Here is a 115,343-nt window from a genome sequence, read left to right as displayed (position 1 = left end):
TTGGCTCATCAATCTGCAGGGATTGTGTCTAAAAAACAAGTGGAGAGCATCAACACTTACGATGTTGCTACCTTCGATGTAAACAAAGATATTCCTTACGGAGATCAAAATACAGTAACAGAAGGTGCTGCTTATAACAATACGTTATATGCTAGTGGGCCTTACATCTTATCCCACAAAAATGATTATGAGGCAGTATTCGTAAAAAACCCTGCTTATATGCCAGGAACTGAAAACGAGCCGAAGATCGCAAACGTAACCGTTCGTTTCATTGCAGATGCGGATAGCGCGCTATCGGCTCTTCGCAACGGAGAGATTCATATATTTAATGGAGTTCCTGAAACAAAATACAAATTAGTTGAAGATGATAGCAAGCTAACTCTTCAGAAAAACGATAGTAATGCTGTATCTTATCTATTATTTAATACAAAAGGACGTAAAGTATCAGACAGCGAATCTTTACGTAAAGCGATTCTGTACTCGATCAACCAAGATGAAATTATTAACTATTACCAAGGAAACAAGAAAAAAGCAGTATCAACTGTAAGTCCTCTTGTAGAAACGGGTAACGAGCTTAAGGCAGATGCTGCTAAGGTAGATGAGTTCTTAGAGGCTTTTAAAGCTGGCAAATAAAATAATATAAAAGAGGCTGGGACATAACTGGTAAATAAATTAAAAGAAGTGAAATAACAACGTGATTTCACTTCTTTATTTTTTTAAAGGTAACTTATTTTTTTAGGCTATATAAAAAGATAGGGTTGATTTATGAAGCAAATAAATCTTTAAATTAGAACGTAGAATTGATTTCCGCACCAGCCGGACGCTTTCCGCGGGGTGAGCGATAAGCCATCACCCATCGCTTACGCGCGTGGTTGTGATATCTTATCTGTCTCACTCATCCCGCAGGAGTCGCCGTCTGGCGCTCCAATCAATAATGGAAACGGCTTTTATACAGCGATAAAGATCTATAAAATTACTCGCATAAACAAAGCTTGGAAATAGACTCACACCACATTTCATAATCTCTTTATGCTTTTAATAGTTCTTTGAATTATCACTTTTGTAATGTTTACAGTCACTATAAAAAAGAAATTTTTAATCAAAATCAACTAATAGCTTTAACAATGCTTTTTTTAATAAAAAGTTCTCTTTTATGTTTGTTTGGAGAGGAGGCGGCTACTCCTGGGGGAACAGCGCGAGCTGAAAGCCCCGCAGGAGCAAAGCGACGAGGAGATTGAAGCCGTGCCCCCGGAAAGCGTCCGCTGGAACGGAAAACAACAATGCTTTATTTTAAGGGAACTTTTGTCCCAGCCTCTTTTTGTAATTTAATTTTAGTTTTATAGGCTATGTGTTAAAAGTAAAGGTTGGTTTAACAGACAAATTAAAAATGAGCTAGGATATTTTTTCCTGGCTCATTTTACTTTGATTTTGTTTTTGACTAGCGCAGCAGTTAGTTTAGGTGTAGCATTTCAAAAACAAAAACTATCTCATGAAAAATCAACTCTAGCCTTTAACAGAGCCTTTTAAATTTACGCGTGTAAAATAACTCAAGACTCTTTTCAAAAAAGGTTTTTGGATTTTCTTTTTTCTGGATAGGTAGTTATGTCCTAATTTAGATTGTCTTACTTCCTTTTCCAAGTCAGCCATCCGTTGCTTTGCATATTCTATATCATTAATCGTAATCATTATTTTTCTCCTTAAGGAGAAGTCCAATTATATTGTTAAGGTGTGGCTAGCACCATTCCTGTTAGCCACTTTTCACCTAAATAGTGTGTTGGCAACTCCAATTTATTTTTACCTACAAATTTATTAACCTGCTTACCAATCTTTTTTGGTATCATCATTTCTTTTCCTCCTTCATTTATTATTTTACCGATTAAACCAATAGCATCATTTTAGTCGACTGGGGTTTTTCTTTCCCCAACCGTGCTATCCACTTTCGAGAGATCCCTTTTTTAATAACTTTCTTCGCTGTACCATAATCATCATCACCAGCACTCCTTTTCTTATTATTTTGTTTATATATGCAACACGCAATGCGTGAAAACACCAAAGTTTTTAAAAATGCACACAAAAGAGCACACGCTTCTTTACATAAGCGTGTGCTCATAGAAAAAGAACGGCATAACATGCCGTCAGTATTAATTACTTACAAAAAAATAATTAGCGGGTGGGCACGAAATCACTATACGATTATGTTTTGAAGTTTTAAATGTAGTCATTTTCCGTACCTCCATTTCTAATTTAAATATCTAACTACTAGAGGATATCATTGTTTATTTCTGAATGTCAACATATTTCTGAATATTATGTGTTGATTTTAGGATATCAGCCTCCAAAGCTAAGTGACTTCACATCCCAATTTGTTGCTGATTATTTTTTCTACTAATATTCACCGATTAAATCCTATTTTTTTTTCACATAGGATAAGCTATATTTTGTCTTATATGATACATGGGCATTACGGAGACTAACATTAAAGCATTTTACCCTATTTAAAATATATAAGCTTACAAAGAACAACGAGTCCTCTTCGGCTATTTAAAATATTTTAAGAAAAATCCAAACTTTAAGGGGTTGAGAATCGTTTACTATTTAGGGAAAGGAGTTTGTGATTTTGTTAACTGTTCATGACTTAAAAGAATTAATGTTTCAATATACGGAGCCATTAATACGCTTAGCTTATGGTTATGTGAAGGATATTCAGATGGCAGAGGATATTGTGCAGGAAGTATTTATAAAGTTTTACCATCAGAATAATTATGAAGAGCGTGGGGAGCTTAAGGCTTATTTAATGCAAATGACTGTTAACAAAAGCAAAGATTATTTAAAAAGCTGGGCCTATAGAAAAGTTCTTTTACAGAATACGCTTTTCCCAACAGCCGGGAAACATAGTGTGGATGAATTTGTAAAAAAAGATGAAAAATCTATTATTGGAGACGCAATACTTGAACTGCCATTAAGACAGCGAGAGGTTCTCCTCTATTTTTATTTTAATGAAATGACCATTTCAGAAATTGCCCGTTTTTTATCTATTCCTGAAAGTACCGTAAAAACTCGAATAAGTCGAGGGAGAGAGCTATTAAAAAATAAACTGAAAGGAATAGAATGGGAGGCGCTATTAAATGAATAAATATATCCCAAATAAAATCCAAGACTTAACCGACAGTAAACAACGGGTGATGCAAAATGTAGTAAATGAGATTGAAAACAACTCCAAACGACCAAAACATCAATGGCGATTTGTTGCGGTTTCTTTTGTTTTACTAGTGAGTATAATACTTTTTTTCTTTAACATTGAAAATGAACTACCATCAAACAAACTACAGGCTACATCAGAGCAACGTTTTGATTTAACAAAGCCTTCATTCATAGAGGAACGAGGAATCCTTTATCTACAGGGGGTAACGTTAGGTGACTCACAGGATCAAGTTATAGAAGACTTAGGAGAAAATTACACAATCGTACAAGAGGATGATAGTGAAGCCGACCTCATCATGGACTATGGCGGTCAGTCCAGATTCTACTTCGATGATGATAAATTGAATTCAGTAGTTTTCATGAATGTAGATGATAATTATTTCAACGAATTATTTAAAAACTACGATGGATTCAAATTTTTCACTTCCATCTATACAGACTATGATGGTCATTATTTCTACTCGAATGAAACTAATCAAGTATTAAAAGCCTTCACAGACTCTACTGATGGAAATCTTCAATTATCTTTGTCTGAATACGATTCGAATTTCTTTGTAAACGCGGAATATCTATATAAGACGCAACAGAAACTTGATAATCAACAGCATTCTCCATCTAGCTTCCATAGTGATTTAGTCAACCCGACGTTTTCAGAGGAGCAGGGGCACCTTTACCTTAATGGAGTAACATTGGGTGACTCATCATCAAAAGTACTTGAACGCTTTGGTAATAATTATCTAATCGGTCAAGTGGATGGAGATGGCTCCGACTTCGTTTTAAATTATGATAAGCAAGCGTGCTTTTCTTTTTACGAAGATAAACTACTATCAGTAGTACTCACAAAAGTTGATAAAGACTACTTTGATCAATTATTTAATGACTATGAAGGATTTAAATTTGTTTCTGCTTCTAGTGAAGACGATAAGAATCGTTTTATCTACTCGAAAAAGACGAATAACATAATAAAAGCAACAACACAAACCCCTAACCAGGAGCTACATCTCTATCTATCCAATGCTGATCCTAACATCTTTGAAAACCCAAATTTTCTTGAAGCGATGGAACAATACCCAGATTAATTTTTAAACTATAAAGTACAAGGTTAGTTTTGGGCTATTTAGTAACATTCTTACTGGTAACGTATGTAAGTATCCAATTATTCTTGCATATAAAAAAGGCACCTGGTTTGACAAGTCGGGTGCCTTTTTCCAAAGATTATCTACATTAGCCTAAAAGAAAAAATAAAGTATGAGCACAATTACACCTAAAATAATGGAAAGCCATCCTACAATAAGTTGCTTGTAGTGATACAATGCTACGAATCCTAAAACAATTGCAGCTAAGCCTAGCCAAATTGGGTAGAAGAAAAAGCCTACAATTGCTAGCACGATACCAAGAAGCCCTATCCATAATCCTGCGTTATTAACCATTTTATACCCTCCTTATCATGTCGTGTTATGAGAACGAATTACACAGCTGTTCTTATAAACTAGTATATGAAGGGGGATACTAAGACTGTTGAGCAATATGCTAGGGGTCTTTCTAGTAAGAACATTAAATAGGTATAGCGATGGAGCCGTGCCTGTAAAAGGTATAGCAAGTTTAATATTAAATCGACGAGTTTTCTAGTTTTTTGGATAAAAAAAAGAAATGAAGACAAATTTATTTTAGTTTGTCTTCAGTCCATAAGAGATAGACTTCTATTATTTCCCGCCTAAAAGGTCAAAAAGTCCACCAGTTATGCTTCCTTCACCTTTAGATCCTCCACCTGGAGTTTGGGGAGCAGCAGCAAACACTCGACTCGCTAAACGGCTAAATGGAAGGGATTGAATCCACACTGTTCCAGGGCCACGAAGAGTAGCGAAGAATAATCCTTCACCACCAAATAGAGCTGTTTTAACTCCTTTAACCATCTCAATGTTATAGTCAACATCTGAAGTCATAGCTACTAGGCAACCCGTGTCCACTCGTAATACTTCCCCAGGTCGTAAAACTTTTTGGTGTATCGTTCCGCCAGCATGAACAAATGCTAGACCGTCCCCTTCGAGCTTTTGCATGATGAATCCTTCACCGCCAAAGAATCCAGTACCTAACTTTCGTTGGAATTCAACTCCCACGGAGACTCCTTTAGCTGCTGCTAAAAATGCATCCTTTTGGCAAATAATTTTTCCTCTATACTCGCTTAAATCCATTGGGATAATCTTTCCTGGATAAGGGGAGGCAAAGGAAACGTGTTTTTTACCACTACCTACGTTAGTGAAAGTAGTCATAAACAGACTCTCACCTGTTATTAACCGTTTTCCTGCGCCCATTAATTTACCCATAATCCCACCGCCACTATCCCCGGAGCCATCTCCAAAGATAGTTTCCATAGAAATGCCATCCTCCATCATCATTAAGCTGCCAGCCTCAGCTACAACCGTTTCCTGTGGATCCAGTTCAATTTCAACAAACTGCATATCGTCCCCATACAACTTGTAATCTATTTCATGATTATTCATTCTTTTTTCCTCCTCGGTGTAATTAAATAACTATACGAATGATAAAATAAAAGGTTCCTGTTTTTTTACAGAGCAATACCTTCATCTACTACTCTCGAAGCACTGATTAGGCTTTTATGCTAGTAATTTCTTGATTTCTTATGTCGTGGTGCTAGTTTTATAAAAGGATTTTATTAAATTTTTCTTAATTTTTAAATTTTTAAAGGGTTTTATTAATAATTATAGAATTTATTATATATGTAAACGTTTTCAATTTTAAGAGAGAGAGGTAAGGATATGAAACTAACTAATTTTATTAATGGAAAGTGGCAAGAAGGAGAGGCTTCCTATACTGCTGTTTTAAATCCCGCAAACGGTGAGCAACTAGCAGAAGTGAGAATGTCTACAAAAGAGGATGTAGACGCTGCAGTAGAGGCTGCAGTGAAGGCACAAAAGAAATGGGCATTAGTTCCGGCTCCAAAACGAGCGGACTACTTATATGAAATTGGCAGACTGATGAAAGAAAGAAAGGAACACCTAGCTCAAGTACTGACAAAAGAGATGGGGAAGGTCATAGAAGAAGGTCGTGGAGAAGTACAGGAAGGAATTGATATGGCCTTTTATATGGCTGGTGAAGGAAGAAGACTTTTCGGAGAAACGACCCCTTCTGAGCTGGCAGACAAATTTGCCATGAGTGTTCGTGCCCCAATAGGTGTTGTAGGACTGATTACACCATGGAATTTCCCTGTGGCTATTGCTACGTGGAAGTCGTTTCCAGCTTTAGTTGCGGGCAATGCATTTATCTGGAAACCTGCTACAGAGACACCAATGATGGCATATGAAATGGCTAAAATATTTGAAGAGGTTGGTCTGCCGAGTGGTGTTGCAAACGTCGTATTTGGTTCAGGATCAGAGGTGGGAACAGCGATGATTGAGCATAAAGATGTAAAAGTTATTTCGTTTACAGGCTCAACAGATACGGGAAGTAAGGTAGCTGAGCTTGGCGGAAAGCACTTAAAGAAGATTTCCTTAGAAATGGGCGGAAAAAATGCCGTCATCGTTATGGAGGACGCAGATTTAAATCTTGCAGTAGACGGAATTCTTTGGAGTGCATTTGGTACAGCTGGACAGCGCTGCACCGCATGTAGTCGAGTGATTGTGCATAAAGATGTGAAGAAGGAACTGGAGAAAATGCTTTTAGAAAGAATGGAGAAGCTGACAATTGGTGATGGAATGGACGAAACAGTCAAGGTTGGTCCAGTTATTAACAAGGCAGCATTAGAGAAAATCCACTCCTACATTCAAATTGGAAAAGAGGAGGGGGCTAACCTTGTTGTAGGTGGTACGATCCTTCAGGATGGTGATTTAGCTAAAGGAAATTACTATGCTCCCACTCTTTTTACAGATGTGAAACCGGATATGAGAATTGCTCAAGAAGAAATCTTTGGCCCGGTTGTTTCATTAATTGAAGTTGAATCATTAGAAGAAGCAATTGAAGTAAACAATGGAGTGAAATTCGGGTTGTCCAGTTCTATTTTCTCTAGAGATATCAATAAAATATTTAGAGCTCAACGAGATTTAGATACGGGGATTGTCTATGTTAATGCTGGAACGACCGGTGCTGAAATACATCTTCCGTTTGGAGGAACAAAGGGTACAGGGAATGGCCACAGAGATTCTGGAGTTGCAGCTCTAGACGTTTATACAGAGTGGAAGAGTATTTATATAGATTACAGTGGGAAGTTACAAAGAGCTCAAATAGACACAGAATAAGGGGGAAGTCGATATGAAGGTAGCTGTATTAGGTGCAGGTTTAATGGGGAAGGAAGCAGCAAGAGATTTAATCTTGAGTCCAAATGTGGAGAAAGTATATTTATGTGATTTGGACGTTGGGCAGGCCAATATGTTTAAGGAAAAAATGCAAAACTCTAAGATTGAGGTTTTAAGGCTAGATGCAAATGACGATGCCAACTTAATAGAAGTGATGAAAAAGGCTGATGTCGTGATCAATGCGCTGTTTTACTCATTCAATGAGAAAGTGGCTAGAACCGCAGTCGAAGTAGGAGTCCACTCTATTGACCTTGGTGGTCATATTGGAGGTGCTACAGATGCTGTGCTTTCGTTAGATGAAAAGGCACAAGCGAAAGGGGTAACGATTATTCCGGATTTAGGAGTCGCTCCCGGGATGATCAATATTCTTGCAGGCTATGGTGCTAGTAAATTAGATGATGTTACAGATATTCACCTATATGTTGGAGGAATACCTGTAGAACCAGAAGGGATATTCAAGTATAATATCGTGTTTTCATTAGAAGGAGTATTTGATCACTATACCGATCCTTCTCATGTAATAAGAAATGGTCAATTAGAGGAAATAGACTCTTTAACAGAGGTTGAGCCAATACAGTTTGAAGGATATGAGGAACTGGAAGCGTTCCATACAGCAGGGGGGACGTCCACTCTAACTAAATCATTTCCTAACGTTCAAACATTAGAATATAAGACAATTCGCTATAAAGGCCATGCAGAGAAATTTAAGCTGTTGGTAGATTTAGGTCTTACGGATAAAAGTAAAACGGTTAACGCTGGAGGAAATATTGTAAACGTTCGGGAAGTATTGAAAGAAGTGCTGACACCGTCTCTTCTCTTAGGAGATAAAGAGGACGCAGTGCTACTAAGAGTTATTGTTAAAGGTGAAAAAGATGGAAATGAAACAATCTACACGTATGAAATGGCAACTCAAAAGGATCCGTTATCTGGCGAAACTGCTATGGCTCGTGCCACTGCAAATACCATTTCAGTTGTTGCACAAATGATTGGCAATGGTGTAATTACAAAACCAGGCGTTTCTACACCGGAGCTAATTGTGCCAGGTGAATTATATATTAAGGAAATGTCTGCTAGAGGCGTTGAGATAAAAGAATATGTAACAAGAGGTGAAACAGTTTGAATTTTGAATTCTCTGAGGAGCAGGTGCTTCTACGAAAAACAGTAAGGCAGTTTGTCGATAGTGAAATTATCCCTCACATTGCAGATTGGGAGGTAAAAGGCTCGTTTGACCCAATTATCTGGGAGAGACTTGCTAGCTTAGGATTAATGGGAGTATGTATTCCAGAGCAGTATGGTGGAAGTGGCATGGACTATAATTCTCTTGCTATTGTTTGTGAAGAGCTAGAAAGAGGAGACACCGCTTTTAGAACGGCTGTCTCCGTTCATACAGGCTTAAACTCCATGACCATACTACAGTGGGGTACTGAGGAGCAAAAGAAAAAATACCTGGAGCCACAAGCTAAGGGAGAAAAAATTGGTGCGTTTGGTCTAACTGAGCCTGGTGCAGGTTCAGATGTGGCAGCGATGTCGACAGTTGCCGTTTCAGATGGAGATCATTATATTTTAAATGGACAAAAGACATGGATTTCTTTATGTGATGCAGCGGATCATTTTATAGTCTTTGCTTATACGGACAAGTCAAAAAAACACCACGGGATCAGTGCATTCATTGTCGAGCGCACAATGCCAGGCTTTTCCTCTAAAGCGATCAAAGGCAAATATGGTATAAAATCGGGTAATACCGGTGAAATTTTCTTTGAAAATATGAAAGTGCCAAAGGAAAATCTATTAGGAGAAGAAGGCGAAGGGTTTAAAATTGCTATGTCGGCTTTAGATAATGGTAGATTTACTGTAGCTGCTGGAGCAGCAGGTCTTTCACTTGCTTGTCTTGAAGCGAGTGTTAAGTATGCAAAAGAGCGTGAAACCTTTGGTAAGGAAATTGGACGGCACCAGCTTGTACAGCAAATGATCGCTAAGATGGAAGCCGGTCTTCAAATGAGTCGCCTGCTAGTTTATCGTGTTGGTGAACTGAAGAATAAAGGGGTCCGTAATACAAGAGAGACATCCTTAGCAAAATGGCAAGCTTGCGATTTCGCGAATAAAGCAGCGGATGATGCAGTTCAAATCCACGGTGCGTATGGTTATTCAGATGAATATCCCGTAGCACGTTACCTAAGGAATTCTAAGGCTCCGGTCATTTATGAAGGAACGAGAGAAATCCATACCGTTATGCAAGCGGAATATGTCCTCGGATATCGAGAAGATAAAAAATTGAACAAAATGCTTCCAAAATGGCCTTTTGAAGAATAACAAAAAAGGGGATTAGGTTATCCTCAACAATATACTATTAAGGCAGACCAATTAGCTATTCACTGGTCTGTCTTTTTGTTGTATATAAGTTTTAGGTTGAAATCCTCTTAAAAATGAATGAAAATTAGCGTTAAGATACAAGTAAGAAAATCATATACACAAGCTAGATGAAGGGGTAGATTGGTTGAGTAATTACATAGATTTTCAGTGGCGAGTCACAAAGTACAACCCTGAATTTAGGGATGAAAATGGTTACTATACGTTAAGGGAGGAATGGACTTGTCCTTCTGAAATGGGAAAGACCATTAACGGAAATGAATTCACTTTGAATGAATATCTCCAAGTTGAGGCCGCTTATATTGATTCAGTAATCAAATTTATAGAGGAAACCAGCATTGATTCATTGCGAATCTTACAGTTAGAATGCACTATTTCAGAAGAAGACAAAACATCTCCTTTATACGAAAAAGAATTTGAAACAATGGTTCTTAAAGAAGATGCACTGGTAAACAAAAATGATATACGCTTAATTTGCAAAATGGTTTTGAGAAATTTTATATGGTGTCAATTATATAGTAAGAACAATTTCTTTGTACATTTTGGTTGGGATTACTATATGTATATTGGGTCCAAAGTAAATTGTCTTTCCGCTATCGAGTTTGCCTCCAACAATGGATTGTTTGTTGAACAATGTGCGTCACCATATTATTTCTCTGAAGAAGATACTACAAGGCAACTTCAATGGAGTGAAATTGACGATGAATCAAAAGTGATTGTCGGTGAAGAGGAACTTAAAAATGTTCCACTAAATGAGTATCAGAGGATTTTTAATTTGACCCAAGAACATCCAGTGATTGGTTCATTTCATTTAAAAAAAGAACAAATGGATTTTTTCCAAACATTCTTAAAGCATAAGATGAATTTTGATAAATATGAGTATAGTTTTTGGGGCGGATATTAAGAAGATTTTGAGACAAAAATCTCCTCCAAATAAAAAACCTCGAAAATTTTACAATCTGGTGAAGTTTTTGAGGCTTCTATTTAAATTCCTGTAGTTGTTTTCCGTTACAGCGGACGCTTTTCGGGGGCACGACTTCAATCTCCTCGGCGCTTTGCTCTTGCGGTGCTTTTGCGCTCGCTTGTTCCCCCAGGAGTCGCCGCTTCCACTTCAAACAACAAACAGATTAATTCAATAAGAAAAAAAGCTACCTAAGCAGCTCAACGGTCTTTCATTAAAGTACCAGTTAGTTGAAGAAGGTTTTGCACTCTTTGGAGTAACATTGTACCTATACAGAAAAAAGAGACACCATAATAAAATGATGACTCTTTCAGTGTCTCAGACAAATCTCCAAAAGTATAATTCATCTGTTTCTTTATACATTTTCGCCCCTGATTTTTCTAAAACCCTGTGTGATGGAATATTATCTTTATCTGTATCAGCAATAACAAACATAACATCGGGCTGATTTAACAACCAGTTTTTCAAATTATTAATGGTTTCCGTCATATAGCCGTTACCTTGGAATTCAGGGAGAGTATAGTAACCTATTACTACTTCACCATTTTCATTAGGAAGACCTTTTATCATTATTCCTCCAACACTACAGTTTTTCTCTTTCGACACGATTAACCAATTGGTATACCATACATAATTTTCCTCATCACCTAACAACTTTGAAAGTCTTATTTCCATAGCTTGTTTAAGTTCTGGACTAAGAAATCTATCTGAATCATTTAAAGATAACCTTAGTTCCATTTTCTGTGGATTATCAATTAGTAATCTTAGATTTTCTGCACTTAGTGGAATTAATCTTAATCTTTCTGTGTCTAATTCAATCATTATTACACTCCTATCATAATTTTGCACGTCATTTTATAGACAAAAACAAATTTTAAAATAGGTATATATTATTGGCAGCTACTCCCGTTACATTTAATCCAAAGTAAAGGATGCATCAAACTTTGCAATCCGATATTAAATGGTTCCTAAAGTTTATCATTCCAGAAATCTCATGTAAACCATGCCATTAATCGAATAATTATTTTATACAGAATATTTTTCATCCTTGTTCAACTTAACTGTGCTTTAGTTTAAGTGTAAAGTTGCACAAACAAAACCAACCCAAGCCTATAACATAGCTAAAAATAAAAAGACATGAAATCAATTTGTCGATTTCACGTCTTTTTTAATTATTATCTATTTATGTCCCAGCATCATTTGCTATCTATATTATTGCATTTTTCTAATCAAGGAGACCCTCCGTTTATGAGAACGATCTTCTTACATATTTCAGGGAATGTATAATAAAATTTTTTAGAAAAAGAACAAACCGATACTAATAATGACACCACTTAGTAACAGAACAAACACACAATAGCCCATGATGTCCTTCGCCTTCAACCCTGCGATTGCCAAGGCTGGTAATGCCCAGAAAGGTTGGATCATATTTGTCCACGCATCTCCCCAAGCGATAGCCATGGCCGTTTTCGCATAGCTAAGGTTAAGCGCAGATGCAGCCTCTAGCATAATTGGTGCCTGCACTGTCCATTGTCCGCCCCCTGAAGGGATAAAGAAGTTAACTATCCCAGCCGCATAAAACGTGAACAAGTAAAACGTGTGCTCATTCGATATACTAATAAATGCCTCAGAAACAACTCCAGCTAAACCGGAAGCAACCATCATACCCATGATCCCTGCGTAAAAAGGGAATTGGATAACAATATCTCCTACAGTACTAGCGGCATTTTTAACTGCCATTAAAAAGTTTCTTGGTGTTCCATGACAAATAATGCCAAGCGTTACAAAAATCAAGTTAACAATATTTAAGTTTAAGTCGAAGCCCTTAGTGACAAAGTGGTTAACCAAGTAAACCAGACCAAGTAGTCCGATTAAACCGGTCAATATATAGCTTCCTTCCAGTCTTTGTGCAGGAGTAGGTTTTTCAGTTGATTTTTCCTCAATCTTTTCTTCTAGTAATGCCGGGTCAATTGAGAAAGTATCCTCCTTACTTGGCATCATCCATCTGTTTAAAAGAGGTACGGAAATAAATAGTGCAATAACAATAATTAAATTGTACGGTGTAAATAATGTTTCCGAAGTTGGCACGACTCCCATGATATCAGCAAATGGATGTCCCTCGGTTGCAATAGAAAGTGGTATTGAACCTGCGAGGCCACCATGCCATATGATAAAGCCTGAATAAGCACTAGCAATTAATAGGCGGTAATCCACATTTTTAACCTGCTTGGCAATTTCCTTTGCAAATAAAGCACCAATTACTAAACCAAACCCCCAGTTAATCCAGCATCCGATTAAAGAAACAACAGAAACTAATAGAATGGCTGAACCAGGTGTCTTAGCTATTCCAGCTAAGGAACTTAATACTTTTTTAAAAAACGGGCTGCTTGCTAATACATGACCTGCCAAGAGAACAACAACCATTTGCATAGTGAACGATAGTAAACCCCAAAAACCATCTCCCCAGTAGGTTGCCATTTCCAATGGTGTGGAATCTGTTAAGAACACCCCTAGTAAGAATACAAGTAGAGTAAGTATTGCAACAAATATGTATGGATCAGGTAAGAATCTGACCATTAAAGTGTTTGAAAATCGTGTTAACGCTTTCAATTTTATTTCCCCCTTTGTTTTTTTACATCCCCTATTAATCTATGTTATAGGAAAGAGAGAAAATTCTCTATATTTTAATTAACATTTTTCGACAAAAAATACTAAAACATGACCTGTAACTAATAACCAGAAAAACGGTCTAATATATTAATTAATGTAAAAGAAAGGAAGAAGACGATGAAGAAGTGGACTGTAATTTTTATCGTTGCTGCTATTTGTTTAACAGGAGGCACATGGTGGATTTATTTTTCTCAGCAAGAGGTTTCTGCTCAAAGTCATATTTTATCCGATCAAGTTTTTAAAGCAGATTTTTCAAGGAGTATTAATAGCGATGCTCTGAAAAATGAGGAGGTGTATGTAACCGACCATTATGGCGATAAAGTAAAGCCGGATTATAAGCTAAAGAATAATGGAAAGTCCATTGAAATTTCAGGTCTATCAGAAGGCGATTACACACTATATGTAGGTAAAAGGAAACATACTTTTCAGGTTCATGAGTCTATCCCGACTGTAAAGTCTCGAAAAGAGCTTGAGGAATATTTTAAGCTAGTGATGAGCACAAGGGAAAATATAGTCACAGAAGCAACAGATGAAATGGCGATGGAGGAATCCTCAAAGTCCGACAGTGCAAATCATTCTACTACTAACAATCAAGTAGAAGGAGTAGAAGAAGCAGATATTGTTCAGACGAATGGTTCTCATGTATTTATGATTAGTGAAAATAATATAATCATTAATGATATTGAAAATGCGACTAATATGAAGCTTGAAAGTAAAATACAATTTACAGATTCATTTTACCCTAGTCAGCTATTATTAAAAGACGAAACGCTACTAGTAATTGGGCAAAAGAACATTTACCATACTTTGGAGTCTAGAGATACTGAGTCAAGAATAGAGCCTGCCTGGGAAAGCATGACAAGTGTTTTCCTATATGATATTTCTGACCCGACATCACCGAAGCTGATTAGAGAACTAGCCTCAGAGGGTTATATGAACGGTGTTCGTTTAAAAGAAAATGTCCTTTATATAGTTTCTACTATTATGCCTAGATATTGGATGATGAAAGAAAATAAAGATATAGAGTTGAGACCCTTTACGTATGATTCAAAGGTAAACAAAGAGGCTCAGCCGTTGGATTATAAACAAATCTCGATATTGCCTAATTCACTAGACGGGAATTATACGGTTATTACCACGCTTGATATTTCGGAACCTATAGAGAATGAGGCTAAAACAAAGAGCTTTCTCGGAGGCAGTCAGGATTTATATATGTCCACAGAGAATCTTTACCTAACTTCCGCCATTTATAAGGAAGAGGGGGCTAATACAAGCAGAAAGATGGTATGGGGACCGGGTAAGCTTGACACAGTTGTCTATAAATTCTCTCTTAAAGAAACTACAGTAGACTTTGTAGGAACAGCTACGTTACAGGGAACGATTCTTAACCAGTTTTCTATGGATGAACATGATGGTTACTTTAGAACAGTTACTACCACAGGGGACCTTTGGGATGAAAGGAATCCCTCAGAGAACAATTTATTTATACTAGATGAAGATATGAAAATGGTAGGTTCTATTACAGGGTTAGCAAAGGAAGAAAGAATTTATTCGGCAAGGTTTATGGGGGACAAAGCATACATGGTAACATTTCGAGAGACAGATCCATTGTTTGTGATTGATGTTGCCAATCCTACTAAGCCTCAAGTGCTTGGTGAATTAAAAATCCCAGGGTTTAGCAACTATTTACATCCGCTAGGTGAATCGCATTTAATCGGGTTTGGGTATGAAACATCATCCGTTGTACCTGTCGGTAGTAAGGAACCTATCATACAGACGGAAGGGATTAAGATTTCTTTATTCGATGTGAGCGATTTTGGCAATCCTAAGGAAGTGGATACAGAGGTAATTGGTGGGCAGGGAACATACTCCCCTATTGTATATGACCATCATGCCTTATTCGAACATAGCGAAAAAAATCTTTTTGGCTTTCCCGTTATTATTTATGAAAAAAAGGAAGGCCAGGAATATAGCAGCTATAAACAGGATGGGGCAATCATCTACGAAATAACACCGGAGAAAGGAATTGTTTTAAAGGCGGATTTACTTAACAAGGTAAACCAAGCACAGCAATATGAGGAATGGGGAACGATGATCCACAGATTGATTTACTCGGATAACTCTATCTATACAATTGGGATGAAGGAAATGAAAAGCTATCATATGGATACATTTAAGGAAACGGGCGTCCTTTCTTATTAAATTCAATAAATATGAACGTAGTTATGGATATCACTGTAAGCATTGATGAATGTCACTGCACATGCTCAATTAATTGGATGCTTGGTAGTTTATTAAAGTGTTAAGTCGACATTAGTCAATTTAACACTTTTTTCTTTTGCCTCCATCACTTTTTAGTAGGCTATTTATGAAATTAACTAAGGTAAATGTTATATTAGATTAAACATTTCTTATAAGGGAAATAAATAAAAAAGAGGTTTTGAAGATAAAGGAAGGTGAGCGGCAATGAAAACGGATTATGAGCTAGCGGTAGAGTGCTGTTTACTTGCTGGTAAATTGATGATGGAAAGTGGGGCAGAGACATATCGAGCAGAGGATACAATGGACAGAATGGCCTTATCACAGGAATTAACCCAATCCCAAAGTTTCGTTACCCCAACTGGAATCCTATTTAGCGGAAAAGACAATCTTCCAACAAGATTAGTAAGAGTAAATAATAGAACAACAGATTTAGAAAAAATTGCCCTCGTAAATGCAGTTTCTCGTAAATTGGCCTCGGCAGAAATAAGCTTGGAAGAAGCATATAAAGAATTAAAAAGAATCGATGAAGACCATAAAATGATTGCTTTTTGGATTCGTATAGCAGCATCCGCGGTTGCATCAGGTGCATTTCTATGGTTATTCGGTGCGTCTTTAATAGATGTACCTCATGCCATGCTTGCTGGTGGAATAGGCTTTGCCGTTGCTGATTTATTGGAGAGAAAAACAAGAGTCAAATTCTTTGCAGAATTTTTTGCTGCACTTATCATTAGTATGATTGCCACACTTGCCGTTCGGTATGGATATGGAGTTGAAATCGATAAGATTATTATTGGATCGGTAATGCCCCTTGTTCCTGGTTTGCTTATAACAAATGCGGTCAGAGACTTGATGGCAGGGCATTTTATGTCAGGACTATCCAAGGGAGCAGAAGCTTTTCTAACTGCTTTCGCTATTGGAGCAGGAGTGGCGTTTATATTATCTTTATAAGGAGGGATCGAGATGACTTTTGTTCTACAAGGTATCATAAGCTTTATTGCTGCTGCCGCATTTGGGGTGATTTTTAATGCACCGAGAAAATCCCTCATCTACTGTGGATTAGTTGGTATGGTCGGTTGGCTTGTATTCTCGATTATGAGATATTACAACGATGATCCCATTGTGTCTACCTTTGCGGGTGCATTCTCTATTGCATTTGTTGCTCATATAATGGCGAAAAAATTTAAAATGCCAATGATTATATTTAGCGTTGCGGGTATTATACCGCTTGTTCCAGGAGGTTCTGCTTATAATGCAATGAGAAACGTAGTCGAGGAGGATTACGGAACAGCTGTAGAATACGCTGCGCTTGCCTTAATGATTTCCGGAGCGGTTGCAATGGGGCTAGTGTTCGCTGAAATCATAACCCAAATATGGCTACAGACTTTGAGGAAGAAGAAAGTAAAGCCTAGCTGAACAAATAATCCTCCCCGTTTTGTGAGGGGGCAGTTAAGTAGATTACATAAAGCAGCTCCCGAAATTATATATTCGGGAGCTGCTTTTTTTATAAAAGAGGAAGTGGGAGGAGAGGTGACGAAAAAGTATAGGATGAAAAAGAAATGGGGGAGCTTCATATGAGATGTAGGGTAATTGGAATGTGGGGAGGATATCCAAAAGAAAATGGACCTTGCTCAGGCTATCTAATTGAACAAGGTAACTTTTCTGTGCTAGTAGACTGTGGAAGTGGAGTATTAATGGAAGTTCAAAAGTATATAGACTTGAATGATATAAACCACGTCATGCTGTCTCATTATCATTATGATCATAGTAGTGACATCGGTGCTTATTTGTTCTCCAGATTAGTTAACACTAAGATTGGTAGAGCAAATGAGCATTTACAAATATACGGACCTAATGATGAGGATATAAAAAGAAAAGTGGAGGAAGTAGAGTACTCTAAATTCTCCTCATTTAATGAAAAAAGTGAAATACATATTGGTCCCTTTACTTTCACCTTTTTGAGGAATATCCATCCGGTCGAAACTTATAGCATTAAAATTGAAAGTGAAAATTCAAAAATAGTGTATACATCAGATACAAGTTATATGAAGGAGCTAATTGATTTTGCTGAGGAAGCTGATTTACTAATTGTAGAAAGTAGTTTATATGAGGATATGGATGGCAGTTCATCTGGACATATGAATTCAAAGGAGGCAGGGCTACTAGCTAGTCAGTCTAAAGCCAAAAAAGTGATTTTAACACATCTTCCACACTACGGAGATTTAGAAAATCTGCTGAAAAGTGCTAGAAATGAAGGAAATGAAAATATTGATCTAGCCACTCCTGGAATGCTTATAGAGCTGTAAATAGGGGAACGTGTGATGATCCATATAATAAGGTTAAGGTGTATTATCTATCTTGCTATACTATAGAAGAAGAGGTCCTGAGCAATTCAAGACCTCTTCTTTACTATTATACATTTTCTGTAGATCTAATTAACTTTTCAACTTGATCTGCAGTAATTGGTTCGCTAATATAGTAGCCCTGTACTGCATCACAGCCCATATCCTTTAGTGCATTATATTGTTCCTTTGATTCTACGCCTTCTGCAACAACCTTCACGCCAAGAGACTGTCCAAAATGGATTAAACCTTGGATCAGTTGCTGAAGTTTTTCTTGTTGCATGATGGAATTTACAAAGGATTTATCTATTTTTAGCTTGCCTATTGGTAGTAACTGTAAATATCTTAAGGAAGCATAGCCCGTACCAAAATCGTCTAATGCAAAAGTTATTCCTTCTTGATGAAGGGTCTGCATTTGCTTCACAATATTTTTTTCTGCCTCAGCTTCCAAGGCAAACTTCTCTGTAAACTCTAATTGTAATAATTCTGGGGAACAATTATATTTTTTTAATGCAGCCCGTATAGCCTTTACCATATTTTTATCTCTAAATTCTCTTATGGAAGAGTTATAGCTAACCTTAACGGATAAGCCTTTTTCTTGCCAGATTGCAGCTTGTTCGCAGGATTTTTCTAGCATAAACATACCTATTTCATTTATAAGTCCGGTTTCCTCTGCTATTGGGATTAACTCGTCTGGGTTAATAACTCCAAGAACTTCGTCTTCCCAACGAACTAAAGCTTCTACGGAAGTAACTTTCCCAGAAGTCACTTCACGTTGTGGTAAATACATAACATGAAAGTCATTATGGTTGAGTGCTTCTATTAATCTTTTTTCAATTTGTAGGGATCTGGTAAGCTTATGATGATCCGATTGAGAAAGGGATGAAATGATTCCCCCGCCCTCTAATTTTACTTTTTGAAGTGTTGTATTTGTTGCTTTTAAAAGATGCAAATAGGTCTGCTGGTCTTCAGGGAATCTAGTGATTGCTCCACTTACGGTTATTGGGATAACTTTGTTTTCCACATAAATTGGGTTTTGTTTTAAGAAATGTATGAACCCTTCAATATACCAATCGCTTAGTGGAGTGATTACAGCAAAGTCATCTCTGCCCGCTCGAGCTATAATAGAATCTTCAAAGTAGATTTTTAATCTTTTTGTTAGCTCTATCATTAGGAAGGATTCTGTTTCAACATCTAGTATTTCTTTTAACGTATAAAATTGATTGATGCTTATAAAAACAAATGAAAAGTTCTTTTGCTCCTCAATATGCTCGTTAACAACTTGTTCTAAACGATGTCTACTCATCAGCCCTGTTTCTGCATCTACATAAGCAATTTCTTCTAGGCGGGTTTGTAATAATTTTTTTTCTGTAACTTCTTCTTCCAAAAGAATATAGTAAAGCGTATTATTTTCAATATCCGTAATTGGAATAGCTATAAGGTCGACCCAATAGCTGAGCCCGTCTTTAGTCATTTTTTCTACTGTACCTTGATAAGTACTGCCTTTTTGAATCGAGTTCATTATTCCATCTGCTACGGCAATATGCTCAGACGTATTAGGAAAGAGCTGCCAAAAGGATTTACCCACGATTCTTTTAGGGGTCCAGTTACTCTTTTTAAGGAAAAGATCGTTTGCGTGCATGATCAATCCTTCCTTATCAAGGTAGAGAACCATAAAGCTATGGGATAAAGCTTTCTTCAAGATTTCAAGTTCAAATGAAGCTGTTTGATCTGAACTTTTTATTTGATCGGTATCAAATTGGAATAAGACGTACGTTATATCATGAATAGTTAGGGATTTTAGTATAAGCGATGTTTTTAATAATTGTTTATCCTTTTTATACAATGTTACTGAATTAATGCGAATTGGTTCTTCTTTCGCGATAATTTTGTCCCATTTGGCAATAAGGTGACCGTGGGTATAATCATTAAAAAACGGTAAATTTGAACCCTTTACTTCTTCAGAAGTATATCCAAAGTGCTTTTCTGCTTCTTGGCTCCACCAAACGATATGACCACCCTCATCTGTTAGAAAGGTAGGGTATGGTATATGATTTAACACAGCTTCACTTAAATCCAGTTGTTTTTCCTGCAGATACATCGTCAGTCCCCCATAAAAATTATCTAATAGTAATTATACAGAATATAGATAATATAGTCATTAGTATAGAACAATATATTCACGAAAAATTAAAATATGGGTTAAAATACCTAACAAATATTTGAGTTACAAGGGAGGAAGTCAACATGAAACGATCAAAGGGAATAATTTTAATAATTATTGGGTCTATTTTGTGGGGGGCCACAGGACCCATGATGGAGTGGGTCCTACATAATAGTGAGTTAAGTGTGTCTTTTTTCTTAACCGTAAGGCTAATTGTTGCAGGCATTAGTATTTTAGTGTTTTTAACATTTCAACAGAAAAAGGTATTTATTATATGGAAAGAACCAGTCTGGTTGAAGCAATTATTTATCTTCGCTTTACTGGGAATGCTTGGAATACAATATACATTCATAGCTGCAATTGAAGCTAGTAATGCTTCTATAGCAACCCTGCTTCAATTTCTTGGTCCTATTTATATCATCATATATGTTTCCTGGAAAGGTAGGACGTTTCCCCCTAAATATCAGGTGGTAGGAATAATAGGGACATTGGTAGGCTTATTTTTATTGTTAACCAATGGGAACGTAAACCAGCTTTTAATAAGTAATGAAGCATTGTTCTGGGGATTATTGCTTGGAATCACCTTTTCTATATACACTGTATATCCGGCAAGGCTAATGAAGGAGTGGGGGGTACTAGTTGTAGTAGGCTGGGGAATGCTTATTGGAGGTATTGTTTTAGCATTACTCTCTCAAGTTTGGAATAGTAATGAATGGAGCGAATTGGTGAGTTATCCTCTCATCATATTTGTAGTACTTATAGTTTTAATGGGGACGATTGCTTTTGTTATGTTCCTATCAAGTATGAAATACATAACAGCGGTAGAAACGAGTATTTTATCCAGCATAGAGCCTTTGACAGCAATGATTATCTCGGTATTTTGGTTTGGGCAAATATTAGGAGGCTGGCAGTATACAGGGGTATTAGTCATGCTAGTATTTGTGACTTGGCTCTCAGTAGCAGGTGATCTAAAATTGGACCGTTTTAAAAAGAAGAAATAAATCTAAATTTAGGGTATTACAGTACCCTATCTTTAAAATAAACAGATTATTAATTTTTTTCTATTTATTACAGTAGGGATGTGGCATAATAGGTTTTACAGTAATTAGTTCGAGTGACGAAGAATTTAGGAGTGTTTTATGTGAAGACCATATTTTCTTATTTAAAGCCTTATAAATGGCTTGTAGTAACAGCTTTACTTTTTATGTTGATTGAGTTATCGGTAGAGCTCATTCAGCCACTGTTAATTGCAGTTATTATAGATGAAGGAATTGTTGGAAGAGATCAATCATCTATTATTTTCTGGGGAAGTATAATGCTAGGGCTTTCTTTCGTTGCCTTTTTAGCTGGTATCATCAATACTTTTATAGCTTCGCATGCTGTACAGAGCTATGGCTTTGATATTCGACAGGCTTTGTTTAAAAAAGTTCAATCATTTACGATGACTACTTTCTTAAAGTTTCCGACTTCTAGTTTAATTACTAGATTAACAAGTGATGTTACTATTACTCAGAATCTTATCTTTATGGGTCTTCGGATCATGCTTAGAGCACCGTTGTTAGTAATAGGAAGTATTATCATGTCGTTCATTGTTCATCCAAAACTTGCCCTATATCTAGTAATTGGTGCTCCTTTTCTATTAATTTTTCTTTATGTTATGAGCAGAAAAGGACTGAGCTTGTTTTCTAAGGTACAAAAAAGTGTAGATAATGTAACACGTAAGATACAAGAAAACTTGCAAGCGGTAAGATTGATTAAAGCCTATTTAAGAGGAGATTTTGAAGCTAGTCGTTTTGGGAAGGTAGCTAACATTTTAAAGGTGGATAATGTGAAGGCCTTTAGAATTATGGAATTGATCCTCCCAGTCCTGCTATTTGTTATGAATATAAGCTTAATGGCAGTTCTCTGGTTTGGCGCTAAGGAAATCCAAACGGGTGGAGCACAAATTGGAGAGTTAGTAGCGATCGTCAATTACGCTATGCGAATGACAGGTGCATTTTCTATGTTTTCTTTCATCATTATATTCTTTTCCCGAGCAAAAGCTTCTTCAGAACGGATGGAGGAGGTACTGCTGGTGAATGAAGGGATAGAAAATTTTGAAGGTGGAATGACTGAGCATCTTTCTACTATTGGTAAGCTAGAATTTCAAAACGTTTCCTTTACATATCCAGGAACGAACGCACCAGTACTTAAAAACGTTTCCTTTACTGTTGAACCAGGATCTAAACTTGCCATTATGGGAGCCACTGGTTCGGGAAAAACGACCCTGCTAAATTTAATTCCTCGCTTCTTTGATGCAACAGAAGGCAGGATTCTTATCAATGAAAAAGAAGTACAGGAATGGCCATTAAAAGAACTTAGACAGGTGATTGGGTTAGTCCCTCAGCAATCTATTCTCTTTACCGGTAGTATAGAGGAAAACCTTGGATGGGGAGACTCCACTGCTACGGAGGATCTATTGAGGGAAGCTGCAAAGCAAGCGCAGATACACAATTCGATTGAACGCTTCCCAGAGCAATACAACACTAGAGTTGGTCAAAAAGGCGTTAATCTGTCTGGAGGGCAAAAGCAAAGACTATCTATTGCGAGGGCCTTAGTTCGTAAACCAGAAATTTTACTATTAGATGATAGTACTAGTGCGTTGGATGTTGCTACAGAAAATGCATTGTGGGAAGCATTAGAAGGAGAAAATGCCACTATGCTCGTAATTACTCAAAAAATTAGAACTGCTAAAGGAGCAGATCAAATTCTTCTCTTGGAAAATGGAGAAGTATCGGCATATGGTACGCATGATGAGCTTATGAAAAAATCTTCGCTGTACAGAGAGATTGCAGAATCGCAACAGGAGGTGGACGAACAAGATGAGCTTCATTCGTAAACCTTTTGGCTATGAACCCGTTATTACAAAGGAAGATTTGAAGAAGAATAACAAAAAGAAAGTAGAAAAGGTATCTGATTGGAAAGGGGTACTTAGCAGGTTATGGAAGCTAGTAGATGAACAACGATTTTTACTAATCGTTGTCTTGCTATTAGTAGTAGTAAGTTCTGCATTATCCTTGTTAGGCCCTTATTTAGTAGGGAGAATTATTGATGAATATATTACAGTAAGTGTATTTGAGGGCTTAGCACGCTTAATAGGCATTCTAATTGTTGTTTATATATTCTTATCTATTTCTATGTACTTACAAAGTTATTGGATGATTGGTGTAGCGCAGCAAACTATTTATCGTCTACGAACTATACTATTCAATAAGCTTCAAAAGCTACCTGTTTCTTTTTTTGATAAGCGTCAGCACGGTGAGCTGATGAGTAGAATGACAAATGATATTGAAAATGTCAGCCAAACCTTAAACTCTTCCTTTATCCAAGTGTTTTCTAGCTTACTAACATTAGTAGGAACAACTGTGGTGATGCTTATGTTGAGTCCATTACTAACCTTGGTTACGCTAATTATTGTTCCAGTGATGTTCTTTGCAATGAAATGGATTACTAAGCGAACATCCAAATTATTTAAGGAGCAGCAGCAGGCGGTTGGGGAATTGAATGGGATGATTGAAGAAACAATCTCTGGCCAGCGAATCGTCAAAGCCTTTTCACAGGAGCAGCGGATGCTAGAGGATTTTGCTTTAAAAAGTGAACGCTTGAAAAGAACAGGGTTTTGGGCGCTTACATACTCAGGATTCATACCTAAAGTAATGAACCTGCTGAACAATACAAGTTTTACATTAGTTGCCGCTGCTGGGGGTGTCCTTGCCTACCACGGCTATGTTTCAATCGGGGAGATCGTTATTTTTACAGAGTATGCCCGCCAATTTACAAGACCTCTAAACGATTTAGCCAATCAATTCAACACCGTACTTTCTGCAATTGCTGGTGCGGAGCGTGTTTTTGCTATTATTGATGAGCCAGAAGAGCAGGATACAGTACTGGAAAATAAAGATTTGAAATTGAAGGGTAATGTAACTTTTGAGAATGTAACCTTTAAATACAATACAAAAGATGAAAAGCCTACGATTGAAAAAGTTTCCTTTCATGTAGAGGCAGGAAAGACAGCAGCGCTAGTTGGAGCCACCGGAGCAGGGAAAACAACTATTATGCAGCTGTTAGCCCGCTTCTACGAGACAAATGAAGGGAAAATTATAATTGATGGTATAGCAATCGACCAAATGCCTCGCTATACGTTACGTAGTCAGACGGCTTTTGTATTGCAGGACCCTTTCCTTTTTGAAATGAGCGTAAAAGAAAATATTCGTTATGGAAAACTTAATGCTACAGATGAAGAGATTATACAGGCTGCTAAAGAAGCAAATGCTCATGAATTTATTGCCAAGCTCCCAAATGGCTATGATACAATTCTTTCGGCAGACGGTGGAGAAATCAGTCAAGGTCAAAAACAGCTACTTTCTATTGCACGAGCATTAGTCGCAGATCCAGCAATATTGCTGTTGGATGAGGCAACCTCAAGTATTGATACAGTTACGGAATTGAAAATACAAGAGGCTCTTGAGAGATTAATGGAAGGCAGAACGAGCTTTGTGATTGCGCACCGATTAAATACGGTAAGAAAAGCAGACTTAATATTTGTCATGGAAAATGGAAAGCTGATAGAATCAGGTTCACAAGAGGATCTTATAAATGCGCAAGGTCGTTTTTATAGTATGCTTATGAATTCAAAGATTTAGAAGGGAAGTATGGACTTGGACATATCAGTCATGACAGTGTCGATTCCAATTGATATGGAAACACGGGAAGAGATGGAAAACTTAATAGAGGAAGCTGCTCATGTCGATTTAATTGATTACAATCATTTATTAAATACGTCAGAGCTAACAGATTATTTCTTAAAGGGATTTTGCATTTTAGCATATAGCGACGAATCGGATCAATTGGTTGGAGTATTAACTGCTGTTGATAGATTAGCTACTTTAGATTATGAATGGAGCGCTGTCGTTCTTCCAAGTGCCCGCAAATTAGGCATTGGAGGAAAATTACTACAAGAACTACAAAGAAATTTAGAGCTAAGAGGAGCCTCTAGAGATATAGCTTTAGTTGCAAGCGTTGCAAAGACGGGACAATATATGCTGAGCACTCGAGGTTATTCCTACGAACTTTCCGAAATTACGATGGTTGCTAATGCAGATTCAATACAAGTGGATAGTCCGTTTGAAGTGACGCCTTTTCAAAATGAAGGTGAAGAGCTAATAGAAGTTCTAGAAAATGCTTTTGGGGATACAGCAGAAGAGGCACAGGAAATGATTGCCTTTAACCTGCAAACACCGAACCGCAAGCTGATGCTTGCTAAACAAGAAGGAAAGGTTCTAGGCACAACTACTATTGTAGAAAATGAAGATCAGCTTTGGATAACTGGCTTAGGTGTGCATAAAGAGGCGCAGGGCAAAGGAGTAGCCAAGGCACTATTGAGCTGGTGTAAGCATGAAGCTTATAAACTTGGGAAGACACAAGTCTATTTGGACGTAGAAACCGACAATGATATTGCCTTCTCTATTTACGAAAAACAAGGCTTCCAAACAGTAGCTAATACGTTGTTTTATAGAAAAAATGGCGTGGTGGAGTAAGATAAGAGGATAACTAGATACATATTTTGTATTTAGTTTAGTAAAGAGAAATATTTAGATTGTAGACAACCTCAGGAGACATTTGAGATTGGCTACAATCTTTTTTTATTTTGTTAAGTATAAGATTTCACAATTGACGGCTTTTACATTGTCATAAAAATATGTAACAAGAAAACATTTACAAACTCTAAACATAACACCTATATTATTTTCATAATATCTTTATAAGATGAATGTAGAAACATTCAATCGTAAAGGAGCGATCTTATTGGGGTTAAACGATCAACATGTAACAATGAAAAATTCAGACAAAAGGTTACATTCTATGCGTATTACCCATGTAAAACAAAAAATTCAACTTACGTTACAGTGGATGATTTTAAAGAAAACGCGACCACCCAAGCACAAATACATAGCAATCCCCAGACGGAAGTCTATTATTCCGTCAAAACTTAAGTAAAGAACCATTTTCTAGTTTCCTTTAGCCGTGGCTATTTGTAGATTTCGTCGTGATAGGAGTCGGTATCACGATTTTTTTATGTTTAGGAAATTTTAAAGTTCTGAACCTGTGGATAAATTGATGTCTAGCTCCAGCGCCTTGCCCCTCGGGGTCAAATGGATAAAAGCTGCTCCTGCGCAAGCTCGTCGCAAACAAGAGCGTTTGTGGTGGCTGAGGAGCTGCCTCCTCGCTTTTCCCATTTGCCTGTCGGGGCAGACATAGGCGCTTGCGCTTTTCTTATGTTTTTAGAAAATTCATTTCCATTATATTCTACGTGAAGATATACTTAATGTATCTATATGAGGGGGGCATACCATGAAAATTTATGCACACAGAGGCTCGGCTGGAACTCATCCAGAAAACACAATCTCAGCATTTAAAGCAGCGGCGGCTTTACCGATATTCGGAGTAGAATTTGATGTTCATATGACAAAGGATGGAGAACTTGTCGTAATTCATGATGAAAAAATTGATCGTACTTCTAATGGACAAGGCTTTATAAAAGATATGACTCTTTCCCAGTTAGAAGCGTATGACTTTGGAGCTTGGTATTCTCAAAAGTGTAGAGGAGAAAAAATACCAACCTTAAGAGAAGTATTATATGTGTTTAAAGATACTCATCATCATATTAATATTGAATTGAAATCAGATATATTCCCTTATGAAGGGATGGAGGACAAGGTAATTGAAATGCTCCAAGATTACCGGCTAACAAATCGTGTCGTAGTTTCATCCTTTAATCACGAGGTAATGCAAAGTTTTAAAAGGAAGGCTCCAAATATAGAAACTGCCATTTTATTTATGGAAGTAATGATTGCTCCTCATAAATATGCAGATTTAGTAGGAGCAGACGCGTTACATGCTTTTTTCCCAACGGTTATAAGAAAGATGGGTCATGACGCCGTAGCAAGCGGTAAAAAGGTGCGTGTTTTCACAGTAAATGATGAAGCTTACGTGGACATGTTAGAAGAGATTGGGATCGATGCTATTTTTACTGACTACCCAAAGAAAATGCTAGACTACTTAAATAGTGGGAAGTAGTAAAAGGAAAGTGTGAAAGTAAAAAATCACACTTTCTTTTTTATATGAACTTTCATCTACTACTGCACCTCGTCTATTCTTTGCTTGTACTTTTCCTAATAAATAGGAAAGCGGAATAAAGAAGTAGGTCGTGAACTGACAGGTGTTACAGTATTTAATTCTATTAAGGAAGCTGATGTAGCTATGAAATTTTATCGAAAATACATTGATAAACTGTATTTTATGATAATTAAAAGAGTCCATTTTAAAAAATGAACAAAATGGACTCTTCTTCAGATGATTTCAGTTGGTTTATTACCAACCTGGTAGTCCAACACTATTTTAAAATTTGTTAGGGAATTGTTTTACGACTCCATTTGAAAGTGTATCAGCAAGTTTGAGGATATGATCTATCCCTTTATCTAAAGCAATAATACTTGAATCCCAATCCTTTGCCAATCTTGCCTTTACATCCTCCGTAATCAATTCTAAATGCATTTCCAAAAATTCTTTTAATTCTTCATTAGGCAAATTGGGATTGGCTTTGCTAAGGAAATCAGCTATATCGTCTGCGTTTTTATACCATTCTTTATTGTATCTTTCAAAATTAGCATTGTTACCGCTTTTTGCCGCATCGACAACTTTTCCGGCAAGGAGGATATGGTCCTTTAACAGCTCGGTCAATTTATTGCCTGCTGCTTCACCATAATACGGCTTGAAAGCATTCCCTATGTCTTCCTGATTCTCTAATAACCTTGCTAACACCTTTTCTTGATCGTCAAGACCTTCCAACGTACTTACAATATAAAGTCTCGTCCACATGACGTGATCAGTCCATAGCTTTCTTATTTCTCCTTTCAGCTGACATGCAGCTTGGCTAACACATTGTTCTTGGGGTACGTTTTCTTGCGCTTCTGTAGTTAATGGAGAGGCAATCAAAACAAGGGCCATTAACCATACGGCCGACTTTAAAAACTGATTTCTCATACTATTTGCTCCTTTTTATAGAATTAGAAAAATGTCCTTGTTATTTTAGCTTTATTCTCTGATTTTATTCTTCCATACAAAAAAGTACTTAAGCTTTTACTTAAGTACTTTTTAAAGGATATCAACCATTTTTTAATTACTTTCTTATTGGAATTTAAATGGGAATCTATCCGTGTATAGACATATGCCTTAAACAAAATATCGTTTATTTTTTTAGCAATAGATACATAAAGTAAGGAGCACCGATAAGAGAAACTACAATACCGGTTGGAATTCCACTAGGTTCAAGTATATTTCGTCCAATCGTATCAGCTAACAGCAATAGCCATCCGCCTAATAGAATTGCAATTGGTAAAAATAGTTGATGTCTTGGACCTACAAGCGACTTTGCGATATGGGGAGCCATTAAACCAATAAAAGCAATACCACCCGTAACACTAACTGCAGCTGCTGCTAAAGCCACAGCTACCATTAAGAATATTATACGTTCCTTTTCAATGGAAACACCGACACCAATTGCGGCCGGTTCACTCAATCCTAAAAGATTTAATCGATTCGCTCGATACATCGTAAATGGCACGAGTACGATGAGCCAAGGGAGTAAGGCTAAAATAAACGGCCAGTCCGCACCCCAAATATTTCCTGCCAACCAATTAGCTATAAAATCGACTTTTTTAGTATCAGCAGAAGAAATGAGAACAATCATTAAGCCGGAAAGCGCCATGGAAAAGCCAACCCCTATTAAAACTAGGCGTACTGGCTGGAGTCCAACTTCTCGATTATAGGAAAAGATATATATTAGAAATGCAGTAAGTAAAGCTCCTAAAAATGCCACAAGAGGTAACAGATAAATAAATGAACCAGGATCTATTGGGAAAAATAAAAAAAACAAAGCAATAGCTACACCTGCTCCAGAATTGATACCAATTATTCCAGGGTCGGCTAAATCGTTTCGAGTAATCCCTTGGAGTATAGCTCCTGATAAGGCAAGAGCCATGCCGGCAAGTAAGGTAATAATAATTCGTGGGAGCCTAATAGAAAATAGTACAAACTCTTCTTTAAAGGAGCCATTTCCTAATATAGTTGGAATCAAGCGATCAAAGGATAGAGAAGAATAGCCAATTCCCGCACTCACGAAAGCAGTCACTAAAATTAAAACTAGAAAGCTAACAAACAATATACGTTGTTTTTTTATAACTTTGGGATGAATCATTGAAATATTTTCCCTCCTTTTCGAACAATCAATAAAAAGAATGGTAGACCCATTATTGCAATGATTGCCGCTACAGGGGTTTCATATGGAATATTAATTGTACGACCGATAGTGTCTGCTAAAAGCATTAGTATAGCTCCTAAAATAGCGGACATAGGGATAATGAATCGATAGTCAGTGCCGACAATGGCCCGAACGATGTGAGGAACCATCAAACCAACAAAAGCCATGTTACCAACTAATGCAACGGATGCGCCAGTTAATAAGATAACTACTAAAAATAGAATGGTCTTCACTAAAAAAATTCTTTGCCCTAATCCAACTGCTACCTCTTCATTCAAACTTAAAATAGTAAGCTGTCTAGAGAGTAAAAGTGAAACAATAACGCCTGCTATAACAAATGGAGCAATGACCTGTAGCTGACTCCATGATGTACCAATTAAACCACCGGAGGTCCACATAGATACATCCTTTGATATTTTAAAATATATACCGATTCCATCTGCAATCGCATATAAAAAGGTTGAGACGGCAGCTCCTGCAAGAACAATACGCAAAGGAGAGAATCCGCCTTTTTTAGCAGCTCCTATGCTGAAGACTAATATAGCCCCTAACGCAGAACCAACAAAGCAAGCAAATGTAATACCTAAATAGTTGGTAGCCGGTAAGAAAGCAAGAGTTACAGCTAAAGCGGCATTTGCCCCAGAGGTTAGACCAAGTAGTCCAGGATCAGCTAAAGGGTTTCTTGTCATTCCTTGCATGATAGCTCCCGATATAGCCAAGGCTGAACCTACAATAATTGCAGCCACCTCACGAGGTAGGCGTATTTCTCTAATAATATTTATTGAATCGTTGTTTTGGGATGTGAAAATTGCATTCCACACATCTACAATGCTAGTTTCTGCAGCTCCAAAAATGATAGCAAAGCCAAACATAATGATAAGCAGGAAGCAACTTATAATAAATTTAATACTAAAATGCAGAGAAGAGTTCATATTTTAGTTCCTTTCTGACATGAAGAAGGAGGAATTCCTATTATGAATCCCTCCAATACACTATTTACTGTTTAAAAAATTTTCCTTAAAGAACGCTAGTTGATAATCTAAAGATATTGGATCGTTAAAATAGAATTCCTCTGCAACAGCCTCAAAAACTCGACCTTCTTTTACGGCAGGAATATTTTTGTATACATCCGTTTCTTGGAAGGAGTTATCCTGTGTACCTACTTTACTGAAAATAATGTAATCTCCTGCATATTCAGGCAGGACTTCAAGCGATAAAGCATAAAATCCATCTTTTAAAGCCATTTCCTTTACTTTTTCAGGCATTGCTAGCTTCATTTCCTGATAGATAATTTCTGTACCTCTACCCCAGTTATCACCAAATACATATAATTGCTTGTCAAAATTCTCGATAACGGAGACAGTTGTATCTTTACCTATTTTGCCTTTAATTTCTTCACCTGCTGTTTGTGCACGTTTCTTGAAATCATCTATCCATTCCTGAGCTTCTTTTTTTTTATTTAATAGTTTTCCAATTTCTAAATGTTGTGTAAGATAATCGACTTTTCCATAAGTAAAGGTAACAGTTGGAGCAATCTCTTTTAACTTATCCAGGTTTTTAGCTGTGGAAAGTCCAATAATTAAATCCGGCTCTAACTCAATAATTTTTTCCAAGTTATCCTCTGAAACCTCTTCTACATCCGCGAAATACTTATCAAACTGGGGATTAGATTTTGACCAAGCATCGACACCTACTAGGTTGACTCCAAGTGCTGCTACGTTCCCAGCATAGGTAGATACCACAACTACTCGTTTCGGATCAGCAGGGACCTCAATTGGACCTTCCTCTGAATCATATGTAATAGTAGTAGATTCTTCTACACTATCTTTACCTGTACCATTTGTTTCAGTTGGTTCATCATTATTACAAGCAGTAATTAATAAGATAAGTAAAAACAATATTGGTATAAGAAGCTTTTTCATTTTTTATATTCTCCCTTTAGTAGGTTATATGTAATGCACATTGGTTTTTCTGTCCGAGGATTTATGCCAATTTCGGCATCGATTTCGAAAACGTCTCTTAAAATCTCTTTTGTAATGACTTCCTTGCAATTACCAGCTTTAATAATATGGCCTTCTTTTAGAGCAATAATATAATCTGCAAATCGTGCAGCTTGGTTCAAGTCATGCAAAACCATAACAATTGTTCTTTTTTCTTGAACATTTAATTTCTGTAAAAGCTCTAGTACTTCCAATTGGTGGGCCATATCGAGATAGGTAGTTGGTTCATCTAAAAAGATGATTTCCGTTTCCTGTGCAAGCGCCATAGCAATCCAGACTCTTTGACGCTGTCCTCCTGAAAGTGAATCTACTGGTAGATATTTAAAACCAATGGTTCCAGTCACTTCCATTGCCCAGTCTATTACCTCATAATCTCTTTTGGTGAGACGTCCAAAACCGCTTTGGTAGGGAAATCGACCATAGGACACGAGTTCACCAACGGAAAGTCCACTTGCACTTTCCGGCGTTTGGGGGAGAATCGCCATCTTCTTAGCAAGCACTTTTGTGTTTTCTCTTGAAACTGTTTTCCCATCTAACAATATAGATCCAGATTGATGGGGAATAATCCTCGTAATTGCTTTTAGAAGGGTGGATTTGCCACAGCCATTAGGACCAATTATTGTTGTAATTTTTTGGTCAGGAATCTGTATAGATAGCTCCTTCACAATAAGTTTTTCTCCATAGCCTATAGACAAATCTTCCGTATAAAGGCGAACCATTTAAAAACCTCCAAACTAACAGTTGATAAAATAAATGAAAACGATTATCATTATCATAAAGAAATCATATGGAATTTTTGGGGAGAAGTCAACAATAAATTTCAAAGGGGATTACAGTATATGCGTGATATATTTGATGTAACGATAATTGGTGGTGGTCCAGCAGGCTTATATTCTGCTTTTTATAGTGGATTACGAGAAATGAAAACAAAGATCATTGAATTTCAACCTCAACTAGGTGGTAAAATTCATGTCTATCCCGAAAAAATGATTTGGGATGTGGGGGGGCAGCCTCCAATCTCGGGTGAACGATTAATCCATCAGCTAGTAGAGCAGGGGTTAACATTTAATCCGGAAGTAGTATTAAACGAAAAGGTAGAAGCAATTGGTAAGGATAACGAAGTCTTTTGTTTAACTACAGCTTCTGGAGAGATTCATTATTCCAAAACGATCATCCTAGCAATCGGGGGTGGAATCCTGAATCCTCTTAAACTAGATATACGTGGAGCTGATCGCTTTGAAGTTAGTAACCTAAACTATACGATTAAATCTATTCGTCGCTTTAAGGATAAAACTGTCATCATTTCAGGTGGAGGAAACTCTGCGATCGATTGGGCAAACGAACTGGAGCCAATTGCCAAAAAAGTATTTGTAACTTACCGCAAGGATGCGTTAAATGGACATGAAGCTCAAATAACTCAATTGATGAATAGCTCAGTAACTTGCTTATTCAATACGTCTATTACTAAGCTGATCGCTTCTAATAACCGTGACATTATTGAACAGGTAGTCCTTTCAAACAATGAAACAGGAGAAATTACTTACCTTGAAGTGGATGAAGTCATTATCAATCATGGTTATGAAAGAGATGCAGAGTTGATTGAAAAAAGTACGGTAAATATAGCAGTAAAGGATGAATATTACGTAGCCGGCACCAGTAAAAGTGAGACGTCCGTTCCAGGTATTTACGCAGCTGGAGACATATTAGCTCATCCAGGAAAACTACACCTAATCGCAGGTACCTTTCAAGATGCTGCAAATGCCGTCAACCAGGCAAAACAATTCATTGAACCAGATGCACATAGCTTTGCCATGGTATCCTCTCACAATGAGATGTTTAAAGAAAAGAACAAACAAATGCAAAAACAGCTTATTTAAGAAGACCCTATGTCTGTCCAAGACAAGTGATGGTAAAGAGTGAACCTAAATGGAGCGAAAAGTACACCTAAAAGTTGAAGAATGCCACCTAAAGAGGAGCAAATGTCACCTAACCAGTGGAATAGCACCTAAACTTAGAAAAGTGTCACATAAATGGAGCGAAAAGTGCACCTAAAAGTTGAAGAATGCCACCTAAAGAGGAGCAAATGCCACCTCACCAGTGGAGCTGCACCTAAACCTAGAAAAGTGTTACGTAAATGGAGCGAAAAGTGTACCTAAAAGTTGAAGAATGCCACCTAAAGAGGAACAAATGTCACCTAACCAGTGGAATCGCACCTAAACTTAGAAAAGTGTCACATAAATGGAGCGAAAAGTGCACCTAAAAGTTGAAGAATGCCACCTAAAGAGGAGCAAATGCCACCTAACCAGTGGAATCGCATCTAAACCTAGAAAAGTGTCACGTAACCTGGAGAATCTGCACCTAAATATAAAAAAAGTGCTTACCATAATTAGGAGAAGGCACACCATTCCACAAAAAAAGGCTTCCCTAACTGGGTAGCCTTTTTACCATTTAGCCTTGTGCTCTTCAATGCATCCTAGCATCTGCTGGATAGTTAGAGTAGTTCCATCTTCTAATTGAATCTTGCCATTATAATACCCCATCATCTGATTTACTTCCGAGGAGACCAACTTTACATCTGTCTTCGCTACTCGATGAAAGAAAGGGGTAAAGGTGAGATCAACATCTTTAGAAAACTTAGTCTTAATTTTCCACGGGACCATGAAATCAGTGTTTTGATACTGAAACACTAAATCTTCATGAATTTTAGATAAATGACCGTCTACAATAACAGCATTTTCGGTCATTCCAGTGCCATCTGTCCATTTACCTCCAAGATTGAGGCCAATTTTTCTTGCCCCTACACGTTGAGATGCAAAACCCCAGTTCCAAATTGCCTCGCGAGGCCAAACGCCTCTTCCATAGTCGAGTACTGCAAAGTTATCTTCGCCTTGAAAGGAATAAGAGGAACTACCCATCTTCACAAAGCCTTTAGCAGGAAGGAGGTGATGCTTCGCAGTAAATTGGAATTGAGTTCGATTCCATGGAATAACCACATTTAAAGAATCCTCATCTGGAGGATGAGAAATAACCAAATCAGCATGCAAAACTTCTCCATCAAAATCTGGAACTGTAACTGTCATATGAGTTTCATTTTGAAGATATAGGAGCTGAATGGACATTTCCTCAGACTGTAATCGAACGCTTTCCAGTACATTAGTTGGCATTTTCACCTTTGTACCTAATGGAATAGTTACCGTTCTTTCGACAAAGCGTTGCGTCTCATAATTTAGGAAATAAACAAAACAGACAGCAGCATAATCTAAATGACTAATAGTTACTGAAAATAGGACTTCATCTCCAAAGATGCACCAATAATTCCATTTTTTCTTCCGCATATAGTGACCTTTAAGGTTGCTTTCAATTATAGGTCTTCTAGCGAATCCAATTGCCTTCGGATTTAAATTTCCCTTATCATCGCAGAGCAAAGTCGGCACTAAGATTTCCTTTTCTGCATGTTGTCGCATCAGCCAACTTCCTTTCCCAAAAAATAGAATAAAAGATAAAAGATTGTTCAGTTAACTTCATACTAGCATATATTCTTCTTAAATACATATAAACAAGATAGGAGGAGGTGGTAAAAATGGCAAAATATAATAGGAACGCTGCCGTTCAATATGCGGATCAATGGTGGAACAGCTATAATCCTAATTTCCCTATATTTGATGTGGATTGTACAAATTATATTTCACAATGTTTATTGGCAGGTGGGGCCCCTATGAGAGGGCAGCCAAATAGGGAAAAAGGGTGGTGGTTAAGTAACAATTCATGGAGCTTGAGCTGGACGACACCCCATTCGTTGCGGTGGTACTTAGCTGGATCTACAATTGGATTGCAGGCAACACAGGTTAATTCCGCAAGCCAGCTAACACTAGGAGATTTAATCTTTTATGATTTCCAAGGGGATGGAAGGTGGGATCATTCTACGATTGTTACAAGGGTTGAAGACGGTGTGCCGTACGTGAATGCTCATACAAACAACAGTAGAAATAGATATTGGGAATATCAGGATTCCTATGCGTACACCCCTAATACGAAGTATGTATTCTTTCATGTTAAGGATGATTTTTAAGTAAACTACGCATACCAGAACAATAAAAGCTCCCGAACCTACTCGGGAGCATTGATATTTAAAATGTCTTTCTTACTTAAGGCAAATACCACAGGACTGCAATTGTATCCTCACCTGCATGTACTGCAAGAGAAGTACTTATCTCACCTATGGTTACATCTAAATTCGGACAAGATAGCAAAATAGTTTCTTTTAAGCTTTCCGCTTGCCCAAGAGCGTTGGCATGCATAATATAAACAGTCTCGATACCATCATTTTCAACAGAGTCTACAACTTTATCCACTAAATATTGAATTGCTCTTTTATGGGAGCGTACCTTATCTAGCTCCTGTAGCTGTCCCATATTATTTATTTGAATAACTGGTTTTATTTTTAAGAGACTGCCTAAGTAAAATTGGGCACTACTTAAACGTCCACCTTTATATAGCTGAGTAAGATTACCGATTAAGATGTAGTTTTTAAACTTTGTAGCATCTGCTTTTAGGTGTTCTACTATTTCGGTATAGGGTAGTCCCTCATGCTGTAGTTTTATACCCTTTTCTACTAAACCAGTAATTCCAGCAGATAGGGATAAGGAGTCTATACAATCTACATGCACTTGAGCAATTTGTGCTCCAGCAACAGACGATGAAAGAGTCCCGCTTAAACTATTTGATACATGTATGGCGATGATGGATTCGTACTCTTTACTTAACTTCGAGTAAAGCTGAGCAAACTCACCTGCTGATGGCTGGGAGGTTTTTATAGAATCCACACCATTACGAATTCGTTCGTATAACTGCTCAGACGTTAAGTCTACTCCATCTACAAATTGCTCAGTACCGAAATGTATATTAATCGGAACTATAAAGACATCGGGATGTGCTTGTAAATAATTATTTATATATGCGCTGCTATCAATAACCCATGCAATTTTATGTGGAATCATTCTGTACATCCTATCTATATATATTTACGATAATAATGTAGCATATTCAAATGTAAGTGTTATATTGACTAGTTGTTTGTTTCTTTTGACTTGCTCCACCAACGTTCATTCCAGGAATCGACTATATCAAACCGATGACGGAAAAGAATAATGGCAATAGCTAGAGATAAGGGGGCAAGCTCTCGGTATTCCGGTATAACTAAGCATAAAACACCATATGCACTGAAGGCGAAAATCATGCTTAAGGTTGCACTTCTGGAAAGACCTAAGAAAAATAAAAAAATAATAGCTAGCATTCCAAATAAAAATGGATTAAGTGCTAATGATACCCCAATGAACGTAGCTATTCCTTTGCCTCCTTTTCCTTTTAACCAAACAGGATATAGGTGCCCTATAATCACGAAGAATGCTGCAATCGAAATAACCAGAATCGAAAAATCTAAATAATAACCAATATAAAGTACGAGAACCCCTTTTAAAGCATCTCCAAGAAAGGTTAAGATGAAGGCAGTCTTACCTAGAACAGCGCCTGCATTTCTAGCACCGAGGTTCCCACTTCTCATGTGCCGAAGATCAGTTTTCTTCCATTTGCCAATCCACCAGGCTGTAAGAATGTTGCCGACAAAATAGCTGAAAATCCAGTAGAGAACCAACAGATCACCTCAAAATAACATTTGTATTGTTTCCTATTTATACTATATTTTACACTAAGTATGACTGCTGCATACATAATTCTAGTAGTAACTGAAGACTTTTAAAGTTTCATAGAAATTGGTATGATTAGAAGGATAAAAAAGACTGACAATTAAGAGGGTGTTAATATGACGGAACAATCATTATCAGTACGTGACGCAATTATCCAAAGAAGATCTATTAAATTATTTAATGGAGAGCTAGTTGATCGAGATACATTAGTGTCTATTATGGAGGACGCTCTTTGGGCTCCTAATCATCAGATGAGACAGCCATGGCGTTTTATCGCAGCATGCGGCGAAGAAGGTTTAACAGAATTACATGAGCTGTTAAAAGAATATGGCATTCCAAAATGGAAAGAGCTTTCAGAGGATGCTCTAGAGAAGCAAATGCAAAAATTTAAAAATCCTGGAGCATACCTATTTGTCATTGTTCCGGAAGATGCACGTCAAAAGGAACGTTTAGAGGATTATGCAGCAGCTAGTATGCTTGTGCAGAACATCCAACTTCTAGCTTGGGAAAAAGGCATTGGATCATGCTGGAAGACACCAGGATTCCTAGACAATCCAAAGTTCCGTGAAGCTTTAGGAGTTCAATCTGGAGAACGTATTATCAGCATGTTCCAGGTCGGTTATTACAATGAAGCACCTCAACCAAAACCACGTAAGAGTATTGATGAAGTAGTAACATTCTTTGGCAATCAAAAGTAAAATGCAAAAGGCAAGCAAAAAGAGGGGAGGCCCTGCTTTTGCTTGCCTTATTTTTTATAGTAGGGGGGAACTAGGCCGCTTTCACTATGAAGAGATACTGTGTTTCGCTCCACTATATAATGAATTTTGTAAGTTCCGTTCAAATACCCCTTTTCCCAGCTTTCTGTTAAGGTAACAATATACTCATTATCCCCTCTTTTTCTTGCAGAGGATTTTCTAGATACCTGAAAGCCTTCAATTTCCCCATTCCATTTCTTTTTATCCTTTGGAAAGTTACTAGAAATAGTACCTTCTCCAGAGGTAGCAAGCTCAATTGCCTCTTCACTAGTAAAAGAGGGCCGTGTCTCAGACGTGAGGGAGAAAATTGCCCATAGTATTAGAGTGAGGGCAACCGGAATAAGAAGTCCGAATTTAATATGGCGACCATCCATATTTTGAGTGTATAACCATCTATCCACTAGGCCGTATATGAATGCTGGAACTATTCCTAAAAATATTATGTCTAGATCCTGGAATAAGAAAATACCACCAAATAAGCCATGAAATAAAATATATAACCAATTATACCTGGGTAATATTTTTCTTAGCATTAATTCTAAAACAATAGAAACAGCAGTACCGTATACGAAAATGATGATACCACTGTAGTAAAATACTAGAATTGCCCAGCCGATAAATTCTTCACCACGATCATATTGCGGTAGAGAATCGTTGCCAATCAGGCCATAAAAAGAAAAGCTTAAAGCAAAAAGCATGGCAGTGATAAGAGTGGTAACAACTTTTCTAGCGATTAATTTGATCACTTGGTCTTTCATCAATTTCACCCTTTAATGGAATATTAACTCTTGTTGTAAGAATTATACAGTAATTAAACAATAAAAAGCACAGGAATCTATAAGACTCCATGTGCTTAAATGTTTTATTTTTTTAATTCGTCTTTTGATAGGCTAGCGAGCTCATTATAGTAATCACCAATAACTCGTAATCCTTTATCAAAATTTTCTAGATGGAAATGCTCATTAGGTGCATGGAAGTTTTCTGTAGATAAGCCAAAGCCCATCAACACTACCGGTAGTCCAAGAATTTCATCAAATGCTGCTACGATTGGGATAGATCCGCCGCCGCGTGTATAGGCAGTTGGTACAGCGTATACTTTTTCATAGCTACGTCCTGCAGCTTGAATAGCTGGATGGTCGAAAGGAGTGATGAAAGGTTTACCTTTATCAAATTCAGTTACTGTTACTGTTACGCCAGCTGGTTTATGCTGATCAATATGAGCCTTCAGCTTTTCAACTATTTCATCTGGATCTTGGTCTGGTACTAAGCGACAAGTAATTTTAGCTCCTGCTTCGCTTGGTAAAACCGTTTTAATGCCTTCCCCAGAGAAGCCACCAAATACCCCGTTGATTTCAAGAGTTGGACGAGCCCAAACTCGTTCTAAATGTGTATAACCCTTTTCTCCAAATAACTCATCTACACCTACTTCTTGTTTCAATTCTTCCTCACTGAAACCAAGTGCAGCATATGCTTCACGTTCTTCTTCCAACAAAGGACGAACGTTGTCATAGAAGCCTTCCACTTCAATTGTACCCTCTGCATTACGGAAAGACTCTAGAATGGATACTAAAGCGTGGATAGAGTTTTGCACTCCGCCACCGTAAAGTCCAGAATGCAAGTCTCCTTTAGCGCCTTTTACATCAATTTGAACGCCACATAAACCGCGTAGACCGTAGCATACTGCTGGTTGTCCAGGTCCTTGCATTCCTGTATCAGAAATAACAATGACGTCTGCTGCAAGCTTATCTTTGTTATTTTCAATGTATTCTTCTAGATTAGGGCTTCCAACCTCTTCTTCACCCTCAATTAGGAATTTCACATTAACAGGTAGAGATCCCTCTAATTCTAGAAGCGCTTCAACTGCCTTCACATGCATGAATACTTGTCCTTTATCGTCACTGGCACCACGAGCATATAGCTTATTATCACGTATCTCAGGCTTGAATGGCTCCGATTCCCAAAGGTTTAATGGATCTACAGGCTGGACATCATAATGTCCATAGATCAGCACAGTTGGCTTGTCTTCCGCATGTAACCAGTCAGCGTATACTACAGGATGACCTTTCGTTTCATCAATTACAATATTTTCTAGTCCCGCTTGTTTAAAGGAGTCTGCAAGCCATTCTGCACCTTTTTGCATATCCGCTTTGTGCTCTGATAAGGAAGAAATACTTGGTATGCTAAGGAATTTTTTTAATTCTTCTAAATGCTGTTCTCTTTTTTCTGCAAAATAGTTATCTAAATTAGTTATTTGGCTCATAGATTTATCCTTCTTTCCAAAGATAGTTTAGTAAAAATAGTATATCACAATTTCAAGGTAACTAAATCATTAGAAAAGTTTGTGAAATATAGAGATTAACGAAATAATCTCTATCTAAATTATAAAGGTATTTAGCTTATGTATAAAGAATACTAATAGAAATACGGTTAACTCATATAGAAGATAGGCTATTACAATAAACAAAAATTAAAATTATAGAGGGAGTGGATCGGATGAAGAAATATGTTGAAATTGGTTATCCAATCTATGAAGGGATGCCTGTTTATCCCGGTTTACCAGAAGTTAAATTAGAGCCAAGAGAGCGTTTGGAAAAAGGGGATGACTGGAACGGTAGCGTTCTTAGCATATATCTTCATGCTGGTACCCATGTAGATGCCCCTTATCACCATTTAAATAATGGGAAGGGGATAGATGCTATTCCAATTGAAGACTTCATTTACGAAAATCCACTATTAATTGATTGTCCAGTTGGCACCAATGGTTTTATAACAATTGAGATACTTGAAAAATATGAAAACCTTAAGAATGCAGATATTCTTATTTTTAATACAGGAAACTGGAAACACCGGGGAACTGACTTTGAAAAATATGCTAATAACTTTCCATCTGTCTCACCAGAAGCAGCAGAGTATATTCGGACAAAATTGCCAAACTGCAAAGCAGTTGCTATTGATACGCTAAGTATTGAAAACTTAACAGAAGCGAAAGAGAATGGCTATTTCGTACACCATGCTTTCTTAGACCATGAAAGGTACCAAGAACCGACCATGCTTATTTACGAAGACATTAACCCTGAGCCTTTAATCGGCAAAAAACTTATTTCTGCCTTCACTGCACCACTACGTATCAAAGACCATGATGCATCAGTAGTTAATGTCATCGTACAAGTGGAAGAATAGCGATTACACTTTGATATAGAAGCAATATAAAAGTTAGAAGAGTGAATAGTTAAATTACTAATCTGTTCGGTATAAATCTTTCTTTAAGATCAAATGAATGATATAATAAAAAAACTCAGTATAGAGGTTACCCATTGCCAGTTCAGGCAATGGGTAACCTCTTTCGTGTTTTAAGGGAAGTTGCGGAGGGGAAACATTTTGGAGCTTTACACAAACTTGCGCGCCGGTGAAAAAGGTGCTTACTTATCGATAGTAACTTATATTGTCCTAAGTATTTTTAAACTAACAGCAGGGTATATAGGGAATTCAGAAGCCTTAAAGGCGGACGGTCTTAATAATACAACAGATATCATTGCCTCTGTGGCAGTGTTAATTGGCTTACGTATTTCTCAAAGGCCGCCAGATGATGAACATCGTTATGGTCATTTTCGTGCTGAAACAATTGCATCGTTAATTGCTTCGTTTATTATGATCTATGTAGGGATCGAGGTATTGATTTCAGCAGTAGAAAGTATGATTAACCCAGTTCAAGAATCTCCTGATATATTAACAATTTTTGTCGCGCTAATCAGTGCTGTTATTATGTATGGCGTCTACAAATATAACTATAATTTGGCTGAAAGAATTAAAAGTACAGCGGTAAAGGCCGCTGCTTATGATAATAGGTCAGATGCTTTTGTAAGTATCGGAACAGCTGTAGGGATTGTAGCCGCAATAATTGGTTTCCCTATTATTGATACGATAACAGCTTTTATCATCGGTATTATAATTATTAAAACTGCAATTGATATATTTAAAGAGGCTGTATATTTATTAACAGATGGATTTGACAGTAAATTTTTAGCTAAAATTCGTGCAGATATAGAAAAAATGCCACAAGTACGTGAAATTACTGAAATTCGAGGCCGTCAGCATGGCGGTATGATGCTAATTGATATAACCATTAGTGTTAACCCAAACTTAAACGTTCGCCGATCGCATGATATTTCTAATAAAATTGAACAACATATACAATCTCTTAACAGTGAGGCCGTTACATTTGTCCACATTGAACCGTATGACCCGAAGGAAATGGTTATTTCGGAAGATGATTATCATTTTTAGCCAGCACAGAACATATAAGTCAAAACCCTTATTTAATAGGGTTTTGACTTTTTTTTATGCTATGTTAAAGGGTAGGGGTGATTTATAATGCAAAGAAATCTTTAAGTCAGAGAGTAGAATTGATTTCCGCCCCAGCCGGACGCTTTCCGCGGGGTGAGCGATAAGCCATCAACCATCGCTATCGCACGTGGTTGTGACGTCTTATCTGTCTCACTCATCCCGCTGGAGTCGCCGTCTGTCGCTACAATCAATAAATAGGAACATCTTTGATGCATCGATAAATTGCTTATAAATTTACTCGCATAAATAAAGCCAAAAAACTGTACCCAACCCCAATTTCATCATCTTTTTATGTTCTTAATAGCGATTTGAAAGTTCCTTTTTTAATGTTTACAGTCACTATAAAAAAGAATTGTTTGTCAAAATCAACCAATAACTTTAATAAAGATTTTTTTATAACTTAAAAATGTATTTCACACCTTGATTTGAAAAATATAGTTTATAATGTTATATTGATTAAAAATAAGGAATATTCTGTAATTTATGGAGGAGGATTGAAAAGGGTGTTTAGATTAGCGATTAAAAATCTTTCAAAAAGCTATAAGAAACAAAAAGTACTAGATGATATTAGTTTAACCATCGATTCGCCGGGAATTTGGGCCTTAGTTGGACCAAATGGAGTTGGGAAAACTACTTTCTTAAATGTTCTTACAAATATATTATCAGCTAGTTCAGGTAGCGTAGAATTGGTCGGTAAATCAAATAAAGATTATAGAGTGTTCAAAGAGGTTGCTTATCTACAAGACAATTCCGTGCTGTTCGAATATTTAACAGGCTATGATCACTTAAAATACATATGTGAGGTAAATAAAATAAGTAAAACTCGAATAAATGAAGTGGCTGAATATGTGGGCATGACCAATTATGTAAAAAAGGTAGTGGGGAATTACTCTCTTGGTATGAAGCAGCACCTATTGTTAGCTATGGCTTTGGTGAATAAGCCCAAGCTATTATTACTTGACGAGCCATTAAATGGTTTAGATCCGACAAGTGCCATTCTCATGCGAAAGATATTACTAGAGTTGGCAGAGAAGGGTACGACTATTATTCTTTCCTCCCATAATCTTGCGGAAATAGACCGTGTGACTAAACAAATCCTATTTTTAAAAGACAAAAAAATCCTCCAAGTCAATATGGCAGACCACGAATCCATTACCTATTATCTCACTTTGTCGGATTCTAAAAAGGGGAAGTCCTGTCTTAGAAAAAATGGTTTTTTAGTAAGCGAACAGCAGGATAAACTGATATTTGAGTTAAAAGAGCAGTCCTTATCCACAGTAATAAGCATTCTTCAGGAACACCAAGTAGAAATCTACGACATCGAAAAGGAAATAACGGGTTCAGAAAAACTATATGAAGAATTATTTGGACTGTGAGGAGCTCAATGTGAAAATATTCCTATTTGAGATCAAGAAAATACTCCATGCAAAGGCATTTACCATCTTCATTCTCTTAACTGTGTTATTTATTTGTGGATTATATACTCGGAATGTTCTTCAGCAAGATATAATCATTGCTACTAAGGTACAACAATTCTCCGAACATAGAGGCAATGTGTTTCAGGAAATCGAGCGAAACAGACAGGAACTAGAAACAGCCTCAGATCCAGAAGCGGAGAACAAATTAAACGCTGCCCTAAACTTATATGATGAAATAACTGAACTCATTCAAGCTGTACAAGATAAAAAATGGGAAGTAGAACTGGCAACAGAAATTAAAGTCTATCAATCTGCGATCGCTTATCAAGATATGAATGGTGACTTCAGACAGAGTAAGGCAGACATGTTGGATACTATTTTGCTCAATGAAGAGCTGTTAAAGGAAGGACTGCCAAAGGAGGATTTGAACCTTTCCATTCAAACATCCCTCTTTATGAAAAATGTAGTTTCTCTCCTATTAAATCCTTTTGGATTTTTGGTTCTCTTGCTGATTCTTGGGACATCCATTACGAGAGAGTTTGAGGAGAAAAACATACAAATGGTTTATGTTTTGCCCATGTCGAGACCCTATTATTTAATGAATAAGTTCATTAGCTTTTTTGTATTAGGTGTATTTTGGATGTCCATTATGTTTTTGACTTCTTTTTTACTTCCTTATCTCTTTACTGACAACATGGAAAATGGTTTTTCTTATCCTTTGACTACAACCGAAGGAAATTTTCTTACATCCGGCAATTACCTCCAGGAAGCTTTGTTCTATAGTTTCGTCTATATGATTTTTTGCGTCGCCTTAATCACTCTAACGGGTTTTTTAGTAAGGAATACAATCATAAGTTATTTGCTTATCATCTTTTTACACATCGGGAACTACATCGTATTGGTTAATGGTTTTGTCTATCAGGTAAACCCATTTACATACGGTATGATTGATCTCGCTGTGTTGAATGATAAAACTCAGGTATTTTTTGGAGCAAGTCTCTTATTAGGAGTATCCATCATTTTAATCCTGGTTGCTATATATATGAGTAAAAGGAGAGGAACTTAGATGAGAGGATTTTTATTTGAGTCTAAAAAGGTACTTAAAAAGAAGACGACATTAGTTTCGATTTTTCTCTCCTTTCTAGCTGCAGTTGGTCTTTATATCTTTAACTATGCGGTGGCCGAAGAAGTTCACGAAGGGAATATAACCAGGCTAGAAAGTTATCCTGAGATGTTCACAAATTTTGCAAATGAATTTAGAGCAGAAAAAGACAAGGCCATCGAGGTAGGAGATACCGCCAAAGGGGAAGAGATGGATTCACTCATCAATAGGAGTCTAGAGTCCATTGCCAACTCAGAAAAAATGATAGAAGCCTATGAGCAAGAAAATTGGATGTTCTTACATGAAAAAGATATTGATAGTTTACAGATATTTGTGGAGGATCCAGATACCACATCGTACGGTATTGAGGAACAATTGGTCTCTTATTTTACATTGAGAGCCACTTACGAGGAATTAAAGCTGCTAAAGGATATTGACAGTAAGCCTTTTGTTCAAAATACGACATCTCTGCCTCTTATTGCGACAATCTATGATGATTTTACTGGGACCTCTTTGGAACAGTATCAAATCACAACCAAAAGGTATGGTCAAGAAGGCTTTTCCTTCTTAGTTCAACTCATTCAGCTGTTTTATATTCCTGCAGTTGTATTGATTGGTTGCTTTATTTTTGGGAATAGCATTGCATCAGAAACCACCAAGAAGAAGAGTGGCCTGAATTTCTATAGAGTATTGCCTTATTCTAGAATGAAACTATTTTTCGCAAAATATATTAGTGGATACATGTATCTACTAATCTTTTCTCTCCTTATGTTAGCAATTCCATTAGTTTGTAGCCTCTTCACCAATGGGTTAGGTAGTTTGAAAAATCCAATCCTTGTATATGAAGGCACAAAATCAACAAGTATTTTTGGTAACTCGTTGAATCCTAGAGAAGACCAATTTCACTTTATAGAATTCCAAGAGTATTTTTGGAAGGTCTTAATATTCTTAATCGCTTTTTCATTTTTTATGTACTCGCTCTATTTCATATTTGCCCTTTTGACCAAAAATGCGAGCCTTTCCATGGTATTGTCAGGGACGATCACTTATATTGGGATGAACATTCTTGCTTCTGAATTTAATCCTTTTGTATATATAGATATTCATAAAATCATCACTGGAGAAACTGCTACACTTACATTTAATCCTGGCTTTACTTTTAATACAGGTTTAAATATCCATTTGGTCTTAGGCATTATTCTAACCATTTTAAGTTATGTAACTTTTCGATTCAAAAGACAAGTAACTTGAATAGGAAGCCTTTCATTTGTGTATCTAGGTGCAACTATATATGCATGATTCTCCTTAGCCTTTAATCCCTCTCTATACTAGTAATTTTAAATTACTTAGAAAGGGATTTTTTGGTCATTAATTGGCATGGAAAAATAATTATAGAGTATAATGATAGAGTATTCCTTTTCTTTGTTAAGTCTTACGCTACTTTTTGGAGTTGCGCTAATTTTGTGACAACTTAAATGGCGGTATGCTATATTTATAATTAAAATATATGAACGTGAATAAATAGGAGGATTTTAAATTGTACATAGAATTTGTACTTTTAGCTGTTTCCATCGTAGCTTCCTTTTTCCTTTCCGGAAGTGAAACAGCCTTAATGACAGTAAATAGGACAAAGGTCCAGCTGAAAGCAGAGCAAGGGGAGGTTGCTGCAGTTAAATTACTTGCCCAGCTAATGAAGCCGGACCGAATGATCATAACGATTCTTATTGGTAACACGGTAGCTAATACATCTATGACGTTATTAGCTATATTAATAGCAGATCACTATGATTGGCATATTGGTTGGTCCGTTGTAGTTGTGGCAGCATTTATAATATTATTTTGTGAGGTATTGCCGAAAACAATTGCAGCAACATTTTCTGAAACGATTGTTTACATAGTAGCACCATTGATACGTTTCTTAGTCGCAATTCTTCGTCCTATTACTATCTTGATTTCAGAGTTTACAAATATGCTCATCAGAATAGGATCTAATGGGGCAGTAAAAGAAACAATGATTACGAAGGAAGAATTGCTTTCCATGGTAGATCTTGCTTCAAGTGATGGTACATTTGAGGTAGAGGAGTCGGAGAGAATTAGAGGAATTCTTGACTTTCCAAATAAGGATGTCTCGGATGTTCTTTGTACACATAGAACAGATGTGGTAGGTATCCCAATAGAAGCTACTTACGAAGAAGTAAGAGATATCATTTTAGAACACTCATATACGCGCTATCCTATATATGAAGAGAGCTTAGACACGATTGTTGGGATGTTCTATTCGAGAATGCTAATAGAATGGTCAATAGAACCGTCACTTACGCTAGAGGAAATTGTTGATAAAGAACCATTGTTTGTCGTGCAAACATTAAGTGTAGAAAAAGTATTTAAGTTGATGCTCAACAAGAAGAAGCATATGGCCATCGTTTTAGATGAATACGGGGGTACACTTGGTATTGTTACGCATGAAGATTTAATAGAAGAAATGATTGGCCAAGAAATTGAGGATGAGACGGATGAGGATGAAGAAATCCTTCTGTTTGAACAATCGCAAAACCATCTGGTATGCTCCGGACGTTTTGAAATTGAAGACCTAAATGAAATGTTCGAGCTTTCTATTGAAACAGAAAATGATACAATAGGTGGTCTCGTTTTAGAACAACTCGGTCATGTACCAGAAGAAAATGAAAAGTTCCGTTTTGAAAACCTGTATATAGAAATAAACGAAATGGATCGCAATAGAATTGTACGAGTAACGATTACAAAGGATTCAGAGGACGATACTACCGAAACACAAGAGGATTAAATTCTCTTGTGTTTTTTTATTTAGGTGGCCATTTTTTATTGGTTTTTTATAGAAGACAATGCAAAAGATCGAACTAAAAGTATACAGTGGTTATATTATCTATTTTATTTTAGTAATTGTGGGTTGTACTTCACTTAATACATCAATAAAATGATTGCCTGTTACATATAAGTGATGTTCAAGAGTAGAATCTTCTGGTAACGGAAGACTACCGTCAATACTTTTATACCAGGATTCAAAACTTGAATTTTCTATTTTGTAAAAAGTAGAATCGTACAAGAGATTTGGCAAACCAGCGTCTTTTCTTTCCTTGTAAATTTCACCAAAAAGGTTTTCCAAATCCGATCTTATATGTTCTTCCAAAATGCGAAAATGACGAACTGGATAAAAATAATTCTCGTCTTGCGTATATGTGAATTTAAATTCCTGTACAGGGTTGTTGAGTGTACATGTTGCGAATGTTAATTCGAACTTTTCAAAATCATAATGCATTGATACTAAGTCCATTGGTTCTTTAAAACGGTCAAATGGATTGTTTTGTATTGGTTCCCAAGTTATTAATTTCCCATTTTCCAAAATTATATTCCTCCTAGGAAGTTAGTGGTTGGCTTTGGCCGCTAGAAGATAGTGCAGGTTGGTTGATGCGTACTTTACTACATGATACCTTTCTTGGTTTCTTACACGTTTGTAATTTTTCTGAAAGAGAATCCGATGGAGGGTAAGGTTAGGATTTGGCATTATATAGTTATAAGAAAAGCCAACCGGAGGATATTAAAAATGCAAATTACAATTGAGAATATATATGAAGAATATAACCGTTACATATACTACCTATGTCTGAAACTGACTAAAAACCCTGTAGAAGCAGAAGATTTAATGCAAGAGGTATGGATGAAAGTTGTAAGGTACGAGTCTTATATGAAGGAAGTAGACCACGTAAAAGCATGGTTAACAACTATTTGTATGAATACATTCCGCGACCGTTACCGTAAGCAAGTAAGACGCAGTAAATACGTTGCAAATCAACCTGATCAGTTAGATATTTCATTGCTGGACCTCATTGCTTCAGATGTTTTATCAGTAGAGGAGCAGCTAGAAAAAGAAGACGTCTGTGAAATTGTCCGCACTAAGATTTCTGAACTAGATGCTATTTATCAAAAGACTGTCATGTATTTCTATGTACATCAATTTTCACTAAATGAAATTGCAGAGGTTATGAAAGTGTCTATAGGAACTGTAAAATCTCGCTTATTCCGAGCAAAACAACGTCTAAAAGAAATGATTATGAATGATGATTTAGCAAAAGAATCATTAGCTTTTGCGTAAAATATGTATAAATAAGGACGTGAAATCTTGATGAAGGTTTCACGTTTTAGTATTTTTTAGTTAGGCAATAAATTCAATTGAATGAAATCGATGACAAAAGCGGCGATTATTATGAACTTTTTATTTGTGCCGATTGTAGCAGTAGGCTGCGACTCCAATGGGAAGAATGATAAGACACGTACGTTATATTTATAAAAAGGCAAAGAGCTTGGAATAGCAAATCCAAGTTCGTTTTTCTATTTTAATTAGTCTTTGTTAGTAGATTGGGAAGTATAAACATTTTGCTCAACGGGATAATTGCTAGCTTCAATTTTAATCCTTGATATTACTTCTTCTTCATTAAGCTCAGTAGGTTCAACGCTATAGCGCAGCTGATCGATGAGCTCACTTACTTCATACCACTCCATCAAATCGTCCGGATAATCTAAATCAGATGCAATAATCCGATACATCCTGTAAGCTAAATCAAATATCGCAGAATGACTATTAGCCTCTAGTATTTTAGCTGCTAAATAACCTAAATAATCTCTTGTACATGTTTCAAGGGTTGGTGCTTGTATTGATAACTCTTGTAAAGCCCTTTTGAAATAAACTTCCACTTCGAAAATACTCTCATTATATGAGATGGAAGAAAGTATATTTACGGATGGTGATGATATATCGTTTGCTAATAAGTTATGGGACCAATTCACATAGTCCTTAGTGGTCACAGTTCTTTTTTGTATTTTATAAAATAGAGCATTGGTTTTCACTGTATTAATCTCCTTAAATAATCTCTTTTATAACTTTATACACGATGAACAAAAAATTTTCTATGCAATATGCTATAGAAATAGCTGTTAGTGTTCTGCTTTGAGATATGCTATTATTGTAAAAAAATAGAGGGGTAAGACACTATGAATTATATAATCCAATTGTTCAGCTACATGCCGAGCTTGTAGGGTGCGCTATTGCCATTCCTTGAAGCACCTTGCAAGCTCGGGTTTCTCAAGGGAGCTGATACAATATGAAAAATCGTTCGAAAGCTTACACTCGCCATCAGCGAGAGCGAGCCATTCAAAAAAAGATAGGAATCGTAAGAAACGTTTTTAATTGGGACGACAACGAAGTAAAATATACGCCCGTAAGAGGTAAGTTTAACAAAGGCAAGGTTCATTGTTCTTGTTGGATGTGCCGTTATGAGCAAAATCTTGGGGTTCCAAAAGCCAAATATCAAGCAAAATGGCATGCTATGAAAAAAGAGATAGACTTAGAGTTAACTGTCGATATGGGAGATAACTAACGTTTCCAGTCAAAAGAATATGCAAAAAAGCTGATCGCGATACTTCTCACGATCAGCTTTTTAATGTTTATCAGGTTAAAGTTTTACTCTTCAATAATTTCTTTCCCTGTAGAGAACCATTCTTCAACGTTCCAAACCTTTGTCGCTAAGCCCTCATAAAATTCAGGCTCATGGCTGACAAGAACAATTGTGCCTTTGAATTCCTTCATTGCACGTTTCAACTCTTCTTTTGCATGAATATCTAAATGGTTAGTTGGCTCATCGAAAATTAGCCAATTACTTTCTTCCATCATTAGCTTACATAAACGAACCTTCGCTTGCTCACCACCACTTAAACTGGAAAGAGGGCGAGTAATGTGTTCACTTTTAAGTCCGGTGCGTGCCAATGCTGCTCGAACCTGGCTTTGCTCCATGCTTGGATAAGTTTCCCATACAGACTCAATTGGTGTAATGTTACCAGCTTTTACTTCTTGTTCAAAGTAAGAAGGAAAGAGGAAGTCGCCTCGGATTACTTTTCCACCAATTGGAGGGATTTTCCCTAGCATGGTTTTTAGTAAGGTAGATTTACCAATACCATTCATCCCTACAAGGGCAATTTTCTCTCCGCGCTCTATCGTAAACGTTAAAGGGGGAAGAAGTGCCTTGTCGTAACCAATCTCTAAATGCTCCGCTTCAATTACATAGCGCCCAGAGCTACGAGACTCCTTAAAACCGAACTCTGGCTTTGCCGCAGTCTCAGGACGGTCAATACGCTCAATGCGATCCAATTGTTTTTGGCGAGACTTAGCCCGTCCAGTTGTAGAGTAGCGCGCTTTATTTTTAGCGATGAATTCCTCTTGTTTTTTGATGAAATCCTGTTGTTTTTCATAAGCGTCCAGATGCTGTCTTTTATTTAGCTCCGCAAGCTCTAAGAATTTTTCATAGGAAGCTGTGTAGCGTGTTAGCTTCGAGAATTCTAAATGGAAAATGACATCTACAATTCCATTCATGAATTCTGTATCATGAGAAATTAATAAGAATGCATGTGGATAGTTTTTAAGATAGTTGGATAACCAATTTACATGCTCTTCATCTAAATAGTTAGTAGGCTCATCTAGTAAAAGAACTTTTGGCTTTTCCAATAAAAGCTTGGCAAGTAAAACCTTTGTACGCTGACCACCAGATAATGCCTCTACTGGACGGTCTAGTCCGATTGCATCTAGACCAAGTCCTCTAGCAACCTCTTCGATCTTCATATCTAGTGAATAGAAGTCTCCAGCATCCAGTGCATCTTGAATTTCTGCCATTTGTTCGAGTAACACTTCAAGCTCTTCAGGTGTAGCATCACCCATTTTTCCAATAATCTCGTTAAGCTCTTCTTCCTTTTTATAAAGAGGTAAGAAGGCATCACGAAGTGTATCGAACATGGAACGCCCTGGCTGTAAGCGTGTATGCTGATCTAAATATCCATAATGCGTACCTGGAAGCCATTCTACTCGACCCTCGTCATATATAATCTCTCCCGTTAAAATGCTCATCAATGTTGATTTTCCAACACCATTTGCCCCAACTAGTCCTACGTGTTCACCCTCAACTAAGCGAAATGAAACCTCTTTAAATAATGTACGATCACCGAATGTATGTCCCAAATTTACTACGTTTAACATATGATTTTTTCCTCCAAAAAGAAAGCTCGCAAAACTGATAAAACGATTATTTTCTCTGTATCTTTGCTTAAAAAAGCATCGCAAAGATGACAGACGGGGCAGTTAACATACTCCAACCCTACCAAAGGACGGGTTTCCATACGTCTCTTTCCCCTATCTGCAAACAGAAAAAATACGTTTTACAGTTCAGCGAGCTGTTTGTTTAGTTTAGCAAGGTCTTCTTCCATTTGTGCTAGTCTACGCTCAGCATTCTCGACTTGAGTAGGATGTCCATTTGATTCAAGCTTTTCCATGTCACCTTGTAATCGAATATAGTCCATTTTTAACTCAGCGATTTGTGTCTGCAGCTGTTGTTTTGTCATGAATGTTCACCTTCAGCTTTTTGCTCCATTGTAGCACAAAAATTAACTTAATGCGCAATTTCTTCTTCCTCTTTTTTGGAGACTATCAATTGTTCTATGAGTTCCACTACATCTGTAAGGTGATTGCTAAAATCTAGTTGCTTTTGTTTATATTTGTAGGCATTTTTGCGATTCTCGTGGAGAATGATTTCCATTATTGCATTTTGCAAGTAGGATTGTTTTATCTTTCTTCCGAGTCCCAGATTTGTAAAACCATGCTTCTCAGTAGGAAAACCGTAGTTAACCTCTTCCTCATGCGCACATAGGACAATACATGGTACCTGGAATTGTGAAACTAAATAAGGCACATAGGATCCCGAGCTAATCACGATATCGCTTAATGGAATATAAATTTCCGGTTCATTCGTTTTAATAATGCCGATAGATTTCCTTGTGAGAGCGAAACGTTTTAGCTCCGTTACATCATGCTTATATTGATCATTTACAAGTACACTGATGCGCAATGGAATATGGAGCTGTACTAGATGCCGAAGTGTTCGGTACGTTAAGTTTTCGGGATCCTCATGTGGAAAAGCGACCACTATATGCGGAGGTAAGTCCGGCATGTTATTATTTTTATAAACGATCTTGTGTACGGGAATGTAGCCAGTTGGCCCATATACATAATTCTCCTTGGAAATTTCTTTAGGAGTTTCATAGAGTGCCTGAAAGACAATATCAGCGAGTAATCCGCCATCTCCATGATCATCAAAATGAACCAGGCATCGGTTATCCTTTTTTAATCTTTTAATGAGGTCTTTCTCAGAATTACCACTATCGTGAATGATACAATCCGGCTGGAAGGAGTCCATCTCTGCTACTAATTGAGCATTTGTTTTATACAAGAAAGGTTTAATCTGCTTTTTTTCTAAGTAGTAAATGAGGCTTGTATTAGTAGAAGGAACAAAAACTTTGTTTTCCTTCATCTTCATTGCAGAAAGAAGGCTATTTGCACGATCGGCAGGATACAATCCACGATGAGGCAGCGTGTTTAATAAATAAGCAAGTTTCAAATTTCATCATCTTCCTTTCAGACATATTCCTTCTATTGTATGGGGACGGGCAGGGGGATATGACAATTTGGCTAGGAAAGTGATGACTACATTTAAGAGGAGGTATAAAAGTGACTAAAAGAACAGCTATAGTAGTTGGAGCGACGGGCTTTACAGGTCAATTTTTAGTAAAGCAGCTCTGTGAGAGTGATGAATATACAGCAATTTCAATTATTGCTAGAAGGAAACCTGATTTTAATCATCCAAAGCTTGACGTAAGGGTAAAGGATTTTGAGCAACTGGAGGAAAAGGATCTAGAAATTGCAGATGACTTGTTTTGTTGTTTAGGGACTACGATAAAAAAAGCTAAGTCGAAAGAAAATTTTCAAAAAGTGGATTTTGAGTACCCTCTACAAATTGCTTCCCTAGCAAAAAAGAGAGGTATACCTAATTTTCATGTAATTTCTGCGGTTGGATCAAACAAAAAGTCTCCTTTTTTCTATAGCCAGGTAAAGGGCAAACTAGAGGAAGAGTTAATAGCACTAAATATGCCGAGTCTCTCCATTTTTAAGCCATCTCTAATAATCGGTGGGAGAGAGGAATTCAGATTAGGTGAACGTCTATCCGAAGGTTTATTTAAAGTGTTAAACCCAGTGCTGACAGGTCCCTTTAAAAAGATGAGGGCAGTCGAAGGACACCAGCTTGCCTTTGCTATGTATCATTACGCCCTTCATGGTCAGAGGAATAAGGTGAATATTTATCAAAACATAGATATTTTAAATGCTAAACAAATCGAAGTGAAGGAAGAGCAGCCTATTTCTAGAGAAGACCTTTTTAATTGGGAGAAAAGAGAAGGTATTTTTGTTGATAAGGAAAAAAAGGATTAGTAAGAAAGATGCTATTGTCGTTCATGCAAGAAGTGCATATACTGCATTAAACTAGGTAATCCCGTATTTACAGGGATAAAACTGGGTGTAGCCCAGAAGGGAGCTATTTCAGTCAAAAGGATGAACTTCATCAAACAGGAACTTTTCTACTAAAATGGAGCTATTTTTTTGATATAATAAGAACGGAAAAAGGAGGTTCTGTTAAGGTGAAAATTCTATTGGTAGACGGAACAATTATCGGAACAAAAACAGGTGTATTATTAGAACAAGTGAAAGAATATATAGAAGAAATCAATAAAGACTATACATTGGAAATCATCAAGCTTTCTAATTATGAGCATCAATTTGTGGACGGGCGACCATTTCAACAATATAACGATGACATGAAGCTATTGGTTAGTAAATTTGATCAAGCAGACGGGTTTATTTTTGCGACGCCTATTTTTCAGGGATCTATTCCAGGCGTATTAAAAAATACCTTCGACTTCTTGCATCCAAAATCTATGCGTTACAAGCCGGTTTCCATCGTAGCTAACGGAGGTACATTCCAGCATCATCTAGTGGTAGAAAACCAGTTGAAGCCTATTCTAGATTATTTTAAATGCTTAGTTACTCCAAACTACGTGTACACGCAAACGAGTCACTTTGATGAAAACAATAAAATCATTGATAAAGATGTTCATGCTCGATTAAAGGAGCTTGCACGCGTATTTGTTCTATATGCAGATATGAGCAACAGCCTAACAAAAGAGGCAACGATTCGAATAAATTAATTGCTTTCCCTATGCTCTAGTAATGGGGAAGACAGACCTAGACTGTAAACAATCTTTCAAAGTTGTTTATAGTCTTTTTTTATGCTCATTTTCATTTACCTACTCAGCTAGTTTTCAGAAAAAAATAATGTTTTCGATGAACTTTTTCTGTGTTCGTGTGTCTAATGTATAGAAGAAAGCTAAAAAGGGGTGTCCATGTGGAGGAGTTAGAAATTGCAAAGAAAGCGATACAAAGAGATGAGCAGGCTTTTTTGCAATTAATGCAGATGCATAAGGCTGCTCTTTATCGTACAGCATATGCTTTTTTAAAAAACGAGCATGATGCGATAGAGGCAATGCAGGAAGTCACGTTTCGAGCCTATCAAAAAATACATACCGTAAAGGAACCAAACTATATAAAAACCTGGCTGGTCCGAATCATGATTAATTACTGCCAAACACAGTTAAAGAAAAACAAACGATTCCTGTCTAGCGATTTTCTTCAGGAGCAAAGGTATGACGAGAATAGCTCCTACTTAGACATAGAGGAAGCAATCTCGACCTTGTCAGAGAAGGAACAGCAGCTCATTTATATGAAATACTATCAAGACTCTAAGATTAAAGAAATTGCTGAAATAGAAAGTATACCTGAAGGTACTGTAAAATCGAGGCTCCATAAAGCACTTAAATCATTAAGGGATTTTCTGACGGAGAAAGGAGGGACCGATCATGTATGAGCGAGAGGAAGAGATGATAAACAAATCGAAGAAACGGTTAGAGGAGATTACTATCCCTGATGAATCAATAGATAATGCCATTCTAGATGGTCTGCGAAAAGCAAAGGCAAAAAAGCGTAAACAGAAACAAACGATTTGGGCGCTTGCAGTGGCAGCAATACTGATGATTTCATTTGTGACTTCTATACGTGTTTCACCTGCCTTTGCAAGTGCAGTAGCATCAATCCCAGGACTAGAACGATTTGTTCATGTACTTCAGCCTGAGTTTGATAAAGGTCTTGAAGCAATCATCGAAAACCAATACTATGAGCCAGTTGGTATTAGTCAGACGAAGGATCATATTACTTTCACGTTAGATGGAGTAATTATAGACGAGACTGGAGCGGAGATTTTTTATACGCTCGAGGCATCCAGGTCGATAGAAAATATAGAATATACCGATATAAAGTTATTTAATGGTGATAAAGAACTAACCGGTTCAATAAGTTACAATTCTCCCAATCAAAAAGAAGATAATCGAAAAGTAGACAAATTTAGTTTTACCTTTAGTGAGATAGAGAAATTTGATACAAAAAATTTTACAATTAATTTTGATATAGAAGAAGGAGGAAACAATACAAACTTTGAAGTTCCATTTACGATTAAAAATGATTTAATGAGCGGTAAAGTATATGAGGTAAATAAGGAAGTAGTGATAGATAGGCAGAGAGTCTTCATAAAAGAAATAAAAGTTTACCCACTTCGAGTAGCTCTTACGATGCGCTTTGACGAAGGCAACGATATGTTATTTCTTCAATTTGAGGACTTACGACTGGAGGATGAAAAAGGAGAAGAATGGAGCTCTATAAGAAATGGTGCCACCGGCTTTGGCGGAGTTGAAGATATAGAGAAGACTTATTTTCTGCAAAGTAACTATTTTAAGGAGCCAAAGGAGCTATATTTAAAGTTTGATAAGGTGCAGGTACTGCCGAAAGAGGAAAGCTACCTATTGATTGATTTTGATAAAAAGGAAGTTTTAAATCAGCCATCTTTTGAAAAAATAGAAGTTACGAAAATTGTATCGGAAGGTTTGGAGCTGAGATATAAACCGATGAAAGAAAAACATACTTATTCATTGTTCTCACAGGGAGAGAACGCTAATGGAGACATAGTAGATATAACTTCTCAATCAAGTTGGCATTACGAAGAATACCAATATGCCGAAATTCAGCTAGAAGGGAATATGATCAACCCAATAAAGCTGCCGTTTTATGCTTATCCAAATTATTTAAAGGGCTCCGCATCGATTCAGATAAAATGAAAAACAATAGTCAAATGAGCTTGGAGAATTTGTTCCAGGCTCATTTTTTCTGTCTATTCATTTTGGAAAGGAATTTTTAACTCATCCCAAAGCTCTCCTTGAGCCCACTCATGTCCATGTTCACGAATAAATGTTATATCGTTTTGATAATGCTCAACATGGCCTTCATCTATCATCTTTTGAAAAGCAATGTCACCTTCATTGGCTTTTCTTTGAATGGTTTTACACAAACCTTCTAACCGTAGCAATACCATCTCCAAATATCCCTCATCTAACTCTCCACCGTAGGATTCAAAAAACAATTTAACTCTTTGTTTTATACGGCTGGCATGCTGTAAGGAGTTATAAGCAACAGCTTCACCTGTTTCAGAATGATATACTCTACTTAGAGGGACGCAAGTATAAAGAGTATAGGCTATATCCCACAATTTTGGACCAGGAGCAGCTACATCAAAATCAATAATGCCTACTGGTCTCTTGCGATTAAATATAATGTTGTAGATTGCAAAATCATTATGGCAGATTACTTCAAATGGCTTTGGGGTATTATCTATTGAACTCCAACCTTCTTCAATTGAAAAGTCATTCACACAATCGTGATAAAGTCGGAGCATCTTCGCTATTTCCTCTAAAACGTCATTAGACCACATGTATTCTTTTAAAGGATAGTTGCCAGCTTCACCTTCTATAAAAGATAATATTTCTCTTCCTTTTTCATCGATTCCTAAAAACTTTGGTGCATAACTGTAACCTTTGTTCTCTAAATGCTTTAATAACTTGTGAATTTTATGGCTATAAGGCTTTAATTCTCTACGAACACTATCTCCCGAACGATAAACATTCGTGACGTTTCCTCCTGTTAGAATTTCTTCGTTCTCATGGTTTGCCATCTTTATATTCCTCCTCCATATGACTTTCTCTAAAGCACATACAAATCCCAGTTGTTTATAGCCCTATATTTAAATTAAATAAATATCCAATGTGGTTAATCAGCTTTCCTTTAGCAGAGTCTTATTTACAAGTGAGATATATTTTATAAACATTCTCATTCTTGCTCTAAATTTTAATTTAACTTTAGCAAACACCTATTTACTATATCCACTCAACCGATTATAGTAATATTATTTGATTCGTTCGTAGTGGAGGGTTTTTATGGTTTCAACTGTATTAGCAATTATCATTTTTATTATCACTCTCGCATTAGTTATTTTACAGCCTAGAAATTTGTCCATCGGCTGGTCTGCATGCGGGGGGGCGGTAGTAGCCCTTCTAGTTGGAGTAGTTGATTTACAGGATGTACTCGATGTGACAAGTATCGTATGGAATGCGACTCTTGCCTTTATAGGAATCATCATCATTTCTTTAATCTTAGATGAAATAGGATTCTTTGAATGGTCTGCACTCCATGTAGCGAGAGCTGCAAAAGGTAATGGAGTCCGTATGTTTATATTTGTAACTGTTTTAGGTGCGGTAGTTTCCGCTTTGTTTGCCAATGACGGAGCAGCCCTAATCTTAACTCCTATTGTATTGGCAATGGTGCGCAACTTAAATTTCAATGAGAAGATGGTTTTTCCGTTCATCATGGCAAGTGGTTTTATCGCAGATACTACATCGCTCCCATTTGTTATAAGTAATCTAGTCAATATTGTATCTGCTGACTTTTTTGGAATCGGATTTGTAGAGTATGCATCTAGAATGATTGTGCCTAACTTATTTTCACTGGTAGCTAGTATCATCGTGCTTTATTTATTCTTCCGAAAAAGTATTCCTAAAAATTATGACACCGCTGATTTAAAGGAGCCGATAGAAGCAGTAAAAGATGTGAAAATGTTCAAGCTATCCTGGTATGTATTAGCAATCTTACTGATAGGCTACTTCTCTAGCGAATTTATTGGAGTACCTGTTTCCTTTGTAGTGGGAGTTATTTCGATTTTCTTCTTAATTATGGCTAGAAGAAGCCCTTCAATTGAAACCGGTAAAATTATTAAGGGAGCACCTTGGAATATTGTTTTCTTTTCAATTGGAATGTACGTCGTTGTTTATGGACTATAAAACGTCGGGATGACTTCGATCTTAGCGGATGTGATCCAATTGGCAGCAGACCAGGGTCTTTTCGTTGGAACAATATCGATGGGCTTTATAGCTGCTATACTTTCTTCAGTAATGAATAATCTTCCGACGGTCATGATTGATGCGTTAGCCATTGCGGAAACGTCCACAACTGGAATTATGCGTGAGGCTCTAATTTATGCTAACGTTATAGGCTCCGATCTTGGACCGAAAATTACTCCGATTGGGTCGCTTGCCACATTAATATGGCTGCATGTGCTTTCAAGAAAAGGAGTAAAAGTTTCCTGGGGCACATACTTTAAAGTAGGAATCATTCTTACTGTACCAACCCTTTTTATAACGCTGGTAGGTCTCTATATTTGGCTACTAATTATTTTATAAAAAAAACGTCTGAGTTTATGGCGAGGGCACTGAAAAACTAACGAGTTTTAAAATCTAATTGGTTTTTCAACCAAAAACAAGGCACTTTCTGTTCAATTCGAACGGAAAGTGCCTTATTTCATTGTCTATTTCTTACTCTTTTTCATTTAGTAGTTTCATGATCCGTTTCAGGTTGACAGCGAATATCGTTGTGGCACCTTGTATTTCCATGCCAAATAAACCCGCTGATTTTGCCGTTTTATAGCCGTGCGGATTTTTAATCTCACTATTTTTCGCCTCAATTTTATAGCGTTTTTTGGCTAGTTCTTTGAAGGCCTCAGTTTCTTGGAAGGCCTCTTGTTCTTCATGTTCATTTGATTTCAATGAGATGCTATACGTTTTACTTTTCGCACCTTCTGTATAGCAGCCTTCACGCATTGGACAAACTTTACATTTTTCGATGTCAAAATAAAAGGTGATTTTTTGATTTTGATTTTCATTTTTCTTTCCAGTCCGTGCTTTTCGAATCGCCATGTGCCCGACTGGGCACACAAACATACCGGCATCTTTATTAAAATCAAATGCAATTTTTCTTTGACCGTTACCATTTGTGATAACGGGATTTAATTTTGAAATTAATTGAAGTTCTTCCGATTTGGCGTATTGTAAATTATCTTTGCCTGAATAAGCCGTGTCTCCAATGATCGTCTCGATGTCCATCCCTGTCCCTTTACTTTTCTCTACTAATTCTTGAAGATATTGACCATCACTTTTTTCACCAGTTGTTACAATCGCGGCTGTGATAATTCGTTCATCACTCATCGCGATATGCGTTTTGAATCCAAAGAAAGCCGAGTCTGCCGATTTATGTCCGACACGCGCATCAGGATCTTTTGAATGACCCAACTGTGTATCGTAATCATCGATGACTTCTTTTAAGACATTTAATTTTTCTTTCACAGCAGGGATTTGTGCTACTTTTGATTGTGTTTCGACGACTTCCACAACTCGGCGGCAATAATCCAATTCCTCCGTCACTTCATTTGAAGTTGGCTTTTTAGGAAACTTTCCGACCATTTCTTCCTCGAGTTGGTAAACCGTTTTACGCACATTTTTTGATTTTTCTTGTAAAAACTCTTTTGGTGATTTTTGATTATAACGAGCTTTTGTGTGAGTTGCATCGACAATAACGGTTTTACTGGTGATAAGCCCTTTTTCCAACGCAATTTCAACCGTCTTTCCAATGAGTAAATCTAATAGATTCATGTCTTGGAGACGAAGGCGGCGAAATTTTGTAAGAGAACTGGAATCAATGACCTCTTCTTCTGGTGACATATCTAGAAAATATTTAAACGACATATCGAATTTTGAACGCTCTACGAGATCGGCATCTGATAGGTCATGTATGGCTTTCAACAGTAAATATTTGAACATACGAATAGGTGGAATCGCATTTCTACCATTATCCAAACAATATTTTGATTTTAATTCGTCTAAGATAAATGAAAAATCGACGAGCTCGTTGATTTGGCGAAGCATATTATCTTTTGGGATAACTAAATCATACAAAGCTATATAAGGGCTCAAATTTAGTGTTTCTTGTTTGGAAATCATGGCTGCGTCACCTCTAGTTAGTTTTACTCATTATACTATGATAAGAGGATGTAAGATAAAGAAAAAGCGATTGCGTGAACAGAAATCTGTTCACGCAATCGCTTTAGTAATTTCATTGACTTTTTCAGTGCCCTCGTTTATGGCTCAGACGTTTTTTTTATATGGAGTGTTACGAGGTTTATCACCGTTGACCAGAATTTATCACCGTTCAGAAAGATTTATCACCACTTAAAGATGTTTTCCCAACTCCTAGTCATACATGATTTAGTTTGAGTTCCCTTGGTCATTCGGAAACCAATTGAGTATATTGGAAAAAGAATAGAGATACTCGTTTAGCTCATCAGGAGGGGTAGAGAAATGGTTGCTATGCCATTCCACTAAAATGCCCATAATGGCGTTGGCCTGGTAACTAACAAAATACTCCATTTGTTCGTCTGGAAGGTAGTCGAAGGAATTCATCGTCATTTCCTTCATCATTTTTCGGATCGCGTGAAATAACTTGTAATAGTATTTAACTGGATTGGCTTCATCAAAAATGATTTGGTAAAATCCTTCATACCTTTTCACATGATGAAAGATAATGATCATATCTGATTTTAAATTTTGGATATTAAAATCAGTTTGATAGTAAGGTTCCTCGTAAGATTTTCTTAAATCATCAATAATTTCCTCGAAGTAACTTTCAAATACACCATGCACATTTTGATAGTGAAGATAGAAGGTACCTCTATTAATTTTAGCTAAACGACATAGCTCGGAAATGTTGATAGACTCTAACGGTTTTATTTTTAAAAGTGCTAGTAGGGCATTCCTTAAACTTTCCTGAGTTTTTATAACACGTAAATCTGTTTTCATTTATTTTCCTCCAAAAGATATTGAACAATATTTTAAAAGTTGTTCTATAATGCACAATATTTAGTTTTGTGTTGTTTGTAGGAAATTGCTAACTCAAGTATAATTTTAAATGAACAGGTGTACAATAAAATATCCTTGAAGGAGGCAAAATTTAATGAAATTACAAGACAAAGTAGCTATCGTAACTGGAGCAGCATCAGGTATGGGTAAAGCAATCGCAGAAGGCTATGCAGCAGAAGGCGCAAAAGTTGTCGTATCTGATATGAATTTAGAGGGAGCGAAAGCGGTTGCAGAAGCAATCACTGCTAATGGTGGGACTGCATTTGCTATCGATACAAATGTAACAAAAGATGATGATCTTGCTCGTCTGTTTGACGAAACGGTTAAAACGTATGGCAAGTTAGACATTTTAGTAAATAACGCTGGAATTATGGATGGCATGGAGCCAGTAAATGAAATTTCAGATGCACGCTGGGATATGGTATTTGCGGTAAATACTACAGCAACGATGAAAACAATGCGTATTGCAACTGACCTTTTCTTAAAACAAGGAAGCGGTGTAATTGTAAACAACATTTCTGCTGGTGGTCTTTATGGAGGACGTGCTGGGGCAGCGTATACAGCTTCTAAGCATGCAGTTGTTGGCTTAACGAAAAACACAGCATTCATGTTTGCTGACAAAGGAATCCGTTGTAACGGAATTGCACCAGGTGCAGTAATAACAAATATCTCTTCCACTATGAACAACGTGAGCCCATACGGAGCTGGAAAACAACAGCTAGGCATGCCATTAAACCCACGTGCTGGACAACCGGAAGAAATTGCGAAGCTTGCTATTTTCTTAGGCTCTGAAGATGCTAGCTTCATCAACGGTGTAGTAGTAACAGCTGATGGCGGTTGGACTACTTACTAACAGGTAAAACATTCTCGACCACTGAGGTTACTTTTAACTTCAGTGGTTTTTTGTATTTGTATATAGGATGAAACCTTTGGCTGCATGTTCTCGTATAAAAGATATAACTCATAGGTAAGGCAGCTTAAAATAGCTCCAATTTAAAATGGCGATAAGAACAGAAATCCCTTACAGTTGTAGGAGTTATATCCAATTGTTAAACTATAATATATAACTAATAAGGGAGAGTGTGTAATGGAAATATTAAGAAGATTCCGTGACATTATGTCGAGTAACATCAATGCTTTATTGGATAAGGCAGAGGATCCAGAAAAAATGATTGACCAATACTTACGCGACCTAAATAGAGATCTTGGTAAAGTAAAATCCGAAACAGCAACAATTATGGCTGCTGAAAAACGTGCGACACGCGAGCTAGAGGAGTGTCAAAAAGATATAGCAAATATGCAAAAGTATGCAATAAAGGCATTAGAAGCTGGTAATGAAGAGGATGCAAGGAAATTCCTAAGTAAAAAGGCAGAATACACGGCGAAGGAAACCGATTTAAAAACGGCAAAAGAATTAGCCTCCGCGAATACGGTCCAAATGAGACAAATGCACGATAAGCTAGTAGATGATATTGGTGAACTGGAATCTAGAAGATCCATTCTTAAAGGAAAAGCTTCTGTAGCCAAGACTCAGAAGAGGGTTAACGAATTTGCGACTTCCGTGGGAGGGGCAACTCGTTCCATGTCTGCATTTGATAAAATGGAAGCTAGAATAAACCAAGAGCTAGATGAAGCAAATGCAATGGCTGAACTAAACAAAGGCACAGGTGAAAACATTGAGGATCTTGCTTCTAAATACAATACAGATTCAAATGTGGAAAACGAACTTTCTGCACTGAAGGCTCAATTAAACGTAGATGATGAGCTGGCAGCTTTAAAGGAACAGCTACAAACGAAAGAAGAATAGAGTAGACACAATCAATAGGCTGTGGCATACGCTACAGCCTATTTAAAAAACAGTACGAAAAGGCGAGGAGCGAAAAGATGGTTATCCATTATAAATGTCCAAACTGTGGATCCGATATGGAATTTGACAGCACTTCAGGTATGTTGTCCTGTAACAGCTGTGGTAGAAAGGATAACATAGAGGACTTCTCAGATGAGTATATTACGACGACATTTGAGGAGGACGAAGCGAAGCAATACAATTGCAATAACTGTGGAGCTGTCATCATCACGGAGGCAGATACAACAGCCACTAGCTGCAGTTTTTGTGGAGCGGCTGTAGTATTAGGGGACAGATTGTCCGGTGATCTTGCTCCTGCTAAGGTTATTCCCTTTACCATTAATAAGGAACAGGCGATGGAAGCATTTCGTAAATGGTGTAAGAACGGTCGGCTAACACCAGCTGGATTTATGACTGCGGATAGAGTAAAAGGGATCACTGGAATCTATGTGCCCTTTTGGCTGTATGATTTAGATACAAAGGCAAAAGTCGATGCAGTTGGTACAAAGGTGAGAACCTATACAAGAGGAGACTATATTTATACAGAAACTAAGTTCTATGATGTATATCGAGATTTAGATCTTAGGTATGTAAAGGTGCCTGTGGATGCATCCGAAAAGCTGGACGATGAGCTAATGGATAAGCTGGAGCCGTATGACTACAGTAATTTAAAGGATTTTAAAACTCCTTATTTAGCAGGCTATATAGCGGAGAAATACAACTATACAGACCAGGAACTATTCTCTAGAGTTAAAACGAAGGTACAGCCCTACATAGACAATTATATTAGTTCTACAGTCGCTGGTTACTCCTCTGTTCAATATAAAAATAAACAAATTAATACAAATAAGAAAACGGCACACTATGTCCTTTTACCAGTTTGGATGGTTTATTATGATTTTGGCAATAAAGAGCATATTTTTGCTATGAATGGCCAGACAGGAAAAGTAGTAGGAAAGCCACCACTTAGTATGGGCAAGGTTGCTGGCTGGTTTAGTGGTATAGCTGCCGCGTCCTTTATTATACTGAAGGGTATTTCCTTTGCAGTTGGTGGTGTTCTATGGTGAAAAAGTATTCTATTTTATTCATTGCACTATTCCTATTATTGCTTCCTATAGGACTAACTGAGGCAGCCGACACAAAGCAACGCGTTTTTGATGAGGCAGGTGTGTTGTCTGCGAGTGAAGTGGAAGCACTGGAGAAACTGTCATCCGAATATAGCGAGAAAAACGAAACAGATTTTGTATTTCTTACTACTGATGGAGCAGATGATAAGGGTTTAGATACTTACGTAGAAGACTTTGCAGATCGTACAGGAATTGGCTATGGTAAACACAATGGCAGTGCTGCCATAGTAGGAATAGATATGGTCAACAGAGATGTTGTATTAAGGGGCTTCGATAAAGCTAAAAAATACCTTGATGATCAAAGAATGGACCTGCTCAGAGATAAAATTACGCCTGCGTTAGCTGCAGGAAGCTATTACGATGCATTTAGTGATTTTATCCTTACTGCGGATAAATATATGGAATATAATCCTGGGGTAAATCCTGAAAGTATCCTTTTCAAATGGTGGTTCCAGCTTGGAGCTTCTCTATCTCTTGGCGGTATAATTGTTGGTATGATGGCATTTAACTCGGGAGGTAGGGTAACAGTAAATAGTAGAACCTACTTTGAAGAAAATAATTCAAGAATAAACAGTAAGCGTGATGTTTTCGTCAATCAAACAGTTTCCAAAGTAAAGAAGCCTACGAACAATAATAATGGTGGAGGAAGCAGTGGTGGCGGAGTTACAAGTGGTGGTAGATCATTTAGCGGAAGCAGCGGCAAATTTTAACGGTTAAAGCTTACTTAGTCATGAAAGGAATGAGGATATGTCTTTTTTTAGAAATCAATTTTCAGATGTGGTGGAATGGCGAGAATTCAGAGAAGATATGATTTTTTGGAAGTGGAGCAATGAAGAGATTAAGAAAGGTAGTAAGCTAATCATTCGACCTGGACAGGACGCTGTATTTTTCAATGGAGGACGCATCGAAGGAGTCTTTGAGGACGACGGCGAATATGATATTGAGTCTCAAATCATACCGTTTCTTTCTACGTTAAAAGGATTTAGATTTGGATTTAACAGTGGGATGCGCGTGGAGGTTCTTTTCGTCAATACGAAGGAATTTACTGTAAAATGGGGAACACAGAATCCAATTAATATTCCAACGCCTCAGATGCCAGGAGGAATGCCGATTCGAGCTAACGGAACATTCAACTTTAAAGTAAATGACTACATGGCTCTGATCGACAAGATTGCTGGCGTTCGCACAAGCTATCTAGTAGAGGATATTAAAATTCGTATTACCTCTGTTTTAGATCAGCTATTAATGAAATGGATTAGCAAAGAAGGCAAGGATATGTTCAACCTTCAAGCTAATGCCTCAGATATAGCTAGCGGTATTAAAGACGATTTAGACATGCAAATCATGGATATGGGGATGAAAATCACTGGCTTCCATATTATGAGCTTCAATTATCCTAAGGAGATTCAAGATATCATTACCAAAAATGCTTCTCATGGCATGATTGGAGATCTCTCTAAATATCAGCAGGTTTCTGTTACAGATGCAATGGCCTCTGGAAAGCTTTCTGGATCAGGCGCAGCTTCAGATATGGCAGGAATGATGATGGGTATGAACATGGCAAATGAAATGATGAAAAACATGAACCAAAGTAACCCTAGCCAAGGTCAAAGTCAGTCTTCATCACAAAATAACCAATCGAGCAGTGGAAACTCAAGCAATGGTCAAATTCCAAATTTCTGTCCAAACTGTGGACAAAAAACAACAGGTGCCAACTTCTGTCCGAACTGTGGACAAAAGCTAGTTTAATCAAAAGGGATAATCAACCTGTGTAGGGTAGATTATCCCTTTATTGTGGATTAGTTATAATATAGGGATTGGGGAGAAACTCGTGGAAAATGTAAAGGTGGTTTATGTACTTCTTTTTAATGAAAGTGGTAAGCAGGTTTTAATGGTAAAAAACACAGGAGACCATGGCTCTTACTATACGCTGCCAGGAGGAAGAGTAGAAAAAGGAGAAACTCTAAAGGAAGCAGCAATTAGAGAGGCTAAAGAGGAGACAGGACTAGACATAGAGATTGATGGGATTATTTCTGTAAATGAAGCGTTTTTTGAAGATATAAAACACCATACACTTTTTATCACCTTTAAAGGGAAACTTATAGGAGGAGAGATTACTCTTTCCCGTCCAGACGAGATTGAGGAAATTGTATGGATGGACGTTGCTTCAGCTGAAAAGATTATACATATACCTAAGGAGTTAGAAGGGTTATTGATTAAACAGTCTACGGTACCATATTTTAATAGAGGTAAGGTAACTCACAAATACTGAAAATATATAAATAATGGGGATTATAGTAGATTTTCTTCCATCCATTTCTAAGGGACCCAAAATGAATTAGACAAACGTCGATCACGATATGATACCGGTGATAAATCTCGATGAGCGGTGATAAAACTGCGCGAACGGTGATAAGTCTCGCTAAGCGGTGATAAAACTGCTACGAACGGTGATAAAACCAAGTAACGTAAGAGTAAAGTGTGTTCATATCTAGCGCTGCTAACTGAATCTAATGAAAACCTATGCTATATTATTCATAGGGATTTACGAAAGGATGTTTGGAATGGCAAAACGCTTAGTATTAGCAGAAAAACCATCTGTGGCAAGAGATATTGCAAGAGTACTTAAATGTGATAAAAAAGGAAATGGCTATATAGAGGGTAAAGATTATGTAGTGACTTGGGCTCTAGGGCACCTAGTAACATTAGCGGACCCAGAAAGCTATGATGTTAAATATAAAACATGGAATTTAGAAGATTTGCCGATGTTACCAGAAAGCCTTAAACTGACTGTGATTAAACAATCCGGCAAACAATATAATGCAGTTAAATCGCAGCTTACACGTGGTGATATTAATGAAATTATTATTGCTACCGACGCTGGACGAGAAGGTGAGCTAGTTGCACGCTGGATTATCGCTAAAGCAAAGGTAAATAAGCCAGTTAAACGTCTTTGGATTTCATCTGTAACAGATAAAGCAATCAAGGATGGCTTTGCAAACTTAAAACCAGGTAAAGCCTATGAAAACCTTTATGCTTCTGCAGTAGCCCGTTCTGAGGCAGATTGGTACATTGGGCTTAATGCCAGCCGTGCACTATCTACCAAATTCAATGCACAGCTTAATTGTGGAAGAGTTCAGACTCCAGTAGTGGCGATTATTGCAAAGCGGGAGGATGAGATCAAACATTTTAAAGCTCAAACCTACTATGGAATTGAAGCACAAACAGTAGATAATTTAAAGCTTACTTGGCAGGATGCAAAAGGAAATGGTCGTAGCTTTGAAAAAGAAAAAGTGGACGCGATCGTGAAAAAGCTTGGTAAAGGTAACGCTACCGTAACAGAAATTGAGAAAAAGCTGAAGAAGTCATTCGCTCCTGGTCTGTATGATTTAACTGAGCTGCAACGTGATGCCAATAAAATCTTTGGCTACTCTGCAAAAGATACGTTGAATATTATGCAAAAGCTGTATGAGCAACACAAGGTATTAACTTATCCACGTACAGATTCGCGTTTTATCTCATCCGATATTGTGAGCACTCTCCCAGAACGTTTGAAAGCCTGCGCGGTGGGTGAATATCGACCATTAGCAAATAAAATCTTAAGCAAGCCTATAAAGGCCTCTAAATCATTTGTAGACGACAGCAAGGTATCGGATCACCATGCAATTATACCAACGGAAGGTTATGTAAACTTCTCTGCCTTCAATGATAAGGAACGTAAAATTTATGATTTAGTTGTAAAACGTTTCCTAGCGGTGATGTTCCCTGCATTTGAGTACGAACAATTAACGTTGCGTGCGAAAATTGGTGACGAGAACTTTGTTGCTAGAGGAAAAACGATTTTAGTGAGTGGTTGGAAAGAAGTTTATCAAAACCATATGGAAGATGAGTCAACGGAGGATTTAAAGGAACAGATTTTACCACGCATCGAAAAGGGAGATTCTTTAAATGTTAAGTTAATAGCTCAAACGTCTGGTCAAACAAAACCACCTGCACGTTTCAATGAAGCTACGTTACTAACTGCAATGGAAAACCCTACAAAATATATGGAAACGCAAGATAAACAGCTCGCGGACACGTTAAAATCGACGGGTGGATTAGGGACAGTTGCAACTCGTGCGGATATCATCGATAAGCTATTCAACTCATTTTTAATTGAGAAGCGTGGGAAAGATATTCATATTACCTCAAAAGGCCGTCAGCTGCTTGACCTAGTACCTGAAGAGTTAAAGTCTCCGACGTTAACTGGTGAGTGGGAGCAAAAGCTGGAGGCAATCGCTAAAGGGAAATTGAAAAAAGAAGTATTCATAGCCGAAATGAAGAACTATACGAAGGAAATCGTTTCTGATATTAAGGGCAGTAATAAAAAATATAAGCACGACAATATATCCACTAAAACTTGTCCTGACTGTGGAAAACCTATGCTTGAAGTGAACGGCAAAAAAGGTAAGATGCTTGTGTGCCAAGATCGGGAATGTGGTCATCGTAAAAATGTGGCACGCGTTACTAACGCTCGTTGCCCGCAATGTAAGAAAAAGTTAGAGCTTCGCGGGGAAGGCGATGGTCAAATCTTCGTGTGTAAATGTGGTCACCGTGAGAAGCTATCTGCTTTTGAGGCTCGTCGTAAAAAAGAAGGCGGCGGTAAAGTAGATAAAAAATCAGTGCAGCAGTACTTGAAAAAGCAAAATAAAGAAGAAGAACCGATTAATAATGCATTTGCGGATTTATTGAAAGGTATAAAATTCGATAAATAATTATAAAAGATGAGTTGTGTCATATTTGACCAGCTCATTTTTGGTACATAGAAAATGCTCATTAAAACACAAAAAAGACCTTCTTCAAGGTCTAGTTATTTCAGTTCACTATTTACATGTTCACGAATGATAAGTAATTCAATAACATCTTGTGAGGAGTAGGAATAAGGTGCATTTTCAGGTATGAGTTCATTAAATTGTCTTACTAGGTCATTAAGGATGTCTACATAAAAATCGTTTAAGTTTATCATTTTGTTCTCCTTTTTCTTTTTTAGAAGCATGAACTATTCTATTTCATTTTATTCATCCGACTTCAATTTATTATTCTCGAAAATTTCAAATCATTTCATTTGCATACCCCTAAAGGGTATCATATAATGTAAATAAGAATAGGAGGTTGGTTACTTGGACAATGTAATAGAGGAAAATACAATATTACCAACTGATTTGTCCTGTAGGAAAAGTCACCATCCTGAGCATGTAAAAAAAGATTTAACCAATAGACTGAATCGGGTGGAAGGCCAAATCCGGGGTATTAAAGGAATGGTTGAGAAGGATATCTATTGTGATGATATTATCACTCAGCTATCGGCAACTCAGTCGGCTTTAAATAGTGTCGCTAAAGTTCTTTTGCAAGGGCATTTAAAAGGTTGCGTAGCTGAAAGGCTAGCAGAAGGCGATGAAGAAGTATTAGATGAATTACTTGTGACGATTCAAAAACTAATGAGAAAATAGGAGGAATGGAAATGTTAAATCAAGTTACTTTAGAAGTTAAAGGTATGTCATGTGGACATTGCGTTAAGTCAGTAGAAACGAGTTTAGGTAATCTTGATGGCGTAGAGCAAGTAAAAGTGTATTTGGAATCGGGCAAAGTAGATGTTTCCTATGAAGAAGATAAAGTTACTCTAGCTAAAATTAAAGATGCAATCGATGAGCAAGGTTACGATGTTCAATAATAGAAAGAGTGCTAATTAGCACTCTCTTTATTTAATCTGAATATACCCCCTAGTCGTATGTGAGGAGAGGTAATGAAATGGATAATAACATAAAGCAGACCAGCTATAAGATAACAGGGATGACCTGTGCAGCATGCTCTGCGAGAATTGAAAAGGTTATTAACAAAATGGACGGTGTAGAAGAAGCTAATGTTAATTTGGCACTAGAGAAATCTGTCATTAAATATGACCCGGAGAAAGTGACAGAGGAAGACTTTGAGAAAAAAATTGAGGCACTTGGTTATGGTGTGGTGAAAGAGAAAAAAGAATTTGCTATTACCGGCATGACTTGTGCAGCATGCTCAGCCCGTATTGAAAAAGGTTTAAATAGATTAGAAGGTGTAAGCTCTGCCAATGTGAACCTGGCGCTGGAACGAGCAACTGTAGAATTTAACCCTTCCGATCTTACGGTAAATGACATTATCGAAAAGGTAGAAAAGCTAGGGTATGGGGCAATTATAAAATCTGAGGATAAAGAGACGGTTGACTACCGAGAGGAAGCAATCAAGAAGCAAAAGACAAAGTTTATTATTGCAGCGATATTTTCCTTGCCACTTCTATGGACGATGGTCGGTCATTTTTCTTTTACAACGTTTCTATATGTACCTGAATTTTTGATGAACCCGTGGGTGCAAATGGCACTAGCAACACCAGTTCAATTTATCATTGGAGGACAGTTTTATATTAGTGCTTACAAAGCGCTGAAAAATGGTAGTGCTAATATGGATGTCCTTGTCGTGTTAGGGACATCAGCGGCTTATTTTTATAGTGTTTATCAAGCTATTATAACGGTCGGTGAACACCATTCCGCTCAGCTTTACTTTGAAACAAGTGCGGTTCTTATTACGCTTATTTTATTAGGGAAATTATTCGAAGCGAAGGCGAAGGGACGTTCATCAGAGGCCATCAAAAAATTAATGGGTCTTCAAGCGAAAACAGCATTGGTTCTAAGAGAAGGTACTGAGTTAATGATTCCCATAGAGGAAGTGCTAGTAGGTGACACGATCCTTGTGAAGCCAGGGGAAAAAATTCCGGTCGATGGAATAGTAGTAGATGGAAATAGTGCAGTTGATGAATCCATGCTAACCGGAGAGAGTATACCTGTTGATAAAGTACCTGGAGCTTCATTGTTTGGGTCAACTATCAATAAAAACGGATCCATTCAAATGCAGGCAACAAAAATCGGGAGAGACACCGCGCTTGCCCAAATTATTAAAGTAGTAGAGGACGCTCAAGGCTCAAAAGCTCCTATTCAGCGTTTGGCAGATAAAATCTCGGGGATTTTCGTTCCGATTGTAGTAGGAATTGCAATTGTTACATTTCTCATTTGGTTCTTCCTCGTCGATCCCGGAGAGATTACGCCAGCACTGGAAGCGTTAATAGCGGTACTCGTCATAGCTTGTCCATGTGCGTTAGGCCTTGCAACACCAACTTCGATAATGGCTGGCTCTGGTCGTGCTGCAGAGTTTGGAATATTGTTTAAGGGTGGCGAACATTTAGAAACGACACACCATATTGACACGGTGGTTGTAGATAAAACCGGCACAGTCACTTATGGGAAGCCGAAGCTAACAGATGTAATGGTGGCAGAGGGAATAAAAGAACTCGACTTTCTTTCATATATCGGGGCTGCTGAAAAACAGTCTGAACATCCTCTGGCAGAGGCGATTGTAGATGGCATAAAAGGACGTGAGATAACGCTGCAGCAAGTCACATCCTTCGAGGCAATTCCTGGTTTCGGTGTAAAAGCAGTGATCAATGAGCAGGAAGTACTGGTTGGAACTAAAAAATTAATGAATCAAAACAATGTCCAAATAGCGGCCATTCTTAATCAAATGGAAGAACTAGAGGCACAAGGAAAGACAGCTATGCTAGCAAGTATAAATGGGAAGTACGCTGGTATGATAGCTGTTGCTGATACCATTAAGGAATCTTCCATTCAGGCAATTCAACGATTGAAGGATATGAACATTGAGGTCATGATGATCACAGGGGATAATCAGCTAACAGCTGCGGCAATAGGAAAACAAGCTGGAATTGACCATGTTATAGCGGAGGTGCTTCCTGAAGGTAAGGCTGAGGAAATTAAAAACCTGCAATCCTTTGGGAAAAAAGTAGCGATGGTTGGAGACGGCATCAATGATGCACCAGCGTTAGCAGTTGCCGATATAGGAATGGCGATTGGCACAGGAACAGATGTAGCCATGGAGACAGCTGATATTACATTAATTCGCGGAGATTTAAACAGTATTGCGGATGCTATTATAATGAGTCGCAAAACAATGAGAAATATAAAGCAAAATCTTTTCTGGGCATTTGCTTATAATGTATTAGGTATCCCAATTGCAGCAGTTGGTTTGCTCGCACCATGGGTTGCTGGAGCTGCCATGGCATTTAGTTCTGTTTCGGTAGTTTTGAACGCTTTACGTTTACAACGAGTTAAATTGGATAAATAGAGTAATAAGGAAAACGGCTGCTGAGTGGCGGTCGTTTTCTTTACATAAGAAAAATACGATTAAATGTAAACTATGCATGAAGAGGAGAGAGATAGATGAAGAAAATAGCTATAACAGGGTTATGCTCGTTAATTTTACTGGCAGGCTGTGGTGATGATAGTAAAGAAACTGCAAAAGACACGAATACAGAGCAGGAGCATGCTCATATGAATCATATGGACGACGGTGGAGTAATTCCGGAGGGCTTGGCTGAGGCGGAGAACCCTAAATTTGAAGTAGGAAGCAAGGCCATAATCGAAGCAGATCATATGGAAGGCATGAACGGTGCAGAGGCTACTATTGTTGGTGCCTTCGATACAACTGTATATGCGGTTACTTACGAGTCTACAACGGATGGGGAAAAAGTAGAGAACCATAAATGGGTAATACATGAGGAATTAGAAGCTACGGATGGCAAGGGAATAGTTGGCTCTAATGTGATGCTGAATGCTAAACACATGGAGGGAATGGACGGAGCAGAAGCTATCATTGAATCGTCTGAGGACACGACAGTTTACATGATTGATTACGTTTCGACTACCGATGGGACTGAGGTTAAGAATCATAAATGGGTTACAGAGGATGAATTATCAGAAGCTAAATGACCGAAAGTTCTCTTGTTTAAATCCTAACTGTTAGGGAAAAATAGTAACAGATATTTAAACAAGAGGAGGACTTATGATGAATACGAAGTATGAAGAATGTATAAAGGCGTGTTTAGAATGCCTAGAGGCTTGCAATCATTGTTATGACGCTTGTCTCAAGGAAGATCATGTAAAAATGATGGCAGGTTGCATACGTTTAGATCGTGAATGTGCAGATATTTGTGCATATGCAGTCCAGGCTATGACAAGAAATAGCCCGTTTGTGCAGGAAATTTGTAAGCTTTGTGCTCAAATTTGTGATGCATGTGGTGAAGAGTGTGCCAAACACGATCATGAACACTGTCAGAAATGTGCAGAATCTTGTCGTAAATGTGCTGAAATTTGTCGTCAGATGGTCGCGTAAAAAAAGGAAAAATTAACAGACAGCTATTTCTTTTTATAGCTGTCTTATTTTATTTAGTAAAATTAGGTATTTTATACTAATTGATAGGAAAATACATAAATTTTTAATTGATTATTATGCCTCATATCAACTTATGACTAAAGGTTATTTAATTATTTTGACAAATTAGTTAAACTTTAAAGAACAATAAGGTATGGAAGGGATGGTGATTAGGGATGAGCTTAGTTAAAGCAACTGGCAATGGGATGTCTAACTTTATGTCTAGTATAAAGGCAGTACAAAGTAAAGATGCAGGCCAGGCATATAGAAGGCATGCAGAGTATTTCCTGCCAAAAACTCCCTCTTTAAATGATTTAGAAGATCTTTTACTGGGGAATAAAGAAAAAGAGAAAGAAACACCAGAGCTTTCTGCTGCTATTCGTGAATTTCAGCAAATGGAAAAGCAAGCTATAATGGATATAAAGGGTCCGGGTATTCCCATACAAAGCATAGGAGGACCGACACCTGAAAAGACAATAGAACTATTGGAAAAGGTTCGCAGTCAAGCTTTTGCAGAAACACCTGCAACGCCACAGCATTTATTGGTCGCTGCAAGTGCAACCTCGAAAATTAGACAAGAGCAAGCTCAGCTTACGTTAAATGAAATGGCGAATAGACAAATCAAGATAGAGGTTCAACGACAAAAGGATATAGAGTCTGAAGTGTTTAATCGCTCTATGCAGGTAGATTTTCAAACACCAAAGGTTTTGGAGGATGATTTGCAAAATCTACAAGCAAAGCGATTAAAGGAGCAGGCAATTGCCAAATATTCTTATCAGGTTCACTTAAAAATGTATGGCTTTTCTGATCAACAACCGAGCTTTTTCCAGATAGCATAGGAGTAATAGAATGGCTAAAAAACAAAAAACCAATGCTGTCCGCATGCTGGAGCAGCAAAAAATACCATTTGAATTAATTGAGTATGAGCTGACTGGCGATCAAGTGGATGGGGTAACTGTAGCAAATAAAATAGGCTACCCCGTTTTTGTCGTGTATAAAACACTACTTGTGACAGCTGGACCAAACAAATATTATGTCTGCATTATCCCTGTGGACCAGGAGTTAAATCTCAAAAGAGTGGCAAAGGAGGTTGGAGAGAAAAAGGTGGAGTTGCTACATCTAAAGGATCTCCTCCCAACGACTGGATACATACGAGGAGGCTGCTCTCCAATCGGAATGAAAAAGTTATTTCCAACCATTGTGGCCAGTAGCGCAGAAAATAATGACTATATTATTGTTAGTGGAGGCAGGATAGGGCTTCAGGTGAAGCTGACACTAGCTGACTTACTTCACATGACGAATGGCAAAACGGCTTTAATTACCAATTCTAAAATGGACTAGCATTCTTCCTTCAAGCGATTATAATAGATATAGTTAGAAATGATTCCATTCCAACTGTTTAGTTGAGAATGGTTTTTTCGTTAAAGGAAAGTAGGACTAAATTATGAAGGAACTTGTTTTGCGTTGGGCCTTTTTTATAGTGGGCATAACGATTATGTCATTAGGAATTTCGATGACTATTAAAGGATACTTGTTTGGTATAGGTCCTTGGGATGTTTTACACGTTGGTCTGTTTAATCATCTAGGGTTATCCATTGGCACATGGGCTATTTTGACAGGCATTATAATCGTTTTAATTACAATGATCAGCACTAAAAAAATTCCTGCATTAGGTACATGGCTTAATATCTTGTTTGTAGGATCATTCATCGATATGTTTAATTGGCTTTTGCCTAATCCGACAGAATTCTTGGGTCAGGCAGTGATATTTATATTAGGGGTAATAGTTATGAGCATCGGGATCGGGATTTATGTATCACCGAATCTTGGCGCTGGACCACGCGATTCTTTAATGCTTTTTATAATGGACAAGACAGGCTGGAGCTTAAAGAAGGTGCGGACAGGCATTGAAGTTATCGTAGCTATTGCCGGTTGGATGCTTGGTGGACCGGTGGGAATTGGGACTATCCTTATTGCGTTTGGTCTTGGCCAGCTCGTGCATTACACATTACCTGCCTCACAAAAATATTTACAAAAGATAAGTGGCTATACACTACCCTTCATGAACAAAAGCGCTGAGAAGCATATATGATTCTCAGCGCTTTTTCATATTTTAAATTACCGTAGCATACATTATCTATTGAATGAACCATAGAAAGGATGACTATTTGAACGGAACAATTACGCACTTTATGGGCAAATCTTATACAGGACAAGGTGTTAAAAACTTCTATAAGGAGATCATTCAAGAAGCAAAAAAGGTATATTTTTTTAAAGGGCCAGCAAGCTCTAGACTCTCAGATACGTTGAAGGAAATTGGATACGCGGCGATACGGAGAGGCAATGATATGGAATGGTTTTTAGATCCGCTAGATGAGGACGCAGTAGAGGCTGTTTATATTGTGGATACAAAAACACTTTACCTTCAAACAAATACCATTGATCCCTTCTTCTATGGGGCTGGTCATGAATGGGTAACTTACTATGACGCCTATCAACCGGACAGACTTCGTGATGTGGGACTAGTTGTCCGCGATAAGCACCTTGAGGGAGAGGCTTGGCTAGCGAAGGGCTTGCAAGCACTGTCAAGAGCTAAGCTCATCCATGATGATTGGGAGCAACTCATCCAGCCGGGGATGGATTGGAAGGGCATTAATTCTTTATTAGAGGACCTTCAAAAGAAGCATATAGGATTCGTAAAGCTCCAAAAAAAACCTAAGCTGACTCATCGTTTAATGGGTTCACTTACACCTTTAGGAGCAAAGGATACGTTTGCTTCCATTTCCAAAAATTTAAAAACCCGCTTGTATATAAAGGGACTGCCCGGGAGCGGAAAGTCCTCCTTTATGAAAAAGTTTGGAGAAGAAGCGAAATCGCACGGACTAGATGTTCAATACATTTGGTGCGGACTCGATGCTAATAGTATTGACGGGGTTGTGGTTCCAGAGCTTCAGTTGAGCATTGTCGATGCAACAAGTCCTCATGTCTACGATCCAGAACGCGAGGGTGATGACATTGTTGATTTCTTCCCATATATTGACCAAACAAAATGGGATGAAGAAGAATTGACGAAAATTCGAGAGACTTATACAGGTGAAATGGAGCTTGCTACAGATTACATCAGTACCTATTTTGCAGAGGCGAAGCTTATTAAATCACTTTACGATTCTGCAATAGATGAGGAAAAATGGAGAGAGATTCACAATAGAATGCTAGAAACAGTTGAGTGAGTAGGGTTTCCTACTCGCTTTTCTTTATTTACGGGGAACTCGGATTTTTCAAAGGGACATATCTTAGTCTTTCTTCTACAACAATGGTAAAATAAAGTGGAATATTTGTGTGAAAGGAAGATGAACTTGTCTAAAGTATTAAATAGTTTTCTGACAGAAAACCTAGAGCAACTAAAGAGTCAAGGTCTATATAACGAAATCGATCCAGTAGAGGGAGCGAACGGACCAACAATTATAGTTGGCGGTAACGAGCTAATCAATCTATCCTCAAACAATTACCTAGGACTAGCTACAAATGATGAGTTGAAGCGTATTGCAAAAGAAACGATAGATAAATATGGAGTAGGAGCAGGAGCGGTACGTACGATTAACGGCACGCTAGACCTACACGTAAAGCTAGAAGAAAAGCTTGCTGAATTCAAGGGAACAGAAGCAGCAATTTCTTATCAATCTGGTTTTAACTGCAACATGGCTGCTATCTCCGCAGTAATGGATAAAAATGATGCGATTCTTTCTGATCAGTTAAACCATGCATCCATTATCGATGGTTGCCGACTTTCAAAAGCTAAAATCATCCCATTTAATCACTCCGACATGGAGGATCTTCGCAAGAAAGCAAAAGAAGCTACAGAATCTGGACAATACAACAAAGTAATGGTCATTACTGATGGTGTTTTCTCTATGGATGGTGACATCGCGAAGCTTCCAGAAATCGTAGAAATAGCAAAAGAGTTTGACCTAATCACCTATGTGGATGATGCACATGGCTCTGGTGTGACAGGTAAAGGTAAAGGAACAGTGAAGCACTTTGGCCTAGAAAAAGAAATCGATTTCCAAATCGGTACTCTTTCTAAAGCAATCGGAGTCGTTGGCGGATATGTTGCAGGGAAGAAGGACTTAATCGACTGGTTAAAGGTTCGTTCACGTCCATTCCTATTCTCTACAGCCTTACCACCTGGCGATGTAGCAGCAATCACTGCAGCAGTCCAAATGATTATCGATTCTACAGAGCTTCATGACAAGCTATGGGAAAATGGAGACTATCTTAAAGCTGGCCTATCGAAGCTTGGATTTAACATCGGTGACTCTGAAACACCAATCACTCCATGCATCATCGGAGACGAAAAGCTAACGCAACAATTCTCTAAACGACTGTTTGAAGAAGGTGTCTACGCGAAATCCATCGTGTTCCCAACAGTACCTAAAGGAACCGGCCGAGTTCGCAACATGCCAACAGCAGCCCATACAAAAGAAATGCTAGACGAAGCCATCGCTACCTATGAAAAAGTAGGAAAAGAGCTAGGCGTAATTAAATAAGAATGAATAACGGCTACCAATTAATTTGGTAGCTTTTTTTGTGGGGTGGTGTGGGGTGGCAGCTGGAATAAAAGAATGGGCGAGTTATAGGGTAAGGAGCTCAGGTGGAATGTTGGTGAACCGCCAATAAACATGTGGTAGGGGCCCGTAAATAGGTTAGAAGTGTCCTATAAAAAGACGAAAATGTCCCATAAAGAGTAGAAGCGCCCATAAACCCCGAAAAGTGTCCCATAAATGAGCGAAAGGCGCCCGTAAATAGGTTAGAAGAGTCGCATAAAAGGATGAAAATGACCCATAAAGAGTAGAAGCGCCCGTAAACTCCAAAAAGTGTCCCATAAATGAGCGAAAGGCGCCCGTAAATAGGTTAGAAGTGTCCTATAAAAGGATGAAAATGACCCATAAAGAGTAGAAGCGCCCGTAAACTCCAAAAAGTGTCCCATAAATGAGCGAAAGGCGCCCGTAAATAGGTTAGAAGTGTCCTATAAAAACGCGAAATTGACCCATAAAAAGTAGGAGCGCCCATAAACCTCGAAAAGTGTCCCATAAATGAGCGAAAGGTGCCCATAAATAGGTTAGTAGTGTCCCATAAATGGATGAAAGTGTCCCATAAAAAGTAGGAGCGCCCATAAACCCCGAAAAGTGTCCCATAAACCAGAGCTAGTTGCACCTAAATGAGTGTGAAGTGCTACATAAAATAGAGAAATTGTCACCTAAAGAGTGGGTCTGCACCTAAAAGTGAGAGAGGGGTCAACGTAATATACGAAAAAGCCCGCCAAGGCGGGCTTTTTTATTGGAATCGGTCGGTTTTTACTCATAATCGGTCGGTTCGATTCAAAAATCGGTCGCTTTTCTCAAATAATCGGTTGGTTCTGGTCCATAATCGGTCGGTTTCCCTGAATAATCGGTCGGTCAACACTCACTCAACAACTTCCCTCAATATGTATCCAATTGAAAAGAGTAATAGAGACTATATTTTTGAACGCCTGTTGCTAGGTCGATGCATATGTTTACTTCTTTCTCAAAGAGATCGATGTTGTCTTGTTGTTTAGCTATGACAGCTGCAATTGCGTGCTGCATCCATTCTTTTGGTAGTTGATTTTTTAGAGTATTGGCCTCGTCGAAATTTCCTTTAAGTGCTTCTGCGTATGCTATGTAATAAGTACGAAGTGGTTCTTTGCTTATTTGTTTGGCTAGCTGCTCAAATTTGGAGACGTTGTTTTCAAAAAGTGCCAACATGGTTTTATATACTTCCTGCATATAGGGTTGTTTGTGTCTTTTCAAAATCTCCTCTATGGAGCGAACAATTTGTTCTTGATCACCAGTTTTTAAAGCTAGCGGGTAAGCAAATATGGGTTTTCGTTTATTCTTTTCCAAGTATTGTTCTATTTTATTTAGGTTCTTGGATTTATAAACGGTATACATTTGTGGGGCGACTAACAAAAGTAAATAAATTACTACAACTGATACATAAATGAACCAGAACGGTAACTCTAGAAACATCATAGCTGTTGCCAATATTACCCCTAATACAAAGATGAGTGCGTACTTTATTATTTTCATAAATACCTCCTAATCTAATTATTATACCAAAAATCGAAAATGTATATAGTTGTATTTCACGAATGAACACGATATAATTAATTCCTGACAAACATAGTCGTATCAAGGTATTTTATTAATATAATGTACTTCCCAAAAATACAAATGTTTTTGAAAGGGAGAAATAAAGATGAAAAAAATAATGGTTACCGGAGCATTAGGACAAATTGGCTCGGAGCTAGTGACGAAATTACGAAAAGAATATGGTTCAAATAATATTTTGGCAACAGATATCAGACATATAGTATCTCCAGTAACGGAAAGTGGTCCCTTTGATATTTTAGATGTAACAGATGGTGAAAAAATGTATCAGCTGGCGAAGGAATTCCAAGCAGATACAATGGTTCATATGGCAGCATTACTTTCTGCAACAGCAGAAGCAAAGCCACTTTTAGCATGGAATTTAAATATGGGTGGTTTAGTAAATGCTTTGGAAGCTTCACGTGAGCTAGGGATGCAATTCTTTACACCGAGTTCTATAGGCGCTTTTGGGCCATCAACTCCTAAGAAAGACACGCCACAGGATACATTACAGCGTCCAACTACAATGTATGGAGTAAACAAAGTATCTGGAGAATTGTTATGTGATTACTACTTCCATAAATTTGGATTGGATACTAGAGGAGTGCGTTTCCCAGGGTTGATTTCAAACGAGACATTACCAGGCGGGGGAACAACTGACTATGCTGTAGACATTTACTATAAAGCATTAGAGGATGGCGCTTACACTTCTTATATCGCAGAAGGAACATTTATGGATATGATGTATATGCCGGATGCACTTCAAGCAATTGTCGATTTAATGGAGGCAGATCCATCAAAATTGATTCATCGAAATGCATTTAATGTAACAGCAATGAGCTTTGAACCGGAACAAATTGCAGCCTCTATCCGAAAGGAAATACCAAACTTCCAGATGAGCTATGATGTGGATCCAGTGCGCCAAGCGATTGCTAACAGCTGGCCAGATAATATTGATGCGACAGCAGCGAAAGAAGAGTGGGGCTTCTCGTATAAATATGATTTAGACGCTATGACAAAAGATATGCTACAAACATTAAAAATTAAAAAAACTGCAGGCTCCTTATAAAGGGCCTGTTTTTTTGTGTATGGCTTAAATTATTAATAGCTTTTTTCTTCAAGACAGTTCCATTTATTCATAAACATGCCTTTTAATGCAATACTAAGTAGAATATATTTCATGCCAAATCTTTAACAAAGTTTTTAGAGAATAATAAATTTAACTAAAAGGGTTGAAATTTATCTAAAAAACGAATAATATGATTAATGTTGTTAAAATCGTTCGTGTTTAAGGAAGAAGGTAATAAGATGTTTCGTTTGAAGGAACACGGTACCAATGTGAAGACAGAGCTTATAGCAGGAATGACCACATTCCTTACTATGGTATATATTGTAGTGGTAAATCCAATTATTCTATCGGATGCAGGTGTACCACTGGACCAAGTATTTATGGCAACAATTATTTCTGCTGTTATCGGCACATTATGGATGGCGATTTGCGCCAACTATCCAATTGCTATAGCTCCTGGAATGGGGTTAAACGCATATTTCACTTATGCAGTTGTATTAGCATCAGATGGTAAAATTGATTATTTAACAGCATTTGCAGCTGTTTTTGTAGCGGGTATAATTTTTATTATTTTATCTTTAACACCTTTACGCGAGAAGCTAATAACCGCTATTCCCTCTAATTTGAAGTATGCCATTACTGCAGGGATCGGTTTGTTTATTGCTTTCTTAGGCTTACGTATGTCAAAGGTAGTTGTTGCTAGTGATAGCAATTTGGTGATGTTAGGAGATTTAACTTCTCCAGGTGTTTTGCTGACGTTATTTGGTTTAATAATCACAGTCATTTTGATGGTGCGTAATATAAATGGTGCATTATTTATCGGTATGGTCGTTACTGGTATTGTAGCTGCGCTTACTGGACAATTACATATTGAAAAAGTGGTAGCTCTTCCTCATCTACCAGAAGGTATTTTAATTTGGAATCCAATAGAGGCAATTGGACAGGTTATTTCTTACGGTTTATATGGAGTAGTATTTTCCTTTATTTTAGTTACGCTTTTCGATACAACAGGTACGATGGTTGGTGTTGCTAAGCAAGCTGGCTTGATGAAAGATGATAAGCTTCCACGAGCACGCCAAGCGCTATTAGCAGATTCAGTAGCTACTACTGTTGGATCAATGTTCGGAACTAGTCCAACAACAGCATTTGTTGAGTCTTCCTCTGGTGTAGCTGTTGGTGGTCGTACTGGTTTAACTAGCTTAACTGTAGCTGTGCTTTTCATCGTTGCATCATTCTTCGGACCTTTAGTAGGTGCGCTGTCTGGTGTTGCAGCTATTACCTCGCCAACCTTAATCATTGTTGGCGCATTGATGATTGGATCTGTAAAAGAGATTGAGTGGAGTAAATTTGACGAAGCATTCCCAGCATTTTTAATTATCTTGATTATGCCCCTTACATCAAGCATTTCAACAGGTATTGCTTTTGGGTTTATCGTTTATCCGCTGTTGAAATTAATTAAAGGGGAAGCGAAAAAGGTTAATATCATGCTTTATATCTTCGCTATCCTATTTGCATTTCAATTAATTTTTTTGCCACACTAATAAATATAAATAAAGGTTGAGATAAAATCTCCTCCAAATAAAAAGACTCAAAAAATCTACGGACTGGTAAAGTTTTCGGTGCTTCTATTCAAATTCCTGTAGTTGTTTTCCGTTACAGCGGACGCTTTCCGGGGGCACGGCTTCAATCTCCTCGTCACTTTGCTCCTGTGGGGCTTTCAGCTCGCGCTGTTCCCCCAGGAGTCGCCGCTTCCTCTCCAAACAAGTAGAATGGAAACAAGAAATTACCTAACTTAAAAAACAAGAAAAACATGAAATCAAGTTATCGATTTCATGTTTTTTTATTTATTGCTATGTAATTTCTACATGGCAATATAGGAATTCAACAAAAACTGTCGGTTTATTAAATAAAAAAGCTTTGTTGAAGTTATTTGTGGATTTTGACTAACAATTCTTTTTTATAGTGACTGTCAGCAATATTAAAAGGACATTCAAATTACTATTAAAATCATAAATAGATGATGAAAATTGGGATTGGGTACAGTTTTTCGGCTTTATTTATGCGAGTAAATTTATAAGCAATTTATCGATGCATCAAAGATGTTCCTATTTATTGATTGTAGCGACAGACGGCGACTCCAGCGGGATGACATAGCTATCAAGTTAAGAAGTTTATAAAAACCCTCGAGGTTGGTATAGAAAACTAACCAACAGGAGGTGCTTCACATGAAAAAAACAGATTTAGACGAATGGAAACTCTTAATGGAACAATTGTATAAACTATTTTCCCCAGATAAGTTGGATTGTTGGGCCAAAGAATCAGGATGGATCAAACGAAAACGAAAGCTTGATGCGTATTCATTTCTCCACATCCTTCTTTATCATTGCGGAAACCTGGCCGGCAGTTCGCTACGCGAGCTCAGCCTGTCATTAGAAGAAACCTGTCATATTTCTATGACTCCAGAGGCAATAAACCAACGTTTAAATAAAGAATTAATCGTATTTCTAAAAAAGTGTTTGGAACATTTTATACAAGTGGAGTTAAATTATCAGTTGCCGATCAGTGACGAACTACGAAAATTTTGTGAGAGGATCCGTATAATAGACGCGACCATCCATTCCCTTCCTTCGGATTTGAAGGAGACTTTTCCTGGCGTCTATCGAGCCGAATTAAAATGCCAACTGGAGTATGAATTCCTGACAGGACAGTTCATATTGGCTGACTGGATGAACGGAAAGGAAAACGATTCTCTATATGGGAAGAATCGATTAGAGACGGTCTCACCTGGCGATTTATTTCTACAAGACTTGGGTTATTTCCATCTACCCACCTTCCAAAAAATTGATGAGTCCGGGGGCTATTTCGTCTCTAGAGTTCGACCAGATTGTTCTATCTATACAGGGAATCCCAACCCTCGTTACCATGCCGATGGCAGGGTCGTCAAATCCTCTTTTTATCAGAAGGAATCTTTGGCAGAGCACCTGGAACAAATGGAGCGTGGCTCCGTAAGGGAATGGGAGGAAGTTTATGTGGGGTATGACTATAAATTCCCTACCCGTTTAATTTTGTATCGCCATACAGAGGAACAAGATAAAAGTGATCAGTATAAACGTAAACATTCACGTTACCAGACAAAGGAGCACGTAAGAGCGCTAGATGGGGCGACGATTATTATGACAAACCTCCCGGATACTATCCCAGCTGAGAAAGTGATGGACCTTTACCGATTGCGCTGGCAGATCGAGTTATTGTTTAAAGGATGGAAATCTAATTTCCCGACCACTTTTTATAAACAGATAAAGGAAGAACGTGTCCTATGTCATTTTTTCGCTCATTTATTATTGTTTCTAATCACAACTACAACAACTTATCAGGCACGTTTATTCTTGCTAGAGAAATCTAGAATAGAGATAAGCATTCAAAAGGGCATCTCAGTTGCACTACGCTTTATTCGCTTGATGTTTGAAAGCATAAAAAAATACACCAAGCTTACCAATGGGGTACTGAAAAGGTTTCATGGTGCTCTTTGTAAACATGCATTGAAAACAAAAGGGCCACCTGAAAAGGATCCATTGATTATACTCGGTGCAAATTACAGTTAGTATTCTATGCCCTGTATAGAAAGAAATTAAACTTACATTTTTTGGTTAAACCAAAAAGTGTTAATTTCATATGGTCTAATTTTCAAAAATACCAGTTCATATGAGAGTGAATGACGTAAATTTTTCTTAACTTGATAGCTATGCAGCGGGATGAGTGAGACAGATAAGACGTCACAACCACGTGCGATAGCGATGGTTGATGGCTTATCGCTCACCCCGCGAAAAAGCGTCCGGCTGGTGCGAAAAATCAATTCTACTCTATGGTTTAAAGATTTCTTTGCTTTATAAATCAACCCTACCCTTTAACATAGCCAATAAAAAAGCCTAACTGGAAGATCCTCGAGTAGATGAGGAGTTAGTTAGACGTTCCATTAAAATAAGAGCTATTTTCTTTAGTATTGCTTTTATCTTAATAACTCTGGTGACCTTCGTTAGTTGATTTCTAACACTATAGAAAAAACGCTTGGAGTTTTCCAAGCGTTTTCCTTTTAAAATAGTATATGTGCAACTGCTGCTATGATTGGGAATGAAATCAGCGTACGTAATAAGAAAATAACGATTAAGTCTTTAAAGTTAACCGGTATTTTAGAGCCGAGTAATAATCCGCCAACCTCAGACATGTAGATCAACTGAGTAACTGACATAGTTGCTATAAAGAATCTTGTAAGCTCAGAGTCAATTGATGCACCTAAAATAGTAGGCAGGAACATATCGGCAAAGCCAACTACCATTGTTTGTGCAGCCTCAGCAGCCTCAGGTATTCCGAATAATAGAAGCAGTGGCTCAAATGGTTTACCTAATATAGTGAAGAAAGGGGTATACTCTGCGAGCATTAATGCAATAGTTCCAAATGCTAATACTACTGGAGCAACACCAATATACATATCGATAACATTCTTAATTCCATCAGAGAAGAACTTCGTAATAGAGCGATTTTTATCTGCTGTTTTTAAGGCATTTTCTAAACCATGTGTGACAGCATTATAATTTTCAGGAAATTTCTCTGCATCCAAGTCTAATGGGCGACCATCAATATGCACATCTTCTTTGCCAGCTAAAGGATAAATACGAGGCATGATAAATGCCAGGACAACACCACATAGTAGTACGGTTAAGTAATAAGGAGCAAAGTATTTCTCTAAACCAACTTGTTCCAATACAACGATACAGAAGGTTATAGATACAACGGAAAAAGTGGAGCCAATAATTGCAGCTTCTTTTTTTGTATAATAGCCTTCTTCATATTGTCTGCTCGTCAACAAGACTCCTATTGTTCCATCTCCAACCCAGGATGTAAGTGCATCAACTGCTGATCGTCCTGGAAGCTTAAATAGAGGGCGCATGATTTTAACCATCATCGTGCCGAAAAATTCCAATAGCCCAAAATTCAATAGGAGTGGCAGTAATAAGCCAGCAAATAAGAAAATGGTAAATAGGAAGGAAACTAATCCATCAGGAGCTAACAAAAGCCCTCCTGTATCCTCATTCCAAATAGCCTCTGGGCCAATTTGGAAAATGATTAAGACAGAAAAAATTGCACCGACTACTCTTGTGATTGTCCAAAATATAGAAACCTTAAAAAGATTGTTAATAAATGATTCGTTCTTTGGTATAAATAAAAATATTAGAGAACCAATAGCCGCAAGAAATAAGGTAATTAAAGCAATCCAATGAACAATAGGTTCAAGTACACCAGATAATAGACTTGCAAACCATGCGATAGGAATCTTTATTTCTCCTCCGATTGGTAGCGGGATCATGAAAAGGATGACACCAGCTATAGAAGGGAGAAGAAAGAGAAGCCAAGTAAATAAGCTGAATTTTTTCAAGTGAAGGCCAACTTTCTTTTTGAATAATTATGCATGAAATAGATGTTTTACACATGATAATTCATTAGAGAAGCTAAGTCTATAGCTATGAGCAATGTTCTATTATTCGAAATCTTTATTAAAATCGTATGTGTAGAAGCGTTCAAAGTGTAACCAGTTTTCTGCTTCTGGTTCTCCGTCTGCTAGACGTTTTTCCATTTCTTCTAGCATCCAAGCCGTTTGAGAAATGTGGGCACGCATAGAACCCATTTTTTCTTCACTCGATTCAGAAATGTTATGGATGATGTCTGGTTCTCCTAATACCTCTTTCGAATCATTCGAAAAAGCTAGTGCATAAACTTTTGGACGTTGATCCTTTGGCATTCTGCGTACAGCACGAATCATCGCTCTACCGGTAGCATCATGGTCAGGATGCACAGCGTAGTTAGGATAGAAGGTAATAACTAAAGAAGGATTCGTATCAGCGATTAAATCCTCCATCATTTGGACCATTTTTTCATCATCTTCAAATTCTACTGTTTTGTCACGAAGACCCATCATTCTTAAATCGGTAACACCCATAGACTTTGCAGAAGCAAGCAACTCTTGCTTTCTAACTTGTGGCAGTGTCTCGCGAGTTGCAAAAGGAGGGTTTCCAAGATTGCGACCCATTTCCCCTAGAGTCAAGCATGCATATGTAACAGGGATTCCTTGTTTTACATAAGTAGCTATTGTTCCAGAAACTCCAAAAGCCTCGTCATCAGGGTGAGGGAATACGACCAACACGGATCGTTCCATTGGTAAAGTCATTTTTCTTCCTCCTTAATATGTAAACGGTGTTTTGCTGATTTCAAGTGCTACCGCAAGCTTTCCACTTTGATCGTGGCCAGCCATTAATAATCTTCCATGCTCATCTAATTCATAATGTGTAATACCTTGAGCATATACCCATCCGTGAGGGAGCTTTAAACCTACACGATGAGGAGCTTCTCCAGCTACCTTACCAAGCTCGTAGCGAATCACCACATTACGAATAAATGCACCAGCATTAAATACGTTTTCGTTGAAATGAGTGGCATAAGCACCATTTGTTGTTTCTAAATGAATGTATACATCTTCATTTGCAAAGCTATTTAATAGCTCTTGTAATTGTTCCTTATTCACTATTTCCATACTTTCATTGCCTCCTAGCATACTGTCTGTTAATAGTATAATGAAAAATAGTTCAGCAAGCGAATGATTGAGCCGCCGTTCTGATGGCAATTTACCATACAAGTAAAAACTCGCAAAGCCCTGTTAGACTTTGCGAGTAAGGGGTTTATTAGACTGTAGTTGTTGTCACTTCTGGAGCACCGAATTTTCCTTTAGCGCCATGAAGTACAGGTCCTACGTATTGGTTTAACTTCCAGCCGTGAGCGATTGCAGAAGAAACAAATTCTTTAGCCTCAAGTACAGACTCAGCAACAGAAAGACCATTTGCTAGGTTTGCTGTAATCGCAGCAGCAAATGTACAGCCAGCACCATGGTTATAAGTCGTTTCCGTTTTTTCTGTTTCTAATAATGTGTGAGTTTGTCCATCATAGAAAAGGTCAACTGCTTTATCGTGGGCCAATTGTTTACCGCCCTTGATCACTACGTTTTTTGCCCCAAGCGCATGAATTTTTTCGGCAGCTGCCTTCATGTCTTCGATTGATTTAAGTATTCCTAGTCCTGAAAGCTGACCAGCTTCAAATAGATTTGGAGTAACAACAAGTGCACGTGGCAATAAATGAGTGATCATGGAGTCTACAGTACCTGGGTTCAATACCTCATCTTCACCCTTACAAACCATGACAGGATCGATTACGATACTAGTCACACCGGACTCTTCAATAATTTTACCTGCTGCTTCGATTATATCCTCCGTACTTAGCATACCGGTTTTAATAGCATCTACATTAGTGGATAGAGCTGTTTTCGCTTGACGTTTAATTTCATCCACAGGAAGGGAAAACACATGGTGACTCCAATTATTATCCGGGTCCATTGTAGCGATGACGGTGAGAACATTCATACCATAGGTTCCATGCTCTTGGAATGTTTTTAAATCTGCTTGTATACCAGCACCGCCAGAAGTATCAGAACCTGCAATTGTTAACGTTTTTTTAATAGACATGTAAAAGTTCTCCTTTTGCGTGAAAGTTATTTCATTAATTGTATCAGATAGATATGAAAATTCAATTACGGCAGCTTTGGAGCAGTCCAAAGCTTGAACACTATAAAAGCAAATGTGATTGAAACGAAAAGAGTTATCGTCCCGCCAATATAAATTTTATTTATATAAAGTGAGATAGTTAAGTAAACAAGGATTCCTATAAAAAATATAGTTCCTAGTAAAAAGCAACCGAAACCCATACTCGTTGCTTTTGGTGGAACATCGTTTTTTACAGCAGCATTCTCCAGTTTTTTTAGTTTTTCTCGAAATTCAAAATTTGCCATATGCATTTCCCCTTTTTACCATCGTATCATTGGGCGGAATAGTTGTTAATAGGGAAACTTTTCGATACTGTAAACGTAGTAGTTTAATAGAAGGAGAGGGATGAAGATGAAACAAGGTGACAAGATTCGGGAAATGGAAAAGCTATTAAAAGAATTGAAAGCTCAAAATGAGGAAAGTGCTGCTACCATCGTAGAAGATTCTCCAAGGCGAGGAGGGTTAAGCCTCTGGAAGATGCCATTATTTTTATCTAGATTCAAATATAAATCAATTCTAATCATCTCTGTCCTAGCTTTTTTACTTCTTGCAGCGTTACCGTTTGCCGCATTTTGGGCAATTCAAGGGAGTACCTTTACCGAATCAAAGAGCATCTTTGTTGAAAGAGTACAAGGTCTAAATGAGCTAACAACTGCACAAGCATATACGAAGGTAATTTTAAAAGAAGAAGATAATAAAGTATTTGGAAAAGAGATTGGATTAGACTTGCCAGGAACCAAAAGGCAACTTTTAGTAGTAGTTCCCGGGTCCGTGAAGGCAGGGGTTAATTTTTCAGAGGTAACCGAATCAGATATTAAGGTTAATGAAGAAAACAAGACTGCTATTTTAACATTGCCAAAACCAGAATTTCTAGGAGGTCCCGAAATATTTTTTGACCAAGTAGAGGTGTTATCTTCTGAGGGGTTATTTCGAGAAAAGGCAGACATAGAAGAAGCATATGAACTAGCTGCAACTGCCAAAGAAATGATGATTGAAGAATCTACCGGACAAGGTATTCTGGAGCTTGCAGAAGAAAATGCCGTAAAATCCGTACAGGAAATGTTCCAGCTCATTGAATATGACGTGCAAGTGGAGTTTAAGGAGTGATTAAATGCCAAATTGGAAAGAAATATTAGGCGTCGAATGGGATAAGCCTTACTTTAAGGAGCTACAGTCCTTTCTAGATAAGGAATATGCTGAACACACGATCTATCCACCACGAGAAGAGGTGGGAAGTGCGTTTCGTTTAACACCATACGATGCTGTAAAGGTGGTTATACTAGGTCAAGACCCATATCATGGTCCAGGACAGGCCCATGGCTTAAGTTTCTCAGTAAAGCCAGGAGTTAAAATTCCACCAAGCTTGCGTAACATGCTAAAAGAGCTAGAGGAGGATTTAGGATGTTCTATTCCTTCTCACGGTTATCTAGAAAAATGGGCGAAGCAGGGTGTTTTGCTGTTAAATACGGTTTTAACTGTCAGAGCAGGTGAGGCAAATTCGCATAAAGGCATGGGCTGGGAGCGATTCACAGATACCGTTATACAAAAACTCTCTGAACACGAAAAGCCGATTATTTTTGTTTTATGGGGTAAGCCTGCACAAGCTAAGTTAAAGCTGATCGACACGACCAAACACCACATCATTCAATCAACTCACCCAAGCCCTCTAAGTGCTCACCGAGGATTCTTGGGAAGCAGACCCTATTCTCAAATAAATGAACAGTTAGTGTCAATGAATGAAAAGCCAATCGATTTTTGCCTCTAATTATGCTAGGATAACGATAGAAAGTAGGGAGAGAAATTGGCTGTAAATTGTTTTAAGTGTCGACATTTTTTTACCACCTGGGATGCGAATCATCCACGTGGCTGTAGGGCTTACCAATTTAAAACAAAGGAGCTTCCTTCTGCGTTAGTCAAAAGATCCTCAGGCGTGGAGTGCTTAAAATTTGAACCAAAGCAACTGGAGGGGCATAACAAGTGATTTCGAACAGACAGATTTTAATGCAAATAGAAAAACAGCTTCAAGAGGCAAAGACTGCGTCGGGGGAACAATCCATCCGGGAAAGTCTAGCTGCTATAAAGGCTTTATGTGACGTAGCTCTAACTGTGCCACTAACAGAAAGTCCAACAGTACTTCAAACGCCCTCCGTGAAGACAGCGACCTTAACAGCGCCTTCTGCACCCTTGAAGGAAGACGATGCAAACGGAGAGTCATTATTTGATTTTTAATAAAAGAAAGTAGGGAACAACTTGAAATTTTTTATCATCGCAGGTGCTATTAATGGCTTCTTATCCGTAGCCCTTGGAGCATTCGGAGCACATTTATTAGAAGGTCGGGTTGCTGACAAGTATTTAGCGACATGGGAAACAGCGGTTCAATATCAAATGTTTCATGCGCTTGCATTAGTTGCCATTGGTATTTTAATGAGCAGTAAGCTATTAGGACCAGTGTCACAGTTAAACGTAGCAGGCTATTTAATCCTTGCGGGTATCGTTATTTTCTCTGGAAGTCTGTACGTACTTAGCTTAACGGGAATTAGTATTTTAGGAGCAATCACACCAATCGGTGGAGTGGCATTCCTAATCGGCTGGGTTATGCTAATCGTTGCAGCCGTAAAATATGCAAATTAATCCTCTTTGAAAAAGTAATCTCTAGAGTTTCTTAACTGTCCCGTAGATGTAGACATCAGTCTATCATTTGCGGGTTTTTTATTATGTGATTTATGCATTTTCGTATATCACTATCTAAATGATTAGGAAAGTTACTTACTTTTTAATGATGATCTTTTGTCGCAACAATATTGTAAGTTGCCTTGTAGGAATTTAGGTTAAGGGATTACTTGGTTTAACTCATGTGATGGTTAACTTCCTTAGCTTTATTATGGAAAGGTGTTTTTCCTAGTAGGAAGATACTAGTTAATTGGAGTGGAAGGCTGCGGAAAGCGTCCGGCAGGAACGGAAATTAGGGATTCTTATCTTTTATACAAAGTGTCTATTATTAAGCCTTTACTGTCTATGTATTTATTAAAAGCAGAAATCGACAATCTCTTAGTCCTGCTTTTTGTCACTAGAAATCCTATAAAAATAGAAAAAGGCTTACTCCAAAAGAATAAGCCTTGCCTATGGTTAATAGTAATTTATTTCTTCATCGAACGTCGCATAATCAAAGTAAATCATTAACATTAAGTATCGTTTCCCATTTTGATCACTAATAATCACATGATCGCGTCCAGCAGCTTCTACATATCCGTTCAGGACTACATTGTTTCGTGTTGCATTGTTTTCAAAAGTAAAATAAAAAGTTCCTAGTTTTCCTTTGTTGGCTCTTAAAATGTTCTCCACATAGGATTCTTCTGCTGACCGTCCACCAGCAGGTATTTGGATCCCAGGAGTATATTGCTGTTGGGGCGGTTGTTGCCCCGGAACCTGTTGCCCTTGCGAGTACTGTTGGTTTGGATAGCCACCTGGATACCAATAATACTGAACCATTTATACATCCTCTCTTTTTTTAAATCTCTGGACATTCTTCTTCGGTAGGCGAAAAGAAACAGTGTGCTTTAAAGCGTCCGGTATTCCATTGACCATACCATTGTGCAGGACATGGAGTACTCTCGCCTGGATCAAAAAACCATAATGATCTGGTAGCAGGATGAAAACGCTCACCGTTAACTACACGTTGTGCTAGTTTTAGATCACTATCTCTTGCACGCTGGTAAAAGTATGGCTTAGTAGTTGCCTCAAAGCCACCGGGACGTTGAAAAACCATTTGCTCGAGGTTTCGTATATCTGTAAAATCTAAACAAGCTGTACGAACTCGATTTACACCTACATTACCAACCATTAGCATTCCTAGTTCGCCTTCGCCCTCTGCTTCTGCTCGCATTAGCCTTGCTAGTAGATCGATGTCTTTCGAAGTCGCACGAACTACCGCCAATGCATCACCTCCTACATTAAACTATGTTAAGAAATGACCTATCATGACAAATTTTGCATATAAAAAAGACTACCCAAAGGCAGTCTCAGATTGTAGACAAAAGGTGTAGAAACAATTTCGATTTCTTCCCCTTTTCCGGGGAATCCAGGTTAAGTCTGTGATATGGACTGAGTAGCCCACGGTTTGCCTCTCCGTCATTTAATAAGAAACATTATTGAGATTGGAGCGCAGCGAGGGAAGCGGCTGAAGCCGTGCCCGCGGAAAGCGTCCGCTCGAAGCGGCATTAACAAGCTTTATCTCCATCTTAAGAAAAAGACTGTAGGCAAACACCAAAATTCATGGGGTTTGTGCTACAGTCTGAGACTACTAAAAGGCAGCCTTTTATATATTCATATTAAAGATTGAAAAATGTAGAGCGTTTTTCGCCTTCTAAAATAGTACCAACGAAGAACGAACCGAACTCGCCATAGCGAGCGCTTACTTCATCAAAGCGCATTTCATATACTAATTTTTTAAATTGAAGTACATCATCTGAGAATAAAGTTACTCCCCATTCAAAATCGTCAAAGCCGACAGAACCTGAGATAATCTGTTTCACTTTTCCTGCATAGCTGCGACCGATCATTCCATGGCTACGCATTAACTCTTTGCGTTGCTCCATAGGAAGCATATACCAGTTATCGTTGCCATCACGACGCTTGTCCATTGGGTAGAAGCAAACGTATTGAGAGCGTTGAAGTTGTGGATATAGACGTGAGCGCACATGTGGATTTTGATATGGATCTTCATTTGACTCACCAGACAGGTAGTTAGATAATTCTACTACTGATACGTATGAATAAGCAGGAATCGTAAAGTCAGCAATTGTTAACTTGTTGAATCTCGCTTCTAGCTCTTGCAATTCATCCATAGTTGGACGTAACGTCATTAACATAAAGTCTGCTTTTTGGCCCACAATAGTATAGAAAGCGTGAGCTCCAGTTTTTGCATCGTCTGCTTGTTGTAATTCATCTAAAAAGGCAACGAACTCATCTGTTGCTTGTTTACGAAGTTCAGGATCGACTTGTTTCCATGACGCCCAATCCATTTGGCGGAAATCATGTAAAACGTACCAACCATCTAATGTAATAGCTGCTTCATTCATTATATAAGACACTCCCTTTAATAAATATTTCGCATATTTAGTTTACCATACCAGCTTTTAGAATTCCCCTTTTAGCCCCACTTTTACATGACAATCTGTGACAAACTCGTGTATGCTTAAAGTACAAATATATCCTAATGGGGGCGTTATTATGGCTGATTTATTTACAGAAATAAAAGGCAAGCTGCAAAGTAAAAATGTAACCATTATATTACCAGAGGGAAACGATCCAAGAATAATTGAGGCAGCATTAAAATTGCATGAAGAGGGAGTAATTCAGCCCATTGTCATAGGAAATGAGAGCGATATTCCAAGTGGCTTACAGGTGTTGAATCCGGCAACCTATGAACATATGGACGAACTAGTAAATGCTTTTGTGGAAAGACGCAACGGTAAAGTAACTATAGAAGAGGCAAGAGAGATCTTAAAGGATGTTAACTATTTTGGCACAATGCTTGTTTATACAAAAAAAGCGGACGGTCTAGTAAGTGGAGCAGCACATACAACGGCGGAGACTGTGCGACCGGCCCTACAAATTATCAAAACAAAGCCTGGAATTACAAAGACTAGTGGGGCATTTCTAATGGTAAAGAATGATACACGATATATTTTTGCCGACTGTGCCATTACAATCGCTCCGACAAGTGATGACTTGGCAGAAATTGCAGTGGAGGGAGCTAAGACAGCTGCTGCATTTGGTATAGAGCCAAAGGTGGCAATGCTATCTTTTTCTACTAAAGGTTCCGCAAAATCGGAGGAGACGGACAAAGTCGTTCAAGCAACAAGACTTGCAAGAGAACGAGCACCTCAGCTGGTGATAGAAGGGGAGCTTCAATTCGATGCAAGTATTGTTCCGTCCATTGCGGATAAAAAAGCACCAGGTGCAACAGTGAGAGGAAATGCAAATGTTTTTGTTTTTCCTTCTTTGGAGGCAGGCAATATAGGATATAAAATAGCAGAGCGTCTTGGAGGATTTGAAGCAATTGGGCCGATACTACAGGGATTAAATGCCCCAGTAAATGACTTATCACGAGGCTGCAATGCGGAGGATGTATACAAGCTTGCTTATATTACAGCAGCTCAAGCACTAGATTAAGGAGAATAGGGATGTCAGAAATAGATGTTTTATTGGAGCAACAAACATGGCGTTTTTGGGACCAGTCACTGAGCGGAAAAAGCCGCTCTGCATTGGAATCCTTTGCAGCTGACGATTTACTTTGTCATGTAGTCGGTCAGGGGCAGTCCCCAGCAACCGTAAGAACGTGGGTACATGATCAAACCGTAGTAATGGGGATTCAGGATCATAGATTGCCTTTTGTAGAAGAGGCTCAAGATTTCTTGCGTACGCGAGGCTACAATCCTATCGTTCGAAATTCAGGAGGACTTGCGGTTGTATTAGATGAAGGCGTCCTAAATATATCAATTGTGTTGTCTGAAAGAGAGAATTCCATAGACATACCTACTGGCTACGAGGTGATGTTAGCTTTCGTCCAGCAACTTTTCCCAGAGGCTGAGGGGAAAATAGAAGCTTATGAAATAGTAGGCTCATATTGCCCCGGATCCTATGATTTAAGTATTGGAGGCAAAAAATTTGCTGGGATTTCTCAACGAAGATTGAGACAAGGCATAGCCGTCCAGGTGTACCTTTGCGTTGAAGGAAGCGGAAGCGAAAGAGCTCGCCTTATTCAAGAGTTTTATGAAATAGGGGTTCAGGGAGAGGTTACTAAATTTAGTTACCCTAGTATAAAACCTGAGGTCATGGCTTCACTTAATGAGCTTCTGCAAGCGACCTATACGGTGCAGGATGTAGTCATTCGAATCCAACAACTACTGCATCAGAGGTCCGATCAAGTGGTCTCTCAATCACTTATTCAGGAAGAAGCGGAACTTTATCGGTTCTACTTAGAAAGAGTACTAAAACGAAATCAAAAAATGCTAGAAGGATAACCATACCATACGCATAAAAAAAGTGTTTTTTCGCACATTGAGCTTGTCTATCTAACTACAACGGAATGCTGACATAATCAGAAAAAAACCACCAATCCATTAAACGGTTGGTGGTTCTTTTGTTACTAGGTTGCCGTTTTTCTCCATTTGAAATACTGGTACTGCTGGCATTTCTTCGTCGTTTAATGTTACTAGTCGACGGGCACGGTTCATGATTTGTACGAATTGCTCGTAATCTTGTTTAATAGCAGCATTTTCTTTTTCGAGTTTGGCAAGTTCGCTTTCTAACTTACGAATCTTTTCATTTGAAATCGTTGCCATGTGACGGTATCTAGAAATATCTGAATCACTATGCTGCAGTCGTACTAGATAAGCAATGATTATATCTATCGATAATGCAGAAACCGGAATAGATTGAGTGCGTTCTCCCTCTTCCTGAGGTTTCGCTAGGTAGATTCCATTTCCTCTACGTCTGTAATCTTTTCCTAAAATACGAAGCTTTTCTTTGCGTTCTTTCTTTGCTTCTTTTAGCTCTGTTTCATATTGATGGCGAACTACTGCATTCCATCTAAATCCACAAGCTGCTGCAGTACGGTTTAACTCGTCACCAGCTTCCTCAAATGCGTTTAACTGGGTGCTACCTTCGCGAACGTGTCTTAACACCAATTCAGCTAACAATTCATCGTTTTCTCTCATCCATGCGTCTTGTCTTATTTTTACCATGTTTGTCCTCCTACCATGTTCATAGTTTCGTTGTTCTATTAACATCATGGACAACATATCGCTCTTTTATTCACGTAATTTACACTTGATAGCAATATAAACTTTAAGATACAATGACGTGTAGACAATATCTATTTATAGAAAGGGTTGTGTACTATGGCAAACCATTTTCGAGTTTGCGATGAGTGTCAGGCCGTTAATTTAAAAACATTAATTCCAAAGCTAAAAGCAATCGATCCAGAGGCAGAGGTTGAGATTAAAGAATGTCAGTCCTACTGCGGTCCAGGGCGTAAAAAGACGTTTGCTTTTATAAATAATCGTCCAGTGGCAGCTTTAACTGAGGACGAATTAATGGAGAAAGTACGCGCCAAGCTGGAATCATAATAATAGACATTCCTTGCAAGAAGGTTATCCTATATGTAACGAACTATTGCCGCCTTTCCATAAGCGGCTTTTTTCTTTATACTTTATAGTTAATAGGAAGTGAGCTACATTTTTAAAAGACATGGAGGGTGAGATATGAGCTATGCTACGCAAAAGCTAGCAGAAGAAAAAGTATTTAAGGATCCAGTCCATCGCTATATTCATGTTCGAGATCAAGTGATTTGGGACGTGATTGGGGCAAAGGAATTTCAACGGCTTCGTCGCATTAAACAGCTGGGTACTACTTATCTAGTCTTTCATGGGGCAGAACATAGCAGATTTAATCACTCGTTAGGTGTATATGAAATCGTCCGTCGAATCGTAGATGATAGTTTTGAAGGAAGACCAGAATGGGACCCTTCTGAAAGACTGGTAGTATTATGTGCAGCATTGCTACACGATTTGGGACATGGACCATTTTCTCACGCCTTTGAAAATGTATTTGGATTGGACCATGAGGAATTTACAAAGCAAATCTTACTTGGAAATACAGAGGTTAATGAGGTACTTAAAAGAGTCAGTCCTGATTTCCCTCAAAAAGTTGCCGATGTAATAGGGAAAACCTATCCTAACAAGCAAGTAGTAAGTCTTATTTCAAGCCAAATAGATGCAGACCGTATGGATTATTTACAAAGAGACGCTTATTTTACTGGGGTGAGCTACGGTCATTTTGACATGGAACGTATTTTACGAGTGATGAGACCGCTCGATGACCAGGTAGTTATTAAATCTACTGGGATGCATGCGGTAGAGGATTATATTATGAGCCGTTACCAAATGTATTGGCAAGTATACTTCCACCCAGTTTCACGAAGTGCAGAGGTCATTCTTACGAAAATTTTGCACAGAGCAAAAGCATTGAGTGAAAACGGATATGCTTTTGAACAGCGGCCTACTCATTTTGCTCGTTTTTTTGACAAGACCTTTACTCTGAATGATTATTTGGCTTTAGATGAAGGGGTATTGCTAACATATTTTCAGCTGTGGATGAATGAAAAGGATGCCATTTTATCTGATTTATGTAATCGTTTTGTTAACCGTAAGCTATTTCAATATATTGAATTTGACTTGGCAAAAGACTATGTGAAAATGAAGGAATTAGAGCAGCTATTTAAGAGAGTTGGAATTGATCCAGAATATTATTTGGTGTTTGACTCGTCATCAGACTTGCCTTACGATTTTTATCGACCAGGAGAAGAGGGAGAGCGTATCCCGATACACCTACAAATGCCAAATGGGGAAATACGTGAACTTTCTCGCCAATCTGAAGTGGTAGAAGCTATTTCGGGTAAGCGACGAACAGATCACAAATTATACTTTCCAGAGGACTTTTTGACAGCAGACGGCAAGAAGAAGGCTTTGAAGAAACAAATACTTGATTTACTAAAATAGAGGTGGGTTTGTATTGTTAGAGGAACATGCAAAAATTGTACAATTTATCGGAGCAGCAGACGGGATCACGGGAAGAAAAAAATTACAAAAAATGGTCTATATCGCAAAGAAACTACAATTTCCATATAAAGAGAAATATGATTTCCATATATATGGCCCATACTCTGAAGAGCTAACCTTACGTGTAGAGGAACTTTGTAATATGGGATTTTTGCAGGAGGAGCGTCAGGATAAAGGCTCTTACGTCCAATATAAATATCAAATGACCGATGCAGGGGAACACTTTACTCAAATGGCTCAGATTTCTGAACCTAGTGCCGCATTAAATTCCTGCATTAAACAAATGAAGGAGAAAAGCTCACGGTTTTTAGAGCTAGTATCTACATTGCTTTACTTTGAGAACTTTCCAAAGGAAGAACAAATTGAAAAAGTACGTGTTGTAAAAGGAAAGTTGAATTACAGTGATGATGAAATCGAGGAAGCTTTTTCGTTTGTGATGAACTTGATGAATGAAAAAGCTATTCACTAGGAATAGCTTTGGTTAACTTTATTTATCGCTAAGAAGTGTTCCAGCTACCGCATAGTGGTTTTTAGGCATTTCTTCGATAAAAACGACAACATTCTCAACTGGAGCATTAGTCGTTTCTGCAACCACTGCAGTAACCTTTTCCACTAGCTCTCTTTTTTGTTCATCTGAACGGCCTTCTAACATTTTTACTGTTACATATGGCATTTTGTTACCTCCTTTGTAAAAATAATCAGTATACTTAACATCATAACAGAAGAAAAGGAGCATACGCATGACAAATGAAGAAAAACCGAAACAAAAAGTAGGATTTACCATTATTAAAAACGATCCAACTGATGGTCACAAGGGATATGGGATCGGTTCTCTTTCACTTGAGAACGTTTCTCCAGTCATTATCGATATAGAAGAAGGCACTGCCAAAGTTGAAATTGGTGCAATGCATGCAAGAAGCGATACTGAAAGAGGTATTAAATTTACTACCAATCGTGAGGATTCTGCTGGAGGAAAGCCATATTGGTTAGTTTGGGTAACAATCGATTACAAACAGGATGGCCCTTATTACGCCGGCGTAGCTGCTTGTGAGATGGTAGTAAATCGAGAGAAGCGACGGGGTTATAAGATTTTGGCTGACCATGTAAATCGAATGGATAAGTCCATGAAGCGCCAAATTTTAGTTGATTTTATGGACGATCGTTCAAAAGGAATCTTGAAGGAATTTTTACAATCTCACAATCCTCAAATGTGGGAACAAAGCGAACAAAAGCTGCATCAAGATTTAGGAATATAATATTAAAATAACTTTAGAATGAATTAATTACAACATAGTCCGATTAGACGGTTGAATTAATTGAAAAAAGAAAGTACAATTTACTTAAAGCTTACTTCACAGTAATGCTAGGACACTTAGTTAAATGAGTATGAGATGGGCTGGAAGGTTTGTGAAACCCAATCCAAATCTTTCCAACTTTAAACAGAAAATTATACTAAGAAAAGGCTTTTCGTCTCTTTAGGGAGATGAAAAGCCTTTTAAATTTTAGGCTATGGTTAAGGTAGAGATTATTAATATTGTGTAATCAATTTCATAATTTCTGCTATTCTTATGGAAAACACGAAAAGTTTAAATTGGATATGGAGGATTCCAATGCTTTTTTAGTAATAAAGTAGAATTGATTTCCGCTCTGGCGGACGCTTTCCGTGGGGTGAGCGATAAGCCATCACCCATCGCTAACGCGCGTGGCTGTGATGTCTTATCTGTCTCACTCATCCCACAGGAGTCGCCGCCTGCCGCTACAATCAATCTTATAAATTGTTCGTGTTTTAATTGGTTAATTGCTATTTATGAAATTGATAACTTTAAAAAAATTGAGCTAGGGAGAATAACCCCAAGCTCAATTTACTCTTATATTATTTTTACAGAAGGACTAGTTATTAAGTCACTGATCATTTTAACTCTTTAAAGCAGTTGATATCTTGTAAAAAAAATCTCTCCATTGTAGTTGTTTGGAGAGGAGGCGGCGACTCCTGGGGGAACAGCACGAGCTGAAAGCCCCGCAGGAGCAAAGCGACGAGGAGATTGAAGCCGTGCCCCCGGAAAGCGTCCGCCGAAACGGAAAACAACTCCATTTTCTTTAGAAGATAGTCTTGACCCAGCCTTTTAACTGTCTTAAATGCTTAGTTTCCGAAGAAGTTGAATGGGAAGATGGACCAGGACTCTTCTTCTTTTTGTTCTTCCGATAAATCCTCGAATGTGTGCTGTTTTAGTCTTGGATCTGTACAAAGCTTAGTTGGGATATCCTTTTCCTTCAGATAAACAAGGCGTTGCTTTTCACAATCAGAAGTTGCAAGTCCTCCTGTTTCTATATCTACGATAACCCCGCGTACACCTGCAGGAGCGATAAATGGCTCCTCGGGTAGTCCTCGATGCACTTGCTCCATGAATTCAATCCATACTTGCTTCGTTACCTGCTTCGCTTCTGCATCACTCACTGCCTTGCCTTGGTCATAGCCATTCCAAACTCCAGCTGTTAGCTGTGGAGAAAAGCCTATTAGGTACTGATCTGTATTCGTTGTGCCCGATTTTGCTGCGTAAGGACGTGTTTGCTTTGCCCGTATGCTAATACCAGTGGCAGGAGAGTAGTCATTAAACGTAGGATCAAATGTTCCAGTCATCAAATGGGATAATAAGAAAGCATCTTCTTCTAACAATACTTTCTTGCCTTTTCGTTTCTCCTCACTGATGTCATATATAACTTTCCCCTCATTGTCTGAGATTTTTGTAATATACGTTGGTTTCATTTGCATTCCTTTATCTGATATCGTATTGTATGCCTTCGTCATATCTAGTAAGGACGCCTCTGGTGTACCTAACGCGGTAGCAGGTGTTTGATCGACCTTCATGTTGATATTAAAGCGTTCCACCAGTTGTTCAAAAGGTTTATAGCCTATATGCTCCAATGTTTTCACTGCATATATATTGTCGGAGATTGCTAAGGCCTGCGCCATGGAGATTGGATGATTAGCAAACTCTCCATTTACATTTTTAGGCTCATATTCTCTCCGTCCGTTGTCATAAGTGAAAATCGTTCGCTCACTTTTTAAGTAAGTAAGAGGAGAGAAGCCATTTTCTAGAGCGGCTGCGAACAGTAAAGGCTTGATTGTTGAGCCGGTTTGTCTTTTTGCTTGTGTAACTCGGTTAAAGGGACTTTCGGTAAAGCTTCTTCCTCCAACCATAGCTGTTATATAACCTGTTTTGGGCTCCATACTAACGAACCCGATTTGCAACTCCCCTTTAGGCATCCACTTTTCAATAGTTTCTTCTGCTACCTGCTGATGCTGTTTATTTAACGTAGTAGTAATCGTCCATCCACCATCTTCAATGCGACGTCCTTTGCTCTCTACTATTTTTGTAGCTTCCTTCCAAACTTCCTCTAAGAAATAAGGTGCTGTCTTTTTGGCTACTCTTGATTCTTCTGTCTTTAGAGCTAAATGCTCTAGGTTTGCACGTTCCTTTTGTTCTGAAGTAATGAATTGCTGGTTATTCATTAACTGCAATATTAGCTTTTGACGATTAACGGCCTTTTCTTCGTTCACAATTGGAGAATAGTGGGTCGGTCCTTTTGGAATACCCATTAAAAGAGCTGATTCTCCTAAAGTTAAAGACTTAGCGCTTTTCCCAAAATAATACTGACTTGCAGCCTCTACTCCGTACATACCATGTCCAAAATAGACAGTGTTCAAGTACCCCTCTAGAAGCTCATCCTTTTCATAAAAAATTTCTAAGCGATAAGCGTACAAAGCTTCATTTATTTTTCTTGTCCATGTTTTATCGTGGGTTAAAAACACATTACGTGCATATTGCTGAGTAATAGTGCTGGCACCTTCAACTTTTTTTCCTGCCTTTACGTCCTTTAGTAGAGCGGAAGCAATTCGAGAGTAGTCAAAACCATTATGCTCGTAAAATTCCTGGTCTTCCACGGAAATAGTTGCTTGTGGAATGAAGGGAGACATTTCATCTAGTGATATCCAGTACCTACGTTGCTCATTAAAACGATCTCCGATGACGTTACCTTGATTGTCTAAATATACAGAGGAAATTGGAACCTGAATAATCGGTGCGCCAACTATTTGCGCATATATTCGAAGAGTGACTATGGCACTTAAAAATGCACAGCTAGCAGCTATTCCGATTAGGAGAACTCTTTTTAATCTTTTATTTCGAGTAGTCTTCTTTTTATATTGCGCGCGCTTCAAAAAATCAACCCCGTTCTCACCTGTGTTTTTAACAGTATGAGAACTATAGAAACAAATTAAACCGAGAATTAAAAAACTATTGCACTTTTGCCAAAAACCACTATACTTTCTTTGTATTTACTTTTTAGGTAAAGTAAAAGAATCATATATTGGAAGGAGATAGATAAATGGCTGGATTTTGGTTTACAGAAAAGCAAACCGAGAACTTTGGCATCACAATGAAGGTGAAACGCACACTTCATACAGAACAAACGGATTTTCAACTGTTGGAAATGGCCGAAACAGAGGAATGGGGTAACATGCTCTTTTTAGATGGCATGGTTATGACTTCCCAAAAGGACGAGTTTGTTTATCATGAAATGGTTGCACACGTTCCTTTATTCACGCACCCTAACCCAGAAAATGTATTAGTGGTTGGTGGGGGAGACGGTGGAGTAATTCGTGAGATTATGAAGCATCCGAAGGTTAAAAAAGCGACATTAGTTGATATAGATGGAAAAGTAATTGAGTACTCAAAAAAATATTTACCAGAGATTGCATGTGAATTAGAAAACCCAAGAGTAGATGTACAAGTTGGAGACGGGTTTATGCATATTGCTGAGTCTGAAAATGAGTACGATGTCATTATGGTAGATTCAACAGAACCAGTAGGACCTGCAGTAAATCTATTTACGAAGGGCTTTTATGCTGGAATCTCTAAAGCTTTAAAAGAAGACGGATTGTTCGTTGCACAATCGGACAACCCTTGGTTTAAAGCAGATTTAATCCGCCAAGTACAAAAAGATGTGAAGGAAATATTCCCAATTACAAATATGTATTTGGCTAATATCCCAACGTATCCAAGTGGTTTATGGTGCTTTACAATTGGGTCTAAAAAATATGACCCACTACAAGTTCCAGACGAGCAATTCTTCGATATAGACACGAAATATTACACAAAAGAACTTCACAAAGCAGCGTTCGTTTTACCGAAATTTGTGAAAGACCTTGCAGGAGAGTAAGCCAATGAGATTCGATGAAGCATACTCAGGTAATGTTTTTATTAAAAGCAAGCAAAATTATGATGAAGCACAGGCAGTCATTTATGGAATGCCGATGGATTGGACAGTAAGTTACCGTCCTGGATCCCGCTTCGGTCCCCAGCGTATTCGTGAAGTATCTATTGGTCTAGAGGAATATTCTCCTTATCTTGATAGAGAACTAGATGATGTAAACTATTTTGATGCAGGAGATATTCCGCTTCCATTTGGAAACGCTGGTAAAAGTCTAGAATTAATTGAAGAATTCATTCATCAGTTATTGAAGGATGGAAAAATACCGGTCGGCATGGGTGGAGAGCATTTAGTCTCTTGGCCAGTGATGAAGGCTGTATCGAACAAATACGATAACCTGGCGATCATTCACATGGATGCACACACAGACTTACGCGTGGAGTACGAGGGAGAGCCCCTTTCCCATTCCACTCCGATACGTAAAATTGCAGAACATATAGGTCCTAAAAATGTCTACTCATTTGGAATTCGTTCTGGAATGAAGGAAGAGTTCGATTGGGCGAAAGAAAATGGTATGCAAATTGCTAAATTTGAAGTGCTAGAGCCATTAAAAGAGGTACTTCCAACACTTGAGGGTCGTCCAGTGTACGTAACCATTGATATTGACGTACTCGACCCAGCGCATGCACCTGGTACAGGAACAGTAGACTGCGGAGGAATCACAAGCCGCGAACTACTAGCCTCAATCCACGCAATCGCAAACTCAGGCGTAAACGTAGTAGGCTTCGACCTAGTAGAAGTAGCCCCAATCTACGACCAATCGGAGCAAACCGCAAACACTGCGTCGAAGTTGCTGAGAGAAATGATATTAGGCTTTTTAAAGTAGAAAGCAGTCTCTAGTGTTCTGCGAAGCTGAACGAAGTGAAGCGGAAGCCAAACCGCAAACACTGCGTCGAAGCTCATACGCGAAATGCTACTAGGATGGGTTAAATAGAAAGCAGTCACTAATGTTCTGCGGAGCTGAACGAAGTGAAGCGGAAGCACAACCGCTAATACCGCGTCGAAGTTACTGAGAGAAATGATCTTAGGCTGGATAAAGTAGAAAGCAGTCACTAAATGTTACTGCGACGAGCAGTGCGCAGGAGCAAACCGCAAATACAGCATCGAAGTTGCTGAGAGAAATGATCTTAGGCTTTTTAAAGTAGAAAGCAGTCTCTAGTGTTCTGCGGAGCTGAACGAAGTGAAGCGGAAGCCAAACCGCAAACACTGCGTCGAAGCTCATACGCGAAATGCTACTAGGATGGGTTAAATAGAGAGTCATCTATAACTAAGGCCTCTAGAACTTTACGTACAGTAAAGTTTTAGGGGCCTTTATTTTCTATTACATACACAACTGTGAAGTAGGAGAAAGAGTTAAATGTATGGAAAATACTGTTTATTTTTATTTTTAACTTCTCTATAATTAGAGAAAAGAAGGGAAAAGGAATGATAGCTTGAGAAGTAAAATGAATCAATTATTTGAAAGCAGGAAGAATGTCCATGTGCTTTATTCTTATTTGGAAATGGAAAATTACTTGGAACAGGTAGCGAGCTTTATTGAAAATGGCATTAAGGCAGGGGAATACACTATCCTTGTTGAGAATGATAGACTTTATCCTTTTATTAAAAATGAATTGAGCTTGAGAGTATCGAAAGTTCAAATGAAATACGTTCATTTTGTAAACAGCTTATCCTTTTATTATTCAAGTGGTAGTTATCATCCTCCAGCAATAGCTGCTTACTTCAATGAAATGATCAAGCCATATGTGGAAAACGATGTCTCTTTTCGGTCATGGGCACACGTCGAATGGAGCTCTATGGAAGAGCCATTATATCTCATTAGAGATTTCGAGGAAATTGTAGATAAAGCGGTTAACGAAGTAGAGTTTCCATTAATCTGTGCCTATTCAGGAATAAGGATGCCAGAATACCTTAAGGACATTTTGTTGGAAACCCACCCATATGTTTTAGTGGAAGATGACTTATTAGTTTCGGAAAAATATAAACGTTAATCGTTCATCTCCTCTAGCGGATTGCGGCAGGTGTAACGCAAAATAATTACATGTATTGCAATAGTAGCCTCTAAAATTTACCAGGTGTAAAATTTTGAGGCTTTTATTTTGAGAAGAGTGTGTCCCAACCTTTACATACTAAAGCATTTCAGTTTAATAAGTTCTTTTTACTTGTTCTTTTTTCGATGGGACCTGCGTGTTAAGGTTCTTCTCTACTATACCTATTATATAATAGTTGGATTATTCTCTTTTTAGCCAATCTGAGCTGAATGTTGGATTTGCAACAATTCGATAAAACTGTTGGTTTGTATAGTTAATAAATCATTTTATACTAATCACACAACAGATGTTGCAAATCTTAAAGAATTAGAGGGGAAAATTATGACTAAGTTATTATTTATTACAGCAAACCCAAATGATGAAAATCATTCATTTAGTATGGCAGCAGGAAAGGCATTCATTGAAGCATATACAGCAACAAATCCAAAGGATGAAATTGTGACTGTAGATTTATTTAAGCAAGAAATCGCTAATTTAGATGCAGATGTGTTTAGTGGTTGGAGAAAACTTCGTGCAGGACAATCCATGGATGCTCTTTCTAAAGAGGAATTAGTGAAAGTGAGTCGCCTAAACGAAATTCTTGATCAATTTGTTTCAGCAGATAAAATGGTATTCGTAACCCCATTATGGAATTACTTATTCCCAGCAGTACTTAAAGCATACATTGATGCTGTAGCAGTGCCTGGTAAAACGTTTAGATATACAGAAAAAGGTTCTGTAGGCTTACTTCAAGGTAAGAAAGTGCTTCACATTCAAGCTCGTGGTGATTTTTATTCAGAAGGTCATCCTTTAGCAGACTTAGAGCTAGGCAATCGCTATTTAAAACAATTGATGGCTGTCATGGGTATTTCTGAATTTGAAGGTTTATTTATTGAGGGTCATGATGCAATGCGAGATAAAGCTGAGGAAATTAAACTAGCAGGCATTGAACGTGCAAAGCAATTAGCAAAAAAATTCTAATCATTTATTATCTAAATATTGCAATTTGTGGTCTGTTTTGTATGGACCACGAATTGCTTATTTTTTTCCCAGAAATTTTTCTGTTATAATTTAGTCATTCATTTAATTTAACAAGCGTTCAAAATAATACAGTTTCGAGAAGGTAGGTTCGAATGAAAAAACAAGATCCAAGGATCCAACGGACAAGACAAAATATCATGAATGGTTTTTTGAAACTAATTAAACAAAAAGATTTTAGTGATATTTCAATTTCTGATATTACACAAGAAGCAAAGATTAACCGTTCAACGTTTTACTATCATTTTATGGATAAATACGATTTAATCGATGTAATTCAAAAAGAGGTTCTCACGAAAGAAATTTTTAAAGAAGTAGCATTACAAGAAGTGATCGACGAACAAACGATTATTATGTCCCTACAAGCTATTATAAGTTCTCAGACAAATTTAGCCTTACATTGTCAACGAGCAGTTAAAGAATTTAAACCGAAAATGGACTATGAAATAAAACAGCGCTTGACGGAAAATCTGCATACATTATTAGATAAAGAGCACGGTATAAAAGAAGAACATTATTTTCTTGCTACATTTTGGAGTTGGGGCATCTATGGAGTTGCAATGGCATGTGTAGAGGGAAAAGAAACCTTGCATACGGCGGTAAACCGTTTGAAAAGCATCATTTTAGGCTAGTACAAGCATCCATTATAAATCCTTTGTATCAACTAAACAGAACTAAACTGCTTCAATCGTTTATGTGTAAATTCATAAACAAGACCACCTCTCGAAAAATAAACCATATCCTCTAACAGAGATAAATAAGAAAAGCTTAGTGATGATCTCCACACTCTTTTGGGTGTATTTAAACAAGCTTTTTTTTAGAAAAAAGTGTATTTTACGATTAGTTGTAACTTAGATGAAATTTAAGCTATAATATGAAGGTTATATTTTTACATAAATAAATTATTATAAAATGCTTTAAAGGATGAAGTCCATGTCTGAACTATTAAAAAAAGAAGTTGCTGTTCGTTTACGATCAACAATCCAACACCCGAAGTCTAAAAAAGAATCTTTTGATATTCATACATCTGGCGTTCTAACCTTAAAGGGAGAGCAGCCTTATTTAGTTTATGAAGAAGTACAGAACGAAAAGTTAGTTCGAACAACTGTAAAACTTAATGCTGAATCTGCGCTAATACTTAGAAGTGGTGGTGTCAAAATGCGCCTGCCATTTCAAAGAGGAGAACAGCAGACCGGTAGCTATGACACAGGCTACGGCACATTCATGATTACAACCAATACAAAGAAATTGCAATTCACAGATGGTCAATTCCTAGTACATTATGAGCTTATAGTGGACGAAGAAGTGGTCGGTACATATAAATTAGAACTAACATATACGGAGGCGGAATAAAATGAATGCAGTAGAAAAAGTCCAACAATCCATTAAGGAAGCTTTGCAGCAAGCAATCCTTAAAGCAGAACTTGTAACCGAGGAGCAACTGCCATCAGTTCATCTTGAGACACCAAAAGATAAAGCGAATGGTGACTATGCAACAAACATTGCTATGCAATTAACTAAAATTGCGAAGAAAAACCCTCGTCAAATCGCAGAGGCAATTATTGAAAACCTTAATATGGACGGAACAATGATGGAGAAAGTAGAAATTGCTGGACCAGGCTTCATGAACATCACGGTACGTAAAGATTACCTACAAGACGTGGTGAAGGCAGTACTAACAGAAAAAGAAAATTACGGCCGCACAACATCTGGTGGTAACGAAAAAATTCAAGTAGAATTCGTTTCTGCCAACCCAACAGGTGATTTACATTTAGGACATGCACGAGGTGCTTCTGTGGGAGATTCCTTATGTAACGTATTAGACTTTGCAGGCTATGATGTTTCTCGTGAATATTATATAAACGATGCAGGAAATCAAATCAATAACTTAGCCGTTTCTATTGAAGTGCGTTATTTTGAAGCATTAGGTATGGAAAAGGAAATGCCTGAAGACGGATACCGTGGTCAAGATATTATTGATATTGCTGCTGACATTGCAAAAGAGCATGGAGACAAATTTGTTCATATGTCTGATGAGGAGCGTTTCCAAGCATTCCGTACTCACGGTTTGAAGGTAGAATTGGCGAAGCTTCAAAAGGATTTAGCAGACTTCCGTGTTAACTTTGATAACTGGTTCTCTGAAACTTCCTTATATGAAGGCGGTAAAATTGATATTGCGTTAAACAAATTACGTGAAAATGGGCATATTTTTGAAGAAGAGGGGGCAACTTGGTTACGCTCTACTACATTCGGAGATGATAAAGACCGCGTGCTTATTAAAAGTGATGGCTCATTCACATACTTATTACCAGACATCGCTTACCATGAGAATAAGCTAGCTCGTGGCTTCGATCAGCTCATTAATATTTGGGGAGCAGATCATCATGGGTATATCCCACGTATGAAGGCTGCTTTTGAAGCACTTGGATATGAGCGTGAAAAACTAGAAGTATCTGTTATTCAAATGGTACAACTATATAAAGACGGCGAAAAGATGAAGATGAGTAAGCGTACAGGTAAGGCTGTAACGATGCGTGAGCTTGTAGAAGAAGTAGGACTAGACGCAGTACGTTATTTCTTCGGTATGCGTTCAGGCGATTCTCACATGGACTTCGATTTAGATTTAGCTGTTTCACAATCAAATGAAAACCCAGTATATTATGCACAATACGCACATGCTCGCATTTGCTCTATTTTACGATCAGCAGAAACACAAGGTATGAAGGCTACTACTGATTCCTTGGATTTACTGCAAAGTGAAAAAGAATTAGATTTATTGAAAAAAATTGGTGACTTCCCACAAGTGGTAGCAGACGCTGCAAAACTTCGTGCCCCTCACCGTGTTGCAACCTATATTCAGGAGCTTGCTGCAACATTCCATAGCTTCTACAATGCAGACAAAGTATTAAATGCGGACAACATGCCACTTTCAGAGGCACGTCTAGCATTAGTGACATCTGCACGTCAAACGATTGCAAATTCATTAAAATTAATTGGAGTATCTGCACCAGAAAAAATGTAAAATAAATTTAAAGACATCGAGAATTCTATTCTTGATGTCTTTTTTAGGCTTCTTTAAAGTAATGGTTAATACTGAAAAAATAAGATTGGAGATACATGTCCAAGCTCAATTTTTGCTAACGGACCAGTTAGCAAAAATATACGGAGTAAAAATTTATTAGTCATTACTATTAGCTCTGTGTTGGATTTACAGCTATGTAAGTATTGCTATAAAGAAGCATATGAATACTCTTTACATTCCATAGTTTCTTAAACTCCTCAATCGGAACTTTTCGATTATAGCTCTTGTGATCAATACAATTTACCAGATGCCTTAATGATTCTGAAAGGTAAATATACTCCCTGTCATAGCCTACGACAGGGACAAAATGTAAAATATTACTATCCTTCTGTACTTTAATAAAAACAATTATGGGAATTCCTTTACTGACTTCGTACTTTAATGTATCTATATTTCCTTTATAATAATTTGTTTTAAAGCCCTTTTTTCTTAACACCGTACGGATTCCCTTAGGATATACATTTCCCGCGCGCGTTTTACTAGGGAAATGCGTATATAACTCTTCACCCTCAGCTTCCATGCCAAAATGACGTAACAGATACGCGGTTGAAAATGCAGCACATTCCGTATTGTTTTGATAATCTATACGATTGTTTAGTTCAATAAGATAGTTTGCTGGATAATTTCTTTTTCGTAAGACAGGTATGGGTAGGGTCATTAAATATGCATTAATGATAGTTGATATAATAATCCATAAAATAACTGTCCTAACTATAAACATACTACTTCCTCCATTTTTAGCGCTTATATCAAAACAATATTCTGAATTCTATTTGTAATGACCTGTTATTTTAAGTGGAAGTCTTCACAATTTTTTTGTTTTATCCCATAATAATTGAGCCAGGGGATACACTCTGAGTCCATTTAAGAAACTGGTTTAAACCTCGTAAAAATGCTTATACCTTTCCTCCAGATTAGGCTTCCTTTGGTTGACGGATAGAATTTGTACTTTATTCTTTAGTAGCCACTCCAAATATTCTTCTACATCATGATTTTGATCTGTAATAATTCGGTTTTCCCACACCTGATAAGGTAATGGACTGTCGGTCATCAGCTTTTCTAACACGGTATCCTTGGGAACTAAAACTTCAATTTGATAAGGGAGATTTACTACTAATGTTTTGTCGTCTTTAAACAATGTTCCGTCTTTGATAAACCATATTTTTTTCGTCAGATCCTCCAAAATATCCAGGTTATGTGTGGAAATGAGAAAGCTAATTCCTTGCGCATGTAAGGTGCGAATCAGCTCCTTCAATTCGATCGTACTTGTAGGGTCCAGTCCATTAAAAGGTTCATCCATTAAAATGACAGAAGGCTTTGTTAGAATGCATAATGCAATAAGTAAATGCTGTCTCATCCCGTACGAGTAGGATTTTACGGGCTGGTCGACATAGGATCGGATTCCAATTTGCTCAATAACTTCTTCAATTTGCGTTTTTTCCAACCTATAGATGTTTGCAACAAATGCTAAATGGTCGAATCCAGTTAGCTGCATATATAAATAGTTATCGCTCGGTAAAAAGGTAACGTGTTTATAAAAGTCAGGACTCTGATTAGAGACGTTTTTGACCTTCACCGTTCCATATTCAAACTCTTCAATTGCTAGAATGGATCGTAAAAGAGTGGATTTACCTGCTCCATTTGGGCCTACTAGACCTATAACATCACCTTCATGAATCTCAAATGAAATATCTCGCAAAACAAGTTTTTCCCCATACTTTTTTCTAAGCTGACGAACTTCTAATACTGACATCATGACACCCTCTTTCTTCTTGGTATGAAGCCTATTAGGAACAATAGCAAACCACTAAGTAACAGAATCATCCACCCATTACGGAAATTGACGGAGGACGAGCTCGCTAATACGGATTTCCAGCCATCTACAATGTTCCATGTATCAAAATAAACAAATGGATTAAGATACATAAAGGAAGTAGTAATGTATTGATTTGCGAAGTAATAACCCAATACGGAAACTAATAATGTGATAACTAAAGAAACATAATGGTTTTTAATCCATCTCCCAATTAAACTAAATAAGCTGTTCAGAAAGAAAATTTGGGCAACGATAAGAAATCCACTTTTAACGAGTAACACTAGTAAACTCTCAAAGTAAAAATGACTATTATCGACAGGAGAAAAAAACGTATTTTCGCTCGCATTTTTAAGAGCATAGACTAAAATCGGATAGTCTGGTTCACCGAATCCACCTATAATTGAACTGACAATAAATGTAATTCCTCCACTAATTAGAATTGCCCCATAAGCAATTAATAGATTGTAGGCCCATTTGCTTGCATAGATAGATTGGAGAGTAATGGGCTTGGTAGCCAAAAAATGAATGGATGGTGTTGGTCGCTGTTCCTCGGAAAGACATGTCCATAGCAGAAGTATAAACACACATAAGACCACCAACATTATGTTCCAATCTAAAAATTTATACATAGTGAACAAGCTACTATTTCCATATTTCGTGTTTCTTTCTTGAGATGATTTTAGTAAGGTGTAGTGTTCGTTACCTAAAGCATAACTAGGATCATTGAAATGAGAAATCCACTGATACCCGATCGGCCATGGTGTAATATTTTTCTTATCTAATATATGCTGTTGCTCCTCAGAAGCCATTACAGTAACATTCCACATGGGTGAATCTAATTCTCTATAGGATTGGTCGGGCCTCGTAATCTCATTATATTTTTGGGCGAAATCTTTCGAACCAATATTATATTTTAACTCATCCAATACGTTGTATTCGTTTTCAGCGTGTCTAATCATCATGGAGAATGGGTTTTCCTCGGGAAAGTCTATAGTCCCATCTACTGAATCCTCCGAAATACGATTCGCTTCAACTTCTCTATTAAAATCCTCTTCATGGACTCTCCACTGTACTTGTTCTTCAATAAGGAGGTTTTGTAAATCTTCCATAACATTCAAGTATATGGTTGGCAGCTTTTGATAGGTTTGATTGACGATAATAAATGTACTACCGATAATCCCAGTTAACAGAATAATGGTAAGCAACACATGACCTTTGCGCTTCTTTTTAATATGTTCAAATTGAAGCAACTGCATCCTCCCCTCGAGTTTCGGATAAAATCGCTTGCGAGCATAAGCAGGGAGGGGGGAGGTGAATCCCACATTCTTCGATTTAAATACCGGAAAGCTTGCTAGTATACCTAGAATGAGCAAGAGGAGCATTCCAGTTAAATACGTTACGAAACGATTGGTAGGTAGTAAGTACATTTCATAAGAAGCAATAAGATGGATAGGATTAAACATATGAAATCCAAATAGAACAGAATAAATATAGCCACACAGGACCGGGACGGCAATGATTGCTAAAAGTACATTAAATGAAAGCCTCTGTTTAAACAAACATATTGCAATCGTCAGCATAAGTGCCACAAAAATTGCCCAACCAATTGGAAGGAAGAGTAGCCATTTCCATACTGGCACCATAACTGTTTCTGCACCAATAAGCATATCTATTGGATAGTATATCGTCTCTAAATTCCCAGTCAAAAGAGGTGGTAATAACGTAAAGAATGCTGCTAAAATCGTATATACAATCACAAGCATTAAAAAAGGTATGAGATACCCGTAATAGATTGCTGTATTTGAAAGTGAGTTAACTTTAAAGAACTCGAAAGTCCTATTTTGTTCATCCGAAATAATTTTATAAATGAAGATAAGAAAAAATAGAAATGCAGTAAAGGGACTGAATAATAGTTGGAATAATTGCTTAGAAAATAGTGCTGTATTAAAGGGGGTCTCTTGTTCTGTATAAGATAGATCTTGTTTCGCTATTGTAGCAGCTTTTTGTTGCTCAACATCTAAAACCTCAGGATTTATATAACTTATAAAGTCATAGCTCTCATACTCTCTATATGCTTTGATGTAGGCGAGGTTTTCGTTGGAAATATTTAAATCTCCTCGATCCAGCTTAGTTGATATTTCTTTTAAATACACTTCTTGGAGGAGTAAACTGTCTAGTGCTAGTTGTTGTTCCTCGGTTAAGCCTAAATCCTTTTTTTTATTTAATAGGCTACCAATGATAAAATTAATGGTTTCCTTTCGATCATTAAATGTGTCTTGTAGCTCCTGTTGAGTTGTTCCAGATTCATTACTATTAATAGCCATCAAAGAAACGATAAATAGAATGATAATAAAAGGTACCAATAATATGTATTTACTTTTTAAGATTCCTTTCATAACGAAACTTATAACTTCTCTCATGAGTTCCCCCCTGAAAAACAGACGTAGATTGTTCCACTTCCTCTTTATATATGATTATATGCTTGTAGAATCGAGCATATTTTCTAGAAAAAGAAAACATCCCTTTAAATAGTGAAACTTACAGAAAACTGCAGAGTTAAACAACTACGTAAAGGGATGATTTCTAAGAAAGCCTTTATTTTAACTATTCTATCTTCCTATTTATCAAGTTCAAGTGATACTGGTGCGTAAGGACCTGTTTTAATGTATCCTGAGAAAAATGAGTAGTTTCCAGAGCCGTCTGCAAAACCTCTATTATAAATATACCCAGAATACGTTTTACCATTTCTAGTTTCAGTTACCCACATAGATTGATCTCTAGTAAAACGAACGGTTCTTGAAACAAAAATTTGTTCTGAAGCTACATCAACTTTTGTTTCTTTACTTTCAGTGGCTTGTACATTTTCTGCTTGGGCTGTGAATCCAAAACTTAAAGCAATTACAAAACTTAACAATAATGTTTTAAATTTCTTCATAAAGTATATTCCTCCGTATCAAATTTTATTTTTTTAGAAAACAAAATACTTAGGAAGAAAATCGGCCGATTATTCTTACAATTCAATCTTTTCATATTATGATAACCTTGTCCAGCTCTTTCTGTTACACACTTTCTTAGAGAAAATGCCCATTTTTAGTATGTTTTCAAGAGTAACTTGTGTAAGTAATTATAAATAATTTTTGAAATTTTCAAATGTGAGATCAGTCCACATTGCCATTTAAAAGACGAAATTAGTTTAAAATCCATAATTCTATAATGCAGACAAAGTGCTAAATGCAGCAAATGGATCTCTTTCTGGAATAAAGACATTTAATAACTTCCATAATTCTATTCTGGTTCTTTTG

The 115,343-nt window shown here is 37.7% G+C and carries 110 protein-coding genes and 1 pseudogene (1 of these 111 cut by a window edge); 69 read left to right on the top strand and 42 right to left on the bottom strand.

The window, feature by feature from the left end; genetic code table 11:
* A protein-coding gene (locus MKX96_RS17220) for an ABC transporter substrate-binding protein (protein WP_340885742.1) crosses the window boundary here: on the top strand, positions 1-633 show its 3' portion. Its footprint begins 1,182 nt before the window's first position; the window shows 633 of its 1,815 coding nt (coding positions 1,183-1,815); the start codon falls outside the window, past its left edge; its stop codon occupies positions 631-633.
* 870 nt (positions 634-1,503) lie between these two features.
* Here the strand turns inward: MKX96_RS17220 and MKX96_RS17215 are convergent.
* Together MKX96_RS17215 and MKX96_RS17210 are read right to left on the bottom strand one after the other, a co-directional pair.
* Positions 1,504-1,686: a hypothetical protein gene (locus MKX96_RS17215; RefSeq protein WP_340885739.1), complete on the bottom strand. Its 183-nt coding sequence runs from the start codon at positions 1,684-1,686 to the stop codon at positions 1,504-1,506.
* Positions 1,687-1,721: 35 nt separating this feature from the next.
* Complete coding sequence (locus MKX96_RS17210) at positions 1,722-1,844, bottom strand: hypothetical protein (RefSeq protein ID WP_340885737.1); 123 nt, start codon at positions 1,842-1,844, stop codon at positions 1,722-1,724.
* 773 nt (positions 1,845-2,617) lie between these two features.
* Between MKX96_RS17210 and MKX96_RS17205 the strand changes: the two genes are divergently transcribed.
* Both MKX96_RS17205 and MKX96_RS17200 read left to right on the top strand, forming a co-directional pair.
* Positions 2,618-3,133, top strand: coding sequence for a sigma-70 family RNA polymerase sigma factor (locus MKX96_RS17205; protein ID WP_340885735.1), 516 nt, complete (start codon positions 2,618-2,620; stop codon positions 3,131-3,133).
* A complete protein-coding gene (locus MKX96_RS17200) occupies positions 3,126-4,280 on the top strand; it encodes a hypothetical protein (protein ID WP_340885732.1) in 1,155 nt (384 codons plus the stop codon). Before MKX96_RS17205 ends, MKX96_RS17200 begins: the two co-directional genes overlap by 8 nt.
* Before the next feature lie 150 nt (positions 4,281-4,430).
* Here MKX96_RS17200 and MKX96_RS17195 read toward each other — a convergent pair whose 3' ends face one another.
* Positions 4,431-4,631 carry a C4-dicarboxylate ABC transporter gene (locus MKX96_RS17195; RefSeq protein ID WP_169359023.1) on the bottom strand — a complete coding sequence of 67 codons (201 nt, stop codon included), beginning with the start codon at positions 4,629-4,631 and terminating at the stop codon, positions 4,431-4,433.
* A 273-nt stretch (positions 4,632-4,904) separates the two neighbouring features.
* Positions 4,905-5,702 (bottom strand): TIGR00266 family protein, encoded by a 798-nt coding sequence (locus MKX96_RS17190; RefSeq protein WP_340885729.1) that lies wholly within the window; start codon positions 5,700-5,702, stop codon positions 4,905-4,907.
* Between the two features lie 276 nt (positions 5,703-5,978).
* Between MKX96_RS17190 and MKX96_RS17185 the strand changes: the two genes are divergently transcribed.
* The 4 genes from MKX96_RS17185 (at position 5,979) to MKX96_RS17170 (ending at position 10,782) form a co-directional block, all read left to right on the top strand.
* Positions 5,979-7,454 carry an aldehyde dehydrogenase family protein gene (locus MKX96_RS17185; RefSeq protein ID WP_340885727.1) on the top strand — a complete coding sequence of 492 codons (1,476 nt, stop codon included), beginning with the start codon at positions 5,979-5,981 and terminating at the stop codon, positions 7,452-7,454.
* Positions 7,455-7,467: 13 nt separating this feature from the next.
* Positions 7,468-8,631: a saccharopine dehydrogenase family protein gene (locus MKX96_RS17180; RefSeq protein WP_340885725.1), complete on the top strand. Its 1,164-nt coding sequence runs from the start codon at positions 7,468-7,470 to the stop codon at positions 8,629-8,631.
* Positions 8,628-9,821, top strand: a complete 1,194-nt coding sequence (locus tag MKX96_RS17175) for an acyl-CoA dehydrogenase family protein (RefSeq protein WP_340885722.1) — start codon at positions 8,628-8,630, stop codon at positions 9,819-9,821. The genes MKX96_RS17180 and MKX96_RS17175 overlap by 4 nt, the downstream gene beginning before the upstream one ends.
* Before the next feature lie 184 nt (positions 9,822-10,005).
* Positions 10,006-10,782 carry a DUF7683 domain-containing protein gene (locus MKX96_RS17170; protein WP_340885719.1) on the top strand — a complete coding sequence of 259 codons (777 nt, stop codon included), beginning with the start codon at positions 10,006-10,008 and terminating at the stop codon, positions 10,780-10,782.
* Positions 10,783-11,157: 375 nt separating this feature from the next.
* Here MKX96_RS17170 and MKX96_RS17165 read toward each other — a convergent pair whose 3' ends face one another.
* Positions 11,158-11,661 carry a GNAT family N-acetyltransferase gene (locus MKX96_RS17165; protein WP_340885716.1) on the bottom strand — a complete coding sequence of 168 codons (504 nt, stop codon included), beginning with the start codon at positions 11,659-11,661 and terminating at the stop codon, positions 11,158-11,160.
* A 474-nt stretch (positions 11,662-12,135) separates the two neighbouring features.
* Complete coding sequence (locus MKX96_RS17160; protein WP_340885713.1) at positions 12,136-13,449, bottom strand: short-chain fatty acid transporter; 1,314 nt, start codon at positions 13,447-13,449, stop codon at positions 12,136-12,138.
* A 177-nt stretch (positions 13,450-13,626) separates the two neighbouring features.
* Here MKX96_RS17160 and MKX96_RS17155 point away from each other — a divergent pair, with 177 nt between their 5' ends.
* From MKX96_RS17155 to MKX96_RS17140, 4 genes are all read left to right on the top strand, one after another.
* The gene (locus MKX96_RS17155; RefSeq protein WP_340885710.1) at positions 13,627-15,711 is read left to right on the top strand and encodes a beta-propeller domain-containing protein; all 2,085 of its coding nucleotides are present in this window, start codon (positions 13,627-13,629) and stop codon (positions 15,709-15,711) included.
* Between the two features lie 264 nt (positions 15,712-15,975).
* Positions 15,976-16,719 (top strand): threonine/serine exporter family protein, encoded by a 744-nt coding sequence (locus MKX96_RS17150; RefSeq protein WP_340885707.1) that lies wholly within the window; start codon positions 15,976-15,978, stop codon positions 16,717-16,719.
* A 12-nt stretch (positions 16,720-16,731) separates the two neighbouring features.
* Positions 16,732-17,184, top strand: coding sequence for a threonine/serine exporter family protein (locus tag MKX96_RS17145; RefSeq protein WP_340885704.1), 453 nt, complete (start codon positions 16,732-16,734; stop codon positions 17,182-17,184).
* 158 nt (positions 17,185-17,342) lie between these two features.
* Positions 17,343-18,074: an MBL fold metallo-hydrolase gene (locus tag MKX96_RS17140; protein WP_340885701.1), complete on the top strand. Its 732-nt coding sequence runs from the start codon at positions 17,343-17,345 to the stop codon at positions 18,072-18,074.
* A gap of 106 nt (positions 18,075-18,180) precedes the next feature.
* Here the strand turns inward: MKX96_RS17140 and MKX96_RS17135 are convergent, their stop codons facing one another.
* Positions 18,181-20,211: a sensor domain-containing protein gene (locus MKX96_RS17135; RefSeq protein WP_340885699.1), complete on the bottom strand. Its 2,031-nt coding sequence runs from the start codon at positions 20,209-20,211 to the stop codon at positions 18,181-18,183.
* 146 nt (positions 20,212-20,357) lie between these two features.
* On the opposite strand from MKX96_RS17135, the gene MKX96_RS17130 reads away from it, so the two are divergent.
* From MKX96_RS17130 to MKX96_RS17110, 5 genes are all read left to right on the top strand, one after another.
* Positions 20,358-21,275 carry a DMT family transporter gene (locus tag MKX96_RS17130; protein ID WP_340885697.1) on the top strand — a complete coding sequence of 306 codons (918 nt, stop codon included), beginning with the start codon at positions 20,358-20,360 and terminating at the stop codon, positions 21,273-21,275.
* 140 nt (positions 21,276-21,415) lie between these two features.
* Positions 21,416-23,152 (top strand): ABC transporter ATP-binding protein, encoded by a 1,737-nt coding sequence (locus MKX96_RS17125; RefSeq protein WP_340885695.1) that lies wholly within the window; start codon positions 21,416-21,418, stop codon positions 23,150-23,152.
* A complete protein-coding gene (locus MKX96_RS17120) occupies positions 23,136-24,956 on the top strand; it encodes an ABC transporter ATP-binding protein (RefSeq protein ID WP_340885693.1) in 1,821 nt (606 codons plus the stop codon). The genes MKX96_RS17125 and MKX96_RS17120 overlap by 17 nt, the downstream gene beginning before the upstream one ends.
* Before the next feature lie 15 nt (positions 24,957-24,971).
* Positions 24,972-25,850, top strand: a complete 879-nt coding sequence (locus MKX96_RS17115) for a GNAT family N-acetyltransferase (RefSeq protein ID WP_340885690.1) — start codon at positions 24,972-24,974, stop codon at positions 25,848-25,850.
* Positions 25,851-26,664: 814 nt separating this feature from the next.
* Positions 26,665-27,390, top strand: coding sequence for a glycerophosphodiester phosphodiesterase (locus tag MKX96_RS17110; RefSeq protein ID WP_340885687.1), 726 nt, complete (start codon positions 26,665-26,667; stop codon positions 27,388-27,390).
* Positions 27,391-27,711: 321 nt separating this feature from the next.
* On the opposite strand, the gene MKX96_RS17105 is transcribed toward MKX96_RS17110, so the two are convergent.
* The 5 genes from MKX96_RS17105 to MKX96_RS17085 all read right to left on the bottom strand — a co-directional run bounded on the left by MKX96_RS17105 (position 27,712) and on the right by MKX96_RS17085 (position 32,351).
* A complete protein-coding gene (locus MKX96_RS17105; RefSeq protein ID WP_340885684.1) occupies positions 27,712-28,356 on the bottom strand; it encodes a glycosyltransferase in 645 nt (214 codons plus the stop codon).
* Between the two features lie 205 nt (positions 28,357-28,561).
* Entirely contained in the window at positions 28,562-29,569 is a 1,008-nt protein-coding gene (locus MKX96_RS17100) for a FecCD family ABC transporter permease (RefSeq protein WP_340885680.1), read from the bottom strand.
* Positions 29,566-30,564, bottom strand: coding sequence for a FecCD family ABC transporter permease (locus MKX96_RS17095; RefSeq protein WP_340885676.1), 999 nt, complete (start codon positions 30,562-30,564; stop codon positions 29,566-29,568). The genes MKX96_RS17100 and MKX96_RS17095 overlap by 4 nt, the downstream gene beginning before the upstream one ends.
* Positions 30,565-30,624: 60 nt before the next feature.
* Positions 30,625-31,554 carry an iron-hydroxamate ABC transporter substrate-binding protein gene (locus MKX96_RS17090; protein ID WP_340885672.1) on the bottom strand — a complete coding sequence of 310 codons (930 nt, stop codon included), beginning with the start codon at positions 31,552-31,554 and terminating at the stop codon, positions 30,625-30,627.
* Positions 31,551-32,351 carry an ABC transporter ATP-binding protein gene (locus MKX96_RS17085; RefSeq protein ID WP_340885670.1) on the bottom strand — a complete coding sequence of 267 codons (801 nt, stop codon included), beginning with the start codon at positions 32,349-32,351 and terminating at the stop codon, positions 31,551-31,553. Before MKX96_RS17085 ends, MKX96_RS17090 begins: the two co-directional genes overlap by 4 nt.
* Before the next feature lie 120 nt (positions 32,352-32,471).
* Between MKX96_RS17085 and MKX96_RS17080 the strand changes: the two genes are divergently transcribed.
* Positions 32,472-33,509 (top strand): NAD(P)/FAD-dependent oxidoreductase, encoded by a 1,038-nt coding sequence (locus MKX96_RS17080; protein WP_340885667.1) that lies wholly within the window; start codon positions 32,472-32,474, stop codon positions 33,507-33,509.
* Positions 33,510-34,073: 564 nt separating this feature from the next.
* On the opposite strand, the gene MKX96_RS17075 is transcribed toward MKX96_RS17080, so the two are convergent.
* Positions 34,074-35,096 carry a DUF2804 domain-containing protein gene (locus tag MKX96_RS17075; RefSeq protein WP_340885665.1) on the bottom strand — a complete coding sequence of 341 codons (1,023 nt, stop codon included), beginning with the start codon at positions 35,094-35,096 and terminating at the stop codon, positions 34,074-34,076.
* Positions 35,097-35,212: 116 nt separating this feature from the next.
* Between MKX96_RS17075 and MKX96_RS17070 the strand changes: the two genes are divergently transcribed.
* Positions 35,213-35,701 (top strand): amidase domain-containing protein, encoded by a 489-nt coding sequence (locus tag MKX96_RS17070; protein ID WP_340885662.1) that lies wholly within the window; start codon positions 35,213-35,215, stop codon positions 35,699-35,701.
* A gap of 76 nt (positions 35,702-35,777) precedes the next feature.
* Here MKX96_RS17070 and MKX96_RS17065 read toward each other — a convergent pair whose 3' ends face one another.
* Positions 35,778-36,629: a DegV family protein gene (locus tag MKX96_RS17065; RefSeq protein ID WP_340885658.1), complete on the bottom strand. Its 852-nt coding sequence runs from the start codon at positions 36,627-36,629 to the stop codon at positions 35,778-35,780.
* Positions 36,630-36,697: 68 nt separating this feature from the next.
* Positions 36,698-37,282 carry a glycerol-3-phosphate acyltransferase gene (locus MKX96_RS17060; RefSeq protein ID WP_340885655.1) on the bottom strand — a complete coding sequence of 195 codons (585 nt, stop codon included), beginning with the start codon at positions 37,280-37,282 and terminating at the stop codon, positions 36,698-36,700.
* 168 nt (positions 37,283-37,450) lie between these two features.
* On the opposite strand from MKX96_RS17060, the gene MKX96_RS17055 reads away from it, so the two are divergent.
* Positions 37,451-38,032, top strand: coding sequence for a nitroreductase family protein (locus MKX96_RS17055; protein WP_169360838.1), 582 nt, complete (start codon positions 37,451-37,453; stop codon positions 38,030-38,032).
* A 47-nt stretch (positions 38,033-38,079) separates the two neighbouring features.
* On the opposite strand, the gene MKX96_RS17050 is transcribed toward MKX96_RS17055, so the two are convergent.
* Together MKX96_RS17050 and MKX96_RS17045 are read right to left on the bottom strand one after the other, a co-directional pair.
* Complete coding sequence (locus MKX96_RS17050) at positions 38,080-38,847, bottom strand: hypothetical protein (protein WP_340885651.1); 768 nt, start codon at positions 38,845-38,847, stop codon at positions 38,080-38,082.
* A 104-nt stretch (positions 38,848-38,951) separates the two neighbouring features.
* Positions 38,952-40,349, bottom strand: a complete 1,398-nt coding sequence (locus MKX96_RS17045; RefSeq protein WP_340885649.1) for a dipeptidase — start codon at positions 40,347-40,349, stop codon at positions 38,952-38,954.
* Positions 40,350-40,582: 233 nt separating this feature from the next.
* On the opposite strand from MKX96_RS17045, the gene MKX96_RS17040 reads away from it, so the two are divergent.
* The 6 genes from MKX96_RS17040 to MKX96_RS17015 all read left to right on the top strand — a co-directional run bounded on the left by MKX96_RS17040 (position 40,583) and on the right by MKX96_RS17015 (position 47,756).
* A complete protein-coding gene (locus tag MKX96_RS17040; RefSeq protein ID WP_340885646.1) occupies positions 40,583-41,269 on the top strand; it encodes a cyclase family protein in 687 nt (228 codons plus the stop codon).
* A gap of 198 nt (positions 41,270-41,467) precedes the next feature.
* Positions 41,468-42,373: a cation diffusion facilitator family transporter gene (locus MKX96_RS17035; protein ID WP_340885643.1), complete on the top strand. Its 906-nt coding sequence runs from the start codon at positions 41,468-41,470 to the stop codon at positions 42,371-42,373.
* Between the two features lie 563 nt (positions 42,374-42,936).
* The gene (locus MKX96_RS17030) at positions 42,937-43,809 is read left to right on the top strand and encodes an ABC transporter ATP-binding protein (protein WP_340885640.1); all 873 of its coding nucleotides are present in this window, start codon (positions 42,937-42,939) and stop codon (positions 43,807-43,809) included.
* A 10-nt stretch (positions 43,810-43,819) separates the two neighbouring features.
* Entirely contained in the window at positions 43,820-44,917 is a 1,098-nt protein-coding gene (locus tag MKX96_RS17025; RefSeq protein WP_340885638.1) for an ABC transporter permease, read from the top strand.
* Positions 44,918-46,204 (top strand): ABC transporter permease, encoded by a 1,287-nt coding sequence (locus MKX96_RS17020; protein WP_340885635.1) that lies wholly within the window; start codon positions 44,918-44,920, stop codon positions 46,202-46,204.
* 286 nt (positions 46,205-46,490) lie between these two features.
* On the top strand, positions 46,491-47,756 hold the full coding sequence (locus MKX96_RS17015) for a hemolysin family protein (RefSeq protein ID WP_340885633.1): 1,266 nt from the start codon (positions 46,491-46,493) through the stop codon (positions 47,754-47,756).
* A 99-nt stretch (positions 47,757-47,855) separates the two neighbouring features.
* Here the strand turns inward: MKX96_RS17015 and MKX96_RS17010 are convergent, their stop codons facing one another.
* Positions 47,856-48,332, bottom strand: a complete 477-nt coding sequence (locus MKX96_RS17010; protein ID WP_340885629.1) for a hypothetical protein — start codon at positions 48,330-48,332, stop codon at positions 47,856-47,858.
* A 201-nt stretch (positions 48,333-48,533) separates the two neighbouring features.
* On the opposite strand from MKX96_RS17010, the gene MKX96_RS17005 reads away from it, so the two are divergent.
* Positions 48,534-49,082 carry an RNA polymerase sigma factor gene (locus tag MKX96_RS17005; protein ID WP_169360847.1) on the top strand — a complete coding sequence of 183 codons (549 nt, stop codon included), beginning with the start codon at positions 48,534-48,536 and terminating at the stop codon, positions 49,080-49,082.
* 245 nt (positions 49,083-49,327) lie between these two features.
* On the opposite strand, the gene MKX96_RS17000 is transcribed toward MKX96_RS17005, so the two are convergent.
* Positions 49,328-49,834 carry a hypothetical protein gene (locus tag MKX96_RS17000; RefSeq protein ID WP_340885625.1) on the bottom strand — a complete coding sequence of 169 codons (507 nt, stop codon included), beginning with the start codon at positions 49,832-49,834 and terminating at the stop codon, positions 49,328-49,330.
* 254 nt (positions 49,835-50,088) lie between these two features.
* Here MKX96_RS17000 and MKX96_RS16995 point away from each other — a divergent pair, with 254 nt between their 5' ends.
* Positions 50,089-50,364, top strand: a complete 276-nt coding sequence (locus MKX96_RS16995) for a hypothetical protein (protein WP_340885623.1) — start codon at positions 50,089-50,091, stop codon at positions 50,362-50,364.
* Positions 50,365-50,447: 83 nt separating this feature from the next.
* Here the strand turns inward: MKX96_RS16995 and MKX96_RS16990 are convergent, their stop codons facing one another.
* From MKX96_RS16990 to MKX96_RS16980, 3 genes are all read right to left on the bottom strand, one after another.
* Entirely contained in the window at positions 50,448-52,010 is a 1,563-nt protein-coding gene (locus MKX96_RS16990; RefSeq protein ID WP_169360850.1) for an ABC-F family ATP-binding cassette domain-containing protein, read from the bottom strand.
* Positions 52,011-52,189: 179 nt separating this feature from the next.
* Positions 52,190-52,372 (bottom strand): SE1832 family protein, encoded by a 183-nt coding sequence (locus tag MKX96_RS16985; protein ID WP_169360851.1) that lies wholly within the window; start codon positions 52,370-52,372, stop codon positions 52,190-52,192.
* A 47-nt stretch (positions 52,373-52,419) separates the two neighbouring features.
* Positions 52,420-53,424 (bottom strand): hypothetical protein, encoded by a 1,005-nt coding sequence (locus MKX96_RS16980; RefSeq protein ID WP_340885619.1) that lies wholly within the window; start codon positions 53,422-53,424, stop codon positions 52,420-52,422.
* A 110-nt stretch (positions 53,425-53,534) separates the two neighbouring features.
* Here MKX96_RS16980 and MKX96_RS16975 point away from each other — a divergent pair, with 110 nt between their 5' ends.
* From MKX96_RS16975 to MKX96_RS16960, 4 genes are all read left to right on the top strand, one after another.
* A complete protein-coding gene (locus MKX96_RS16975) occupies positions 53,535-54,290 on the top strand; it encodes an oxidoreductase (protein ID WP_340885617.1) in 756 nt (251 codons plus the stop codon).
* 206 nt (positions 54,291-54,496) lie between these two features.
* Entirely contained in the window at positions 54,497-55,063 is a 567-nt protein-coding gene (locus MKX96_RS16970; protein ID WP_169360854.1) for an NADPH-dependent FMN reductase, read from the top strand.
* Positions 55,064-55,260: 197 nt separating this feature from the next.
* Positions 55,261-55,779, top strand: a complete 519-nt coding sequence (locus MKX96_RS16965) for a sigma-70 family RNA polymerase sigma factor (RefSeq protein ID WP_340885615.1) — start codon at positions 55,261-55,263, stop codon at positions 55,777-55,779.
* Positions 55,772-57,079, top strand: coding sequence for a DUF4179 domain-containing protein (locus MKX96_RS16960; protein ID WP_298473689.1), 1,308 nt, complete (start codon positions 55,772-55,774; stop codon positions 57,077-57,079). Before MKX96_RS16965 ends, MKX96_RS16960 begins: the two co-directional genes overlap by 8 nt.
* A gap of 53 nt (positions 57,080-57,132) precedes the next feature.
* On the opposite strand, the gene MKX96_RS16955 is transcribed toward MKX96_RS16960, so the two are convergent.
* The gene (locus MKX96_RS16955; protein WP_298473691.1) at positions 57,133-57,969 is read right to left on the bottom strand and encodes a phosphotransferase; all 837 of its coding nucleotides are present in this window, start codon (positions 57,967-57,969) and stop codon (positions 57,133-57,135) included.
* A 262-nt stretch (positions 57,970-58,231) separates the two neighbouring features.
* Between MKX96_RS16955 and MKX96_RS16950 the strand changes: the two are divergent.
* Positions 58,232-59,530: pseudogene (locus MKX96_RS16950) on the top strand (arsenic transporter).
* Between the two features lie 132 nt (positions 59,531-59,662).
* On the opposite strand, the gene MKX96_RS16945 reads toward MKX96_RS16950, so the two are convergent.
* Together MKX96_RS16945 and MKX96_RS16940 are read right to left on the bottom strand one after the other, a co-directional pair.
* Positions 59,663-61,123 carry an IS1182 family transposase gene (locus MKX96_RS16945; RefSeq protein ID WP_340881957.1) on the bottom strand — a complete coding sequence of 487 codons (1,461 nt, stop codon included), beginning with the start codon at positions 61,121-61,123 and terminating at the stop codon, positions 59,663-59,665.
* Positions 61,124-61,387: 264 nt separating this feature from the next.
* Complete coding sequence (locus tag MKX96_RS16940) at positions 61,388-61,978, bottom strand: TetR/AcrR family transcriptional regulator (protein WP_340885610.1); 591 nt, start codon at positions 61,976-61,978, stop codon at positions 61,388-61,390.
* A gap of 154 nt (positions 61,979-62,132) precedes the next feature.
* Here MKX96_RS16940 and MKX96_RS16935 point away from each other — a divergent pair, with 154 nt between their 5' ends.
* The 7 genes from MKX96_RS16935 to MKX96_RS16905 all read left to right on the top strand — a co-directional run bounded on the left by MKX96_RS16935 (position 62,133) and on the right by MKX96_RS16905 (position 69,765).
* Complete coding sequence (locus tag MKX96_RS16935) at positions 62,133-62,891, top strand: SDR family oxidoreductase (protein ID WP_340885607.1); 759 nt, start codon at positions 62,133-62,135, stop codon at positions 62,889-62,891.
* A 234-nt stretch (positions 62,892-63,125) separates the two neighbouring features.
* Positions 63,126-63,845, top strand: a complete 720-nt coding sequence (locus MKX96_RS16930) for a PspA/IM30 family protein (protein ID WP_340885604.1) — start codon at positions 63,126-63,128, stop codon at positions 63,843-63,845.
* Positions 63,846-63,922: 77 nt separating this feature from the next.
* Positions 63,923-64,951, top strand: coding sequence for a TFIIB-type zinc ribbon-containing protein (locus MKX96_RS16925; RefSeq protein WP_340885602.1), 1,029 nt, complete (start codon positions 63,923-63,925; stop codon positions 64,949-64,951).
* On the top strand, positions 64,945-65,721 hold the full coding sequence (locus MKX96_RS16920) for a TPM domain-containing protein (RefSeq protein ID WP_340885600.1): 777 nt from the start codon (positions 64,945-64,947) through the stop codon (positions 65,719-65,721). Before MKX96_RS16925 ends, MKX96_RS16920 begins: the two co-directional genes overlap by 7 nt.
* A gap of 37 nt (positions 65,722-65,758) precedes the next feature.
* The gene (locus tag MKX96_RS16915; RefSeq protein WP_340885598.1) at positions 65,759-66,760 is read left to right on the top strand and encodes an SPFH domain-containing protein; all 1,002 of its coding nucleotides are present in this window, start codon (positions 65,759-65,761) and stop codon (positions 66,758-66,760) included.
* 82 nt (positions 66,761-66,842) lie between these two features.
* Positions 66,843-67,283, top strand: a complete 441-nt coding sequence (locus MKX96_RS16910) for an NUDIX hydrolase (protein ID WP_340885596.1) — start codon at positions 66,843-66,845, stop codon at positions 67,281-67,283.
* A 292-nt stretch (positions 67,284-67,575) separates the two neighbouring features.
* On the top strand, positions 67,576-69,765 hold the full coding sequence (locus tag MKX96_RS16905; RefSeq protein WP_340885594.1) for a DNA topoisomerase III: 2,190 nt from the start codon (positions 67,576-67,578) through the stop codon (positions 69,763-69,765).
* Positions 69,766-69,860: 95 nt separating this feature from the next.
* Here the strand turns inward: MKX96_RS16905 and MKX96_RS16900 are convergent, their stop codons facing one another.
* Positions 69,861-70,016: a hypothetical protein gene (locus MKX96_RS16900; protein WP_298473712.1), complete on the bottom strand. Its 156-nt coding sequence runs from the start codon at positions 70,014-70,016 to the stop codon at positions 69,861-69,863.
* 154 nt (positions 70,017-70,170) lie between these two features.
* Here MKX96_RS16900 and MKX96_RS16895 point away from each other — a divergent pair, with 154 nt between their 5' ends.
* The 10 genes from MKX96_RS16895 to MKX96_RS16850 all read left to right on the top strand — a co-directional run bounded on the left by MKX96_RS16895 (position 70,171) and on the right by MKX96_RS16850 (position 78,849).
* Entirely contained in the window at positions 70,171-70,500 is a 330-nt protein-coding gene (locus tag MKX96_RS16895; protein WP_340885589.1) for a metal-sensing transcriptional repressor, read from the top strand.
* 11 nt (positions 70,501-70,511) lie between these two features.
* Entirely contained in the window at positions 70,512-70,721 is a 210-nt protein-coding gene (copZ, locus tag MKX96_RS16890; protein ID WP_340885586.1) for a copper chaperone CopZ, read from the top strand.
* Between the two features lie 77 nt (positions 70,722-70,798).
* The gene (locus MKX96_RS16885; protein ID WP_340885583.1) at positions 70,799-73,216 is read left to right on the top strand and encodes a heavy metal translocating P-type ATPase; all 2,418 of its coding nucleotides are present in this window, start codon (positions 70,799-70,801) and stop codon (positions 73,214-73,216) included.
* 95 nt (positions 73,217-73,311) lie between these two features.
* Positions 73,312-73,860: a YdhK family protein gene (locus tag MKX96_RS16880; protein WP_340885581.1), complete on the top strand. Its 549-nt coding sequence runs from the start codon at positions 73,312-73,314 to the stop codon at positions 73,858-73,860.
* A gap of 76 nt (positions 73,861-73,936) precedes the next feature.
* Positions 73,937-74,263, top strand: a complete 327-nt coding sequence (locus MKX96_RS16875) for a four-helix bundle copper-binding protein (protein ID WP_169360873.1) — start codon at positions 73,937-73,939, stop codon at positions 74,261-74,263.
* Between the two features lie 215 nt (positions 74,264-74,478).
* Positions 74,479-75,141: a hypothetical protein gene (locus tag MKX96_RS16870; RefSeq protein WP_340885578.1), complete on the top strand. Its 663-nt coding sequence runs from the start codon at positions 74,479-74,481 to the stop codon at positions 75,139-75,141.
* A 10-nt stretch (positions 75,142-75,151) separates the two neighbouring features.
* Positions 75,152-75,643 (top strand): Cys-tRNA(Pro) deacylase, encoded by a 492-nt coding sequence (gene ybaK / locus MKX96_RS16865; RefSeq protein WP_340885575.1) that lies wholly within the window; start codon positions 75,152-75,154, stop codon positions 75,641-75,643.
* 103 nt (positions 75,644-75,746) lie between these two features.
* On the top strand, positions 75,747-76,394 hold the full coding sequence (locus tag MKX96_RS16860; RefSeq protein WP_340885572.1) for a YczE/YyaS/YitT family protein: 648 nt from the start codon (positions 75,747-75,749) through the stop codon (positions 76,392-76,394).
* Positions 76,395-76,470: 76 nt separating this feature from the next.
* The gene (locus MKX96_RS16855) at positions 76,471-77,532 is read left to right on the top strand and encodes a hypothetical protein (protein WP_340885570.1); all 1,062 of its coding nucleotides are present in this window, start codon (positions 76,471-76,473) and stop codon (positions 77,530-77,532) included.
* A 126-nt stretch (positions 77,533-77,658) separates the two neighbouring features.
* Positions 77,659-78,849 carry a glycine C-acetyltransferase gene (locus MKX96_RS16850; protein WP_340885568.1) on the top strand — a complete coding sequence of 397 codons (1,191 nt, stop codon included), beginning with the start codon at positions 77,659-77,661 and terminating at the stop codon, positions 78,847-78,849.
* A gap of 933 nt (positions 78,850-79,782) precedes the next feature.
* Here the strand turns inward: MKX96_RS16850 and MKX96_RS16845 are convergent.
* On the bottom strand, positions 79,783-80,409 hold the full coding sequence (locus tag MKX96_RS16845; RefSeq protein WP_340885565.1) for a hypothetical protein: 627 nt from the start codon (positions 80,407-80,409) through the stop codon (positions 79,783-79,785).
* Positions 80,410-80,578: 169 nt separating this feature from the next.
* On the opposite strand from MKX96_RS16845, the gene MKX96_RS16840 reads away from it, so the two are divergent.
* The 3 genes from MKX96_RS16840 to MKX96_RS16830 all read left to right on the top strand — a co-directional run bounded on the left by MKX96_RS16840 (position 80,579) and on the right by MKX96_RS16830 (position 85,140).
* On the top strand, positions 80,579-81,538 hold the full coding sequence (locus tag MKX96_RS16840; RefSeq protein WP_340885562.1) for an L-threonine 3-dehydrogenase: 960 nt from the start codon (positions 80,579-80,581) through the stop codon (positions 81,536-81,538).
* A gap of 239 nt (positions 81,539-81,777) precedes the next feature.
* Positions 81,778-83,079, top strand: coding sequence for an NCS2 family permease (locus MKX96_RS16835; RefSeq protein WP_340885559.1), 1,302 nt, complete (start codon positions 81,778-81,780; stop codon positions 83,077-83,079).
* A gap of 684 nt (positions 83,080-83,763) precedes the next feature.
* Positions 83,764-85,140, top strand: a complete 1,377-nt coding sequence (locus MKX96_RS16830; protein WP_169360310.1) for an IS4 family transposase — start codon at positions 83,764-83,766, stop codon at positions 85,138-85,140.
* 488 nt (positions 85,141-85,628) lie between these two features.
* Here the strand turns inward: MKX96_RS16830 and MKX96_RS16825 are convergent, their stop codons facing one another.
* The 5 genes from MKX96_RS16825 to MKX96_RS16805 all read right to left on the bottom strand — a co-directional run bounded on the left by MKX96_RS16825 (position 85,629) and on the right by MKX96_RS16805 (position 89,426).
* Positions 85,629-86,969, bottom strand: a complete 1,341-nt coding sequence (locus MKX96_RS16825; protein ID WP_340885555.1) for a YjiH family protein — start codon at positions 86,967-86,969, stop codon at positions 85,629-85,631.
* A 102-nt stretch (positions 86,970-87,071) separates the two neighbouring features.
* On the bottom strand, positions 87,072-87,758 hold the full coding sequence (bshB2, locus tag MKX96_RS16820) for a bacillithiol biosynthesis deacetylase BshB2 (protein ID WP_340885553.1): 687 nt from the start codon (positions 87,756-87,758) through the stop codon (positions 87,072-87,074).
* 12 nt (positions 87,759-87,770) lie between these two features.
* Positions 87,771-88,121 carry a YojF family protein gene (locus tag MKX96_RS16815; RefSeq protein WP_251557154.1) on the bottom strand — a complete coding sequence of 117 codons (351 nt, stop codon included), beginning with the start codon at positions 88,119-88,121 and terminating at the stop codon, positions 87,771-87,773.
* A gap of 148 nt (positions 88,122-88,269) precedes the next feature.
* Positions 88,270-89,103, bottom strand: coding sequence for a bifunctional hydroxymethylpyrimidine kinase/phosphomethylpyrimidine kinase (gene thiD / locus MKX96_RS16810; RefSeq protein ID WP_340885550.1), 834 nt, complete (start codon positions 89,101-89,103; stop codon positions 88,270-88,272).
* A 65-nt stretch (positions 89,104-89,168) separates the two neighbouring features.
* On the bottom strand, positions 89,169-89,426 hold the full coding sequence (locus MKX96_RS16805) for a hypothetical protein (protein WP_340885547.1): 258 nt from the start codon (positions 89,424-89,426) through the stop codon (positions 89,169-89,171).
* A 100-nt stretch (positions 89,427-89,526) separates the two neighbouring features.
* Here MKX96_RS16805 and MKX96_RS16800 point away from each other — a divergent pair, with 100 nt between their 5' ends.
* The 4 genes from MKX96_RS16800 to MKX96_RS16780 all read left to right on the top strand — a co-directional run bounded on the left by MKX96_RS16800 (position 89,527) and on the right by MKX96_RS16780 (position 91,812).
* Complete coding sequence (locus MKX96_RS16800) at positions 89,527-90,288, top strand: DUF4230 domain-containing protein (protein ID WP_340885543.1); 762 nt, start codon at positions 89,527-89,529, stop codon at positions 90,286-90,288.
* Positions 90,289-90,292: 4 nt separating this feature from the next.
* Positions 90,293-90,946, top strand: coding sequence for a uracil-DNA glycosylase (gene ung / locus MKX96_RS16795; protein ID WP_340885540.1), 654 nt, complete (start codon positions 90,293-90,295; stop codon positions 90,944-90,946).
* 212 nt (positions 90,947-91,158) lie between these two features.
* Entirely contained in the window at positions 91,159-91,410 is a 252-nt protein-coding gene (locus MKX96_RS16785) for a DUF5327 family protein (protein ID WP_169361457.1), read from the top strand.
* Positions 91,411-91,431: 21 nt separating this feature from the next.
* Positions 91,432-91,812: a DUF423 domain-containing protein gene (locus MKX96_RS16780; RefSeq protein WP_169361458.1), complete on the top strand. Its 381-nt coding sequence runs from the start codon at positions 91,432-91,434 to the stop codon at positions 91,810-91,812.
* A 495-nt stretch (positions 91,813-92,307) separates the two neighbouring features.
* Here the strand turns inward: MKX96_RS16780 and gerQ are convergent, their stop codons facing one another.
* The 3 genes from gerQ to hemQ all read right to left on the bottom strand — a co-directional run bounded on the left by gerQ (position 92,308) and on the right by hemQ (position 94,259).
* Positions 92,308-92,670 carry a spore coat protein GerQ gene (gerQ, locus tag MKX96_RS16775; protein ID WP_251557143.1) on the bottom strand — a complete coding sequence of 121 codons (363 nt, stop codon included), beginning with the start codon at positions 92,668-92,670 and terminating at the stop codon, positions 92,308-92,310.
* A gap of 19 nt (positions 92,671-92,689) precedes the next feature.
* Complete coding sequence (locus MKX96_RS16770) at positions 92,690-93,115, bottom strand: cell wall hydrolase (RefSeq protein WP_251557142.1); 426 nt, start codon at positions 93,113-93,115, stop codon at positions 92,690-92,692.
* A 394-nt stretch (positions 93,116-93,509) separates the two neighbouring features.
* Positions 93,510-94,259, bottom strand: coding sequence for a hydrogen peroxide-dependent heme synthase (hemQ, locus tag MKX96_RS16765; RefSeq protein ID WP_169361397.1), 750 nt, complete (start codon positions 94,257-94,259; stop codon positions 93,510-93,512).
* A gap of 151 nt (positions 94,260-94,410) precedes the next feature.
* Here hemQ and pta point away from each other — a divergent pair, with 151 nt between their 5' ends.
* The gene (pta, locus tag MKX96_RS16760; RefSeq protein ID WP_340885530.1) at positions 94,411-95,355 is read left to right on the top strand and encodes a phosphate acetyltransferase; all 945 of its coding nucleotides are present in this window, start codon (positions 94,411-94,413) and stop codon (positions 95,353-95,355) included.
* 20 nt (positions 95,356-95,375) lie between these two features.
* Positions 95,376-96,206, top strand: a complete 831-nt coding sequence (locus tag MKX96_RS16755; RefSeq protein WP_340886092.1) for a lipoate--protein ligase family protein — start codon at positions 95,376-95,378, stop codon at positions 96,204-96,206.
* Positions 96,207-96,305: 99 nt separating this feature from the next.
* On the opposite strand, the gene MKX96_RS16750 is transcribed toward MKX96_RS16755, so the two are convergent.
* The gene (locus tag MKX96_RS16750) at positions 96,306-96,929 is read right to left on the bottom strand and encodes an RsfA family transcriptional regulator (RefSeq protein ID WP_169361399.1); all 624 of its coding nucleotides are present in this window, start codon (positions 96,927-96,929) and stop codon (positions 96,306-96,308) included.
* Between the two features lie 156 nt (positions 96,930-97,085).
* Here MKX96_RS16750 and MKX96_RS16745 point away from each other — a divergent pair, with 156 nt between their 5' ends.
* From MKX96_RS16745 to MKX96_RS16735, 3 genes are all read left to right on the top strand, one after another.
* Positions 97,086-97,313, top strand: coding sequence for a DUF1450 domain-containing protein (locus MKX96_RS16745; RefSeq protein ID WP_144539789.1), 228 nt, complete (start codon positions 97,086-97,088; stop codon positions 97,311-97,313).
* 135 nt (positions 97,314-97,448) lie between these two features.
* A complete protein-coding gene (locus MKX96_RS16740) occupies positions 97,449-98,744 on the top strand; it encodes an HD domain-containing protein (RefSeq protein ID WP_340885528.1) in 1,296 nt (431 codons plus the stop codon).
* 13 nt (positions 98,745-98,757) lie between these two features.
* On the top strand, positions 98,758-99,273 hold the full coding sequence (locus MKX96_RS16735) for a YwgA family protein (protein ID WP_340885526.1): 516 nt from the start codon (positions 98,758-98,760) through the stop codon (positions 99,271-99,273).
* An 18-nt stretch (positions 99,274-99,291) separates the two neighbouring features.
* Here MKX96_RS16735 and MKX96_RS16730 read toward each other — a convergent pair whose 3' ends face one another.
* A complete protein-coding gene (locus MKX96_RS16730) occupies positions 99,292-99,477 on the bottom strand; it encodes a 2-hydroxymuconate tautomerase (RefSeq protein WP_340885524.1) in 186 nt (61 codons plus the stop codon).
* Between the two features lie 67 nt (positions 99,478-99,544).
* Here MKX96_RS16730 and MKX96_RS16725 point away from each other — a divergent pair, with 67 nt between their 5' ends.
* Complete coding sequence (locus MKX96_RS16725) at positions 99,545-100,060, top strand: YwhD family protein (protein ID WP_340885522.1); 516 nt, start codon at positions 99,545-99,547, stop codon at positions 100,058-100,060.
* Positions 100,061-100,944: 884 nt separating this feature from the next.
* Here the strand turns inward: MKX96_RS16725 and MKX96_RS16720 are convergent.
* Positions 100,945-103,023 carry a transglycosylase domain-containing protein gene (locus MKX96_RS16720; protein WP_340885520.1) on the bottom strand — a complete coding sequence of 693 codons (2,079 nt, stop codon included), beginning with the start codon at positions 103,021-103,023 and terminating at the stop codon, positions 100,945-100,947.
* A 167-nt stretch (positions 103,024-103,190) separates the two neighbouring features.
* Here MKX96_RS16720 and speE point away from each other — a divergent pair, with 167 nt between their 5' ends.
* The 7 genes from speE (at position 103,191) to argS (ending at position 110,165) form a co-directional block, all read left to right on the top strand.
* Entirely contained in the window at positions 103,191-104,024 is an 834-nt protein-coding gene (gene speE, locus MKX96_RS16715) for a spermidine synthase (RefSeq protein ID WP_169361405.1), read from the top strand.
* Positions 104,025-104,028: 4 nt separating this feature from the next.
* Positions 104,029-104,901: an agmatinase gene (gene speB / locus MKX96_RS16710; RefSeq protein ID WP_340885517.1), complete on the top strand. Its 873-nt coding sequence runs from the start codon at positions 104,029-104,031 to the stop codon at positions 104,899-104,901.
* Between the two features lie 619 nt (positions 104,902-105,520).
* A complete protein-coding gene (locus tag MKX96_RS16705) occupies positions 105,521-106,066 on the top strand; it encodes an MEDS domain-containing protein (RefSeq protein ID WP_340885515.1) in 546 nt (181 codons plus the stop codon).
* A 381-nt stretch (positions 106,067-106,447) separates the two neighbouring features.
* Positions 106,448-107,086 carry an FMN-dependent NADH-azoreductase gene (locus MKX96_RS16700; protein ID WP_340885512.1) on the top strand — a complete coding sequence of 213 codons (639 nt, stop codon included), beginning with the start codon at positions 106,448-106,450 and terminating at the stop codon, positions 107,084-107,086.
* 152 nt (positions 107,087-107,238) lie between these two features.
* Positions 107,239-107,775: a TetR/AcrR family transcriptional regulator gene (locus MKX96_RS16695; RefSeq protein ID WP_340885510.1), complete on the top strand. Its 537-nt coding sequence runs from the start codon at positions 107,239-107,241 to the stop codon at positions 107,773-107,775.
* Between the two features lie 301 nt (positions 107,776-108,076).
* Complete coding sequence (locus MKX96_RS16690) at positions 108,077-108,496, top strand: DUF1934 domain-containing protein (RefSeq protein ID WP_340885507.1); 420 nt, start codon at positions 108,077-108,079, stop codon at positions 108,494-108,496.
* Position 108,497: 1 nt separating this feature from the next.
* On the top strand, positions 108,498-110,165 hold the full coding sequence (gene argS / locus MKX96_RS16685; RefSeq protein ID WP_340885505.1) for an arginine--tRNA ligase: 1,668 nt from the start codon (positions 108,498-108,500) through the stop codon (positions 110,163-110,165).
* A 169-nt stretch (positions 110,166-110,334) separates the two neighbouring features.
* Here the strand turns inward: argS and MKX96_RS16680 are convergent, their stop codons facing one another.
* The 4 genes from MKX96_RS16680 to MKX96_RS16665 all read right to left on the bottom strand — a co-directional run bounded on the left by MKX96_RS16680 (position 110,335) and on the right by MKX96_RS16665 (position 114,976).
* Positions 110,335-110,946, bottom strand: coding sequence for a cysteine peptidase family C39 domain-containing protein (locus MKX96_RS16680; protein ID WP_340885502.1), 612 nt, complete (start codon positions 110,944-110,946; stop codon positions 110,335-110,337).
* 156 nt (positions 110,947-111,102) lie between these two features.
* Positions 111,103-111,978 carry an ABC transporter ATP-binding protein gene (locus tag MKX96_RS16675; protein ID WP_340885500.1) on the bottom strand — a complete coding sequence of 292 codons (876 nt, stop codon included), beginning with the start codon at positions 111,976-111,978 and terminating at the stop codon, positions 111,103-111,105.
* Positions 111,978-114,461: a hypothetical protein gene (locus MKX96_RS16670; protein WP_340885496.1), complete on the bottom strand. Its 2,484-nt coding sequence runs from the start codon at positions 114,459-114,461 to the stop codon at positions 111,978-111,980. The genes MKX96_RS16675 and MKX96_RS16670 overlap by 1 nt, the downstream gene beginning before the upstream one ends.
* Before the next feature lie 197 nt (positions 114,462-114,658).
* Positions 114,659-114,976, bottom strand: a complete 318-nt coding sequence (locus MKX96_RS16665; protein ID WP_340885492.1) for a hypothetical protein — start codon at positions 114,974-114,976, stop codon at positions 114,659-114,661.
* Positions 114,977-115,343 lie beyond the last annotated feature (367 nt).

The sequence above is a fragment of the Psychrobacillus sp. FSL W7-1493 genome, assembly GCF_038004905.1.
Classification (GTDB): Bacteria; Bacillota; Bacilli; order Bacillales_A; family Planococcaceae; genus Psychrobacillus.
This window is presented reverse-complemented; position numbering and strand designations above follow the sequence as displayed.

What these genes read in the sequence shown, in the direction of transcription:
- MKX96_RS17215 (WP_340885739.1), bottom strand. Translation starts at nt 1,686, where the DNA reads ATGATTACGATTAATGATATAGAATATGCAAAGCAACGGATGGCTGAC.
- MKX96_RS17210 (WP_340885737.1), bottom strand. Translation starts at nt 1,844, where the DNA reads ATGATGATACCAAAAAAGATTGGTAAGCAGGTTAATAAATTTGTAGGT.
- MKX96_RS17200 (WP_340885732.1), top strand. Translation starts at nt 3,126, where the DNA reads ATGAATAAATATATCCCAAATAAAATCCAAGACTTAACCGACAGTAAA.
- MKX96_RS17195 (WP_169359023.1), bottom strand. Translation starts at nt 4,631, where the DNA reads ATGGTTAATAACGCAGGATTATGGATAGGGCTTCTTGGTATCGTGCTA.
- MKX96_RS17190 (WP_340885729.1), bottom strand. Translation starts at nt 5,702, where the DNA reads ATGAATAATCATGAAATAGATTACAAGTTGTATGGGGACGATATGCAG.
- MKX96_RS17185 (WP_340885727.1), top strand. Translation starts at nt 5,979, where the DNA reads ATGAAACTAACTAATTTTATTAATGGAAAGTGGCAAGAAGGAGAGGCT.
- MKX96_RS17180 (WP_340885725.1), top strand. Translation starts at nt 7,468, where the DNA reads ATGAAGGTAGCTGTATTAGGTGCAGGTTTAATGGGGAAGGAAGCAGCA.
- MKX96_RS17165 (WP_340885716.1), bottom strand. Translation starts at nt 11,661, where the DNA reads ATGATTGAATTAGACACAGAAAGATTAAGATTAATTCCACTAAGTGCA.
- MKX96_RS17155 (WP_340885710.1), top strand. Translation starts at nt 13,627, where the DNA reads ATGAAGAAGTGGACTGTAATTTTTATCGTTGCTGCTATTTGTTTAACA.
- MKX96_RS17150 (WP_340885707.1), top strand. Translation starts at nt 15,976, where the DNA reads ATGAAAACGGATTATGAGCTAGCGGTAGAGTGCTGTTTACTTGCTGGT.
- MKX96_RS17145 (WP_340885704.1), top strand. Translation starts at nt 16,732, where the DNA reads ATGACTTTTGTTCTACAAGGTATCATAAGCTTTATTGCTGCTGCCGCA.
- MKX96_RS17140 (WP_340885701.1), top strand. Translation starts at nt 17,343, where the DNA reads ATGAGATGTAGGGTAATTGGAATGTGGGGAGGATATCCAAAAGAAAAT.
- MKX96_RS17135 (WP_340885699.1), bottom strand. Translation starts at nt 20,211, where the DNA reads ATGTATCTGCAGGAAAAACAACTGGATTTAAGTGAAGCTGTGTTAAAT.
- MKX96_RS17130 (WP_340885697.1), top strand. Translation starts at nt 20,358, where the DNA reads ATGAAACGATCAAAGGGAATAATTTTAATAATTATTGGGTCTATTTTG.
- MKX96_RS17120 (WP_340885693.1), top strand. Translation starts at nt 23,136, where the DNA reads ATGAGCTTCATTCGTAAACCTTTTGGCTATGAACCCGTTATTACAAAG.
- MKX96_RS17110 (WP_340885687.1), top strand. Translation starts at nt 26,665, where the DNA reads ATGAAAATTTATGCACACAGAGGCTCGGCTGGAACTCATCCAGAAAAC.
- MKX96_RS17105 (WP_340885684.1), bottom strand. Translation starts at nt 28,356, where the DNA reads ATGAGAAATCAGTTTTTAAAGTCGGCCGTATGGTTAATGGCCCTTGTT.
- MKX96_RS17100 (WP_340885680.1), bottom strand. Translation starts at nt 29,569, where the DNA reads ATGATTCATCCCAAAGTTATAAAAAAACAACGTATATTGTTTGTTAGC.
- MKX96_RS17095 (WP_340885676.1), bottom strand. Translation starts at nt 30,564, where the DNA reads ATGAACTCTTCTCTGCATTTTAGTATTAAATTTATTATAAGTTGCTTC.
- MKX96_RS17090 (WP_340885672.1), bottom strand. Translation starts at nt 31,554, where the DNA reads ATGAAAAAGCTTCTTATACCAATATTGTTTTTACTTATCTTATTAATT.
- MKX96_RS17085 (WP_340885670.1), bottom strand. Translation starts at nt 32,351, where the DNA reads ATGGTTCGCCTTTATACGGAAGATTTGTCTATAGGCTATGGAGAAAAA.
- MKX96_RS17080 (WP_340885667.1), top strand. Translation starts at nt 32,472, where the DNA reads ATGCGTGATATATTTGATGTAACGATAATTGGTGGTGGTCCAGCAGGC.
- MKX96_RS17075 (WP_340885665.1), bottom strand. Translation starts at nt 35,096, where the DNA reads ATGCGACAACATGCAGAAAAGGAAATCTTAGTGCCGACTTTGCTCTGC.
- MKX96_RS17070 (WP_340885662.1), top strand. Translation starts at nt 35,213, where the DNA reads ATGGCAAAATATAATAGGAACGCTGCCGTTCAATATGCGGATCAATGG.
- MKX96_RS17065 (WP_340885658.1), bottom strand. Translation starts at nt 36,629, where the DNA reads ATGATTCCACATAAAATTGCATGGGTTATTGATAGCAGCGCATATATA.
- MKX96_RS17055 (WP_169360838.1), top strand. Translation starts at nt 37,451, where the DNA reads ATGACGGAACAATCATTATCAGTACGTGACGCAATTATCCAAAGAAGA.
- MKX96_RS17050 (WP_340885651.1), bottom strand. Translation starts at nt 38,847, where the DNA reads ATGAAAGACCAAGTGATCAAATTAATCGCTAGAAAAGTTGTTACCACT.
- MKX96_RS17045 (WP_340885649.1), bottom strand. Translation starts at nt 40,349, where the DNA reads ATGAGCCAAATAACTAATTTAGATAACTATTTTGCAGAAAAAAGAGAA.
- MKX96_RS17040 (WP_340885646.1), top strand. Translation starts at nt 40,583, where the DNA reads ATGAAGAAATATGTTGAAATTGGTTATCCAATCTATGAAGGGATGCCT.
- MKX96_RS17020 (WP_340885635.1), top strand. Translation starts at nt 44,918, where the DNA reads ATGAGAGGATTTTTATTTGAGTCTAAAAAGGTACTTAAAAAGAAGACG.
- MKX96_RS17005 (WP_169360847.1), top strand. Translation starts at nt 48,534, where the DNA reads ATGCAAATTACAATTGAGAATATATATGAAGAATATAACCGTTACATA.
- MKX96_RS16995 (WP_340885623.1), top strand. Translation starts at nt 50,089, where the DNA reads ATGAAAAATCGTTCGAAAGCTTACACTCGCCATCAGCGAGAGCGAGCC.
- MKX96_RS16990 (WP_169360850.1), bottom strand. Translation starts at nt 52,010, where the DNA reads ATGTTAAACGTAGTAAATTTGGGACATACATTCGGTGATCGTACATTA.
- MKX96_RS16985 (WP_169360851.1), bottom strand. Translation starts at nt 52,372, where the DNA reads ATGACAAAACAACAGCTGCAGACACAAATCGCTGAGTTAAAAATGGAC.
- MKX96_RS16960 (WP_298473689.1), top strand. Translation starts at nt 55,772, where the DNA reads ATGTATGAGCGAGAGGAAGAGATGATAAACAAATCGAAGAAACGGTTA.
- MKX96_RS16955 (WP_298473691.1), bottom strand. Translation starts at nt 57,969, where the DNA reads ATGGCAAACCATGAGAACGAAGAAATTCTAACAGGAGGAAACGTCACG.
- MKX96_RS16945 (WP_340881957.1), bottom strand. Translation starts at nt 61,123, where the DNA reads ATGATTTCCAAACAAGAAACACTAAATTTGAGCCCTTATATAGCTTTG.
- MKX96_RS16940 (WP_340885610.1), bottom strand. Translation starts at nt 61,978, where the DNA reads ATGAAAACAGATTTACGTGTTATAAAAACTCAGGAAAGTTTAAGGAAT.
- MKX96_RS16935 (WP_340885607.1), top strand. Translation starts at nt 62,133, where the DNA reads ATGAAATTACAAGACAAAGTAGCTATCGTAACTGGAGCAGCATCAGGT.
- MKX96_RS16930 (WP_340885604.1), top strand. Translation starts at nt 63,126, where the DNA reads ATGGAAATATTAAGAAGATTCCGTGACATTATGTCGAGTAACATCAAT.
- MKX96_RS16925 (WP_340885602.1), top strand. Translation starts at nt 63,923, where the DNA reads ATGGTTATCCATTATAAATGTCCAAACTGTGGATCCGATATGGAATTT.
- MKX96_RS16920 (WP_340885600.1), top strand. Translation starts at nt 64,945, where the DNA reads ATGGTGAAAAAGTATTCTATTTTATTCATTGCACTATTCCTATTATTG.
- MKX96_RS16915 (WP_340885598.1), top strand. Translation starts at nt 65,759, where the DNA reads ATGTCTTTTTTTAGAAATCAATTTTCAGATGTGGTGGAATGGCGAGAA.
- MKX96_RS16905 (WP_340885594.1), top strand. Translation starts at nt 67,576, where the DNA reads ATGGCAAAACGCTTAGTATTAGCAGAAAAACCATCTGTGGCAAGAGAT.
- MKX96_RS16900 (WP_298473712.1), bottom strand. Translation starts at nt 70,016, where the DNA reads ATGATAAACTTAAACGATTTTTATGTAGACATCCTTAATGACCTAGTA.
- copZ (WP_340885586.1), top strand. Translation starts at nt 70,512, where the DNA reads ATGTTAAATCAAGTTACTTTAGAAGTTAAAGGTATGTCATGTGGACAT.
- MKX96_RS16885 (WP_340885583.1), top strand. Translation starts at nt 70,799, where the DNA reads ATGGATAATAACATAAAGCAGACCAGCTATAAGATAACAGGGATGACC.
- MKX96_RS16880 (WP_340885581.1), top strand. Translation starts at nt 73,312, where the DNA reads ATGAAGAAAATAGCTATAACAGGGTTATGCTCGTTAATTTTACTGGCA.
- MKX96_RS16875 (WP_169360873.1), top strand. Translation starts at nt 73,937, where the DNA reads ATGAATACGAAGTATGAAGAATGTATAAAGGCGTGTTTAGAATGCCTA.
- MKX96_RS16870 (WP_340885578.1), top strand. Translation starts at nt 74,479, where the DNA reads ATGAGCTTAGTTAAAGCAACTGGCAATGGGATGTCTAACTTTATGTCT.
- ybaK (WP_340885575.1), top strand. Translation starts at nt 75,152, where the DNA reads ATGGCTAAAAAACAAAAAACCAATGCTGTCCGCATGCTGGAGCAGCAA.
- MKX96_RS16860 (WP_340885572.1), top strand. Translation starts at nt 75,747, where the DNA reads ATGAAGGAACTTGTTTTGCGTTGGGCCTTTTTTATAGTGGGCATAACG.
- MKX96_RS16845 (WP_340885565.1), bottom strand. Translation starts at nt 80,409, where the DNA reads ATGAAAATAATAAAGTACGCACTCATCTTTGTATTAGGGGTAATATTG.
- MKX96_RS16840 (WP_340885562.1), top strand. Translation starts at nt 80,579, where the DNA reads ATGAAAAAAATAATGGTTACCGGAGCATTAGGACAAATTGGCTCGGAG.
- MKX96_RS16835 (WP_340885559.1), top strand. Translation starts at nt 81,778, where the DNA reads ATGTTTCGTTTGAAGGAACACGGTACCAATGTGAAGACAGAGCTTATA.
- MKX96_RS16830 (WP_169360310.1), top strand. Translation starts at nt 83,764, where the DNA reads ATGAAAAAAACAGATTTAGACGAATGGAAACTCTTAATGGAACAATTG.
- bshB2 (WP_340885553.1), bottom strand. Translation starts at nt 87,758, where the DNA reads ATGACTTTACCAATGGAACGATCCGTGTTGGTCGTATTCCCTCACCCT.
- MKX96_RS16815 (WP_251557154.1), bottom strand. Translation starts at nt 88,121, where the DNA reads ATGGAAATAGTGAATAAGGAACAATTACAAGAGCTATTAAATAGCTTT.
- thiD (WP_340885550.1), bottom strand. Translation starts at nt 89,103, where the DNA reads ATGTCTATTAAAAAAACGTTAACAATTGCAGGTTCTGATACTTCTGGC.
- MKX96_RS16805 (WP_340885547.1), bottom strand. Translation starts at nt 89,426, where the DNA reads ATGGCAAATTTTGAATTTCGAGAAAAACTAAAAAAACTGGAGAATGCT.
- MKX96_RS16800 (WP_340885543.1), top strand. Translation starts at nt 89,527, where the DNA reads ATGAAGATGAAACAAGGTGACAAGATTCGGGAAATGGAAAAGCTATTA.
- ung (WP_340885540.1), top strand. Translation starts at nt 90,293, where the DNA reads ATGCCAAATTGGAAAGAAATATTAGGCGTCGAATGGGATAAGCCTTAC.
- gerQ (WP_251557143.1), bottom strand. Translation starts at nt 92,670, where the DNA reads ATGGTTCAGTATTATTGGTATCCAGGTGGCTATCCAAACCAACAGTAC.
- hemQ (WP_169361397.1), bottom strand. Translation starts at nt 94,259, where the DNA reads ATGAATGAAGCAGCTATTACATTAGATGGTTGGTACGTTTTACATGAT.
- pta (WP_340885530.1), top strand. Translation starts at nt 94,411, where the DNA reads ATGGCTGATTTATTTACAGAAATAAAAGGCAAGCTGCAAAGTAAAAAT.
- MKX96_RS16750 (WP_169361399.1), bottom strand. Translation starts at nt 96,929, where the DNA reads ATGGTAAAAATAAGACAAGACGCATGGATGAGAGAAAACGATGAATTG.
- MKX96_RS16745 (WP_144539789.1), top strand. Translation starts at nt 97,086, where the DNA reads ATGGCAAACCATTTTCGAGTTTGCGATGAGTGTCAGGCCGTTAATTTA.
- MKX96_RS16740 (WP_340885528.1), top strand. Translation starts at nt 97,449, where the DNA reads ATGAGCTATGCTACGCAAAAGCTAGCAGAAGAAAAAGTATTTAAGGAT.
- MKX96_RS16730 (WP_340885524.1), bottom strand. Translation starts at nt 99,477, where the DNA reads ATGCCATATGTAACAGTAAAAATGTTAGAAGGCCGTTCAGATGAACAA.
- MKX96_RS16725 (WP_340885522.1), top strand. Translation starts at nt 99,545, where the DNA reads ATGACAAATGAAGAAAAACCGAAACAAAAAGTAGGATTTACCATTATT.
- speE (WP_169361405.1), top strand. Translation starts at nt 103,191, where the DNA reads ATGGCTGGATTTTGGTTTACAGAAAAGCAAACCGAGAACTTTGGCATC.
- speB (WP_340885517.1), top strand. Translation starts at nt 104,029, where the DNA reads ATGAGATTCGATGAAGCATACTCAGGTAATGTTTTTATTAAAAGCAAG.
- MKX96_RS16705 (WP_340885515.1), top strand. Translation starts at nt 105,521, where the DNA reads ATGAATCAATTATTTGAAAGCAGGAAGAATGTCCATGTGCTTTATTCT.
- MKX96_RS16700 (WP_340885512.1), top strand. Translation starts at nt 106,448, where the DNA reads ATGACTAAGTTATTATTTATTACAGCAAACCCAAATGATGAAAATCAT.
- MKX96_RS16695 (WP_340885510.1), top strand. Translation starts at nt 107,239, where the DNA reads ATGAAAAAACAAGATCCAAGGATCCAACGGACAAGACAAAATATCATG.
- MKX96_RS16690 (WP_340885507.1), top strand. Translation starts at nt 108,077, where the DNA reads ATGTCTGAACTATTAAAAAAAGAAGTTGCTGTTCGTTTACGATCAACA.
- argS (WP_340885505.1), top strand. Translation starts at nt 108,498, where the DNA reads ATGAATGCAGTAGAAAAAGTCCAACAATCCATTAAGGAAGCTTTGCAG.
- MKX96_RS16680 (WP_340885502.1), bottom strand. Translation starts at nt 110,946, where the DNA reads ATGTTTATAGTTAGGACAGTTATTTTATGGATTATTATATCAACTATC.
- MKX96_RS16675 (WP_340885500.1), bottom strand. Translation starts at nt 111,978, where the DNA reads ATGTCAGTATTAGAAGTTCGTCAGCTTAGAAAAAAGTATGGGGAAAAA.
- MKX96_RS16670 (WP_340885496.1), bottom strand. Translation starts at nt 114,461, where the DNA reads ATGAGAGAAGTTATAAGTTTCGTTATGAAAGGAATCTTAAAAAGTAAA.
- MKX96_RS16665 (WP_340885492.1), bottom strand. Translation starts at nt 114,976, where the DNA reads ATGAAGAAATTTAAAACATTATTGTTAAGTTTTGTAATTGCTTTAAGT.